Origin of the sequence: Acinetobacter sp. BIGb0196, assembly GCF_011759595.1 — a bacterium.
In the GTDB taxonomy this organism is placed as follows: domain Bacteria; phylum Pseudomonadota; class Gammaproteobacteria; order Pseudomonadales; family Moraxellaceae; genus Acinetobacter; species Acinetobacter guillouiae.
Genome location: NZ_JAAOZA010000001.1, coordinates 692,057 through 807,399 on the forward strand (window position 1 = coordinate 692,057; position 115,343 = coordinate 807,399).

The 115,343-nt window shown below is 38.1% G+C and carries 90 protein-coding genes, 1 other RNA gene and 2 pseudogenes (2 of these 93 running past the window's edge); 61 read left to right on the plus strand and 32 right to left on the minus strand.

Features of this window, described 5'->3' with window-relative positions:
• Nucleotides 1-892, plus strand: the 3' end of a protein-coding gene (locus tag FHR28_RS03280; protein WP_166781914.1) for a DNA translocase FtsK. Its footprint begins 2,231 nt before the window's first position; the window shows 892 of its 3,123 coding nt (coding positions 2,232-3,123); the start codon falls outside the window, past its left edge; its stop codon occupies nt 890-892.
• 46 nt (nt 893-938) lie between these two features.
• Here FHR28_RS03280 and FHR28_RS03285 read toward each other — a convergent pair whose 3' ends face one another.
• Nucleotides 939-1,439, minus strand: a complete 501-nt coding sequence (locus FHR28_RS03285; protein WP_166782754.1) for a hypothetical protein — start codon at nt 1,437-1,439, stop codon at nt 939-941.
• A 252-nt stretch (nt 1,440-1,691) separates the two neighbouring features.
• Here FHR28_RS03285 and rhtC point away from each other — a divergent pair, with 252 nt between their 5' ends.
• Nucleotides 1,692-2,312 carry a threonine export protein RhtC gene (gene rhtC, locus FHR28_RS03290; RefSeq protein WP_004723644.1) on the plus strand — a complete coding sequence of 207 codons (621 nt, stop codon included), beginning with the start codon at nt 1,692-1,694 and terminating at the stop codon, nt 2,310-2,312.
• A gap of 78 nt (nt 2,313-2,390) precedes the next feature.
• Here rhtC and FHR28_RS03295 read toward each other — a convergent pair whose 3' ends face one another.
• Together FHR28_RS03295 and FHR28_RS03300 are read right to left on the minus strand one after the other, a co-directional pair.
• Nucleotides 2,391-2,882 carry a copper resistance protein NlpE gene (locus FHR28_RS03295; protein ID WP_166781915.1) on the minus strand — a complete coding sequence of 164 codons (492 nt, stop codon included), beginning with the start codon at nt 2,880-2,882 and terminating at the stop codon, nt 2,391-2,393.
• A 255-nt stretch (nt 2,883-3,137) separates the two neighbouring features.
• A pseudogene (locus FHR28_RS03300) lies at nt 3,138-3,704 on the minus strand (ATP-binding protein).
• 205 nt (nt 3,705-3,909) lie between these two features.
• On the opposite strand from FHR28_RS03300, the gene FHR28_RS03305 reads away from it, so the two are divergent.
• The 9 genes and pseudogenes from FHR28_RS03305 (at nt 3,910) to FHR28_RS03350 (ending at nt 18,890) form a co-directional block, all read left to right on the plus strand.
• The gene (locus tag FHR28_RS03305) at nt 3,910-5,646 is read left to right on the plus strand and encodes a ShlB/FhaC/HecB family hemolysin secretion/activation protein (protein WP_166781916.1); all 1,737 of its coding nucleotides are present in this window, start codon (nt 3,910-3,912) and stop codon (nt 5,644-5,646) included.
• A gap of 25 nt (nt 5,647-5,671) precedes the next feature.
• Nucleotides 5,672-11,719, plus strand: coding sequence for a DUF637 domain-containing protein (locus FHR28_RS03310; RefSeq protein ID WP_166781917.1), 6,048 nt, complete (start codon nt 5,672-5,674; stop codon nt 11,717-11,719).
• A 15-nt stretch (nt 11,720-11,734) separates the two neighbouring features.
• Nucleotides 11,735-12,166 (plus strand): hypothetical protein, encoded by a 432-nt coding sequence (locus FHR28_RS03315; RefSeq protein ID WP_166781918.1) that lies wholly within the window; start codon nt 11,735-11,737, stop codon nt 12,164-12,166.
• A gap of 451 nt (nt 12,167-12,617) precedes the next feature.
• Nucleotides 12,618-12,797 (plus strand): annotated as a pseudogene (locus FHR28_RS03325) (IS630 transposase-related protein); the annotation flags it as partial.
• 467 nt (nt 12,798-13,264) lie between these two features.
• Nucleotides 13,265-13,618 (plus strand): hypothetical protein, encoded by a 354-nt coding sequence (locus FHR28_RS03330; protein WP_166781920.1) that lies wholly within the window; start codon nt 13,265-13,267, stop codon nt 13,616-13,618.
• A gap of 176 nt (nt 13,619-13,794) precedes the next feature.
• Nucleotides 13,795-14,376, plus strand: a complete 582-nt coding sequence (locus FHR28_RS03335) for a 1-acyl-sn-glycerol-3-phosphate acyltransferase (RefSeq protein ID WP_004723641.1) — start codon at nt 13,795-13,797, stop codon at nt 14,374-14,376.
• Between the two features lie 366 nt (nt 14,377-14,742).
• Entirely contained in the window at nt 14,743-16,317 is a 1,575-nt protein-coding gene (locus tag FHR28_RS03340) for an amidohydrolase (protein WP_166781921.1), read from the plus strand.
• Nucleotides 16,318-16,362: 45 nt separating this feature from the next.
• Complete coding sequence (locus FHR28_RS03345; protein ID WP_105714685.1) at nt 16,363-17,370, plus strand: CobW family GTP-binding protein; 1,008 nt, start codon at nt 16,363-16,365, stop codon at nt 17,368-17,370.
• A gap of 128 nt (nt 17,371-17,498) precedes the next feature.
• Nucleotides 17,499-18,890: a purine-cytosine permease family protein gene (locus FHR28_RS03350; protein WP_166781922.1), complete on the plus strand. Its 1,392-nt coding sequence runs from the start codon at nt 17,499-17,501 to the stop codon at nt 18,888-18,890.
• A 302-nt stretch (nt 18,891-19,192) separates the two neighbouring features.
• Here FHR28_RS03350 and FHR28_RS03355 read toward each other — a convergent pair whose 3' ends face one another.
• From FHR28_RS03355 to FHR28_RS03370, 4 genes are all read right to left on the minus strand, one after another.
• A complete protein-coding gene (locus FHR28_RS03355; protein ID WP_056513475.1) occupies nt 19,193-19,537 on the minus strand; it encodes a hypothetical protein in 345 nt (114 codons plus the stop codon).
• A gap of 144 nt (nt 19,538-19,681) precedes the next feature.
• Nucleotides 19,682-20,413, minus strand: coding sequence for a sulfite exporter TauE/SafE family protein (locus FHR28_RS03360; RefSeq protein ID WP_105714683.1), 732 nt, complete (start codon nt 20,411-20,413; stop codon nt 19,682-19,684).
• A 246-nt stretch (nt 20,414-20,659) separates the two neighbouring features.
• Entirely contained in the window at nt 20,660-22,366 is a 1,707-nt protein-coding gene (locus FHR28_RS03365) for a flotillin family protein (RefSeq protein WP_004817529.1), read from the minus strand.
• Between the two features lie 30 nt (nt 22,367-22,396).
• The gene (locus FHR28_RS03370) at nt 22,397-23,041 is read right to left on the minus strand and encodes a YqiJ family protein (RefSeq protein WP_004817527.1); all 645 of its coding nucleotides are present in this window, start codon (nt 23,039-23,041) and stop codon (nt 22,397-22,399) included.
• A gap of 966 nt (nt 23,042-24,007) precedes the next feature.
• Between FHR28_RS03370 and pnuC the strand changes: the two genes are divergently transcribed.
• From pnuC to FHR28_RS03385, 3 genes are all read left to right on the plus strand, one after another.
• Entirely contained in the window at nt 24,008-24,592 is a 585-nt protein-coding gene (gene pnuC, locus FHR28_RS03375) for a nicotinamide riboside transporter PnuC (protein WP_004723632.1), read from the plus strand.
• 19 nt (nt 24,593-24,611) lie between these two features.
• A complete protein-coding gene (locus FHR28_RS03380; protein ID WP_004723631.1) occupies nt 24,612-24,908 on the plus strand; it encodes a hypothetical protein in 297 nt (98 codons plus the stop codon).
• Nucleotides 24,909-25,639: 731 nt separating this feature from the next.
• Entirely contained in the window at nt 25,640-26,782 is a 1,143-nt protein-coding gene (locus FHR28_RS03385; protein ID WP_105714699.1) for a GGDEF domain-containing protein, read from the plus strand.
• Here the strand turns inward: FHR28_RS03385 and FHR28_RS03390 are convergent.
• Together FHR28_RS03390 and FHR28_RS21785 are read right to left on the minus strand one after the other, a co-directional pair.
• Nucleotides 26,779-28,053, minus strand: coding sequence for an MFS transporter (locus tag FHR28_RS03390; protein WP_151958021.1), 1,275 nt, complete (start codon nt 28,051-28,053; stop codon nt 26,779-26,781). The two genes, FHR28_RS03385 and FHR28_RS03390, sit on opposite strands and share 4 nt — an antisense overlap.
• A gap of 194 nt (nt 28,054-28,247) precedes the next feature.
• Complete coding sequence (locus FHR28_RS21785) at nt 28,248-28,451, minus strand: amino acid transport protein (RefSeq protein ID WP_166781923.1); 204 nt, start codon at nt 28,449-28,451, stop codon at nt 28,248-28,250.
• A 204-nt stretch (nt 28,452-28,655) separates the two neighbouring features.
• Here FHR28_RS21785 and def point away from each other — a divergent pair, with 204 nt between their 5' ends.
• Nucleotides 28,656-29,135, plus strand: a complete 480-nt coding sequence (gene def, locus FHR28_RS03400; RefSeq protein ID WP_105714677.1) for a peptide deformylase — start codon at nt 28,656-28,658, stop codon at nt 29,133-29,135.
• 76 nt (nt 29,136-29,211) lie between these two features.
• Here def and glpK read toward each other — a convergent pair whose 3' ends face one another.
• Nucleotides 29,212-30,693, minus strand: a complete 1,482-nt coding sequence (gene glpK / locus FHR28_RS03405) for a glycerol kinase GlpK (protein WP_151958020.1) — start codon at nt 30,691-30,693, stop codon at nt 29,212-29,214.
• A 130-nt stretch (nt 30,694-30,823) separates the two neighbouring features.
• Between glpK and ssrA the strand changes: the two genes are divergently transcribed.
• Nucleotides 30,824-31,182, plus strand: a transfer-messenger RNA (tmRNA) gene (ssrA, locus tag FHR28_RS03410).
• A 468-nt stretch (nt 31,183-31,650) separates the two neighbouring features.
• Nucleotides 31,651-32,112, plus strand: coding sequence for a hypothetical protein (locus FHR28_RS03415; RefSeq protein ID WP_151803225.1), 462 nt, complete (start codon nt 31,651-31,653; stop codon nt 32,110-32,112).
• Between the two features lie 225 nt (nt 32,113-32,337).
• On the opposite strand, the gene FHR28_RS03420 is transcribed toward FHR28_RS03415, so the two are convergent.
• Both FHR28_RS03420 and FHR28_RS03425 read right to left on the minus strand, forming a co-directional pair.
• Nucleotides 32,338-32,784 (minus strand): GNAT family N-acetyltransferase, encoded by a 447-nt coding sequence (locus FHR28_RS03420; RefSeq protein WP_228722011.1) that lies wholly within the window; start codon nt 32,782-32,784, stop codon nt 32,338-32,340.
• Nucleotides 32,785-33,053: 269 nt separating this feature from the next.
• Nucleotides 33,054-33,524 (minus strand): hypothetical protein, encoded by a 471-nt coding sequence (locus FHR28_RS03425; protein WP_166781924.1) that lies wholly within the window; start codon nt 33,522-33,524, stop codon nt 33,054-33,056.
• Nucleotides 33,525-33,971: 447 nt separating this feature from the next.
• On the opposite strand from FHR28_RS03425, the gene FHR28_RS03430 reads away from it, so the two are divergent.
• From FHR28_RS03430 to FHR28_RS03440, 3 genes are all read left to right on the plus strand, one after another.
• The gene (locus FHR28_RS03430; protein ID WP_166782756.1) at nt 33,972-34,553 is read left to right on the plus strand and encodes a DUF4189 domain-containing protein; all 582 of its coding nucleotides are present in this window, start codon (nt 33,972-33,974) and stop codon (nt 34,551-34,553) included.
• Nucleotides 34,554-34,813: 260 nt separating this feature from the next.
• Nucleotides 34,814-35,113: a hypothetical protein gene (locus tag FHR28_RS03435; RefSeq protein ID WP_216076320.1), complete on the plus strand. Its 300-nt coding sequence runs from the start codon at nt 34,814-34,816 to the stop codon at nt 35,111-35,113.
• A gap of 11 nt (nt 35,114-35,124) precedes the next feature.
• Nucleotides 35,125-35,568 carry a hypothetical protein gene (locus FHR28_RS03440; protein ID WP_166781925.1) on the plus strand — a complete coding sequence of 148 codons (444 nt, stop codon included), beginning with the start codon at nt 35,125-35,127 and terminating at the stop codon, nt 35,566-35,568.
• Nucleotides 35,569-35,695: 127 nt separating this feature from the next.
• On the opposite strand, the gene FHR28_RS03445 is transcribed toward FHR28_RS03440, so the two are convergent.
• Nucleotides 35,696-36,034 carry a hypothetical protein gene (locus tag FHR28_RS03445; protein WP_166781926.1) on the minus strand — a complete coding sequence of 113 codons (339 nt, stop codon included), beginning with the start codon at nt 36,032-36,034 and terminating at the stop codon, nt 35,696-35,698.
• A 186-nt stretch (nt 36,035-36,220) separates the two neighbouring features.
• Here FHR28_RS03445 and FHR28_RS03450 point away from each other — a divergent pair, with 186 nt between their 5' ends.
• Complete coding sequence (locus FHR28_RS03450; protein ID WP_166781927.1) at nt 36,221-36,982, plus strand: DUF4882 family protein; 762 nt, start codon at nt 36,221-36,223, stop codon at nt 36,980-36,982.
• Between the two features lie 191 nt (nt 36,983-37,173).
• Here the strand turns inward: FHR28_RS03450 and FHR28_RS03455 are convergent, their stop codons facing one another.
• The 3 genes from FHR28_RS03455 to paaZ form a co-directional block, all read right to left on the minus strand.
• Nucleotides 37,174-38,415, minus strand: a complete 1,242-nt coding sequence (locus tag FHR28_RS03455; RefSeq protein ID WP_166781928.1) for an OprD family outer membrane porin — start codon at nt 38,413-38,415, stop codon at nt 37,174-37,176.
• 20 nt (nt 38,416-38,435) lie between these two features.
• Entirely contained in the window at nt 38,436-39,812 is a 1,377-nt protein-coding gene (locus FHR28_RS03460) for an MFS transporter (protein ID WP_096734980.1), read from the minus strand.
• A 774-nt stretch (nt 39,813-40,586) separates the two neighbouring features.
• On the minus strand, nt 40,587-42,656 hold the full coding sequence (gene paaZ / locus FHR28_RS03465) for a phenylacetic acid degradation bifunctional protein PaaZ (protein WP_228722074.1): 2,070 nt from the start codon (nt 42,654-42,656) through the stop codon (nt 40,587-40,589).
• 304 nt (nt 42,657-42,960) lie between these two features.
• On the opposite strand from paaZ, the gene paaA reads away from it, so the two are divergent.
• The 14 genes from paaA (at nt 42,961) to FHR28_RS03535 (ending at nt 55,730) form a co-directional block, all read left to right on the plus strand.
• A complete protein-coding gene (paaA, locus tag FHR28_RS03470) occupies nt 42,961-43,902 on the plus strand; it encodes a 1,2-phenylacetyl-CoA epoxidase subunit PaaA (protein ID WP_166781930.1) in 942 nt (313 codons plus the stop codon).
• Between the two features lie 36 nt (nt 43,903-43,938).
• On the plus strand, nt 43,939-44,229 hold the full coding sequence (gene paaB, locus FHR28_RS03475) for a 1,2-phenylacetyl-CoA epoxidase subunit PaaB (protein WP_004817294.1): 291 nt from the start codon (nt 43,939-43,941) through the stop codon (nt 44,227-44,229).
• 11 nt (nt 44,230-44,240) lie between these two features.
• Nucleotides 44,241-44,996, plus strand: a complete 756-nt coding sequence (paaC, locus tag FHR28_RS03480) for a 1,2-phenylacetyl-CoA epoxidase subunit PaaC (RefSeq protein WP_166781931.1) — start codon at nt 44,241-44,243, stop codon at nt 44,994-44,996.
• 28 nt (nt 44,997-45,024) lie between these two features.
• Nucleotides 45,025-45,525, plus strand: coding sequence for a 1,2-phenylacetyl-CoA epoxidase subunit PaaD (paaD, locus tag FHR28_RS03485; protein WP_151957653.1), 501 nt, complete (start codon nt 45,025-45,027; stop codon nt 45,523-45,525).
• A 52-nt stretch (nt 45,526-45,577) separates the two neighbouring features.
• The gene (locus FHR28_RS03490) at nt 45,578-46,636 is read left to right on the plus strand and encodes a 2Fe-2S iron-sulfur cluster-binding protein (RefSeq protein ID WP_004717759.1); all 1,059 of its coding nucleotides are present in this window, start codon (nt 45,578-45,580) and stop codon (nt 46,634-46,636) included.
• Nucleotides 46,637-46,661: 25 nt separating this feature from the next.
• On the plus strand, nt 46,662-47,432 hold the full coding sequence (locus FHR28_RS03495) for an enoyl-CoA hydratase-related protein (RefSeq protein ID WP_166781932.1): 771 nt from the start codon (nt 46,662-46,664) through the stop codon (nt 47,430-47,432).
• Nucleotides 47,432-48,223: a 2-(1,2-epoxy-1,2-dihydrophenyl)acetyl-CoA isomerase PaaG gene (gene paaG, locus FHR28_RS03500; protein ID WP_004717756.1), complete on the plus strand. Its 792-nt coding sequence runs from the start codon at nt 47,432-47,434 to the stop codon at nt 48,221-48,223. The genes FHR28_RS03495 and paaG overlap by 1 nt, the downstream gene beginning before the upstream one ends.
• 2 nt (nt 48,224-48,225) lie before the next feature.
• Nucleotides 48,226-49,779 (plus strand): 3-hydroxyacyl-CoA dehydrogenase, encoded by a 1,554-nt coding sequence (locus FHR28_RS03505; protein ID WP_166781933.1) that lies wholly within the window; start codon nt 48,226-48,228, stop codon nt 49,777-49,779.
• Nucleotides 49,780-49,789: 10 nt separating this feature from the next.
• A complete protein-coding gene (gene pcaF / locus FHR28_RS03510; RefSeq protein ID WP_166781934.1) occupies nt 49,790-51,004 on the plus strand; it encodes a 3-oxoadipyl-CoA thiolase in 1,215 nt (404 codons plus the stop codon).
• A 69-nt stretch (nt 51,005-51,073) separates the two neighbouring features.
• Entirely contained in the window at nt 51,074-52,402 is a 1,329-nt protein-coding gene (gene paaK, locus FHR28_RS03515; protein ID WP_166781935.1) for a phenylacetate--CoA ligase PaaK, read from the plus strand.
• A 49-nt stretch (nt 52,403-52,451) separates the two neighbouring features.
• Nucleotides 52,452-53,393: a PaaX family transcriptional regulator C-terminal domain-containing protein gene (locus FHR28_RS03520; protein ID WP_004717750.1), complete on the plus strand. Its 942-nt coding sequence runs from the start codon at nt 52,452-52,454 to the stop codon at nt 53,391-53,393.
• A gap of 60 nt (nt 53,394-53,453) precedes the next feature.
• On the plus strand, nt 53,454-54,041 hold the full coding sequence (locus FHR28_RS03525; RefSeq protein WP_004717747.1) for a hypothetical protein: 588 nt from the start codon (nt 53,454-53,456) through the stop codon (nt 54,039-54,041).
• A 148-nt stretch (nt 54,042-54,189) separates the two neighbouring features.
• Entirely contained in the window at nt 54,190-54,771 is a 582-nt protein-coding gene (locus tag FHR28_RS03530) for a hypothetical protein (protein WP_166781936.1), read from the plus strand.
• Between the two features lie 500 nt (nt 54,772-55,271).
• The gene (locus tag FHR28_RS03535) at nt 55,272-55,730 is read left to right on the plus strand and encodes a hypothetical protein (RefSeq protein ID WP_166782757.1); all 459 of its coding nucleotides are present in this window, start codon (nt 55,272-55,274) and stop codon (nt 55,728-55,730) included.
• Between the two features lie 134 nt (nt 55,731-55,864).
• On the opposite strand, the gene FHR28_RS03540 is transcribed toward FHR28_RS03535, so the two are convergent.
• Nucleotides 55,865-57,466 (minus strand): bifunctional aspartate transaminase/aspartate 4-decarboxylase, encoded by a 1,602-nt coding sequence (locus FHR28_RS03540; RefSeq protein ID WP_056513354.1) that lies wholly within the window; start codon nt 57,464-57,466, stop codon nt 55,865-55,867.
• Between the two features lie 54 nt (nt 57,467-57,520).
• The gene (gene aspT / locus FHR28_RS03545) at nt 57,521-59,206 is read right to left on the minus strand and encodes an aspartate-alanine antiporter (protein ID WP_166781937.1); all 1,686 of its coding nucleotides are present in this window, start codon (nt 59,204-59,206) and stop codon (nt 57,521-57,523) included.
• 535 nt (nt 59,207-59,741) lie between these two features.
• Between aspT and FHR28_RS21790 the strand changes: the two genes are divergently transcribed.
• From FHR28_RS21790 to FHR28_RS03560, 3 genes are all read left to right on the plus strand, one after another.
• On the plus strand, nt 59,742-64,064 hold the full coding sequence (locus tag FHR28_RS21790) for a beta strand repeat-containing protein (protein ID WP_228722012.1): 4,323 nt from the start codon (nt 59,742-59,744) through the stop codon (nt 64,062-64,064).
• A 9-nt stretch (nt 64,065-64,073) separates the two neighbouring features.
• Nucleotides 64,074-67,523, plus strand: a complete 3,450-nt coding sequence (locus FHR28_RS21795) for a YadA-like family protein (protein WP_259192041.1) — start codon at nt 64,074-64,076, stop codon at nt 67,521-67,523.
• Nucleotides 67,524-67,624: 101 nt separating this feature from the next.
• A complete protein-coding gene (locus FHR28_RS03560; protein WP_004717738.1) occupies nt 67,625-68,041 on the plus strand; it encodes an outer membrane protein assembly factor BamE in 417 nt (138 codons plus the stop codon).
• Between the two features lie 174 nt (nt 68,042-68,215).
• On the opposite strand, the gene FHR28_RS03565 is transcribed toward FHR28_RS03560, so the two are convergent.
• A complete protein-coding gene (locus FHR28_RS03565) occupies nt 68,216-69,277 on the minus strand; it encodes an alpha/beta hydrolase (RefSeq protein WP_166781938.1) in 1,062 nt (353 codons plus the stop codon).
• A 441-nt stretch (nt 69,278-69,718) separates the two neighbouring features.
• Nucleotides 69,719-70,528, minus strand: coding sequence for an IclR family transcriptional regulator domain-containing protein (locus FHR28_RS03570; RefSeq protein WP_166781939.1), 810 nt, complete (start codon nt 70,526-70,528; stop codon nt 69,719-69,721).
• A gap of 137 nt (nt 70,529-70,665) precedes the next feature.
• Here FHR28_RS03570 and pobA point away from each other — a divergent pair, with 137 nt between their 5' ends.
• From pobA to FHR28_RS03585, 3 genes are all read left to right on the plus strand, one after another.
• The gene (gene pobA / locus FHR28_RS03575; RefSeq protein ID WP_166781940.1) at nt 70,666-71,898 is read left to right on the plus strand and encodes a 4-hydroxybenzoate 3-monooxygenase; all 1,233 of its coding nucleotides are present in this window, start codon (nt 70,666-70,668) and stop codon (nt 71,896-71,898) included.
• A 436-nt stretch (nt 71,899-72,334) separates the two neighbouring features.
• Nucleotides 72,335-72,769 carry a hypothetical protein gene (locus FHR28_RS03580; protein ID WP_105713465.1) on the plus strand — a complete coding sequence of 145 codons (435 nt, stop codon included), beginning with the start codon at nt 72,335-72,337 and terminating at the stop codon, nt 72,767-72,769.
• Nucleotides 72,770-73,040: 271 nt separating this feature from the next.
• Nucleotides 73,041-73,721: a GntR family transcriptional regulator gene (locus FHR28_RS03585; RefSeq protein ID WP_056513336.1), complete on the plus strand. Its 681-nt coding sequence runs from the start codon at nt 73,041-73,043 to the stop codon at nt 73,719-73,721.
• Between the two features lie 65 nt (nt 73,722-73,786).
• Here FHR28_RS03585 and FHR28_RS03590 read toward each other — a convergent pair whose 3' ends face one another.
• Both FHR28_RS03590 and FHR28_RS03595 read right to left on the minus strand, forming a co-directional pair.
• Nucleotides 73,787-74,731 carry a PDR/VanB family oxidoreductase gene (locus tag FHR28_RS03590; protein WP_166781941.1) on the minus strand — a complete coding sequence of 315 codons (945 nt, stop codon included), beginning with the start codon at nt 74,729-74,731 and terminating at the stop codon, nt 73,787-73,789.
• Between the two features lie 12 nt (nt 74,732-74,743).
• The gene (locus FHR28_RS03595) at nt 74,744-75,820 is read right to left on the minus strand and encodes an aromatic ring-hydroxylating oxygenase subunit alpha (RefSeq protein ID WP_166781942.1); all 1,077 of its coding nucleotides are present in this window, start codon (nt 75,818-75,820) and stop codon (nt 74,744-74,746) included.
• 649 nt (nt 75,821-76,469) lie between these two features.
• On the opposite strand from FHR28_RS03595, the gene FHR28_RS03600 reads away from it, so the two are divergent.
• The gene (locus FHR28_RS03600) at nt 76,470-77,816 is read left to right on the plus strand and encodes an MFS transporter (protein WP_166781943.1); all 1,347 of its coding nucleotides are present in this window, start codon (nt 76,470-76,472) and stop codon (nt 77,814-77,816) included.
• 31 nt (nt 77,817-77,847) lie between these two features.
• Nucleotides 77,848-79,131, plus strand: coding sequence for an OprD family outer membrane porin (locus FHR28_RS03605; RefSeq protein WP_166781944.1), 1,284 nt, complete (start codon nt 77,848-77,850; stop codon nt 79,129-79,131).
• Nucleotides 79,132-79,358: 227 nt separating this feature from the next.
• Here the strand turns inward: FHR28_RS03605 and dsdC (FHR28_RS03610) are convergent, their stop codons facing one another.
• A complete protein-coding gene (gene dsdC, locus FHR28_RS03610) occupies nt 79,359-80,279 on the minus strand; it encodes a DNA-binding transcriptional regulator DsdC (protein WP_166781945.1) in 921 nt (306 codons plus the stop codon).
• Nucleotides 80,280-80,652: 373 nt separating this feature from the next.
• Here dsdC (FHR28_RS03610) and FHR28_RS03615 point away from each other — a divergent pair, with 373 nt between their 5' ends.
• The 5 genes from FHR28_RS03615 (at nt 80,653) to FHR28_RS03635 (ending at nt 93,526) form a co-directional block, all read left to right on the plus strand.
• Nucleotides 80,653-81,582, plus strand: coding sequence for an OmpA family protein (locus FHR28_RS03615; RefSeq protein WP_166781946.1), 930 nt, complete (start codon nt 80,653-80,655; stop codon nt 81,580-81,582).
• A gap of 74 nt (nt 81,583-81,656) precedes the next feature.
• Nucleotides 81,657-88,508 carry an Ig-like domain-containing protein gene (locus FHR28_RS03620; protein ID WP_166781947.1) on the plus strand — a complete coding sequence of 2,284 codons (6,852 nt, stop codon included), beginning with the start codon at nt 81,657-81,659 and terminating at the stop codon, nt 88,506-88,508.
• A 267-nt stretch (nt 88,509-88,775) separates the two neighbouring features.
• The gene (locus FHR28_RS03625; RefSeq protein WP_166781948.1) at nt 88,776-89,984 is read left to right on the plus strand and encodes a TolC family protein; all 1,209 of its coding nucleotides are present in this window, start codon (nt 88,776-88,778) and stop codon (nt 89,982-89,984) included.
• Between the two features lie 46 nt (nt 89,985-90,030).
• On the plus strand, nt 90,031-92,214 hold the full coding sequence (locus FHR28_RS03630) for a type I secretion system permease/ATPase (protein ID WP_166781949.1): 2,184 nt from the start codon (nt 90,031-90,033) through the stop codon (nt 92,212-92,214).
• A 79-nt stretch (nt 92,215-92,293) separates the two neighbouring features.
• Complete coding sequence (locus tag FHR28_RS03635) at nt 92,294-93,526, plus strand: HlyD family efflux transporter periplasmic adaptor subunit (RefSeq protein WP_004817233.1); 1,233 nt, start codon at nt 92,294-92,296, stop codon at nt 93,524-93,526.
• 234 nt (nt 93,527-93,760) lie between these two features.
• Here the strand turns inward: FHR28_RS03635 and FHR28_RS03640 are convergent, their stop codons facing one another.
• Both FHR28_RS03640 and FHR28_RS03645 read right to left on the minus strand, forming a co-directional pair.
• Nucleotides 93,761-94,168: a hypothetical protein gene (locus tag FHR28_RS03640; protein ID WP_056513311.1), complete on the minus strand. Its 408-nt coding sequence runs from the start codon at nt 94,166-94,168 to the stop codon at nt 93,761-93,763.
• Nucleotides 94,161-95,501 (minus strand): MFS transporter, encoded by a 1,341-nt coding sequence (locus FHR28_RS03645; protein WP_166781950.1) that lies wholly within the window; start codon nt 95,499-95,501, stop codon nt 94,161-94,163. The genes FHR28_RS03640 and FHR28_RS03645 overlap by 8 nt, the downstream gene beginning before the upstream one ends.
• A gap of 100 nt (nt 95,502-95,601) precedes the next feature.
• On the opposite strand from FHR28_RS03645, the gene FHR28_RS03650 reads away from it, so the two are divergent.
• From FHR28_RS03650 to FHR28_RS03670, 5 genes are all read left to right on the plus strand, one after another.
• Nucleotides 95,602-96,495: a LysR family transcriptional regulator gene (locus tag FHR28_RS03650; protein WP_056513304.1), complete on the plus strand. Its 894-nt coding sequence runs from the start codon at nt 95,602-95,604 to the stop codon at nt 96,493-96,495.
• Between the two features lie 241 nt (nt 96,496-96,736).
• Entirely contained in the window at nt 96,737-97,378 is a 642-nt protein-coding gene (locus tag FHR28_RS03655) for a paraquat-inducible protein A (protein WP_042140915.1), read from the plus strand.
• Nucleotides 97,375-98,181, plus strand: a complete 807-nt coding sequence (locus tag FHR28_RS03660; RefSeq protein WP_166781952.1) for a paraquat-inducible protein A — start codon at nt 97,375-97,377, stop codon at nt 98,179-98,181. The genes FHR28_RS03655 and FHR28_RS03660 overlap by 4 nt, the downstream gene beginning before the upstream one ends.
• An 11-nt stretch (nt 98,182-98,192) precedes the next feature.
• Nucleotides 98,193-99,860, plus strand: coding sequence for an intermembrane transport protein PqiB (locus tag FHR28_RS03665; protein WP_166781953.1), 1,668 nt, complete (start codon nt 98,193-98,195; stop codon nt 99,858-99,860).
• Nucleotides 99,850-100,593, plus strand: a complete 744-nt coding sequence (locus FHR28_RS03670; protein WP_004717703.1) for a PqiC family protein — start codon at nt 99,850-99,852, stop codon at nt 100,591-100,593. The genes FHR28_RS03665 and FHR28_RS03670 overlap by 11 nt, the downstream gene beginning before the upstream one ends.
• A gap of 107 nt (nt 100,594-100,700) precedes the next feature.
• On the opposite strand, the gene FHR28_RS03675 is transcribed toward FHR28_RS03670, so the two are convergent.
• The 3 genes from FHR28_RS03675 to FHR28_RS03685 form a co-directional block, all read right to left on the minus strand.
• A complete protein-coding gene (locus FHR28_RS03675; RefSeq protein ID WP_004717702.1) occupies nt 100,701-102,929 on the minus strand; it encodes a phosphocholine-specific phospholipase C in 2,229 nt (742 codons plus the stop codon).
• A 26-nt stretch (nt 102,930-102,955) separates the two neighbouring features.
• The gene (locus FHR28_RS03680) at nt 102,956-103,102 is read right to left on the minus strand and encodes a hypothetical protein (RefSeq protein WP_166781954.1); all 147 of its coding nucleotides are present in this window, start codon (nt 103,100-103,102) and stop codon (nt 102,956-102,958) included.
• A 389-nt stretch (nt 103,103-103,491) separates the two neighbouring features.
• A complete protein-coding gene (locus tag FHR28_RS03685) occupies nt 103,492-104,358 on the minus strand; it encodes a DUF4344 domain-containing metallopeptidase (RefSeq protein WP_105713474.1) in 867 nt (288 codons plus the stop codon).
• A gap of 384 nt (nt 104,359-104,742) precedes the next feature.
• On the opposite strand from FHR28_RS03685, the gene FHR28_RS03690 reads away from it, so the two are divergent.
• From FHR28_RS03690 to FHR28_RS03710, 5 genes are all read left to right on the plus strand, one after another.
• A complete protein-coding gene (locus FHR28_RS03690; protein ID WP_105713475.1) occupies nt 104,743-105,609 on the plus strand; it encodes a metal-dependent hydrolase in 867 nt (288 codons plus the stop codon).
• Nucleotides 105,610-105,639: 30 nt separating this feature from the next.
• Nucleotides 105,640-106,077 (plus strand): PaaI family thioesterase, encoded by a 438-nt coding sequence (locus FHR28_RS03695; protein WP_166781955.1) that lies wholly within the window; start codon nt 105,640-105,642, stop codon nt 106,075-106,077.
• A gap of 141 nt (nt 106,078-106,218) precedes the next feature.
• Nucleotides 106,219-106,899 (plus strand): glutathione S-transferase family protein, encoded by a 681-nt coding sequence (locus FHR28_RS03700; protein ID WP_166781956.1) that lies wholly within the window; start codon nt 106,219-106,221, stop codon nt 106,897-106,899.
• Entirely contained in the window at nt 106,896-107,669 is a 774-nt protein-coding gene (locus tag FHR28_RS03705; protein WP_166781957.1) for an SDR family NAD(P)-dependent oxidoreductase, read from the plus strand. Before FHR28_RS03700 ends, FHR28_RS03705 begins: the two co-directional genes overlap by 4 nt.
• Before the next feature lies 1 nt (nt 107,670).
• Nucleotides 107,671-108,360 carry an oxidoreductase gene (locus FHR28_RS03710; protein WP_166781958.1) on the plus strand — a complete coding sequence of 230 codons (690 nt, stop codon included), beginning with the start codon at nt 107,671-107,673 and terminating at the stop codon, nt 108,358-108,360.
• Nucleotides 108,361-108,424: 64 nt separating this feature from the next.
• On the opposite strand, the gene FHR28_RS03715 is transcribed toward FHR28_RS03710, so the two are convergent.
• The gene (locus FHR28_RS03715; protein ID WP_166781959.1) at nt 108,425-109,321 is read right to left on the minus strand and encodes a LysR family transcriptional regulator; all 897 of its coding nucleotides are present in this window, start codon (nt 109,319-109,321) and stop codon (nt 108,425-108,427) included.
• A gap of 123 nt (nt 109,322-109,444) precedes the next feature.
• On the opposite strand from FHR28_RS03715, the gene FHR28_RS03720 reads away from it, so the two are divergent.
• The gene (locus FHR28_RS03720; RefSeq protein ID WP_166781960.1) at nt 109,445-110,197 is read left to right on the plus strand and encodes an SDR family oxidoreductase; all 753 of its coding nucleotides are present in this window, start codon (nt 109,445-109,447) and stop codon (nt 110,195-110,197) included.
• 124 nt (nt 110,198-110,321) lie between these two features.
• On the opposite strand, the gene FHR28_RS03725 is transcribed toward FHR28_RS03720, so the two are convergent.
• Genes FHR28_RS03725 through dsdX form a run of 3 tightly spaced genes read right to left on the minus strand, consistent with a single transcriptional unit; the run spans nt 110,322 to nt 113,016 of the window.
• A complete protein-coding gene (locus FHR28_RS03725) occupies nt 110,322-111,662 on the minus strand; it encodes a D-serine ammonia-lyase (protein ID WP_166781961.1) in 1,341 nt (446 codons plus the stop codon).
• 17 nt (nt 111,663-111,679) lie between these two features.
• Nucleotides 111,680-111,862 (minus strand): hypothetical protein, encoded by a 183-nt coding sequence (locus FHR28_RS22000; protein ID WP_259191609.1) that lies wholly within the window; start codon nt 111,860-111,862, stop codon nt 111,680-111,682.
• Nucleotides 111,817-113,016 (minus strand): D-serine transporter DsdX, encoded by a 1,200-nt coding sequence (gene dsdX / locus FHR28_RS03730; RefSeq protein ID WP_259191607.1) that lies wholly within the window; start codon nt 113,014-113,016, stop codon nt 111,817-111,819. Before dsdX ends, FHR28_RS22000 begins: the two co-directional genes overlap by 46 nt.
• A gap of 220 nt (nt 113,017-113,236) precedes the next feature.
• On the opposite strand from dsdX, the gene dsdC (FHR28_RS03735) reads away from it, so the two are divergent.
• Entirely contained in the window at nt 113,237-114,169 is a 933-nt protein-coding gene (dsdC, locus tag FHR28_RS03735; RefSeq protein WP_004717679.1) for a DNA-binding transcriptional regulator DsdC, read from the plus strand.
• 788 nt (nt 114,170-114,957) lie between these two features.
• Nucleotides 114,958-115,343, plus strand: partial view of a hypothetical protein gene (locus FHR28_RS03740; RefSeq protein ID WP_154130889.1) — the beginning only. Its footprint extends 421 nt past the window's final position; 386 of the gene's 807 nt are visible here — the first part of the coding sequence; it begins with the start codon at nt 114,958-114,960; its stop codon lies beyond the right edge, outside the window.

Sequence of the window (115,343 nt, forward strand, 5' to 3'; positions counted from 1 at the left end):
CAATGATATTCCTCATTTATTGACACCTGTTGTGACTGACATGAAAGATGCTGTTAGTGCATTGAATTGGTGTGTCAATGAAATGGAACGTCGTTATAAGCTGATGTCTTTTTTAAAGATCCGTAAATTAGCCGACTATAACCGTAAAGTGGAAGAAGCCATTGCAAATGGTGAGGATCTGATTGATCCAACTTGGAAACCAAGTGATTCTGCGACACAAGACAGAGCACCACGTTTGCAACCATTGCCTTCGATTGTGATTGTTGCCGATGAATTTGCAGATATGATCATGCAAGTGGGTAAAAAAGCAGAAGAAATGATTACCCGTCTGGCACAAAAATCTCGTGCAGCAGGAATTCATTTACTGTTAGCAACACAACGTCCATCGGTAGATGTCATTACGGGTTTGATTAAAGCCAATATTCCAACCCGTGTGGCATTACGTGTAAACAGTAAAATTGACTCGCGTACTATTTTGGATGGTGGTGGTGCAGAGGATCTCTTGGGCCATGGTGATATGTTATTCCTCGGTCCAGGTAAAATTGATCCTGAGCGTGTACATGGTGCATTTATTTCCGATGATGAAGTCAACCGTATTTGTGACGCATGGCGTGAACGCGGTGAACCGAATTATGTTGATGAAATTCTCACGCCGTTTGACGAAGAACCGACCACACGTGGTTTCGAAGATGGTGATGGCGATCCGAACCGTGATGCACTCTATGACCAATGTGTTTCATTTGTCTTAGAAACACGTAAGGTGTCTGTATCTTCACTGCAACGTAAGTTTAGCTTAGGTTATAACCGTGCTGCCCGTATTGTTGATCAAATGCAGGAGCAGGGTATTGTCAGTGAACAAGGACCGAATGGTAAGCGAGATATTTTGGTCTAATTTAAACAGCTTGCAATGAGCTTAGGCTCATTGCAAGCTGTTTAGGCTATAGAAATAGTCCGAGTAAATACAAGCACCAAAAAATAGAAAATAACACGATAAGTACCATTTGAGCTTTACTAAATTTCTTTTGTTCAATGACCACAAATTGATTGGATTGTTGTTTGGCAAAATTGAGAGCCTTAAATGCAGGCATTAGAAAAATGAAATTCAATACAGTAATCAGATCATAAGGTTCAGGCAGTTTAATCAGTACTGAAAAAACCATAAATCCTATAAACATCCAGCCTGATGAAAAATTCTCTGTATATCCTTGTTGCTTGGCATAGTTATTTATTTTTTTAAACAAGGAGTATAGGAAAAAAATATAAAATACTGCCCGAAAAGCCGGCATGATGTCTAATTTGTCTTTTTGCATAAAGAAGCGCCACGCTTTAAACATCCACCAAATCTGATATAAACCCATTGTCAAAAAGCACAAGAGCATAAATTTATTGATGCTGATGATCTTCTGCACTTCCACAGGATGATGTGGGGGTTGCTCAATGGGTGAGGTTGAATTTTTTCTAAATTAAGCATGATTTATTTTTTAAGCACGTTTTAATTTTTGATTATAAAGATAAAATATTATTTTCTCCAATAATTAAAATCCGTCTTTTTAAAAGATGGTTGATGTTTTATTTGTGGTATATGTTCATCGAAGTTCAGCCTAAAGAATTTTATTGATGTACCGATATCGATGGAAAAACATGAATTTTCACACTAATATAAATCTGTCTCGCTGAACGGAATCTAGTCCATGTTGATCGCATTATGTACGTTAATCTTTATTCATTTTTGTGCCCTGATTACACCAGGCCCTGATTTCTTTCTGGTCTCGCAAACTGCGATTAGCCGTTCAAGAAAGCAATCTATTTTTGTGGTTTTGGGGATTACCGCAGGGGTGATGTTTTGGGCTTTTTTAGCTTTGGCGGGTTTGAATATCATTTTTGAAAAAATGGCATGGTTAAAGCAAGTGATGTTGGTTGTTGGTGGGATTTATCTGTGCTGGTTAGGCTACCAAATGCTTAGATCTGCTTTGAGTAAGAAAGAGAATATATCACAGCATCATTTTGAGTTACCGCAAAGCAATCTGCGTTTCTTTCTCAAAGGTTTCTTAACCAATTTATCAAACCCGAAAGCGGTAATTTATTTCGGTAGTGTATTTTCAGTGTTTTTAGCCAATCCACATTTAGATGGTGTGCATTCATTATTATTTATAATTGTTTCCGTGGAAACGCTGATCTGGTTTAGCTTTGTTGCCTTTGTATTTTCATTACCTAGCTTTAAAGCCGCTTACCAAAATGCCTCAAGATGGATTGATGGTATTTCAGGTGGGATCTTTACACTCTTTGGGGCATATTTGATTGGTCATCGCTAAAAAGCATGCTCCAAAATTTAAAAAAACCTGCTTCAAGCAGGTTTTTTATTATGCTGTTATTCGGAAATAATTTTTAAATTATTCCACATCTTTGGTTAATTGATAAAGTTCAGCATTTGGACCTTCGATCTTTTCACCCGTTGCAAAACTACGTGCTTCTAAGATATTTTCACCAACAAAGTATTTGCGGTTATCTGCATTTTTATCTAGACCGATAATCGATCCAGATTCATCAAAACTGAAATGACCTTGAGTTTTAAATTCTTTGCCTTCACCTTTAACCCCTTCATATTCTTCAGTCAGTTCATAAGTGTGATCTGATTTTAGGATGAGTTTGGTTTTGATTCCTGAGCAATCAGCACACGGAAGTAAGCCTTTGTATTCCCCAGCCCAATCCAAGCTATTTTGAGCATTGTGTTCTGAATCTATGGTTGGGGTTGCTGCTTCATGCGATGCAGCAGCCTGTGTTTGAGCTGTCGCTTTGATATCTTCTGATGCATTATGAGTCTGCTTAGAACAAGCGCTTAATGACAGCGCTAAAATAGACATGACGAAGAGTGTTTTTTTCATAACATAACCCAAATGAATAAATAATTATATGTGAATGATTTTATCCAGAATATAAATTATCTCCCTGATATGAAATGTGAATTATGTAAGAAATTGCTGAGTAATGTAGTTCGATGTTAAAAAGTTAGGCTATTATAGGTGTTCTCTTATTGTGCCATTGAAAAATCAACAACTAGTCGGACACCCCTTCTCATTCAACTTGAACACTTTAAGAGACAACATCGTAAATAAAAGTGTCGCTTTACTTGGACAAATCTAAAAACTATCCAACTTTTTTACCTCTTTTTTACGCATAGATTCACCTTCTAAATTGAATACATGAGAACGATGAATAATGCGATCAAGCAAGGCCTCTCCTACAGTTTGATCTTCAAAATGGTTTAACCAAATATTTGTTTCATACTGCCTTGTAATTAGTAATGAACCATTATCACAGTGTTTATCGATCACACTTATAAAATGAGCCATCTATGAATGGCTAACTTGTGATAGACCAAAATCGTCAAGAATGAGTAATTTACTCGAAAGTAACTACTTCTTTAGCGTTGTGATCGTTCCCAAGTGCAAAGCAGAATTAAACTCTTCAAATAATTCAGTTGTATTATAAAAAAGAACTTTAAATCCTAATTTACAGGCATTGGTTCGAAAAACCGATGTAAGCCAAGTCTTACTAATTTCTGTGGCACCTGTGAAAATCAAATCATGTTTAGATCTAATCCAACCACAATCAGCAAAACTTTGTAGAATATCGTTAGATAACCCCTTTTTATTGGAACAATCTATTTCTATTAGACTGCTTGTTGGATAGGTGCAGTTGCACATCCAATAAAAGTGCTTGCAATAATGAGTGGAAACCAAAGTTTAATTTGCATTTTATATCTTCACATGATGAGTATTTTGAGCCAAAGAATATAAATCAAGAATATTTCAGTTTTGATACAACTATTAATTTTTGATTAAAAAAATTGCAAATTATGAAGTAAATCTTTACCTTTCGTTAAATTTTGTAAAATATACTTTTAAAAAGATGTACAAATTTATTTTATTTAGCAGCTGTGCTTTTATTACTACATCGAGTTTTTCTGCATTAGAAGATAAATCCATCCAAGAGAATGTACGCCAAGATCAACGCATCAATGAATTAGAAAAAAAGTTAACTGATGAAAATATACTTTTATCGCCACAACAAAAAGTTGAAAAACTGAGTCATGATCTTGTCATTGTTTCTGAAGCACCTTGTTTTGAAATAAAACAACTTAATTTCGTTATAAATGATCCATTACTGAATAAAAATCAAAATATTTTCAATAGTTTGCTCTATAATTTGAATCAGCCTAATTTTGTTGTCGGACAATGTATTGGCACTCAAAGCCTACAGAATCTAGTCAAATATGCGCAAAATGAACTGATCAAACAAGGATTGATTACCACTCAAATTGTAGTCAACCCACAAGACTTGACTCAAGGTCGTCTAGTTTTAAATATTCATGTAGGTCGAATTCATCAAATACTTTCAAAAGATAAATCAGTAAATAAGGTAGAGATCTTCACTGCATTACCGATAAAAAATCATGAAATCTTAAATCTTAAAAAAATTGATCAAGGTTTAGAAAATCTAAAACGAACTTCAAATCGCGATGTGGATATCAAAATAGAACCCGCTATAGCTCAAGATGGTAAAGAGCTTGTTGGCTATAGTGATCTTATTGTGACTTCAAGACCTTATAAAAAATTAGGAATAAGCTTAAATATTGATAATTCAGGATCAAAAAGTACTGGTGAATATATTGGAAGTTTAGGGATTAGCTTCAACAATCCATTGAATTTAAATGATTCACTGAATATCAATTTAAGCCATTCACTCGATGATTGGAAAAAAGATTTTAATCAAAGTTTTTATATCAATTATTCATTCCCATTTCGGAACTATGAATTATCTGCGACTCATAATGAATATAAATATGAGCAAAAGGTTGCAGGGTTTGATGCTCCAATTTTATATAGTGGAAAAACTAAACAAAGTAATTTAACACTTACACGTATGATCAGCCGGGGTTCACATCATAAAACCAGTATTTATACCAAGGGTTATCATAAAGAAAATCAAAATTTTATTGAGAATATAGAAGTTGGTGTACAGCGTAGAGAAACTACGGGATGGAATGCTGGTCTCCAACATCGACAATATATTGGCAATGCATTACTAGATTTGAATCTTGATTATCGACGTGGCACTGGGGCATTGAATGCTCAATCTGCACCAGAAGAAAGAATTGTTGATATTTTTGGCCAACCTTTACCTGTCGAAGGGTATGCACGTGCTCCGCTTTGGAGTGCTGATATTCGCTACTCCCAGCCTTTTACAATTCTGAATCAACCTGTCCAATACCGCTTAAATTGGCGTGGACAATTTGCACCCAAAATTTTAGTTTCTCAAGATCGTTTTTATATTGGTGGGCGCTACAGTGTTCGAGGCTTTGATGGAGAGCTCATGCTGTCAGGGGATAATGGTCATTATTTACAACAAGAGTTGAGTTGGAACTCTCCTATCCCCGCGACTCAGTTTTATGCAGCTATCGATCAAGGATGGGTCAATGGACGGAATAGTTATTCTGGACAACGTCATCTAATTGGAAGTGTATTGGGTACACGCAGTTATTTTAAAGGTATCTATCTAGATACCTTTGTGGGGCATGGTATTGAGGCACCTAAGGTCATTAAAAAAGAATGGGTTACTGGCTTTAGTTTAAATTTTTCATATTAATCAAAAACTTTTTGGAACATTAGAAATGAATAAAAATCGTTATCGTATTATTTTTAGCAAAGCAAAAAATATGTTTATTGCGGTTGCAGAGAATATCAAAAGCCAGAGTAAAGCTACAGGTCAAAGTACGCACTCAATGCCCATAACTGAGTCTGTGGATTCAAAATCATTTCATCAGTTGTGGCAAGTGAAAAGTATTGTCGCATCGATGAGCTTATTTATGGCATTTTCACCTGTTTATGCACAAATGCAGGCAGATCCAAATGCGGCAGCTTCACAAAGAGCCATCATTGGGGTGGGACAGAATCAACAAGGTCAAAACGTACCTTTAGTGAATATTCAAACGCCTAAGAATGGTGTGTCGCATAACGTCTATAACCAATTTGATGTATTGCAACCCGGTGTTGTATTAAATAATAGTCGTAATGGTGCAGGTTCAGTGATTGTGGGGCAAGTGGGCGCAAACCCTTATCTTCAAACAGGTGAGGCACGCGTCATTTTAAACGAAGTAAATTCTACTGCGGCTTCACGCTTTGAAGGGAATCTTGAGGTTGCTGGTCAACGTGCTGATGTGATTATTGCCAATCCATCCGGGATCAATATTCAAGGTGGCGGATTCATCAATGCGAATAAGGCCATATTCACAACAGGGAAACCACAACTGAATGAAGATGGAAGTATTAAACAGTTTGTGATTGATCAAGGAAAGATTAATGTTAGTTCAAATGGAAACAACTTAGGGCTTGGCGGTAATAACAATAATGCTGATTATGTTGATATTTATGCCAAAGCAGTTGAACTCAATGCCCAAGTTCATGCCAATCAAGCCTTACAAGTAGTTACGGGTTCAAATACGATTAGTGATGACTTAAGTGCAATTACACCCAATCAAGAAAATAGTACTACCCCAACATTTGCACTGGACGTGAAAGCATTGGGAGGGATGTATGCTAATAACATTTATATTATTGGTACAGACAAAGGTTTAGGGGTGAGCAATGCCGGAACTATTCAATCCCCACAAAGTTTAGTCATCACCAGTGCAGGTAAAATTGAAAATACGGGTGCAATACAAAATACCAATCCACAGGATAGTTTATTGAGTATCAGTACTGGAGATGGGGCTGATATAGTCAGTAGTGGTTCAATGATCACCAATGGTAATTTATTCTTGGAGTCTGGTCAGAACATAACTTTGGATAAAGCCCGCTTGGAAAAGCATGGTGCTGATAACCAAAATATTATTTCTGTGAGTGCTAAGGGGGATGTGAGTTTACAGAACAGTACTAATGTTCAAAACTTTGGTGAAGGTGCTGGAGTATATTTAGGCGCTCAGAACTTGTTGATTGGAGGAAATACAAATATCAGTGGAAGTGGCGAAATTTCACTGATTTCTAGAAATGATCTCAATATACAAAATTCGAGTAATGTCTCAAGTATTGGTAACCTAGCAATTGAAGCAAAAAATAATTTAAATATAGAAAACTCAAATTTATCAGCAAATAAGGGTGATTTAAATTTAATAAGTTTAGGTTTAAATGACAATTCATTGTTGAATATTAATAATGCTAAACTATACAGTGATAATAATTTTAATTTGAATAGTGCTAATAACATTAAGTTAAATAGTTCTATCAATCAGAACACTGCAAAAGATATTAATATCTACGCTAATAAAAATATTGATATTAGTAAAGGTGCAATATTAAAAACCAACAATAATATCAATATTCATTCAAATCAAGGTGCTATTGATGCATTGAGCCTAAACGCAGAATCAGTAAATGGTGAAATTTCGATATTAGCCAGTAAAGATGTAAAATTAGCATCTGAGCAATTGATCACACCGTATGGGTCAAATGAAAATAAAATCACAACAAAAACAAATATTACAGCAAATCGTACAATAACGATTGGTTCACAAAATGATGGCTTATTAACGATTGGTGCAGCAGATATAAAATCTACACTAGGGGGGATCAACCTTGTTGCTGGAAATGGCGTGAGTATTTCAGGTCACCTTGATCAACGAGCACATGCGGATGAAGTAAGCGAAATTAATATTCCAACATCTTTAGAAGCACAATCAATCGTTATAAACAATCAAAAAAATAACATTTCACTTGAGAATTTGGGACTTAAAACAACTCTAGGCGGTATACACCTTCAAAGTGAAGGTGGGATAGACACAACAAGTACTAGCTTAAATACTTTAGGGAATATTGAGTTATTTACAAAAGAAAATTTGGTTTTAAACAAAACTAATCTTACATCTACCCAACACACAGCTTTGAACTCAAAAAAGAATATTATTTTTAATGGTCAAGCGAGTGACAATGACAGTGCTATTTTTGATGCAAGTAATACGAGTCAAATGGACTCTAATGGTATCCTATCAGTTAAAGCAGACAAAAATATTCATGCACAAAATTTAAAATTAAAAGGTGGTGCAGTTTTAATTGAAGCTGGTGAATCATTCAATGCCCCTCAATCGATAGAACTTAATGCAACGGGGAATGACTTACTGAGAAATGATCCAAAACTCAATAGCACAGATGGTGACCTCACAATACAAACTAAAAATACTTTAACGTTAGATTCAAAAATCCATAAATTAAACGCTTATGGGGACATCGATCTGCGTGCCAAAGGTGGAGATTTAATCTTTACGGGTATTGGTGGAGGTATGGGGAATGGATCTGAACAAGTTGTGAAGTTGAGTACAGAAACTGGAGGCATTAGCTTAGAAGGAAAGAATGTTAAATTACAAGGAACACAATTAAGTGCAGTAAAAGATATATCGATTGTATCGACTGATGGAGATCTGTATATAGATGGTGTGAAAAATACCTTACAAGGCAAGTCAACATCATCACATATTCAGGGGCTGAATAATCAAAAAAGTTATTTAGATAATAAACAATCAGAAATTAGACTTAATAAAGAATATGTAGATACGGTTAATAAAAAAAATGAATTGGAAATTAAAAGAAGAGATTTGGCCCAAGCTGTATATAGTGCCCTGAATGCCTATGAAATGAAGTACTCAGACGGGAACTGGCCTAATTATAATAGTTCAATTTTTGATATGTCGACAGCTAGCCTAATTTATGATGATGAAGGTCGACCAAGAATAAGTTTTATGTATAGTTCTGATGGTCAACAGACACATAAAGGAATCGAACCTGATGCTGTTGCTTCTATTGCTGACTTAGCGAATTACAGTTCTTATGGCTTTCAAGTAGAAAGTCTTGATAAAACAATCAGTAAATACGACGCTCAAGTAGCAAAATTAGAAGGTGAAAAGCAATATATTCAAGGAACAATTAACTTTTTAAATAGTAACATCAATGGCTATGAGCACGCAGGAAGTAAGCTTACAAGTAATTTAGGCAATATCAACCTTGTTTCAGCTAAAGGAATTAGCATTAGTGGATCTGATATCGATGCCAAAAATGGTGTAGTCAATATTGAGGCAGCAGGCACATTAAACGAAGTAGATCATAAAATTCAAGGCCAATATAAAAGCGAAGCACCTACAAGTGTAAAACAAGGCTTAATCAAAGGAAGTATAATCATTGATGGTCTTCAAGATTCATATGAAATTGGTCAAGTCTCAGATGATAATTATAATTGGCGTAGTCCTGTCAATATCACAACGATCAATGGTGATAAGGGTGTTAAGATCAGAGCCACAGGTAAGACTGCAACAGATAATCTTATTTTGCAAGGCGTTGGAGTGACATCTAATAATGGAGATGTCAATATTGAAGCTTATAAGAATATCATTTTTGATGTCGCCATTGAAAATGGCTACGATAAAAGTAAAACCACAGAAACGAAAAGAAAGTGGTACGGTAAAAAGAAAACCACAACAACAGTAAAAACTGCTGAGCAAAGTGGTGGTATGTCTGTAGATATTGATGCAAAAAATATTAATATCAAAAGTCAGGAGATCAATACTCCTGAAATGATCGGTCAAAACCGTACAAGTATTGATTTATATTCCAGTCAACTTACCGCAAATGGCGGAAAAATAAATATTCAAGCTGGTGGGGATCTTAATTTTCTGACCATTGATGATGTCTCGCTGAATACCTTAGACATTAGTAAAAAAAGTTCATTCATCGGAATTAAACTTAATGATTCCAAGACGACAAATACACGTAATATCATTTCTGAATTACCAGCCGTACTTGAAGCAAATTACATTGGCACTAAAGCAGGATTTGATACGCTTTTAGTAGGAACTGTATTTAATTACTTAGAAGGTGCAAATATTGAGTCTGGAGGAACAATCACTTTAGAAAGTGCCTCTACAACAGTTGAAGAAACTTTAAAAAAAGAAAGTAGCAGTGTGGTCTGGCAGTCAATGCAAGACAAGGGGTCAATCACAGAAACAGGCAAACTACCAAGTTTTAATGGATCAACAGCTCCGACCTTTACTGCAGGTGGTGGATTAACAGTTCAGGTGCCTGTTGTTTCAGGACAAAACAATGATGTTCAAGCTGAAATCATACGACTATCAAATGAACCTGGGAATGAATATTTAAAAGATATTGTTGCCCGAAATGATGTGAATTGGGAAGCAGTAAAACTTGCTCAAGAAAGTTGGAATTATAAATCGCAAGGACTCACAGGAGCAGGTGCTGCGATTATTGTGATTATCGTAACAGTACTCACATCTGGGGCCGCTGCAGGTGCAGCAAGTGGAATTTCTGGTTTAACTAGTGGAACTTTAGGTGCAGGTGCTGGAGCTACATTAGGTGCAGGTGCTGGAGCAGCAGTTTCGACCATTGCATCACAGGCGAGTATAAGCTTGATTAATAATGGTGGGGATATAGGAAAAACGCTCAAAGATTTAGGAAGTAAAGAATCTGTAAAAGGATTAGTCGCTTCAGTTGTTACCGCAGGCCTCTTAAAGCAAGTAGGTACTACACTTGGTTTGAAACCTGAAAGTACATTATTCCCTGATCGTTTAATGAATAATTTTACAAATGCTGTTGGTTCAACATTAGTGCAAACTGCAATTAACGGAGGAGATTTACAGGATAATCTTGAAAAGGCTTTATTGGCAGGTTTAGCCGGTGCATTGCAAGGTGAGTTCGCTAGTCAAATCGGTGGTTCAGGTTTAGATAAAGTTGACCCTAGTACATTTGAATACGTATTACATAAAATTGCGCATGCAGCAGCTGGATGTGCAGCCGCAGCTGCAACCAAAGCAAGTTGCGAGGCTGGAGCAATTGGTGCTGGTGTTGGTGAGATTGTTGCAGGTCTTATGATTCCAGAAGGCAAAACAGCATTAGATTTAACGGATGATGAAAGAACACGTATTAAAGATACCAGTAAGATTATTGCTGGAACAACGGCAGCATTTGCTGGCTATGACGTTAATACTGCTGCAAATAGTGCAAATATAGCAGTTGAAAATAATAGCTTAGGTAAACTCGCAACATCGGGTGGTAAAATTGCATACAAAATAGCTAAGAATATCAAAGATATGCAAGGTAAAGGGCAAAAAGTTACGTCAAATGATGTTATCGAACTCTTCAAGAAAGAAGGTGTACAAGAAATTGTAGATATTGGTGATAACATTGCTACGTTAATTAATCCTGCTGCAAGTTTAGGTGATAAGGCTTTTGCTGCAATTGATTTAGTTATAGGGATTGATTTAAAAGCTGGCAAAAATATAGACACACTTAAGAGTGATAGATTAATCCTAAACAAAAATCTCAACGGTATACCTACTTCAGGTGGTGCGAAAGGTTTAGTTGGCGTGGATTTTGAGATCTATCTGAAAGCTTTGTATGGTGGAAAGGGTTCTTTCAAACAAAACGGCAGAGAATTTGATGGAGCTATAGGAAACAGGTGGTATGAAGCTAAATCTGGTAATTATTGGAATGATATTACCAGTAAAACTGATGGATTAAATAAATTTAAATCTGATATGGGAGCAAGACAATCTATTGCAAAAGTTAATAATGCTTCTTACGAGTTACACTCAAATGTAGCCATACCTCAGAATATTAAAGACTGGCTTACACAAAAAGGTATAAAATTTTATGAACATTGAAAAGGGTAAAATTTAATGACGACATCAGCAGACCTCACTTTAAAAGTTTCAGATGAAAATTATAGCTCAATACAAGTATTGAAATGCCTTTATCAAGCAGGTTGGAGTTTTAATGATCATGGTTTAAAAGGTTATTTACCAGTAGGTGATAATGGGAGTTTTAATTGGTGTTTTGAAGAAATATCGGATGAAGATCTATTTCTAATTTTAGAAAGAAAACACAAAATAAATGAATTAATTGGTGTTGCAATGACCTGGGAATCTTCTAACATTGGTGGGGAATTTTTATTTAATACGGAAAATAGTATTACAATAAATCTGAGTACTAATCGTCAGCTTTTTTTGGAAAATATAACTGATGTTAACTGGTATTTAGAGAGAATCATACCATTTATTAGTGAGATGAAATTGAAGATCACTAATATCAGTTTTGAGGAGCATGTATAAAAAAGCTCAAGCCATTATTGAGCCTGTAAATTATTCACTGTTGTGCAAATCCTATCTGACAGTCCTTCATTGTATTGGGGCTGTTAGATTTAATTTGAGCTAAATTTTTACTGTACCAATTTTATTTCTATCAAGTAACGTTACTAGAATTGTATAATTAAATTTGAAGATGAACAAAAGGTAATCGTCCAAGTAAAAGAAGAATCTGTGTTCAGTTCTACACGCTACTAAATGCCCATCTGAATAAGAATACACATTAAGTACAGTATCGCCATCTAAATCTATTTTTCTAAAGTTAAAACTATTCTCAAGACGTGCCAAAATCTCAGCATTCATTGAATGGTTGGTATAGAACAACTTAAATTGAAAGGTTTTCTTTGTACAGCATGAACTAGAGGCACATCGGAGATCTTATATAGTCAAACTGTTAAAAATGTAAGACAATAGATAAATGAGTTATTCAGAACATTTTAGACGAAAAGTTTTAGCTAAGCTTGAGGAAGGAAATTCTATTCGAGCCGTTGCCACACAATTTGAAATTGATAAGAATACAATTTTAAGTTGGAAAAAAAGTATAGAGATCAAAAGAACTCGACCACGCAAACCATCAAAAATAGATGATGATGCTCTGTGAGCAGATGTTGAACAATATCCTGACGATTATCAATATGAACGTGCAGCACGTTATGGATAGAGTATCTATTAACATTTGATAAGCAAAAAGTTAGTTTTGATATATAACTTAGTAGTACTATGGGATTGCTTTAAATTTTGTATAACTATTTAATTTTCTTTTAACTTGAAGATGATAATTACAAAAGCTATCTCATCCATATGAAGTAGCAATCAGAAGTATGATTGTTACTGAATTTGCTAAAGGTCTAAAAACGTCAGAAGTCCTAAACCAAATTATAGCAGTCTTTAAAAAAATATGGTTGTAACAGCGCCCAACATGAGCCTGTAATTTCAGTACAAATTATCTAGATGCTTGTGCAAAAAAGCCATGTCCAAATAAAAGAATAATCGGTGTCCAGTACAAAGCGCCACTAGATGTCCATCTGAATAAGAATACGCATTCTATTTTAAGTATTCGAATCTATGTCTCATTTGGCTGAATATGTTGCTCGTATTTACAATCAAAAAAACCACAATCAAAAAAGCAATGATCAAATCAAAATTGAAAATGTCATTTTGCAATGCGAAAAAAATTATGAGCAAGATATAGAGATCACTCAGACCACCAAAATTTATACATTTTCAGATGGCACACAATTGAAACAAAGCATAGAACAAGACAATCAGTTGTTTGAAGTGGAGTCTTGTCTAGAAAGCTGGATTGAATATCAGGTCATCCAGCAGTCAAATGCAAATATTCAGCCACAAAAAATTCATTTTGATAATCATTGTCGTGAATTACATTGGATTAACTATTTTAACCAAACGAAAAATTGATATATGCAAATTCATTGCAGAATTTAATCAAAACTGAATATTTACTTACAAGTTTTACATCGAATTAATTTTATACATTTATATATTAATTGCTGTTTTTCTATACGAAGTGGATTTTTATCTGATCTATTGGTTGCTACAATCCAGCGCAAATTCTTTATATTTTGGTGTGCTGGGTGTTTGAAAAATTAGCTGAACAAAGTTTGGGTTGGATGGGATGGCAAATTGATAACCATTGGGATTTAAACATCGACCAATGTGTCATGATTGCAGCACCGCATACCAGTAATTGGGATGCACTATATGCACGTTTAGCACTGAAAGCTTTGGGTGTTCATGTGCGTATTACCATTAAAGACAGCTATATGAAATTGCCTTTTGGACCTTTTGTGCGTGCTATGGGCGGAATCGGGATTGATCGCCGTCCCAAGCAGGATGGTGAGGAACGTCCAAGTATGGTTCAGCTGATGAGTGATCTGTTTAAGACCCATCCTAAATTGGTGATGCTGGTGACGCCAGAGGGTACGCGTGCAAAGCAAGAACAGTGGAAAACAGGTTTTTATCATGTTGCCACCAGTGCTGGCGTACCTATTGCACTGGCGTATATGGATTATAAAAACAAAAAAACAGGGATTGGTAAAATTGTTTATCCGACTGGGGACTATGAACAAGACATGGCTGAAATCATGGAATTTTATGCTCAGATCAATCCGAAACATCCAGATTTATTTAGTATAGATACTAGATTTATTCCATAAGCTGAGTTTTGTTTTGCAAGTATCTTTGCAAACTCAAATACAATGAATTTAATTTTTATATGGGAAGGGTGATTTTGCTCATTCCCATATTTTGTCGGTCTTAAATATTTGCTGTTGCCCCCTTGATACACCATCTGCGCATTTAGATATTATTTTATAAATAACCTATTTTTTAGCTCAATTAAAACACTACTTTAATAATTCAAAAGATCTACATCGTTATTTAAAAATTACTTAATTTTTTAAAATGACGTATATAAATAAATTGTTGAAATTGGCTTTAAGTTGTAAACAGCTTAAAGCAATCGCGTAAATAATTCTAAAAGTTAAATTCAACATTTATTGGGCATAGACAGGGATAACAAGATGAATAATAGCGTCTATTACAATGCAAAATTTCATACCGTGAATCAATCCCAACCTTGGGCAGAAGCCATGTGGGTAAAGGACGGTAAAATTTTAGCGATTGGCGATCAGGATGAAATTTTGAGTTTGGCAGCGGATGCTGAGAAATATGATTTAAAAGGGAAATTAGTAATGCCTGGCATTCATGATGCACATACTCACCTTTTAAAAGCGGCACTTCTGAGACTGGAATATTCTTGCCAATTAAATGATCCACAAACCTTGCAAGAATTGGCACAGCAACTCAAAGCATATTGGGAAAAATATGCCTCCAAACGAACATGGATTTTTGCAGGGCTCTATAACCCATTGATTTTTACAGCTGAGCTACTGACACGAGAATGGTTAGATCAAGTCATTCCAAACGTGCCGATTGTGATTCATGATTTTTCATTTCATAACGTCATGGCGAACAGCCAAGCACTACATCTTGCAGGTATCACCCGTGATACACCGAGTACGACCCGCGCAAAAATTGAAAAAGATCCCCTAACAGGTGAACCCACTGGAATTTTGCGTGAAGGTGGATGGGTGAAATTATATATGGTCGCACCCACAGAGACCGATGAGGAAAATAAGTTCGCGCTTAAAATGGCGGCAAGTATATGTAATCAATATGGTATTACTTCGGCACAGGAAGCTTCAGCAACAAGATCATTCCTGACAGCAGCTAAATCTTTGGATGATGACGATGAGCTTACACTGGATTTGATTTGTCATATTCCTTGGAAAGCAGAAATTATGTCATTGAGTGATCGTGAAGAAGATGAAAGGGTGATCGCAGAACGAGCGCAATATGCGTCAAAACGTGTCATGGTGAATGGAATCAAAGTGATGCTAGATGGTACATCTATGGCACCCACCTTTAGCCATGTCCCCTTAGATCCGATTTCAGATGAACCTATTACTTACAATTTACTTCTCGATTCTAATGAACTCACTGAAAAAATTCGTGAATGGACCAAAGAAGGTTTGATCGTTAAATCACATTGTACGGGTTATGGTTCTGTGCGTATTGGTTTAGACAATTATGAAAATGCCAACGATGTTGAACGTCAAACAGGGCAATTTCATGACATTGCACATGCCCATTATGTTTCTGCAAAAGATCGTAGCCGTTTTGCAGAATTAGACATTATTGCTGAAATGTCCCCCGCGATTTGGCATATCCCAGAATATCAACAAGCGCTTGGCAAAGCCTATGATTTTCGAACTTTGTATGATGCTGATGCAACCATGACGATTGGTACAGATTGGCTTTTGCCACCTACGCCAAACCTCTTTCCTGCACTGGCAGGTATTTTGCAGCACGGAGATGAAAGTGTGCCTTTGGATGTGGCAGTCAGGATCATGACGTTGAACGGCGCAATTGCTGTTGGCCATAGTCATCGTACTGGGAGTTTAGAAGTGGGTAAGGAAGCAACCTTTATTGTTTTGGATCGCAATATTTTTGAATCAAGCCCTGAAGAAATTGCTAAGACTCAAGTTATCACCACAGTATTACAAGGTCAGCATGTGTTTCAGCGTGCTAACTAATCTACTGGGTTAAATTATTGTTTATGTGCGTAAGGGAAGACATATATGAGCGGAATAAAACGTATTCCTGTGACCTTACTGACAGGTTTTCTGGGGAGTGGTAAAACAACATTGCTGCATCGTCTGTTGGCCGATGATCGTATGGCACACACGGCAGTGATTATTAATGAAATAGGTGAGGTTGGCTTAGATCATTTATTGATAGGCCGACTTGACGATGACATTGTCTTGCTAAAAAGTGGTTGTGTCTGTTGTAGCATGAAAACAGAACTTTCAGAAACGCTTAAACTTCTTTACTGTCGTGCTGAGGCAGGAGAAATTCCTGTTTTTGACCGTGTTATTGTCGAAACAACAGGTATGGCCGACCCAATTCCCTTGCTTAAACTTTTGCTAGCAGATGAAAGTGTTGCGACTTTATTTAGTGTGCAAACTGTGATTGCTACGGTTGATACATTATTGTCCTTAAATGTCCCGCATCAGCGGACGGAGAGACTACGTCAAATTGCTGTTGCAGATAAAATCATTTTAACTAAAACAGATTTGTCGCATGCCTTTACAACATTTACCAAGTGCATCCGTACTCTGAATGCGAGTGCTGAAATTATTGATGGTACGGATGTAGCGGCTGTTGCTTTGGTTATTTTTGATCGTGAAAAGTATCCAGTAACACGTAATTTACTTGGTGCGCAGTTGGTTACACATCAGACAAATTCTCAATACGCTTTCAATAACGCACCGCATCATAATATTTTTACACTGTGTTTATATGCTAACCAAGCTTTGTCTTGGGCGCGTGTGACCCATTTTCTTCAGAAGTTGGCACGACTTTATGGCGTGAACTTGCTCCGAATTAAAGGATTGATTCAGGTGGAAGAGTCATTACGACCGGTGATATTACACGGTGTTCAACATTATCTATTTCCCGAATCTTACTTAAATGCGTGGCCTGATGATGACCACAGATCGAGAATAGTGCTTATTTTTGAAGGGGAAATTCATCAACAGATCCAAGCATTATTTGATGCCATTGTGCTTGAGCCAATGACCACATAGCAGAACGTCTGCACCCATAATCCTCAGCATTTTCAATTGCGCAATTTAAGCGTAGGGGGATTTGCATCTTAAAAAAAGCAATTTGGTTAATCGTAATTTTTTAACGATTTCTCTATTAGGAGACACTCATGGAAGACAAATATGTTCACTCGATTGAACAACATACCATTCAGCAAATCCCATTAAATGCGCGATATGGTAAAGCTCAGGATTTATTCACACTTTGGTTTGGTGGAAATTTGATGCTACTGACGTTTGTGACAGGATCAGTTTCAGTCACCATTTTTCATCAATCTTTTGTCTCTGCTATTTTAAGTATTATTCTAGGGACGCTTATTGGTGGCATCTTTGCCGCACTCCATGCCGCTCAAGGACCTCATCTCGGTGTCCCTCAAATGATTCAAACCAAAGGGCAGTTTGGTGCATATGGCGCGCTTCCAATCCTTGGAGTCGTAGTCATCATGTATGTCGGCTTCTTAGCTTCAAATGCGACGCTGGCTGGACAAGCCATGAATTTGCTTATTCCCTCATTCAGTCAGTCATCTGGCATATTATTCACTTGTGTCGTTGCTGTGATCGGTACAATTGTTGGTTATCGATTAATTCATCTATTTACAAAAATAACCTTTGTGATCTCTGGTTTCGCTTTTTTGGCAGCATATGTGTGGGTGTTTTTTATTCAAGGTTTACCTTCAGACTTTTTCGAGCGTAATTCTTTTTCAGCTACAGGTTTTCTCGCTACACTTTCGATTGCTGCACTGTGGCAGATTGCATATGCACCCTATGTCTCTGATGCTACTCGTCATTTGCCAAAAGAAACAGGGGCTAAGGCAGCATTCTGGGCGACATATTGGGGATGTGGATTGGGGACCATCATCCCGATGTGTTTGGGAGTAACAATAGGATTGGTGACACCGAGTGGAGATGTTATTGCTGGGATGATCGATTACGTGCCTAAGATGGGAAGCGTGTTTATTTTGATTTTAGTCATTTCCATATCAGCGATCAATTCAATGAATTTATATTGTGGTGTACTGACTTTAATTTCTTTTATCCAGACATTTATTCCATCATTTATGCCCTTGGCTAAGGGGCGAATTGTGATTTCATTTTTGTTGATTGCTATTGCGTTGTGGATTGGAATCAAAGCATCCAGTAATTTTCTGCCCATATTTATTAATTTTATTTTCTTGCTCATCTACGTACTTATCCCTTGGACCGCTGTGAATTTGGTTGATTATTACTGGGTTCGTCATGGGGAATATGATGTCGATTCGTTTTTCCATCAAGATGGGGGAATCTATGGAAAATTTAACCTCATGGCTATTTCTGCATATATTTTTGGTGTCATTGTTCAAGTGCCTTTTATTGCGACAGACTTGTATACAGGTCCTATTGCCAAGGCACTTGATGGTGCTGATGTTTCATGGGTTGTCGGTCTAATTTTAACCTCTATTTTTTATCTGATGGGGATCAAAATTTTTGGTATCAAAGACCATTCATACAAGGCAAAAAAATAAATTACGGCACGTCTATTGTGATGATGCAGCAATCATATCACTTTGCCCATATTAGGTTTGCTACAGCCACTATTTTTGCTGATTTTGAGGCTGTTTTGATCATCAGATAAAATCTGGAGATGAGATCGCTATATCTCACTAGAGGGTGTATTTAAAAACTCAGCAGTATAGAGGATGGTCTAGGCAATTTTAAAAATGAACGCTGCTCATCATGATTTACGCTTATGATTTTAAAACACAATCATTGAAAACACGATATTTTTAAGATCATAAACATTTTGCAGTATTCAACAATAATCGGCTTATTTATTTTTAGCGTTGCCTGTTGTTGAGTGTTGCACACCGCCGAGAGATTCACAGGCTGTCTTATAAATATCGTATTGTTGTTGAACCACTTCATCGAGAGGAATTTTAAATAATTCATCTCCAGATTTATAGCGATCGACGTACTCAGTGGCTTTTTCTTTACTCACAGCAAGTGAGCGTTCATGATAAGTATTAATTGAACTATGGGCCAATTCTGCTGTTTCAATATTATTACATTGAAATTGGCTGAGCAGTTTTTCCGCAGTTTTAATTTCACTAGATGTGCCAAGTACACATCCTGTTAAGAGAATACTGGCACTTAACAAAAATGAGTTTTTCATCACAGATATTTAAGAAAAATGAGTGGCGGAATTGTAGGATGAATCGGGTATTAAAAATAGAGCCGCTCGGATATTGTTTTCACTTTAGTAACCAATTGCTGAATAAATAGTCAGTGAGATTCATTCAACTTTCTCTCTATTCTGCTAAAGCAATGATGTCAGCAATAAGAAACAACCTGAGGCAAATAATAAACTCAGCACCAATTGTTTAAATTGTTTTTCTGATATTTTATAAAACATTTGTGCACCAATCAGCGCTGGAATACTTACGGTGAGAATGATCAGTGCAAAATAGGGGAGATGGACCTTGTGGATGGTTCCTTGGCATAGATAAATAATAATTGTAAACAACTGAATCGCAAAATTAAAATGTCTTAAAATATAACGCTGTTGTTGTTTAGGCAGATTTTTAAGCATCACCCAAGCTGATGGTGCTGCGCCACAAAAACCACCTAGACCACCTAAAATACCGCCAATAAAACCAATGCTTCCATCTGCAATTTTCCCCAATGCTTGAATACGGGGGAAAACAGGTGCAAAGAACATGGTTGGGCACCAAATCACTAAAAATAATCCAAGGATGGTCTTAAAGGTATTTCCATCAATGAGGTGTAAAAGATAGGTACCGAGAGGTACACCGATCAATCCTGCAATGATATAAGGGAGAACAAGGGAAAACGGGAGTTGATGTTTTTGTTCTTTCCCTAATGCAATGATATGACTCCATAGAGAAGCAAACACCACCAATGGTGCTGCCAGTTGTGGTGGTAATACCCAAATCCAAAAAGACATCGCAATCAAAGCAAAGGCAAAACCGGTTAAACCTTGGACAAAACCGGCAATCATGGCACCGAGAATAAAAATAAACCAAGTCATTTTTAAATTAAGCAAAACTGGATAGGACTAGAGCATAGCATTGAGATAAGCAATCTTGGTTGAATTAGCCGATTTTAAAAGAAATCGTGAGTTTCCATCATGACTTATTGAGATAAGCATATCTGTATCGTTAACATCTATACCATTAAAAACGATCAGGTCTATTAGATCATGAATAAAAATCCATTCAATAAAAAGCCCCTGATGACAGAGGCTGGTAATTAAGGGATTATGAGGTCAGTTCTATTAGTCATTGCTTGGTTTTAAGGATTGCGTTAAACCATTAATATCACCGCCTTTAATGCCTAACTCATTCATTAAGCTATCAATCAGTGGGGCTTGAGAACGATAGCGCAGCGCACTATTGACCACTTGATCAGACAAAGCGATTTGATTTTGTTCACCAGATTCACCTGTTGTATTTGAACCTGCCATAGCGCCTAAACCATTGACTTGAAGAATCTTGATATCATCAATATTTTCCATTGGTTTAACACTTTCACGAATGATTTCAGGTAAGTATTTCAATAAAGCTAAACGGATTTGCATCTCAACTTGTTCTGTTGAAAGCACGTTGTTGGCTTCATTGACTGCACGCGTACCTTCAGCATCAACTTGATATTGCTTTTCTTGTGCCGCAGCAAGCAACATTTTTGCATCTGCTTCACCTTTGGCTTTTAAACGTATTTTTTCAGCATCCGCTTGTGCTGCAATACGCACTGCTTCAGCATCATCTGCAGCTGCTTGTTTAGCTGCTTCTGCTGCTACGGTAATCGCAATCGCATCTGTTTCAGCGACTTGCTTTGCAGCCACCAATTCAACGGCTTTTAAACGCTCTGCACGCTGAGTTTCACGAACAGTTGTCACTTCTTCTTCCGCTTTTACCGCTTGTGCACGTGCTTGGTCAGCTAACGCTTTGGCTTCAGATTCAGCACGTGATTTTTCAGCAATCGCAATTGCACGGTCTTGTTCGGCCAATTCAATGGTTTTCTTCTGTTCGACTTGAGCTTTTTGGATCAACTGTGCTTTTTGAATATTTTCATTTTCAACATCACGTGCAGATGCAATACGCTTTAATTCGACTTCACGTTCAGCAGCAATTTGGGCTTCTTCTGCTTCGCGTTTTTTTGCGGCTTCTTGTGTTGCAATTTCTGCCGATTGCTCAGCTTTACGAATGGCGATTTCACGTTCTTGTTGAAGTTTTGCATATTCTTCTTCACGTAGAATTTGCAAGCGTGCTTGTTCAGTTTCTAAGTTTTTTGCTTTAATGGCTAAGTCATTGTCTTGTTCAATGTCATTGCGTTTTTTACGGCGGTCTTCAATGGTTTCGGTCAGTTTGGTTAAACCTTCTGCATCGAAAGCGTTTTGAGGGTTAAAATATTCAAAACTGGTTTGGTCTAAACCTGTCAGTGAAACCGTTTCTAATTCTAAGCCATTTTTAAATAGATCTTCAGAAACAACTTGTTGAACTTTCTGAACAAAATCAACCCGTTTTTCATGTAACTCTTCCATTGCCATTTCAGCGGCAACAGCACGCAGTGAGTCTACAAATTTACCTTCCACCAAGTCTTTGAGTTCTTGTGGAGACATGGTTTTTTTACCCAAGGTTTGGGCAGCTGTCGCAATAGATTCAGCGGTTGGTTTAACCCGTACATAAAATTCAGCCATCACATCTACACGCATACGATCACGAGTAATCAACGCTTGATCTGTGGCACGTTTGACTTCAAGACGAAGGGTATTCATATTGACGGGAATCACTTCATGTAAAACCGGCAATACAATTGCACCGCCATTTAAAATGACTTTTTCACCGCCAAAACCAGTACGGACAAAAGAAACTTCTTTACTTGAGCGTTTATACAGGCGGGCGATAATCACCCCGATGACAATCAGTGCCACCAATATAATGCCTGCTAAAACAAGAATTTGATATAAGTTTGAATTCAACATTTTATTATACCCAGGATTGTTATTGAAAAATTAAAGTGGCGTTGCTTGAAAGCCTAGTTTTGTTCTTTGTGTCAAAATCACACTTTGACCTTGTTGGAAGATTTCATCTAATTCTGGTTCAACCAAAATATAATGTGTCTGTCCAAATTGATCGATGACTTTGGCTTGTGCAGGGTAGTTTTGTTTTGCTTCACCTAAAATAATCTGAGCTGTACGCCCAATCAGTTCATCACTGTGAATCGCAGTGGTTTCATCTTTCGGTAAAATTTTTGCAACGAGTGCTGCACACACTCGAACAATCGGCATAGATAAAAAAAGACTGGCTGGCGCAATCAGCCAAATTGAAAAATAATTTCCAGTGAAATTGAAAAATATACTTTGCACAATAAAACCAAATAGCGCATAAACAGTCAGAAAAATGATCAACCAAACCAAGACGGGGACACGGCCAAGATAGAGCCAATCTAACAGCTGAACTAAAAGATTGTGATCTGTATGGATGTCTAGATCCGCATGATGGGTTTCTAACAGTTGATCTGGAATAAACTGGTCTAAGAAACCTTGAGAGGTTGAACCAATAATAAGGAGTAAACACTCCACAATACCCAATAAAAACATCAGGCACAGACTGACACTAAACAGTAAGTTGGATGAGTGTGTAAATAATTCCCACATATTGTTTTACTCAAAATTATTGTTGCGCATTTTTATAAATAAAATTTTTAATTTGAACTGAATAATTAAATGATCATCAGTTAATTCAATTAATAAATTAAGTTTATCGGTTTTGTCGTGGTATTGCAACAAAATATTTTACGATATTAATTAAAATCAATATCTTATAATTTAATATATTCTTTTATATTTTGAAAATTGCTTGAAAAGTAATGCTTGCATTTTAGCCAACTATTCCTTATAACTGATTGAGTTTACAGAGGGAACTGAAGACAAAAAAATACGCAATGATTGGGGTGATCACTGCGTAGAACAACGAATCTGCTTTCACAGTTCGGTTAAGGAGAAATGTTATGAACTTTGGGGATTGTTCATAACTTAAGGTTGATAGTAGAGGTTCCCCTCTGTAAATTCATTGGTATTCACGTAAACAAGTGTTAAATCTCGTAAACATGATTAAAATGTGAACAACATCAACTAAAAACAATATGCTAATCAATGTTTTTAAACATATTATTTAAAATAAATAAATTTTGCGCTGCGTTTCCCCGATCAATCTTTTCTCTGCTTTTTAATGTAAACGAGACAGTTTTTATCAGCTATTTGAGTTAATTTTGCTATAGTTCAAAGCTTAAATTGCAGCTTTCAAAAGTGCTGATTAGTCTATTGTATTGAACTCAACTTCCTATATTGCATCATGTTTGAGTATGCTGATTGAGACGCAGAATTAAGATTTTAAAAATCGATACGTCATAAACTGTGATTTAAAGCTAATTATTCACTTTTTAAGGAATTTATATTGTTATCGTAACTACTATTCGAAAAAGCAGGACAACAGTATTTTTTGTGAATTTTAATTCAAAAAATTATATTAAAGATTCCGTTCTCAATTTTAGTTCTGGTTTTGCTTGCAATCATGCCGTATTTTTTCATAATAGCCTTTCCTGTCTTGATTAGTTTTTTACCATGTCACCATTAGAAATATTCGCGGTTATTATCAGTATTATTGGTGTCACATTGACGATTAAGCGAAATATGTGGTGTTGGGTATTTAACTTCTTTGCCTTTGTTTTATATGCCTATTTATTCTTTGAATTCAAATTGTATGGTGAAACAATCTTACAAGTGTTCTTTATGGTGGTGAATTTTTATGGCTTTTATCACTGGCTAAAAGGCAAGCAGCAAGATCAAGAGATTCGAATAGAGCCCATTGCTGTACAAACAGTGATCCTGCAAATGATCATCGCTGCTGTTGGAGGGGGAGTATTTGGGTTATCGCTGCACTATTTTACCGATGCTGCTTTGCCTATGTTAGATTCTCAATTGGCTGCATTTAGTTTACTGGCAACCTATTGGACCAGCCGTAAACATATTGCGACTTGGGTACTTTGGGTTTTTGTTGATATCGTCTATGTAGGGATGTTTATGTATAAAGAATTATTCCTAACAGCTGCTTTATATGCGGCGTTTGTTGGACTGGCTGGATTTGGATGGTGGCAATGGGAACAGGTCAAAAAGAAACAATCGGCGAGCATGTATAAAGGAATTTAACATCCTTTAAGGGGCTGCCATGATTATTGATTTTGTTCAAATACAAAAACAAAAGTTTGAAGAACTTGTTGAAAAAATCATGGCTCAACCTGAGCAATATCTCGACTTTGATTCAGTCTCTGATTTTTACAAAGCCCAATGGTTAGATCAATTCCCACAGGGCACAATTTGGAGCACTTCTGGTTTGGATGATGGCGCAGAAGAATTTTGTATTCAGATCAAATATAGAGAGTTGATTTTTAATATAGAAATTCAATCAACTTCTATCGGTTTAAAATTTAACAGTAAAAATATCAGAGTTTATAAAAAAATATAAAGCCAAGTTTTTTGTTAAGCATTTGAAAAGATTATTTTATTTTAATCAAGCTTAAAACTGTATCCAAATGATTTTGGGATGGTGATAACAAAGTGATTTGGGCATTGAATTTAAATGACAATATTGATGGTGTGCAGTTTAAAACAGTATGACAATCAATACAGAGATTCAGGCCAGTCTAATTGGATATTTCAAGTTTGGATTCGGCCTAAATTAATTTTTTAGAATATTAAAATTTAAATTAAAAATACATTAGAGTAAATTAACAATAAAAACGATTAAGGCGACAAATCTTATTTTAAAAGTGCTTGTATCCAACTCAGCGTATATGTCCAAATAGGCTAAAGGTTGACGGATATCATCAGTAAAATAAAAATAATTCCATTCGGCCAAAGCATGTAAGTGGAATCCCTTTGTTTATTGAAATATTAGGAAAAATTTAAAGTTAAAATTGATAAAATAAACGTGATAAAATGATTGTTATTTGGAAAATATTTACAAATAATATAAAGGATTAATATCCTAACCTTAAGGTTTATTTAGAATAAAAATCTATATTTTTGAAATACACTTACATAAAATTACTAGAGTGTTATATTTAAGTGATCAATACAGATAAATAAAACAACGGATAGAAATTCACAATTTTATGGAATAGTTATTATATGGAACAAAAACATAGAACGGCAATACAGTCCTCAACGGAACACTTCACACATGACGTCATGATCATGAATTGGAGTAATCTTAAGAAGTGTAGCCTTGTGCTCCTCTTGGGAGGTATTGCTGTTTTATCGTGGATTGTCTGGTGGTTTTTTAGCAACAGTCAAGTTGAATTACAAGCTTGGATTAATCAAGATTTTTATCCAACCTATATGAAATTATTATCTTTAGCCGCACTGGGTTTTTTTGCACTTATTTTTATTATTCGTGCTTTAAGTAAAATTACTATTTTTGAAATAATAATACCTTATATAACCGTTGCATATTTTGGTCTTATTTTTGTTTTTGGCGCACATTGCATCGGGATTTTTAGCCCAGCATCAAGTGCAGGTTATGTCAGCTTAGTCACGGTGGCACTGGTATTATTTGAACGAAAAGTAGTGTATCTAATCGTCATTCCAATCACTTGTTTTATGTTGATCAGTCTTGGATTAAGCCTGACGAATAAAATGACTTATGCACCAATTTTTAGTGAATATTTACAATCCATGTCGCTATATAAAAATACATTTTGGGTATTTTGCATGTTGTATTTTTATATTCCAATTTTTTTTGCAAGTCTGGTTTTATTCGAGGTTCTTTTAATTCAATGGCGCAAAAGAGAGCAAATGATCCAGCAAATTAGCGTTCTAGATCCACTTACAGGCATTTATAACCGAAGGAGGATTGGTGAGAATATTGATTTATTAAAACAGCAGCAAAGTTCTTTTGCGATCGTGTTATTAGATTTAGATTACTTTAAGAGTGTTAATGACCAGTATGGACACGATATTGGGGATGCAGTTTTAAAACAGGTTGCAAAAATTTTGACTGAAAATATTCGTGAACAGGATGTTGTTGGACGATTTGGGGGTGAAGAGTTTATTATTCTCATGAGCAATGGTGCATTAGAAAATGCGCTGAGACTTGCTGAGAGATGCCGTCAAGCAATTGAAAAAGAAGAAATACGATTAGATCATCAACAGACGCTCAAAGTGACGGCAAGTTTTGGTGTCGCAGTATCAACGAATCCTTTTTTATCAACAAAAGAAGAATTGATTCGTCAGGCTGATCAGGCCTTATATCTGGCAAAAAACAATGGGCGTAATCAGGTTTGTCATTTCTTTGAAGTAGAGCTTACCCATTCATTCGGATACAAACAACGCGGTTAAACCGTTTCAAATTTTTTGCGATAAACTACACTTGTCATAAGGGTGATTAGACAAAGCACAACAATATAGTACACAGCACCAATATCGCGATATAAACTTAGCCATTGGACCAATGGCAGGGTTAAGCCGCCTGCAATTGCGTATGCAACATTGTATGAGAATGAAATTCCTGAAAAGCGAATTGGAGCGGGAAACATCTTGACCAAGCTATAGGAAACCACACCGACTGTGCCAGAAAATAGTCCAAGCAACATGTACAATCCGAAGATCGTTGAATGAGCGGCATGACCTAAACTGTAATAAAAAAGCACTGCAGTGATTGCCACACTGAGCGATCCCAAACAAATTACGCGCCCAGCACCAAAACGATCAGCGAGCAAACCTGCCAATATGCAACCCAACATTTGCATCAGAATTGCCATACTTTGCATCTGAAATGCATCCGCACGTTGAAAGTTAAATGTGGTGGTCAGTAAATTGGGGGTAGATAGGATAATTACTACAACACAACCAGTTAAAAACCAAGTGAACAGCATCCCAATGACAACAGCAGATTTATGGGATACCAAAACTTGCTTGATGGGTAAATCTTTTGAGAGTTCTTTACGCGCCTGCATCGCTTTAAATACTGGGGTTTCTTTAAGATAACTTCTTAGATATAAGGCAATTAATCCAAAAACTCCGCCGACTATAAACGGGAGACGCCAAGCCCAAGCATGGATTTCTGCTTCGCTAAACTTAAGCGAAATAAACAGCGACATCAAAGCGCCCAGTAAGATCCCCAGTGACAAACCTGCGGTAAGCAAACCATTGGCAAAACCAATTTTCTTTGTTGGTACATGCTCTGAAACAAATGTCCATGCTGCGGGAATTTCTCCACCAATCGCAATGCCTTGAACCACGCGCATCAACAACAGTAGCAGTGGAGCAGCTAAACCAATGTCTGTATAAGTTGGCATTAGACCGATAAACAAAGTAGGGAGTGCCATCAATAATATGGATAAACTAAACAGGCGTTTACGTCCTACGAGATCACCAAAATGCGCCATGATCACGCCACCTAAGGGACGGAAGAAATATCCTGCGGCAAAAATTCCGTAAGTATTCAGCATTGCCCAAAAAGGACTTAAAGAACTAGGGAAAAATAGTTCAGCAATGATTTTTGCGTAAAATACATAAATGACGAAATCATAAAATTCGAGCGCACCGCCCAGAGAAGACAATGCAAGCGTTCTTTTTGCTTCCTTATTGAGGCCCAATTTTTCGTCCATGATGATGCAATGCCTTAAAAGAGATATTGAATGTGAATGTAATCATTTTAATTGACTATTTTTTACTTAAAAAATCAATATTTATTTTTATGCATCCTACTTATTTTTATAGGTGATCGAGGCGGCTTAAAAATCATTTTTGCTTTAAAAGCATTGCGCTAAGCTAGATTCTAATAGATTTAAATATTGATCACTTACATGCGAATTAACCACGGGATAACACTCAGAATAATACCGCATACAGACATAATCATTGTATTTTCAATAAAATAAGGAAAAATCATTAAAGTGATGCCACAGATAAAAGGCATGTTCATTCGCTGTCTTTTTCCATAGATAAAATAGCCTAAGCCAATTGAGCTAAAGATCAAGCCTAAGAATAGGGGTGCTATATTCATTATTTTCGACGATAGACTGGATGCTTGTTATTTACACGATCATGATTAAAAATGGCTTAAAAGACAAGCTGTCATTTGGCTTGGGTAAATAGAAATTCATTTGTACATAACCTACATACTTTTGCACAATAATTGAATTGGAAAGCGCATTTCAAATGCTACACTCATCTTTATTCAATTTACATTTAATCAAGGTACAAGATAATGAGTGCCGTGTTACCTGTCGCCCAACGTGGTGAAGACGTTTTAAAATTAATCGCAGCGCCTGTGGCTGAAGCTGAGTTTTCAAGTACGTGGTTAAACGAATTATCCAAGGCCTTACAGACCACCATGTTAGAGCGTAATGGTGTGGGGATCGCCGCACCACAAGTCTATGTTTCTAAACGGGTGATTATTATTGCTTCAAGAGCGAACCCTCGCTACCCAGACGCACCTGAAATGGATGCAATCACAATGATTAATCCTGAAATCTTAGAGCAGTCTGAACAGACCATCTTGGGTGAGGAAGGATGTTTAAGTGTGCCGAATGAAAGAGGGCAAGTGGCTCGTGCTGAAGCAGTTACTGTACAATTTTTCACGCTGACTGGCGAAAAGATTATCCAGCAGTTTCATGGTTTCCCTGCACGCATTGTGCAACATGAAATCGACCATTTAAATGGGATACTGTTTGTTGAAAGACTTTAAACTGAGTAAGCTTGGCTAAAAATATATCTTGAATTTTAGCCAAGCTTTTCTACGTAGAATTGCTAATTGGATATTGTTAATTGGACTTCGCGCGCTGCAAAGCACCATTCCATAAGCTTAGGTGATATTGTCTTTGGTCTGCGCTCATCTTCGGCTCAAAAGCGCGATCTAATTGCCAAGATTCGGAAATTTCACTGAGATTATTAAAAACACCTGCCTTTAATCCTGCCAATGCAGCAGCACCCCAAGCGGTAGATTCTAAAAGTTTAGGGCGTAGCACAGGTACATTTAAAATATCTGCCTGAAATTGCATTAGCATATCATTTTGGCTTGCGCCACCATCCACACGTAATTGTTTTAAGGGTTGTGCAATATCCGATTGCATTGCAGTTAACACATCAGAAACTTGGAATGCAATGGATTCTAAGGCAGCTCTGGCAATGTGTGATTTATTGGTTCCACGTGACATTCCACAGAGTAAAGCACGTGCCTCACTGTCCCAATGTGGCGCTCCCAAACCTGTAAAGGCTGGAACCAGAACGACACCATCAGTAGTGTCAACTTGGCAAGCTAACTTTTCAACTTCAGCACTATTTTTGATAATTCCTAAACCATCTCTTAACCATTGCACAATCGCACCAGCCATAAATACACTGCCTTCTAAGGCATAATGGGATTGGTCTTGGCATTTCCACGCTAAGGTGGTGAGTAATTTATTTTTACTATATTGAATATCTGTTCCGGTATTGAACAGCATAAAACAGCCTGTCCCATAGGTATTTTTGGCTGTTCCAGCTTCAAAACATGATTGCCCAAAGAGTGCAGACTGTTGATCACCTAATACGCCACAAATTGGAATTTCCGCACCAAGAAGCCCTGTGGCGGTATTGGCAATATAACAATCAGATTGAATGATTTTAGGTAGAACACTCGCCGGGATATTAAATAATTCAATTAATTCCGCATCCCATTGCTGTGTTTTTAAATCCATCAACATGGTACGTGAAGCATTACTTGCTTCGATGACATGCTCTGAACCCTGGGTTAAATTCCAAATCAACCAGCTGTCGACTGTACCGAATGCGACATGATTTTGTTCAGCCAGTGCTCTTAAGCCTTGCACATTTTCCAATAACCAAACCAGTTTTCCAGCACTAAAATAAGGATCTATTCTTAATCCTGTTTTTTTATGAATTTTTTCAGATAAATTGTTTTGAACTAACTGATTGCACCAGTCTGTAGCGCGTCGGTCTTGCCAAACGATGGCAGGGGCCAGTGGTTTACCTGTCCGCTTATCCCAAACTACTGTGGTTTCACGTTGGTTGGTTAAACCAAGTGCTTTAATATCTTTGGCCAATAGTCTTGCCGATGCGATTGCTTGTTGTACAACGGTGATTTGTGTGGTCCAAATCTCCATCGCATCTTGCTCAACCCAGCCCGAATGTGGGGTTTTAATTTGGGTTTCCCGTTGAGCAGAGGCGTATACCCTTCCATGCTCATCGAAGATAATTGCTCTGCTAGAGGTCGTTCCTTGATCAAGTGAGAGTAAATAGCTCATCTTTTTTATATTTGTCCCTTGAAAAATAGTGATAGTAGCGCAATTATAGAACTAGGCGCATCATTTGATATAAATGTAGTGAATTATCTGCTTAATTTGCAACAATTATGTTATGATGGCCGTGTTATCTGGGGATGTTATTGGCTTCGACGCCGATGATGAAGCTCATAGATGCATGCCGAGAGCGCATTTTCTCTCGTAAATCAAATTTGCATATTTTAGTCGCAAACGACGAATCTTACGCTCTAGCTGCCTAAGGGCAGCTTGTCCGCTTCACTGAATACTTGTGGTCAGTGGACCCGACTGTAGCGCACGCACACAAGTCCGTATAAAGTCAAGCCTCGGGGCTTTATACTAAACTTAGAGGATCGCGTTTTGTACCCTGTTCGTCGGGTCACTTAATGTTAAAATAATTGACGATATCTAAGCATGTAGTATTCTCGAGTGTAGTGTTGGCGGACGCGGGTTCAACTCCCGCCATCTCCACCAAATTTGTAAATCATGATCTGTCACTTAGTTATACGATGTATCATGAAACTTAATAAAGCCTTGAAATTTAACAGTTTCAGGGCTTTTTTAATGCCACATTTTTGCCACACTTCCCACTTTTTGCGCCACATTCTTATAAATAAAAAAAGGCACTTATTGAGTGCCTGTATTTAGTTTTGCCATCTCTATCCTGTTTTTATCACCATGAATCCATTTAGCGTAACGTTTTTTGACTATTATTCTTGAGAAATTCAATTTTTCCGCTGAGGATCATTTGAAAGCATGATGGCTTCAAAGTATCTTACTAACTCAGTATTTTCTAAAAAATCCTGGTCTCGAATGTTTGCTAAAATTACGAAGAGATGTAAGCAATAATATAATTACAAGTACAATTTGAAAATCACGCACATTACAAATAAGGTATGATACATCGCGATGACTTTCACTATTTTGAGTTGAGTATACTTGATGAAAAAAATATTAATGTTGCTTATCAGTCCTGTAATTGCTGGTTCTGTGTATAGTGCTGAAGATTGGTCGAAAAAACCTCAATCCTATGTATTTTTACAAAATGAAGAACCTCAATATGGGAATAACAATAGTGAACATGTTGATTTTTTTGAGTTGTCAAAGCAACAAGAGCAAGATCGTATCGCTCAACGTGATGTAAATGTCGCAAAAATGTATGAAAATCGAGCAAATACTTCTAATATGAGTCCATTTGAAAGATCTCAATATCTTCTGAAAAATAATGATACTCATGCTTTGAATGCACATGAAAGCGAGCAACAGCTAAAATCATTGCAAAAGGCCCGCAATAGAGGGGTAATTTCAGAGCGCGATTATCAACAGAAAATGATTAAGCAAAATCAGATGCCTTTAGAACAGAAGAATAATCAACTTAAATATTCAATCCCTGTAGGGGAGTGATGATGAATATCTTTAAAAGTGATTGGTGTTGAACGAGTTTTTTAATTACTTATTTTTATAAAGAAGTACCTTAGGGTACTTCTTTAGCACATTAAAAATTCAACTTCTCTACAGGTTGAAATCGTGATAAGCAATTCTATAATCTTTCGTTATCTTTGATTTAAGTTTTTATCATAGTATTTACGATTCATCCGTATTACCTAAAAAAATTAAGCTAAAATGTGATTATATTAGATGGTTAGAATAAAAATAAACTAACTCTGGATCGCCATCATCAAGATTTTCTATGTGACCGCTCGTAATAAATCCAGAATTTAGTAATAACTGCTGCATTGGCAAGTTAGATCGATTCGTTGTGGTAAAAAGCTTTGGATGTTGGCATTTAGCCTTTAATGCATTCAGTAATACACGTCCCGTACCACAGCGACGATAAGGTTCTGCGACCATCAGCATCTCAATAAAACCGCATCCGAAAAAATGGTAATTTAAAACGCCGTAGCCCATTACTTTTCCATTTTTTTCAACAAGAAAGCAGAAACCCTGCATACACCAATTGTGGATTTGCAACATTCGCTGCGGATCGTGTGAGGCAACACTGTCGATAGCGATTAAGTCTTTAGTGTCAGTTTCAGTCGCTAGGCGAATAAGCATATGTTCATTTATATCAGTCATTACGCTATTCACTATAGTAAAATATATAGACCAATTTAAAATTATGGTCGTGATAAGAAATTCTAGATAGTTTCTTTATAGATCAATCGCCTAATAATAGCCTTGCCGCAAAAAATAGAATCAGGGCAGAGTAAAGATATTTTACTTTGAGGTATTGATACTGTTGCTAAACACAATAAGTGTAGGGCTTTGAATCATACGAAGAATAAAGTGCTCAAGTGAGCCTAAATCAGATATAAGCTCATTTGAAATTATAGGTTTAAGCTACTCTATTTCTTCTTTTTATCGCAACCGATCACTATGGCATCGGTGATGATATTCTTACTGTCTGTGTACAGTGTGATATTGCAAAAGTAATCGATAACAGTCCGATTTTCTGTATATCCAGTCTTCCGATATACTGGTTCGCTACCAACTGGCATTTGGCCAACCACGCCACCGCCACCGATTCCAACCATGGTCGTCTTTTGGCCAATATACTCAACACCTGTCTGTACGAAAACTTTTTCTGGTGTTACATGAGTCTGCACTCGATTCCACCCATAGAAGCCACCACTACCATACGACGATGGACCTAGACCATGATCAGGTTTGCCAAATATTTTAAATGCATTACTGGCTGGTTGCCCAACTAGTTTTTGTGCAGCCACTTCGACTTCATTGGGTTTGGTGGCCAAGGTGGCGCAAGCGCTGATACTAAGCACCATGAGGGTGACACAACTATATTTGAATAAAGGCATGGAAAAGACTCCTAAAATAATCAATGTTATACGTACAGAGCAGAGCGAGATATTAATTCATCATAATTTATTATTTGGTATATATTTCACACGATTATATCGCATAATTATTGATAGTCAAAAGCCCATCCCCACTGAAATAGTTGGGTGTCAATTTTCCTCTACTTATAGTCCATTGCTGATCTTTTTAAAAGGTGCGACCCTCGTATTGAGAGCTGTTTTGGATAAACTTTATTATATTGGGTTTTTTAATCAATATATTGATTTATTTAATAATTTTTCGTAAATATCAAGTTGTGATGAGCACGATCATCAGGATAAAACTAAGTAATGCCAATTCAAAATTTGAGTTTAGTGATGAATTATTCTAAGATTTAGAACAACTAAAAGTTAACTTATAAATGATAGATATTTCACAAAATAATTTACAACATGGATGAAACAATTATGGCTAAATACAATAGACTGCAGATCATACAATTTTTTATATCGTTAATTTCTCTTACTCTATTTTCTTTAACGATGTCAGGTGTTGCGCATGCTGAGGGGAATTGTCCTCCGAGCTATTATCCTATCGGTGGTCAAGGTGTACAAGGCTGTGCGCCTATTCCGAATTATGGAAGCAGTGGGGGATATTCAGCTCCAAGCTACCGGACCCCAAGCACAGAAGGTTATGTCGCTTCGGGTACAAATGGTGTAATTGGTGTGGCTACTGCAAAAATTTTCCGCGGAAAGTTAGAAGAGAAAGCATTGCAAGCTTGTGAAAAAAAAGGTGGGACTGATTGCAGAATTTGGTTTACTTATGATGACAACCATTGTGCGACTGTAGGTCAAGCGGAAGGAACAAATAGGTTGTATAAAGCACGAACAACGGCGGGTGAAGTAAGCGATGTTGTTCCAATGTTAGTCCCAGGAAGTAGAAAAGCTTTAGGACGGAAAAAAGTTTTAGAGGCGTGTCGTTATGATGGCTTTCCTGAGACTCAATGCAAAATTATTTATGAAGATTGCCGTAGGCTTAATCTTCCATAAGTGTTTTATTTTGTGATTAAAATATGAAATACAAAGCTTGGGAAGACGTTTACGGAGTCGAGCTGAAGCGAGTTTTTAAGACAAATAAAACTACCTTCGGGTGGTTTTTGTTTAATGGATGATTCTAGCTTGGTACTAGAAATACTTGCTATTTCTTATAAGCATCATTTTGTTAATGGAGGAAGTTTTGAGCTAGGGTGATCAAATTTTGTATAGTTTCTTTCTTATACTTTAATATCAATGTAATGGGCAGAGGACTTATGCTACAAACATTAGAGTGGACTTTACCTGATTCTGTCTATGACCCATATGATTATGAATTAAATAAAGATACAGATTTTAAAAAATTGAATCCTGAGCAACAGGCTAATATTGTAGCTGATTATTTTGGATTAATTGAAGGATATAATCAGATTAATTTCAGTTTAGCTTGGCGAAATCATATAGCTGATAATTCACAGTATATAAGACAGGTAATGCAACCGATTATAAGTAATCCTTCAGGATATACACTGGTTTCTAATTCTACTCCGACTCCATTAATTCCTTTAATTTACTGAATTATCATCTCATGAAAAATATTAATTTATTAAGTGTTTTTTTTATATCAATAATATTAATTGGTTGTAAAGAGAAACGTGTAGCTGATTTCCAATATGAAATATTAGAAGATAAGAGCATTTGTTCATTAAAACCCCAAGAAATTTATGATTCTAATGAGTTTTCAATGTTTGACACATCATTTAAAAATGAAAGTGGAAGTTTCAATGATGAATTATCAAAGAAAATATATGCACAAAGTTTAGAAAATTTGTCTAATAAAGATAGTAAGTATATTTTTTGCTTTTCAAAAGATATGCTTATGTCAAATTATTTAGAGACTCAGATCCGTATTGAGTTAAAAAAAGGAAAATCCTTTAGACAATATGAATTTATAAATTACTTCTGTCTAAGTAAAAAAAATTCAATTATGAATTTCAATAGTCGGGATAAGAGTATACGAGAATGCCAATAATTCTGATTTCTGTAAAATTATCATAATATAGGTGACTTGAAATCTTACTTTCAACATCTATATCTTAGCCAAAGCAGTTCTAGAATTCGGCATGATGGAATAGTTTTACCGAGTAAGTCTTAAGTTTTTAAAAGTGGACTTTGATCTGTTTATCTGCCGTTCTGCATCGTATTCTTTGCTGTTCTATAGGTAAACCAATGAGTTCATCATAAGCATTCATTACCTGTTCATCTGTAGGGTCAATCTGTTCACGGGAAACCTTACATTTCTTTTGATTTTTTAAAAACAAAGCACTTAAGCTTTTTCCGTAAGTTGAATTTTCATCTTTATCACAAAGACTACTAAGAGCAACTAAACGAGCAAATTTTAATTGTTGAGCTTGGATTTGACATGATGATTTGGATTTTGGTAACTCAGCCCAAGTTCCACCACTAATTAAGAGGGTGAGAAGTAGGAATTTTTTCATTTTTTGATCCTTTATTTTGTTTATTCAATGATAGATTTTTTATTGGAAATAACAAGATTGAGCTACTAGGAAATTAGAAAACTAACTTTTATTTTTATTGAATAGTTAGTAAATTTTTATCGGATTTATTTCATATAACTCATTTTCTGTTCTATATTTTATTTTCAAAATAACAAGGAATGGATAATGAAAAAATTAACAATAGCATTGGCAACTGGATTGATGAGTATGAGTGGGTGGAGTGCTTGTAGTTATAATTTTGATGCGACACAAGCTCAAATATCTGCAGTTTTCTCAGGATTTCAGAAATTCCCCAGTATAGTTGGACAAAAGACATCATTTACAACAGCTGTCACTCCAGAGAACTCTCAACAGATGTATATTGCAGCAAATGGTAATGCAATTTCAGGTCAAAGTAATGGTAGTGCTGTTCCACAGAGTGGAATCTTCGCTTATGAATACAAGATTAAAGTGCCAACAACCTTGCTTCCTAATAATGAACAGATATTTATGTATCCTAATTATGCTGATGCTTATTATGATAATGGAAAAGGTCAAATAGTAGCTCTATATGCAAATCATTTACTCGGTAGTACCACTCCAAATAAAGTCACAATTGGCGTGGGGAGTACTGTTGATGGTGCAACAGGTATGATTGAGCTGCCTTTGACAAGTACAACTGATGGATATCAAAAAATTGGTATATATGTTAACCAAGATACAAAGCAGGTTGGTGTCATTTATAATGGCGTTAATAAGGGTTATGTTTCAGCAAATCCAAGTAAGATTAATAGCTTAGCTTTTACAAATGGAATGGCTTACTATGGAACAGATTCGACTTCACCTAATATTGGAAAGGTCCATTCAGTAGAACTGATTACAGATAAAAATCAATTCCAATTTACTTATCCAACAGGTACGAAAGATATTTGTGGAAATACAATTTAAAATTTTTTTGTAATACAAAGCTCTTCGATTTTCATAAATAAAAAACCAGTTTTAGTGATTTAAAACAATTAGGCCTAGTCTGACAATATTGCCTTAGATTAAGCGACGGTCAGTTGATATAAACCTTTTCTCCTCATCCATGCCTATGAAATTCATCAGGCATGGATTGAAGCGATTTCGAGACGAGAGGATTAGAACTTATATTGATAATTGATAAAGAAACGATTTTCTGTAAAATCACTCCCATAATCTTGCTGGTAACGTGTAAATAAGTGCTGTAAAGACAGTCCTTTTAGCGCAGATTGTTGAAAATTATAAGTCGTCAGAACATCAAGTTCGGACTCTTTGTTTTTATCACCATTGCTCATTTTAATATCTCGCCCAACCGCGTACTTTGCAATGCTGTTTAAACCGAGGATGTAATCTTTAAAGTCATAACCATAAATAAAATGCCATGATTTTTCATTTTCTTTAAAAAAGCCGGTGACATTCCAGTTAATAAAATAAAGCTCAGGTAAAAAACCATCAGGTAAAGGGTAGGCGTCTCCAATAATTCGTTGATAACCAATACCTAAAGTGTGATTGTTCAGTTTTAATGTTTCCAATAAACCTACATTTTGGCTATCGATATCTAAAGCACTGCTATTATCTTGCGAATTAAAATATCGTAATTTTGAATGCAGGGCGATATTGTCAGCAATTGGGTATCGATGCTCCACACCTAAATAGTGTTTATCATATAAATTTTCTAAATGCCCATAGTAATAATTGATATTAAAATCTTTATTCACATCATAAGATAAATTCAGGTAATCCAATCCATCTGAATAATGTTTTATACCTTTCTGCGTATAAGAAAATTTATAAAAATCCTCCTCATTGCGAGGAGAGTTTTTCGACACATGACCAAGTTCGACTTTAAGTTTTTCCTGAATTGGAAATTTTAAGTTCACACCTTGATAAGTCGTTAAAAGCTGACGGCTTGTGTCGATTGCGGTCATGGGTAAATTGAGCCATAACTCACCCACTCTCAATTCTGCCTGATCATATTTAAGTTTAAGTGTACCCCCAAATTTTAAATAGTCTGCTGCTTGTTCTTGTTTGATTGGGTCAAAAGGCAATACGGTATCATTGACATGTTTGTCATTGCTTAGACGTACCGCATATTGTATTGAACCATCAACGCCAATTTGCAGAGGATGTTCTAAAATTTCAATCGGTGTGTCATAAAATTGTGAGTGATAAAATAATGATACGCCTTGTGACCAACTCCCCGAATCTTTGACATTTTCTTGGTCAAAATTGCGATCAATATAGGCATTTTTTAAAGTTAATTTCCATTCATCTTTGGCTAGCGTTAGTTGTGTAAAAGCACAAGTATTGATGAATATGAGCGTAGTAAAAATCTTTGTAAATGGTGTATTGAATAACATAAGGCATCCTTGACTTAAGTTTATTTCCAGATGAAAGGTGATTTTTTCTGGGTTTCTTCAGCATCAGGTTCTAAAGCAATACCTGTACGGTCTTTAAAAATACAAATCGCTAAAAAAGCAATCACGGACATCACGGTTAAATACGCACTGACTAAATAAATACCGTTTACTTTGCCGATTAATGCTGCTGCAATTAATGGCGCGAACGCACCGCCAATGATAGAGCCAATTGCATAAGTGATGGATATACCTGAAAAGCGAATAGAAGCAGGGAAGAGTTCAGAATAAAAGACAGCTTGTACACCATAGGTGATTCCAATACCCATTGATAATAGGGCTAAGCCTGACATGATGTAGCTATAGTTGCCTGTACTGATCAATGGGAAAAGTACCAGAGCGGTAATGATTTGAATCAATGAGCCGAAAATATAAACTGGTTTACGTCCAAATTTATCTGAAAGCACTGCAGATAACCAAGTAAAGAAGGTCCAAATAACGGCAGAAATACTGATCAAGGTCAAAATGATTGGACGCTCTAAATTCAGACCATTTGGATTGGTGGTAAAGCTTTGAATAAAGCCACCAGCAGTCATGTAGCCCAGCGCAGTTGTACCAGCTATCAATAATGCTGAGCTAAAAATGACTTTTTTATACTGTCCAAAAAGTTCACGGATCGGTTTTTGTGTGGTGCCTTTCTGTTTTAATTCCTCAAAAATAGGGCTTTCTTCAACAGAACGGCGAATCCAGTAGCCTAAAGCAAAGAGGAAAATACTGCATATAAATGGAATTCTCCAACCCCATGCTAAAAACTCTTCTCCTGGTGAAACATAGCCAGTCATGATCACTAAAACCAGTGATGCCAGTAATAAACCAAGTGGAACACCGAGTTGTGGGAATGAGCTAAATAATCCACGTTTGTGGGTGGGTGCATGTTCAACGGCCATCAATACAGCGCCGCCCCATTCACCGCCTGCGGAAATTCCTTGTAAAATACGCAGTAAAATTAAAATGATAGGCGCAATGATACCCACGCTGTCGTAAGTGGGTAATAAGCCAATCAGAGTTGTGGTTCCACCCATCATGATTAACGTAGCGGCTAGAACGGTTTTACGTCCAAACTTATCGCCAAAATAACCTGCGATAAATGCGCCAAAAGGCCGAAAAATAAAACTAATACCTACAGATGCAAAAACCAACAGGGTGGCAAAGGCCGGACCTGCGGGTTTAAAAAACAGTTGATTAAAAACTAAGCCTGCTACAGCGGCATAAATAAAATAGTCATACCACTCTATTGTGGTCCCAACAATCGTTGCTATCGCAATTTTGCGAGTACGTGATGCCGATGAAGTGGGAAGTGCAAGCGTCGAGCCGTGCAATTCTGCTTGAGAGTTTTCCATAGCTTTTCCTTTTTGTATTTCACTTATGCTTCAATCTATTCTTGGTTTTTTGATTGAAACAAAATCCTTGTCGTATTGACTCATCATGAATCAATCGAATAATTATGCTTGAATATTTTTTAAATGGATACACTATTTTTAAAATAAAATAAAAATGGTATCTTTTTAATTTAAATTGGTAATGTTTTGAATTTTAAATAATGATATTAAAATATTTTAAATCAAATGATTATAATTTTTATCGATGTATTGGTTTTAATTTTTATTTGTAATTCGATACTAAAATTAATTAAATTATAATTTTTTGGTATCTTTTAATGTCTTTTATTAAGTCTTTTGCAACAGGAAAACCCAAATAAACTGATTTGGGTAAATATGATTTTGCAGACGAAGTTGAATCAGGTTTTGTATAAACCCTTATAAGTTATAACTTCACTCAGTCATCCAATCGATTAAGCTGTAATGTGTACTGTCGTGTTATCAATCAACGTTGTATCCGTGTGAGCAATCACCTCATCTAAAGTTATTTTGGTCGCGTGTTTAATTCCATGAATTTCATCTTTATTTAGGCAAATACATCATCACGACCAACAATGTGATTTATTAATGCCGAGATCGCTAACTGAAATTGCATCTGTTCAGTATTTATTCTGAGATAATTTATTCTAGGATATGTTTGAAAAACTCTCCTAAATTGCTACAAAATGACTGAGGCTAACTTTGGAAATTTAGGAGAGCTGATTCAATAAAAATTATTTTTAAACAAACGCTTAATTAGTCGCGATTGACTAAGGTTAAAATATCGTAAGTGGCAACTAGTTCATGTCGTTGGTTTTTTACTTTAATGTCCCAAACAACAACGCCGTGGGCTTTTTGGCTTGGGTCTTGTAAAGGCTTCGGGGTTTTTTGTTTACAGGTTAATTCGACTTGAATGGTATCTCCGATTTTAACAGGCTCTACAAAACGTAAATTGTCCATCCCATAGTTTGCAATCACTGGACCTGGTGCTGCATCTACAAATAACCCCGCAGCGGCGGATACGATAAAATAGCCATGCGCAACACGATCACCAAATATTGAGTCAGCCGCAGCAATTTTGTCCATATGTGCATAGAAGTGATCGCCACTTAAGCCAGCAAAATTGACAATATCAGCTTCTGTCACAGTGCGGCGAGCAGTCAATAGGCGTTCACCGATACGTAATTCATCAAATGATTTTTTAAAGGGATGAACTCGATCTTCAAAAACCTCTGAACCAATGGTCCAACTATGACCAATTTGTGTCATGGCTTTGGGTGAACCTTGGATTGCTGTCCGTTGCATATAATGTTTTACCGCACGTAAACCACCTAATTCCTCACCACCACCAGCACGACCTGGACCGCCATGAACTAAGTAAGGAAGAGGCGAACCATGACCTGTACTTTCTTTGGCATTTTCACTATCTAGGATATGTACACGACCATGCCAAGGTGCAATTTTGGCAATGATCTGCTCTACATTTTCATCCGCATTGCGCACCACAGAAGCAACTAAACTACCTTCTCCTCGTGCAACTAAATCAGCGAGCTCTTGAAGGTTTGCATAAGGCATTAAAGTAACAACTGGACCAAAAGCTTCTATTTGATGAATGGTCGTGGCTTGGCTTGGATTTTTACAGACTAAAACAGTCGGTGGATAAAATGCACCTTGTTCAGGATTTTCAGCTTGAATGGTGAAATCTTGACGGAGGTGGCTACCAAATACAATTTCAGCCTCTTGATTGAGTTGCTCTACTTTTTCTGCCACATCATGTTTTTGTTTTACACTGGCTAATGCCCCCATAGTGACATTTTCACGTTCAGGGTTGCCCACGACCACATTTTTTAATTTTGCGATTAACCGTGTTTGTACTGTTTCAAGTAACTCTACGGGAACAAAGGCACGACGGATTGCAGTACATTTTTGCCCGGCTTTTGTGGTCATTTCACGAAAAACTTCTCGTACAAATAGATCGATTGTTTCCGTAGATGTGTGTTGAGTCAAAATAGCACTATTGACAGAATCTGCTTCCATGGTAAATGGAATTGAATAATGATTTAAATGCGGCGTTGCGCGTAATTTTTGCCCAGTGGATGCAGAACCTGTAAACGTTACTGTGTCTTGAGGGTTTAAATGTTCGAATAAATCATAAGTTTGACCACAGATAAGCTGTAATGCACCTTCTGCTAAGATGCCGCTAGCCAAAATGTCTTTGACAACAGCGTGGGTCAATTCTGCACCTTCCGTGGCCGGTTTAACGATACATGGCACACCCGCCAATAATGTAGGGGCAATTTTTTCTAACATTCCCCAAATTGGAAAATTAAAAGCATCAATATGCACAGCGACACCAGCCTTTGGGCTAAGAATATGCTTTGCACCAAAGGTACCGTTTTTAGACAGCGGAATCCAAGCATCTTCAACCAAGGCGGTTTCATCGCTGAGTTCACGACGAACTAAACTTGAATAGGCGAATAAAGTTCCGATCCCACCCTCGATATCAATCCAAGCATCTTTACGGGTACAACCTGTTGCTTTAGCAAGTTCATAATAGCTTTCTTTGCGTTCCAGCAAATATTGAGCGACTTGTTTTAATGCATTGGCACGTTGATGGAAAGTCAGTGATGCAAGTGCAGCACCTTTTTGTTTTGCATAATCAACAACGGCTTGAGTGTCGATTCCTTGACTACTCACTTGATAAATGGCTTCACCTGTTATCGCATGATAGACAGTACGGAAGTCTTGTTGAGCGATATATTCTTGTCCATAAACCAAAGAGCTTAATGTTTTAATCGCAGGCTGCGTGGTTGATTTTGTGGTCATTTCATCGGGTTCCGTATGGGGTATTGCCGTATCTAAATCAAGCATTACTCAAACTCCTTTTGTGATACGTTTTAGATGGCTTTCTATTTTTAATGACTCATAATTTGTCTTTTAAATTTTAAAATGTCAAATTTTTTTAGCTAAATATTGTGATATTAAAAATATAATAAAAATAATTTTAATTAAAACAATTGTTTGCAAAAGTTAATCTTGGAATAATTATGATACATAAAAATATGTATTGATTTTTTATTTGTATCGTTTTAATTTAAATGGCATAACACTTGGGATAAGTGAGGACACAATGAATAATCATCAAAAAGATTTCGATCAATCTCTCGAAAAGGATATTTCGATTGAGCCTAAAGATTGGATGCCAGATGCATATCGTAAAACTTTAATTCGTCAGATTGGACAACATGCACACTCAGAAGTTGTGGGAATGTTACCTGAGGGCAATTGGATCACGCGTGCACCAAGCTTAAAACGTAAAGCTGTTTTACTTGCTAAAGTTCAAGATGAAGCAGGGCATGCATTGTATTTATATAGTGCGGCTGAAACCTTGGGTGCCGATCGTGATGACATGATGGATAAACTCATTGCTGGGCAGATGAAGTATTCATCAATTTTTAATTATCCAACCTTAACTTGGGCCGATGTTGCTGCCATTGGCTGGTTGGTTGATGGTGCGGCAATTGTCAATCAAGTTGCGTTATGTCGTACCTCTTATGGTCCCTATGCACGTGCCATGGTACGTGTATGTAAAGAAGAAAGTTTCCATCAACGCCAAGGCTTTGAAGCCATGATGCAGTTGGCAAATGGGACACCTGAGCAAAAACAATTGGCACAAGATGCAGTGAATCGTTTTTGGTGGCCTGCACAAATGATGTTTGGTCCGAGTGATGATAATTCTCCAAACAGCGCGCAAAGCATGCAATGGAAAATTAAACTCTTTAGTAATGACGCACTCCGTCAAAAATTTGTGGATAACACGGTACCGCAAGTTTTACAGCTGGGTTTGACTGTGCCAGATCCTGACTTACGTTTTAATGAAGCAACAGGACATTACCAGTCTGGTGAAATTAATTGGGACGAATTTTTTGACATTCTTGCAGGTAAAGGCCCATGTAATTACGAACGTATCGAAGCACGCCGTAAAGCGTGGGAAGGCGGCAAATGGGTACGTGATACCGCTGTGGTCTATGCACAAAAAAAGCAACAACAAGCTGCTGCCAAAGTTGCTTAGTTCAGCGTTTTAGTCAAATTTAATAAGGATTTTATGATGGACAATAAAAATAACTGGTCGCTATTTGAAGTTTTTGTACGAAGTAAACAAGGTTTAAGCCATCGTCATGTGGGTAGTTTACGTGCGCCAGATGCAGAAATTGCACTCCAGAATGCCCGTGATGTTTATACCCGTCGCAATGAAGGGATCAGTATTTGGGTGGTGAAATCTGAATGGATTACTTCATCTCAACCTAATGAAAAAAATGAATTTTTTGATCCAGCATTAGACAAGGTATATCGTCATCCGACGTTTTACCATATTCCAGATGGCATTGAGCATATGTAAGGGGGACGAAGATGAGTCATTCAGTATTTGCACAGTTCCTATTGCATTTGGGTGATAGCCAACTGATTTTATCGCATCGTTTGGCCGAATGGTGTGGTCATGCGCCTGAGCTAGAGCTGGATATTGCATTAGCCAATATTGGTTTGGATTTGCTAGGTCAAGCCAGAACCTTGTTAAGTCTTGCCGGTGAAGAGGAAGGCTTAGGTCGTGACGAAGATCAATTGGCATTTTTCCGTAACGAACGTGAATATCGCAATTTATTGTTATGTGAACAACCCAATGGTGACTTTGCACAAACCATGGTACGCCAGTGGTTAATGGATCATTATCATCATTTGTTATTTGCTGAATTAAGCCATAGCCAACACAAAGCGTTAGCTGCATTTGCGCTGAAATCATTACGTGAAGTGAAATATCACTTACGTTTTTCAACCGCTTGGATGGAACGTTTAAGTTTAGGAACAAGCGAAGCACATGCAAAAACCCAATTAGGTTTAAACGAATTGTGGCGTTTTAGCAAAGAATTATTTGTCTTAACCACCGAAGAACAAGGCTTGGTATCAGAAGGCTTAATTCCAAATATTGAACCTTTAAAAGCGCAATGGCTGGATGTCGTAACAGTTGAACTGCTACGTTTTGAGCTTAGTTTACCTGAAACAGGGGCTTATCGTAGTGGTGCAAAACAAGGCCTGCATACCGAACATTTAGGTTTCGTTTTGGCTGAATTGCAATATATGCAACGTACTTATCCCAATATGAGTTGGTAAGTTCAGCTTTTCACAAGGAGTGAAGCACATGAATTTAATTCGACAATTTAGTGATGATTGCTGGGATATTTTACAACAGATTTCTGATCCTGAAATTCCGGTGTTATCGGTTGTGGATTTAGGCATGATTCGTGGGGTGGAGTTGAATCAGGACAATAATATTGTGGTTCGACTTACACCCACCTATAGCGGTTGCCCTGCAACAGATGTGCTCAAAGATGAAATCGTACACGCGTTTACTGCAAAAGGTTTCACACCGATTCAAGTTGTGGTGGATTTATCTGAAGCTTGGACCACCGATTGGATGAGCCAAAATGGCAAAGACAAGCTGAAACAATACGGTATTGCACCTCCAAAAGGCGAGGCACACAGTTGTGGTACACATGTCGCATTAACCGATGGGATTGAATGTCCACATTGCCACAGCATACACAGCAAATTATTAAGCGAATTTAGTTCTACTGCATGTAAAGCCTTATATCAATGCCAAGACTGCTTAGAACCATTTGACTATTTCAAATGTATTTAAGTTGAACATTGTTCAACAGTTTGAAAAGTTAAAATGAAAGAGGGATTTTCACATGAGTCAATTTGTACCATTAACCATAAAATCAATTACGCCTCAAACTGAGCAGGCGATTTGTATTGCGTTTGATCTTACACCAGAACAACAACAGCGCTTTCAGTATCAACCAGGACAACATTTAACCATTCGCCATTTAACAGAAAGTGGTGAAATTCGTCGTTGTTATTCGATTTGTAGTGATGTTCAAGAAGATATGAGTATCGCGATTAAAAAAATTGATCAAGGTCAATTTTCAACTTGGGCAAATGACAATTTAAAAGCCGGTGATCAACTTGAAGTAATGCCGCCGCAAGGGATTTTTTTTCAAAAAGTTGCCAAAACTGGAGGAAAAAACTACTTAGGATTTGCCGCAGGCAGTGGAATTACCCCAATTTTATCCATTATAAAAACAGTGTTATTACAGCAACAAGCTGCCAGTTTTACCCTGATTTATGGCAATCGTACTTGGAAACAAACCATGTTTGCTGAGCAAATTATGGATTTAAAAGATCGTTTTAAAGAGCGTTTTCAATTGATCAATGTCTTCTCTCGTGAAATGAATGACAGTGCTTTGTTTAATGGTCGGATTGATGCTGAAAAACTGCAATTATTATTTAAAGCAAATCTGATTCATGCAGAATTTGATCATTGTTTTGCCTGTGGTCCCAATGAAATGATGGAGGCCATCGAAACGGTTTTACCTGAATTTGGCATTGAACGCAGCAAAATTCATACTGAACGTTTTAATACTGGGGCTGTGAAAAAAGCCACAGCGCAGCATATTGGCAATCGTAATGAAGAAAAAGTCAATATTGTGCTGGATGGGCGCGAGTTGATCATTGAAGTCGCCAAAGAAGATGACAGTATTCTAGATGCTGCATTACGTGCCGGTGCTGATTTACCTTATGCATGTAAAGGTGGCGTGTGCGCAACCTGTAAATGCAAAGTACTTGAAGGCAAGGTCGAGATGGCAATTAACTATAGTCTTGAACCTGAAGAACTTGCAAAAGGTTATGTACTCAGCTGTCAAGCATTGCCAACGACTCCAAATGTGCGTTTGAGTTTTGATGAATAAAACGGAATAACATTGGAGCAGAGAGATGGATTTCTTAAAAACCAGTTTAGTGAAAACAGGCGTGATGCTTATCGAGTTAAATCGCCCAGAAAAACATAATGCGCTAAATAATGCCACCTTAAAACAACTTGTGGATGTGCTGCAAGATTTAGAGCGGGACCAAAGTATTAAAACCGTTGTGATTACCGGTAATGAAACATGTTTTGCAGCGGGTGCTGATCTAACAGAATTGGCAGCCCTTGATGTGGTGACAATCCAGCAAGATCAACGTCCGTTACTATGGAAACACATTGATGAGTTTTCAAAACCAATCATTATGGCGATCAATGGCTTTGCCTTTGGTGCAGGCTTTGAGCTCGCCTTGCATGGCGATATTGTGCTGACTGGTGAAAATGCACAATTTGCCTTACCCGAAATTGGTTTGGGTATGTTGCCTGGTGCAGGTGGTACGCAGCGTTTAGCACGTTTGGTCGGACAGCAATTGGCCATGCGTTGGGCAATGACAGGGGAACGTATTTCTGCAGCGCTTGCATTGCAACATGGCATTAGTAGCCAAATTTGCCCAAGCGCACTGACGGTGCAATATGCAATTGAACTGGCTGAAAAAATTGCCAAACAAGCGCCATTGGCAATCCGTGTCATTAAACAATCGTTGAAATCCATCCATGAAGTAACTTTAAGCCAAGGCTTGAAGCAAGAACGTCAGCATTTTGTCTGGCTTACGGCAACTCAAGACCGTAAGGAAGGTATTGATGCATTTTTTGAAAAAAGAAAACCAGAATTTAGAGGTGTGTGATGGATTACCAAACCATAATTGTTGAAGAAAAAAATGCAGTCGGTTATTTAACTTTTAATCGCCCAAAGCAACTGAATAGTTTTAATGAAACGATGCATCATGAAGTATCACAAACATTAAAGGCCTGGGCCAAAGATTCAAATATTCGCGCGGTGGTGATTTCAGCCGAAGGTCGTGGTTTTTGTGCCGGGCAGGATTTAGCTGATCGAGTGGTTGATCCCAATGCAGACGCACCTGATTTGGGGGTATCGATTGAAAAATATTACAACCCATTAATCAAACTGATTACAGAAATGCAGAAACCCGTGATTTGTGCAGTAAATGGTGTGGCGGCTGGAGCAGGTGCAAATATTGCCTTGGCTTGTGACATTGTTCTTGCCGCAAAATCTGCATCATTTATTCAAGCCTTTTGTCGCTTAGGATTGGTGCCTGACTCAGGAGGCACTTGGTTTTTACCCCGTTTGGTTGGACGCGCGCAGGCAATGGGTTTGGCAATGCTGGGCGATAAAATTTCTGCTGAAAAGGCAGAGCAACTGGGCATGATTTGGCAAAGTGTTGCAGATGAACAACTCAAAGCTGAAGCGGAAAAATTGGCTAAGCATTTGGCAACACAACCCACCTATGGCTTGTCTTTAATAAAAAAAGCAATCCATGCTGCTGCTGACAATAGCCTAGATGATCAATTGATTTTAGAGCGTGACTTACAGCGTTTAGCCGGTCGTTCCAGCGATTATAAAGAAGGCGTACAAGCATTTATGCAAAAGCGTAGCCCTGAATTTAAAGGATGCTAATCATGCAACAATTCAATTTACAGCAAGCAAATGTCGCTGTTATTGGTGCAGGAACGATGGGTATCGGGATTGCTCAACTGGCTGCGATGAATGGTCATCAAACGCTGCTCTTTGACCATGATCTCAATATAGCCAAGGCATCACTTGCACAGCTGACAGTACAACTGAATAAACGTGTACAAGCTGGAAAAATAACACAGGCCCTTGTGGACAGTGCATTGGTGAATTTAACTGTGGCGGATGATATTCAACAACTTGCGGCAGCAGGATTAATTATTGAAGCTGTAGTGGAAAATAAAGAAGTGAAACAAAGCATTTTTCAACAACTTGCTGCAATTTGCTCAGAACAGACTATTTTTGCTTCTAATACCTCCTCCATTTCAATAACTGCAATAGCGTCTGTGATTCCGCAACCTGAACGTGTGATTGGATTACACTTTTTTAACCCTGCACCGGTAATGAAACTAGTTGAAATTGTACAAGGCTTAAAAACTGCCAAAGTGAATGCAGATGCTTTGTGTAATCTGATGCAGACATGGAACAAAGTACCCGTTTTAGCCAAATCTACGCCTGGTTTTATTGTGAACCGCGTGGCTCGTCCGTATTATGCTGAAGCTTTTCGTGCTTTACAGGAAAATGTGACGACGCCTGAACAGTTAGATTTCATTTTACGTGAATGTGGTCGCTTTGCGATGGGACCATGTGAGTTGACGGATTTAATTGGTCAAGATGTGAATTTTTCAGTGACACAGAGCGTTTATCAGGAATTTTTTTACGAGCCACGTTATCGTCCCTCTCTTATTCAAAAACAACTGGTAGATGCAGGTTGTTTGGGGCGTAAAAATAAACAAGGCTTCTATAATTATCATCAAGAACAACCAACACCAGTATATCGCTTACCTGAAATGACTCAGGATAGCTCACAGAACATGAATGTGAGTATCCATGGTGAATGGGCCAATCAAGCTGATTTTATTCAGCGCCTAAAAAATCAAACGACATTCAATATCAACAAAGTTGTGTCTCAACAAAATTATATTCAAATTGATGATATTGATCTCCAAGTCACGCAAGGCGAATCTGGCGATATTGTTTATACACATCAAAAAGTTGTACTGATGGATTGGCATGCGGATTGGAACAAGGCTAAAGCAATTGCAGCGACGGCATCTCCAGCATGTTGCCAAGCAGATCAAGAAAAAATGACACAATTCTTTGCTGCAATTGGTGTTCATGTAGTTTGGACAAAAGATCATCCTGGGTTATATGTAATGCGAAGCATTGCAATGTTAGTCAATGAAGCTTGCGAGGCGGTTTTGCATGATATCGCGACAGAACACGATATTGATGCTGCCATGAGATTTGGAGTGAATTATCCGCAAGGTCCGTTCCAATGGATGACGCAACTGGGTGCACAACAGATTTTGATGATTTTAGAAAATTTACATCAAGTTTATGGTGAGGAACGCTATCGCCCAAGTCTGTATTTAAGAAAAAAAGTTGCTGCTTTGGCTTTACCCGTGCAGCAAGCACAACAATTAAAACAAGCAGGATAAGGAGTAAAAAATGGAACAAGTGTTTATTTGTGATGCTATTCGTACTCCAATTGGTCGTTATGCAGGAGCTTTAAGTAGTATTCGTACAGATGATTTGGCTGCTTTGCCGATTCAATATTTAAAACAACAACATCCTACGTTGGCTTGGGATCAGTTAGATGAGCTTATCCTTGGTTGTGCCAACCAAGCCGGTGAGGATAATCGTAACGTCGCTCGAATGGCATCATTACTTGCGGGACTACCAGAATCAGTACCTGCGATTACGGTAAACCGTTTATGTGCTTCGGGATTAGATGCGATTGGTTTGGCTGCACGTGCTATTAAGTCAGGTGAAGCACAATTTGTATTGGCAGGTGGTGTTGAGTCAATGAGTCGTGCGCCATTTGTACAGTCCAAGCCAGAAACCGCTTTTAGCCGAACACCAAGTATTTATGATACAACTATTGGTTGGCGCTTTATCAATCCAAAATTTAAAGCGAATTTTGGGGTGGACAGCATGCCTGAAACCGCAGAAAACGTTGCTGAAAAGTATCAGATTAGCCGTGAAGATCAGGATTTATTTGCTTTCAATAGTCAGAAAAAAACGGCAACTGCGCAATTTAATGGCGTGTTTGCAGAAGAAATATGTGCTGTAGAAATAATCGATCATAAAAAGAATCTGACACGTATAACTGAAGACGAACATCCACGCGCAGATACCTCACTGGAAAGTTTGGCAAAATTAAAAGCGCCGTTCCGCAAACAAGATGGTTCTGTCACAGCAGGAAATGCATCGGGGGTAAATGATGGTGCCGCTTGTGTGTTATTGACCAGTGAAGGCTTTGCAACGACAAATCAGTTGAAACCACTTGCTAAAGTCATTGCGATGGCAAGTGCAGGCGTTGAAGCAAAATATATGGGAATTGGTCCAGTACCAGCAGTACAAAAACTGCTGAAACAGACAGGTTTAAGTCTGGATCAAATGGATGTCATTGAGCTGAATGAAGCATTTGCAGCACAATCACTTGCAGTAATGCGTGCACTGGGTCTGGACGATGAAGATGCACGGGTCAATCCCAATGGTGGAGCAATTGCCTTAGGTCATCCATTGGGTATGAGTGGTACACGTTTGGTGATCACGGCAATGAAAGAATTGAAACGCCGTAATGGAAAATATGCACTATGTACGATGTGTGTGGGTGTTGGGCAAGGTGTTGCGCTTATTTTGGAAAATTTTGACGCATAACAACCACAGCAATGCCAAACCAAGGATTTTAAGAAACAGCCAAAGGATGGCTGTTCAGGGAGTAACAATATGAATAACAATACATTGGAACATTTAGAAAAAGCATCGGTTGATGAATTACGCAATGTTCAATTTGAACGTATGAAACAAACATTGCAACATGCTTATCAGAATAGTGCCGTCTATCGTCAGAAATTTGATGAAGTTGGGATACATCCTGATGATTTTAAAACTTTAGCAGATCTAGCTAAATTTCCATTTACCTCTAAAAAAGATTTACGCGAAAATTATCCATTTGGCATGTTCGCAGTTCCACAACAGCAAATAGTCAGAGTACATGCCTCGTCAGGTACAACGGGGCAACCCACTGTCGTGGGATATACTCAAAAAGATATTCAAGTTTGGTCTGATGTTGTGGCGCGTTCATTACGTGCTGCAGGTTTAAGTAATCAAGATATTATTCAAGTGTCTTATGGCTATGGACTATTCACTGGTGGTCTAGGTGCGCACTATGGTGTTGAGCGCTTAGGCGCAACGGTCATTCCTATGTCAGGTGGTCAAACTGAAAAGCAAGTACAATTAATACATGACTTTAAACCCACGGCAATTATGGTGACACCATCCTATTGCTTAAATATCATTGAAGCATTGGAGAAAAGATTTGGTACTGCCAAAGAGTGCTCCATTAAAACCGGAATATTTGGTGCGGAACCGTGGACCAATGAGATGCGTAAAGAAATTGAAGATCGTTTAAGGATCGATGCACTGGATATCTATGGCCTATCTGAAGTGATGGGACCCGGTGTGGCGATGGAGTGTCTAGAGACTAAAGATGGTTTAACCATTTGGGAAGATCATTTTTATCCTGAAATTATCAATCCAGAAACAGGGGAAGTGTTGGCTGATGGTGAATTGGGCGAATTAGTTTTTACCACGATTACCAAAGAAGGCATGCCTGTCATTCGTTACCGAACCCGAGATTTGACTCGTTTATTGCCAGGCACAGCAAGAACAATGCGCCGTATGGATAAAATTGTTGGACGTAGTGATGATATGATGATTATTCGTGGTGTAAATGTATTTCCATCTCAAATTGAAGAACAAATTTTACAAATCCCTGAATTGGTTCCTAATTATGAGATTCAGATTTGTAAACAAGGTCATCTGGATGGATTGCACATCCGTACAGAAATGCGTCAAGATATACCTCAGGAAATACACGCACAACTGTGTACTCAGCTCAAAACTAAGATCAAAACGATGGTTGGAATTACGGTAAGCATTGAAATTTTGACAGAAGGGGCATTGCCACGTTCAGAAGGTAAGGCTCAGCGTGTATTTGATTTGCGCAGCAATAATCATGTTACACATCCATCAAGTACGCTTAGCCTCGGTTAATTTGATTGTTGTTATTTGAGATTTTTAAATTAAGGTCCTATCGAACATTATGAATTCAAAATTAAAACTTGCTATAGATGATTTTATTACCAAAGAAATGTTAAGTGGAACGTCACTGATCATGACGGTTTTTGGTGATTGTGTTCATCATCACGGTGGGATTATCAGTCTTGCAAGTTTGATTCAGTTAATGAGTGTTTTTGGACTCAATGAGCGTTCGGTACGGACTGCTGTATTTAGATTGGTACAAAATGGCTGGTTAGTGTCTGAAAAAATTGGTCGTACAAGTTATTATCGTGTGACTGAAAGTAGTCTCAATGGTTTTACACTCGCAGATACTAAAATTTATAATTTTAATCATAAAGAATGGGATCAAAGTTGGGATTTGGTCTTACTCAGTTCATTAGATATTGATAATAAACAAATTTTAAAGAAAGAGTTGGAGTGGCTGGGTTTTGCCAGTATCGCAAGTAATGTAATGGCTTATCCAAGTTGCGATAAATTGAAATTACAGAATTTATTGCTCAGTCAGAACATGACAGATCAAGTGGTAATTTTTAAAGCTGAAACTTTGCAACTGTGGCAAGAATCTTATCCAACAGTAAAACGAATGGTGGAAGTTAATTGGCCAATTCTTGAGTTACATTCACGTTATGAAAAATTTATCCAAGATTTTCGAGAGTTCTTAAATCTTGTGGAAAATTCAGATGATATGGATGCCGCACAAGCATTTCAAATCCGTATTTTGCTTATTCATCAATTCCGCCGAATTTTATTAAAAGATCCAAATTTACCATTTGAATTATTACCTTCAAACTGGTTATCGCTGAATGCGAGAAATTTGAGTAGTAACCTCTATCAACTGGTTGTTTTTGCAGGGGAAGAGTATTTTATGCAGTTTGCTCGCACATCAGAAGGTTTTATGCCACCTTTACATCCTATGTTTTATAAGCGATTTGGTGGTTTAAAAGTTGAGGAAATGGACGCTTAAACCCACCAACGCATTTAATTATTTAAATGAGTTGGGCTTTGAAAAATATGGATTATTCACATGCCTTGTTATGCTATTGATAATGTAATTCCAGTCGTACACCCTAACGCCTTTGTACATCCAACTGCTGTATTAATTGGTGATGTTATTCTTGAAGAGGGCGTTTATATTGGCCCTTTTGCTTCGTTACGTGCTGATTTTGGACAGATTCATGTCTGTAAAAATTCCAATGTACAAGATAACTGCGTGATTCATGGCTTTCCGAAAAGTATTACTTTAATCGAAGAGTATGGGCATATCGGTCATGCTGCTATTTTACATGGCTGTACAATTGGCAAAAATGTTTTGGTTGGCATGAATAGTGTCATTCTTGATGAAGCTGAAATTGGTGAAAATACCATTATTGGGGCCAATAGCACAGTTAAAGCCAAGGCAGTTATACCCGCAAATGTGCTCGCTCTTGGAAGTCCTGCAAAAGTCGTTCGTGATTTACTAGAACAAGAAATTGAATGGAAGCGAAATGGGACAAATGAATATATTCATCTTACACAGCGTTGTATAAATTCATTACGAGAGGTGGAACCTTTGATTTCTTTAGAAAATCGGTTGGATTTTACAAACTTTAAAGCTGAGCATAAGTTGTACTAGTAAAATATAAAGTTGTGATTAGATGTATCATCTGTAACGGAAAGGTATTAAGGGATATAGGTGGGTTGTATACGCTGAATATGTTAAATGGAAAGGTTAAAATCAATATAAACTATATGTATGAATCAATATTAAGGTAAAAAACGCCGTGTCTTTAACTTCGAAAAAAAATCAAGAAATTTTTAAACAAATAATGGAAATCGCAAATAATTTTAACAGTGAGAAAGAAAACTATCTTCAAGCATATTCTTATTTTTTAAATTATTTTAGAAAAATTGATCGTATTCAATTGGATGATATCGTTATAGGAATAAGTTTTACTTATTCATGGATGCCAACAATTTTAAAAAAAATTGATCTTACAAATTCTGAAAATTTAATATTAATTTTGAATAAAGTAAAAAATGGAGAGGTAATCTCAATTGAAGAAATTAATTTATTAAAGCAAGCATTTAACAATTCTCTTGTTGGAACATCAAAGCTATTACATTTCATTAATCCAAATAAATATGCAATTTGGGACAGTAGAGTCTTTAAGTTCTTGAGTGGAGAAAAATCATATATTTCAAAATTTAAACAAGCTGAAATTTATATTGAATATCTGCAGTTACTTGATAACTTGAAGTTAGAAGAGGATTTCAATATTTTTTTCACAATAATTCAGCATAAAGTTGGTTATGAAATTTCAGAATATAGAGCTTTAGAGTTGGCCTTTTACAAAGGTGGATAATTTGAAATTAAAAAATATGGTTTGTGGTATTTTTATTTAAATATCAATATGTTGATTTTAATTTTAAGTGCTCAGCGTACTGAGAAATTCTATTTTATGTATAGTTTTAAAAGAAGTTAGGTTCGGGTTGTTTTTATTGAATAGTTAGTAAATTTTTATCGGATTTATTTCATATAATTCATTTTCTGTTCTATATTTTTTTTCAAAATAACAAGGAATGGATAATGAAAAAATTAACAATAGTATTGGCAACTGGATTGATGAGTATGAGTGGGTGGAGTGCTTATACTTATAATTTTTCGCCAATCTCTTAAAATAAGAAAAAACATCCTCTTACTGACGATTATCCAAAGCTTATGGTGGTCACGCAACAAATTGAACAAGTCAAGCTGTTGAGTAAAAGGCTGTTGTCATAGATGTCTAAGTGGTTCTTTTATTTGCTAAGATTGGGTAAAATTACTGCAAATTTAGCACTTTATAAAATGTAGATTAGGATGATGATGAACAAAATTTTAGTAATCGCCTTAGGGATATTGCCAGTATTTGCACAAGCACAAAGCTTCAAATACAAAAACACCGAGTCTGGTTTTAAAAATTATCAGGGACTAGCCACTTTAACAGGAAAATTTTCACGTAATTTAGACCCTGAATATTTGGATTATATGGACGATGATATTTGCTTTGAACCTAACAAAACATCAGCTGCACTTATTCCACGCCCAAAAGGTGATACACGAGATGTATGGTTTTGCTTTAGCAACTTTGATGCAGCAAAAAAGACTTTTAAGTTACCAGACAATATTAAAAAAGGTTATTGCCAATATGAAGGACAGGCAACGATTCAAATTAAAGACTATCATTTATTTATAGAGGAAACTGAAGGTTTTGATTCAACTCAATTAGTTTCAGCGACCAATATTACTCCTGCAAAAACAATAAAATGTAAAGTGCAGAATTAAGAGTGTTTGAATACTGTGATGAGATTTGATCGCCACAGGTAAATAGAGCTTAACTTGGCTATCCATTCGCAAACAAAAAAGATCGCATTAATGCAATCTTTTTATTTTAAAACGAATACTTAAGCTATCCATGCTTATTTATTCTTTTTGCTGGCTTTTTTATATTCCAGATAGGCTTCTTCAGCAAATTTTCGTAATGAAGTCCCGATTGCTGCATATTGGAATTCATTTAAATTGGCAAGCGAGGCGCGTGCAGAAGGGTGTTGAACACCAAAACCTGAACCCGGAAGTAGTACTACACCTGTTTCATCAGCAACTCGGAAAAGTAATTCTGTTGGATTTTTATTTTTCATCACCCAATCAGCAAATGCATCACCATATAGTTTTCGTGAGGTATTTTCTAAATTAACCAAGGTATAGTAATCAACGGCATTCGGATCTTGCGGAACTTCAACGCCAAGTTGTCTATAAAGCGCAGCATCACGTTCTCGAACTACAGATTTCACTGCTTTTTTATAGCTTTGACGAGAATCCATCATATTAAATAAAGCAAAAAGAACCATTTGTACTTGTTGAGGTGTGGATAATCCAGCCGTGTGATTTAAAGCAACATTACGGCTATCGGCAACAAGGCGATCAATAAACTTAATACTAGATGGATCTGTGGTGAGGGATGAGTAACGTTCTTCGAGTTCTTTCTTGTCTTTTTTAGAAAGCGCCGCAATTTTTTTATCTAAAATATTATGATTACTCAAGGCAATGACCCCAAGTCTCCAGCCAGTTGCACCAAAATATTTAGAGAAAGAATAAACCAGGATGGTATTGTCAGGGCAAATTGCAAATAAGGATTTAAAGTTATCTGCAAATGTTCCATAAACATCATCTGTTAAAATAATCAGGTCAGGACGTTTTTTAACAATATCAGCCAAAATCGCTAAACCTTCATCACTCATTTTAACCGAAGGTGGATTGCTTGGATTTACCAAGAAAAATGCTTTAATCGATGGATCTTCTAATTTACGTAATTCTGATTCAGGGTATTGCCAACCAAGATTAGGATCAGCCTTGATGAGTACTTCTTCGAGCTGATAATCATTGAGTTTTGGAATTTCGAGATAAGGGGTAAAAATAGGCGAACCTATGGCAATACGATCACCATGTGAAATAATTTTATTTTCTTTTAATGAATTAAAAATATAAGCCATTGCAGCTGTACCGCCTTCCACTGCAAATAAATCGAGTTCCTCTTTAGGCATACCTTGTACGCCCATTTCACGTAAAACATATTCTTTAATAATCTTTTCGCTGACTCTTAGCATTCGATCTGGGACAGGATAATTACAGCCAAGTATACCTTCGACCATTTCGAGTAAGAATGCATCGGGATCAAGTCCCAATTGGTCACGAACATAAGAAATCGCTTTACCCAGAAAAACAACACCTGGCTTGTCACGATTTTCTAGGATGAAGTGGTCAAAGCGTGATTGCAATCCTTCCGCACGAGGAAATCCACCAAGTCCTTCTGGCATATAGGAAAAAGAAAATTCTGATTCAGTGGCAGAAAATAAACCCAATTGGAAAAAGGCACGCCGTGGAACAGTTGCAAGAAAGTTTGGATTTCCTCGTCCCGCATTGAGCATCATACGGTCGGTATGGCTTTGTGCCAAAGCAATCAATTCATCTTTGAGTTCAAATGGGCTAAGTTTTGCGTATTTTGAATAATCAACGTTCCCCATGGGAAGTCTCCTTAATTATCTTGAAGTGAATGAGTCTGAAATTTATAAAATTATTTATGCTAAACCAACAATCAGAGGGCCAAGCAAGGTTAAAAATACATTTGCGAGTGCATAGGTAATTGCAAATGGGACGGTCGGAATTGAGTTTCCAGCTTTGTCGAGTACGCCACCAAAAGCGGGGTTTGCACTGCGTGAGCCAGTTAATGCTCCAGCCATTACGGCGACATTGTTATAACGGAGTACATAACGGGCAAACAGCATTGAAAGAATCAGCGGTACTAGTGTGACCACCACTCCGATCATAAACAGGGACAAGCCACTTTCTTTAATGGTTTGAATAGCCTGTAAACCTGATTGCAAACCGACAGCAGCAACAAAACCAGCAAGACCTAAATCTTTGAGAAGTTGTGAAGCGGCTAAAGGCATATTGCCGTGGACTTGGTTACGGCTACGTAGCCAACCAAATAACAGACCTGATAACAGCGCACCGCCACCTGCACCAAGGGTTAAAGGAACATCACCAATACGGACAACAAATAGGCCAATGACTAAACCAACAACTAAACCTGCACCGTGGAAAATCCAGTCTGTTTTTAAGCTTTCTGGTAAAGCTTTACCCGCTTCTTTGACTAAGCGCTCAAGATCACTTTTAGTTCCATATACGGTGACCACATCGCCTTGACGCAGGACCGTATCATCACTTAAAGCTTGTGCTTCACTGTTACGTTTAATTGCAAGTACATAAATGCCATGCTTTAAATAATCTGGTGTATTAGCTTTTATATCTCCAAGGGTACGGTTGGCATATTTTGAGTTTCGTAATATGACATCTGTGGTGTCCATGATCATTTCCATGCCTTGTGAGGATTGCAACTCAGATCCAATAAACTCGGCAATGTAAACGATACTTGCCCTGCGACCAACGACCAGAACAACATCATCTTTCTGTAAGGTAATTTCTGGCGCAACATCAATAAATTGATCTTTGCGTTTTAATCGTTCAATGGTGACGCTCGGTACTTGTGTTTCGAGTTCGGCAATGGTGTGTCCTGATGCTTGTTTGACTTTGTAAATACGACCAACAATTTCAGGCATAGCCAATTCTTGACCAGGTGCCAGTTCAAATGCACCTTTTAACTGTTCCGCTTGTGCTTTTAAGGCATCATCATGAATTTCTCGTCCCATAAATTTTGGCAAGATATTCACACAGACAATAATTGCACCTAGAGAACCAAAGATATAGGTCACGGCATATCCAATCGCAACATTGGCTTGAAGTTTTTGAATTTCTGCAAGTGGTAAGTCTAGACGAGAAATTGCATCGCCCGCCGTACCAATAATCGCAGATTGGGTCATCCCACCTGCAGCTAGACCTGCGGCTAAGCCTTTATCTAGATTAAAGATTTTTGCCATGACTAAGACCGTAATGAGTCCACATACAGCCATAAAAATAGCCAACAAAATTTCTTTAATGGATTGTGGTCCAAGCGATTTAAAAAACTGTGGGCCACTTTCAAAACCGACTGCGTAAATAAATAAAGCAAAAAGAATCGCTTTTACACCATTGTCGATTGGTACCCCAATAAGACTTAGAATAACAGCGACAAGTAATGATCCTGCAACACCACCAAATTGAAACTTTCCAAATTGAAATTGACCGATCCAAAACCCTATTGCTAAGGATAAAAATAATAGGATTTCAGGACTATGTTTTAATTCACCTTGTAGCCATTCAATCATTTTACGGCCCCACCTTTATTATTTAATCTATATTTGATTATGAATAGAATGTTCATTTTTTACGTTAAATGGAAAATACTATATCAATCGAGGTTGTGTAAAACACTCATATTTAAAATATATTATTTCATTGTTTTTTTATTCATTTTAATAATATGAAAAATATATAGAATATTAAATTTTACTTAACTAAATAAAAATTCTAACCTTTATTTTGTGCTTGAATTTCTTATTTATTTCTAATGTAACTATGTTAATTGGTAATTTTTTATTAAAAGTTAATTTATTTAAAGAATAAATTTAATAAATATAAACAAATTCTTTTGTATTTTTAAGGTGTTTGTATCGATGGTTGTTTTATCATAAATTATTGAAAATAATATATTATTTATTTTAATATTGGATATTTGTTTTTCTGGTGTTAGCAAAGTGTATCGTTTGGTAAACAGTATAGAAAAATATAAATATATTGTGCATTTTATTTGAAAAGTAATTAATAAATCAAAACATCATTATAAATGTAGGTATATATATCATGAATAAAGTGTATAAATTGGTCTGGAATACTGCAATAGGGAGCTGGGTTGTAGTTTCTGAAATTGTAAAAGGTAATAAGAAATCGAAAATTAATAAAATTGTGAAAGGTTCGATTTTTTTATTAGTTATTGTTAATTCAAATGCTATTTTGGCGCAAGATATTAACGAGAGTTTAAATGTAAATGGTAGTTTAACTGCAACTGGAGATGTAGTTGCAAATGGTATTTCATTAACAACAGTAAATACTGATTTAGACCAAACAAAAAATGATTTAAATACTCTTGATGATCAAGTTAATAATACTTCTACGGGGTTGGTCACAAAGGTATCACAGGTTGATTTTGATAGCTTAAATAACCAAGTGAATGATTCAAGCACGGGGCTGGCGACGAAAGTGTCACAGTCAGATTTCAATACATTGAATAGTCAAGTCAATGATGTAAACACTGGATTAACCAGCAAGGCATCTGCGACAGATTTGAATTCGCTGAAGAACCAAACTTGGAATATACAAAGCAATGGAGGGGCATCTAGCGCTGTAAAAGCTACAGATACCGTGAATTTTGTGAATGGTAAAAATATTACTGTGACCAATGCGGGTACAGATATTTCAATTTCCACAGTGGATGATCCAGAGTTTAACTCGGTAAAAATTGGTGATACTGCAAATAATACTGTATTGACCAGTACAGCAAATGGTTTAGACCTGGGTGGCGATAAGCTCACAAATTTAGCCAATGGTAATATTGCTGCGGGATCAACAGATGCAGTGACAGGCGGGCAAGTGAATGATTTACTTTTCCAAAGTGGTCAAGGTATCAAATATTTCCACACCAACTCATCACTTGTTGATTCACAAGCCAATGGTTTAAATTCTCTTGCTATAGGCCCTGTGGCAAAATCTGAAGGTGAGCTATCAATCGCTATCGGTCATCTCTCAAATGCTACAGGACTCAACAGTATTGCTGTCGGAAATACAGCCAATGCCATCAATGATTATTCTATTGCTTTTGGTAAAGAAACAGGCGCACTTGGCGCCAATTCAACCTCTATTGGAAATGGTGGTCAAGCGAGAGCATTGACCCCGACTTATAACGTATCCAATACGCAACTGATTGCAATCAATGGTATTCCTGTCACCGCAATGGGAACGGATCCCAGCACTATTACTGAAATTAATGGGGTTGCTGTCTCTGCGACACAAGTGAATCAGTTCCTTACAGCTTTGCAAAATGGCGCCAATATGTCTGTTGGCGATAAAAGTGTTGCTTTGGGCTCTTCTGCATTGGCGGGTGGGCCTTCAAGTATTGCGATCGGGGATGCAGCTATAGCAACAGGAACGCATTCAAATGCAATTGGTCAGGGTGCAAATGCCGTGGGAACCAATGCCAATGCGATAGGAACCTCGGCATCCGCTGCGACCAATGCCAATGCGATCGGAAATTCAGTGTCTGCAAGTGGAACTGCGAGCGTCGCAATTGGAAATCAAGCGACTTCAGGAGGTGCGAGTTCAATTGCATTGGGTGATGGCGCAAAATCTAGTGTGGTTAATGGTGTTTCAATTGGTAGTGCTGCAGGAGTAGGTTCTAATGGTTCTGGTACATTTGACCGTAATGGGCATATCGCTGTTGGAGCAAACGCAGGACAAAATATAAGTGGTAATCAAACGATTGCTATTGGAGTCGGGGCAGGAAGTAATTCGACAGGCAATGTATCAAGTTCTGATTACAATATTGCTTTAGGGAGTGATGCGGGAACAAACTTATCAGGTAATCAGAATATCTCAATTGGTTTTGGCAGCAATAAAGATAGAAATGCTACCGTACAAAGCTCAGTGGCGATCGGTGCGGCAACATTTACTGAAAGTTTAGGTGTAGCAGTTGGAACACGAGCAAGTGTTGCTCAAGGCGGTGTTGCACTCGGTTATGACTCGATTGTGACAGGTACTTCAGGGGTTGCAATTGGCTTAGATTCTTTAGCAGGTCAAAGTGATGTGGCATTAGGCTCGGGAAGTGTTGCGCAAAATAACTCACTTGGAAATGGCTATATCACCAATGTCTCTGGTGGTGTGGGGGGCTTTAACATTGTTTCGGTCGGGAATAAAAATGAGCAACGTCGAATTACCAATGTTGCAGATGGTTCAGAATTGCAAGATGCGGTGACGGTCAATCAGATTAAAGCTTTACAAAATGACATTATCCGTGTGATGGGCGCAACGGATGCAAAAGGTAATCCAGCAACTATTGGAAGTGGTGGTACTTTACCTTTAATCCAAGTCAATGTTAAAGACTCCTCTGGAAACACCAGTAAGCTTCCAACAACAATTCAAGATGCTTTTGATTTACTGGGTACGGGACAGATTGGTGGAGTAGTACCTGATGCTGTGTTGTATAACTCAGACAAATCAGTTGTGAATTTAGTCGGTACTGATGGAACGATTATTCGCAACGTAAAAGGCGATGAAAATGATCTATCCTCAGCGGTGAATTTTGGGCAATTAAAAACAGCTGTTGCGGAAGCAGGACCACAATACTTTTCAGTAAATACCACGGATATCAATAATAAAAACAATACAGGGGCAAATGGCGACAATTCTTTAGCAATTGGCCCGAGTGCCAGTACATCTTCCCTTGCAGCGGGGAGTGTTGCTTTAGGTAGTAATGTGATTGTAGCAAGAGAAAAATCAGTTGCGATTGGTGCGGGTGCGGGTTCAGTAGGGGTTTCCTCAATTTCAATCGGTGATTCTTCGATTGCCACAGGTACAAATAATATTGCGATGGGGAAAAGCGCAGAAAGCCGTGGCGAAGATAGTATTGTTATAGGGAATGGTTCTGAGGCGGACGGCACCAAGTCAAACTATGCGGTCGTTGTAGGGAGTGACGCTGAAGTTAATTCCGCAGATCAAGGGATTGCAATCGGTCGCCAAGCATTGTCTCAGGGAGATAATGCGACGGCAATTGGTTATCAGTCTAAAGCCAATGGTGCGCAGAGTGTTGCATTAGGACGCTTTGCCACAGCAACTGCTGAAGACAGTATGGCCTATGGAGATAATGCTAAAGCTTCAGGTGCGAATTCTACTGCAATAGGTTCAGATGCAAACAGTACTTCTCAAGATGGTTTGGCAATAGGCTCTCAAGCAAAAAGCTATGCAGCAAAAGCCACGGCAATTGGTCAAAACGCAGAAAGTGCTGGTGAAAATGCGATAGCGTTTGGTGTCAACAGTGTAAGTCGTGCTAAAGATGCCACTGCAATAGGCAATAATGCAACTTCAAATGGAATCAATGCGATTGCACTCGGCAAACAATCCAATGCAAATGCTTTAAATTCAATTGCGGTGGGTACGGAAACCAATGCACTTCAAGAGGATGCGGTCGCAATCGGAAATAGTGCTTCGGTGAGTGCGAAAGGCGCAACTGTATTGGGTAAGTCTGCAACAGCATCACATGAAAATGCTGTAGTTTTAGGAAATAACTCAGTTTCGGCAGCTTATGTGGCAACCAAATCAGCCACAATTAATGGCAAAACCTATAATTTTGCAGGAGCTCCCGCTGCTTCTTCTAGTGTAAGTGTCGGAGATGTCGGGGCTGAACGAACCATTGTCAATGTTGCTGCTGGGCGTATCAGTAGCTCAAGTACAGATGCAATCAATGGCAGTCAATTGTATCAAACCAATCAAGCCATTACCGATTTAGCAGATACGCCATTAAGCTTTGCTGGAGACACTGGCGCGAAAGTAGAGCGTAAATTGGGTGAGCAATTAAAGCTCACTGGTGGAGCGACTGGGGTACTTACAGATGGCAATCTTGGGGTTGTAAGTAATGGTACCGATACTTTGCAATTAAAATTGGCCAAAGATGTCAACCTGACTGCTCAAGGAAGCTTAAGCGTCGGCACTTCCAAAATTACAGATGGGCAGGTGGAAATTAAAGACATTGCCAATAATAGTAATATCAGCACCTCCACTCAGACAGTGATTACTGCTGGGGCAAGCAGTAATAGCGCAAATGCCAATATCATTAACTTAAAAAATGCGAGCAATAATGTTGTGTTAAGTGGTACGACAGGTACTTTGACAGGACTAACCAATAAAACTTTAACTGAATCAGACTTTGCCAAAATGGGGCGTGCAGCAACAGAAGAACAGCTTAAGTTAGTCAATGAGGTGGCTGAAAATGCTAATAAAGGTTGGAATTTAACCACCAATAAAGACACTACAGGCACTACAAATATTGCAGCCACAGATACAGTCGATTTTTCAAATAGTGATGGCAATCTAGCCATTGGTCACACTGGTGCAAATGTCGATCTAAAACTTGCATAAATCGTTAATGTGGGCGGACTTCCTGGTGGGGCAAACATTGCCATTAATGGCAAAAATGGCACGATTACAGGATTAACCAATACTACCTTTGATCCAAGTAATTATTTATCTGGGCGCGCTGCAACAGAGGATCAATTGGCAACACCAATTACTTTTGCTGGAGATAATGCTGGTGTGAATGTTGATCGTAGATTGGGGCAACGCTTGAGTATTGTCGGTGGTGAATCTGTTGCGAGTAATTTAACCGACAATAACATCGGTGTGGTTGCAGACAGTACCGACAATAAACTAACCATTAAACTCGCTAAAGATATTCAGCTCGATAGTGTAAATGCGAGTGGCACCGTGATCGATAGCAAAGGCTTAACTTTTGTAAACGCAAGTGGCGGTGCTGTGCCGAATTCACCAAGTGTGACCGTGACAGGAATCAATGCGGGGACCAATAAAATTACCAATGTTGCATTGGGTGATATTAGTGACAGCTCTATGGATGCAGTAAATGGTAGCCAGATTAAACAGATCATCGATAAAGGATTTAGCATTAGTGCAAATGCTGACACTGCAGCAAAATATACGATTGGTCTCGGTGAAAATGTTGATTTTAGTGCAACCGATGGCAACATTAAAATTACCAACACAGGCAATAATGGAATTAGCTTTGGGCTTGAGCCAGTGGTCAAGATTGGACCTGCCACAGGTGGAAATCCAATAACAGTCAATGGTAATACAGGAACAATTACAGGCCTAAGCAATACAACTATATCCAGTAATGACTTTGCTACAGTCGGTCGCGCGGCCACAGAAGAACAGCTCAAACAGATGCAAACTGGGCTCAATGATGCGGGCTTTGGCTTAACGGCTGGCGACGGTAATACCATCAATAAAAAATTGGGCGAAAGTATTGAGGTTATTGGTGCCGATAGCAATATTGCAACCAAAGTCACTGGTGGCAAAGTTGAAATAGAGCTCGCCAAAAATATTGATCTGAGCACTGCAGGCAGTTTAACGGTCGGTACCAGTAAAATTACAGATGGTAAAGTTGAATTAAAAGATGCGGGCAAATCCAATATTAGTACAGTGAATAGCACAATTGTCAGCGATGGTAGCAATAGCAGTACGCTGGGTGCAGGTAATATCAATGTCAGTAATGGCATCTATCAAACCCAAGTCGGCCCAACACAAATTGTTGTAGGTGGTGCAAATCCTGTTAGCGTGAATGGTTCAACAGGACGGGTGAGTGGTTTAAGCAATACCACTTGGGATCCAAATGTAATTTACAATCAAAAACAAGCTGCGACTGAAGAGCAATTAAAACAAGTCAGTGATGTGGCTCAAAATGCCAATCAAGGCTGGAACATCAAAACGGATGCTATTTTGGGGACAACGCAAGTCAAACCAGGCGATACGGTCGATGTCGGTTTAGCAACAGGTGAAACTAATTTAAATGTCAGTGCAAAAAATGACAGTAATGGAACGACAACCATTGATTTCAGCTTAAATAAAGACCTAAGTATTGATAGCGTCACTGCAGGTACCGCAACGGATTCCACTGTGCTGAATAAAGATGGTATTACCGTACAAGATGGTAGCACTCAAAGTGTGGTGGGTTCTGGCGTGATTAGCGTCAAAAATACGGTCAATCATGTTGTCCTTGATGCCAACAAAGGCACACTGGAAGGTTTAACCAATAAGACCACATCAAGTCATGATTTTGCTACCACAGGTCGTGCAGCGACAGAAGAACAGCTTAAAGAAATCCAAACTGGACTGAATGATGCCGGTTTTGCTTTAACCGCTCAGGATGGCAATACAGTAAACAAGAAATTAGGTGAAAGCGTTGATGTAATTGGTGCTGACAGTAATATCAGTACCAAGGTGGCAGCTGGAAAAGTACAGGTTGAGTTAGCAAAAAATATTGATCTTACTTCTGCAGGAAGCTTAACGGTTGGTAAAAGCAAAATGAGCGATGGCAAAGTCGAACTGAAAGATGGCACCAAATCGAATATCAGTACCGTCGATGGTACATTGGTGAGTGATACAAATAATAATAGTAGTTGGATTGGTGCAGGCAGTATCAATCTAAGTAATGGTATTTATCAAACGCAAATGGGACCAACACAAATTATTGTGGGCGGTGCAAACCCTGTAACCGTGAATGGCTCAACAGGGACTATTGGTGGGCTGACCAATAAAACATTTAATCCAAATAACTTTGTCAGTGGTCAAGCTGCGACAGAGGATCAGCTTAAAGCGGTGAGCGATCGTATTCAAACAGCAAACCAAGGTTGGAATTTGACCACCAATGGAACCAATAGTAATCCAGTCAAATCAGGCGATACGGTCGATTTTAGTAACAAAGATGGCAATATTAATATCAGTAACAATGCCAGTAATGTCAGTGTCGAATTAGCCAAAGATATTCAGGTTGACAGTGTGACCGCAGGTAATACCGTAATCAATAATGATGGTCTTAGCATTACTGGCGGGCCAAGTGTGACTAAAAATGGTATTGATGCTGCGGGCAATAAAGTCACCAATGTTGCAGAGGGGAGTATTGCTCAAAGCAGTAAAGATGCGGTGAATGGAAGCCAGATTCATAATATTATTGGGGATGGTGCATTTCAAGGTGGAGATGGTAATACCATTACCAACATCGGTGGGACAGGTGCAACCAACATTAATGATGCGATTAGCTCAATCAACCAAAAAGCTGGGCAACATTCTACAGTTATTGCTGGGCAGAATATGACGGTCACTGAAACAACCAATAGCCTAGGAGGTAAGGAATATAAGGTTGCAACAGCGGATGACGTAAAATTTAACACGGTTACTGCAAATACGCTGACCGCAGATAATGTCATAGCAAACACAGTCAAAGTGGGTGATGTTGCAATAGATCAAAATGGAATAAATGCTGGGAATAAAAAAATCACCAATGTTGCAGCAGGTGAAGTATCCAGCACTTCAAAAGATGCGGTTAATGGTTCACAACTCAATACATCAAACCAATACATCACAACATCTTTAGGCGGTGGCGCAAAATATGAAAATGGTCAGTTCACTCCGCCAACCTACAATGTAAATAATGGCTCATATCATAATGTGGGTGATGCCTTAGGTGCGCTTAATCAGGCTGATATTGATTTAGGTAATAAAATTACCAATCTAGGCGATCGTTTAGAGCAAGTATTTTATGACACCAATGGTCGAATAGATGATTTAGAGAAAAGAGCCAGTGCAGGGAATGCGCAAGCACTTGCAACAGCAGGTTTACCTCAAGCTTATATTCCAGGCAAAAGTATGATGGCAATCAGTGGGGGGACTTACCGTGGAGAAAGTGGGTATGCGATCGGGATGTCATCAATTTCAGATAATGGTCGATGGGTGTTTAAGGTGAGTGGAAGTGGTAACTCGCGTGGTGATTTTGGGGGAACTGTAGGTACTGGGATCCAATGGTAGTTTAGGGAAGCTAAGGCATTTTAGCCATGTAAACAGTGTCTTAGCTTACCATTTTTGGGATTCAAATTAACGAGAACAAGAATTTATGCGAGAGTCGACATATGAAAAATTTATTAATATTGAGTTTAATTGCCGTAACATTGAGTGCTTGTGCCACAGGAACCATTATTTCTAAAGAGGGTAAAACCGAGCAAGCGAAATGGCACAAGGTGGATGATGTCATTTTAAATAAAAAAGCGGGAACATTCCCAAATGTACAGAACTTGAATCAAGTCAGAGCAGGAATGACCAAAGATCAACTTTACGCGCTGATTGGTCGACCTCAATATGAGGATGGCTGGAGAGCTAGAGAATGGAATTATTTGTTCCATTTCACGACTGCAGACCGTACCAATGACACTATTACAACATGTCAGTTTAAAATTTTATTTGACCAAGAAAAGATCGCAAGAAGCTTTTACTGGAATCCAATACAGCCTAAAGATGGCCTCTGTCCTCCCTCTCTTGAATTAAAGTAATAATCAGTGAGTAGATGATTGAAGGCTTTAAAATTGCATGCTTTGCGTATTTAATTTTTTGCGTGTAGAAAAACTCAATCTCAAACAACAGTGTATAAAGAGAAAACCCACATCGATGTGAACACTTTAAATAAGCGGTCACATCAATGCGGCACATTTAAATCATATACGTTTTTAAGATGATGTTTTAATACGCCATTGAGGATAGATCGAAAGGATATAGTCCTGAAATTGTTGTATCACTTTTGGATTGTTTGAACGCTTTAAATAGTCGAAAACACGATCTAAGTAAGCCTCACTGGGTTGTATCTCAAAACCTAAGTTTTGACTTAATTGAGCATAATGTTCTTTTATAAGATTGGGATTTTCTGGGATCGCTTTAATATTGACTCGCATACCTTCAAAAATATAACGCAAACCATCAAGATTACCTTTGATTGGTACAGTACCGTGATCTTCACCCTCATACTGGACATATTTATAGTTCAGTTGAGTAAAAGGCTGTTGACTTAAATATTGATTGAACTTTTTGATACCCTTGTAATGGTTGTCTAAACTGTCTGTATTTTCACTGGCACCAACTTGGGTTAAAAATAAAGTTTTATGCTGAAAATCTTGATTGTTCGCTTCCTTAAAACGTTTCAGCATGATCTCATCATCCCACCAAATACTAGGGTCATGGACAATATAGGCTTGGATATTTTGTTGACCATTGAGCATATGATTGAGTGCGGTAATACCTCCAAAAGAATGACCAATCAATATATTTAACCCATTAGTACGATATTTTTTCTCAATATCAGGCATAAGCTCTGATTCTAAAAATTTAAAAAATGCGACATTTCCGCCAGTTTGACCTTCAATCAGCCGTCCTTCATTAATTTCAGGCTTTTGCTTGGTTGGGGTTAAGTCTCGGGCACGATCTGTATTGACGATGCCCACAATGACCATTTCAGGAATCGAGGGGTAAGGTGACTTCGATAATTTTTCGACAATTCCTGTCAAATAATGGAAGTTACTTTCGCTATCTAATAGATAAATCACAGGATATTTTTGCTTGGGATATTTGCCATATGTAGCAGGGAGATAGATCTGGATTGGTCTTTTTTCATTTAAAATAGCGGAAGATATGTTTTGTGTTTCTCCAATACGAATGCTGTTATCGGCAAAAGTATGTATTGAAATTTGCATGATCAACATGCCTAGCGCCAAATAGAGAGAAGTTTTCTTCAACATGAAAAATGACCTATTCGATAATAGTGATGTGATTACCCCAGTCGAGTAAACTTATTGATTGCTCAAGTATGGGTACTGATGATTTACAGAAAAATGAGATTAAATTCAGTTCAGGTTTAATTGTTGGCTGATAGTGCTTTTAGCAGAAACAGGTGTTTTGCAGCATCTGTTTGTATTTTTATAACTGACCAAAGTCATAGAGCTGAGTACACGATTTGCTATTGGCTGAATAAGAATAGATTGGATCATAAAATTGATTTTTATAAATATGCGAATAATAATTATTATCTTTTAAGTTGGTGGTAAAAATCAATATGGATCTATATGTTTTATAAATTTATGTTGCTTTGTACAAGCATACTTACAGACTAAAAAAATATTTGAGTTCTATTGATATGTCAGCTGAAAGATTGGCTCCCATTAAAATTTATTCAGCGTGTTTTAAACCATACTCCTTAACTCATAGGCTGTATTTCTCAGTAAAGGCAAAACTTGCTGAATCAGCTGTTCTTCAGTGACACGATGTGTTTGTGCAATACAGTTTAATGCAGCGACGGCTTTGCCTTGTGCATTTAATACTGGGACTGCAATCGCAATAACCCCTAATTCATGTTGTTCTTTTGATAGACAATAATCTTGTTTTTGAATCTCTGCCAATACTTGATAAAACTGGACTTCATCTTGAATGGTATAAGCGGTGAGGCGCTTCAAACTATATTTATTTACCCAGTGTTTTTGTTCTTCTAAATTTAATGCTGCCAATAAAACCTTGCCTGTTGAGGTTGCATGTGCAGGCAAACGATTGCCCAAATGCATCCCATAAGGACTGAGGCGTAAATTATCGTGTTGAGGTAGGTAGCTTCGGGCAATTGGAACGACTTCATGTTCATCTAAAACCACCAGTGAAAAAGTCAGACTGGTTTGTGCGCTTAACAGATTGAGAATAGGTTGCACAACTTTAGGCAGATGTGCAGAGCTTAAATAGGAGCTCGATAAGCGTAATACTTTGTGAGTTAACCAAAAGTAGTGATCATCAGTTTCTAAATAACCTAAATATTTTAAAGTACGTAAATATCTTCGTGCCGCTGTACGGCTCAATCCTGTGCGCTTCGCAATTTGAGTCGAATTGAGTTTTTGACGATCAACCCCAAAGGCTTCAAGCAAGCTTAGTCCTTTGGCGAGTCCAGCAATGTAATCATCTTGCTTAATGGTTTCACCTGAAACTTCGTTCTCAATTAAATCGTATCTCATCGTTCATCCATTCCCGAGTATAATTTTATGGCCGATATACGGTCATTGTTGCCACTATACGGCGATTATCCAATTTTCACCATATCAAAAAGAGATCAAAAAAATTAATTTAATGGTCAGGATATGGAGAAAATGTTATGGAAAATTTAACCACACAAGTGGCGATTATTGGTTCAGGCCCAGCAGGGCTATTGCTTGGACAATTGTTGTTTAAAGCAGGTATCTCCCACGTGATCATTGAGCAACGCAGTGCTGAATATGTAGCTGCACGTATTCGAGCAGGGATACTTGAACAAGTATCGGTTGATTTATTGAAGCAAGCGGGTGTGGATGAAAATCTAAACAAGTTTGGCTTAGCACATGATGGTATTGAAATTTTAACCAATGGCTTAAAGCATCGTGTGGATTTATCTGAGTTAACTCAGGGGAAGCAAGTTACGGTTTACGGACAAACGGAAGTCACAAAAGATTTAATGCATGCACGTGAAGCGGCTGGTTTGTGCACTTACTACGAAGCAGAGAATGTGCAAATTCATGATTTTGAGCAAAACCCGTATGTTAGCTTTGAGCAAAATGGTCAATCGTACCAGCTTAGATGTGATTTTATTGCAGGCTGTGATGGTTATCATGGAGTCTGTCGTGCAAGTGTGCCTCAAGATAAAATCAAAACTTTTGAAAAAATTTATCCATTTGGCTGGTTAGGTGTACTTGCAGATGTTCCACCTGTTTCAGATGAATTGATCTATGTGCAGTCAGAACGTGGTTTTGCTTTATGTAGTATGCGTTCAAAAAACCGTAGCCGATATTATTTGCAAGTTCCAGTGACGGATCACGTTGATGAGTGGTCTGACCAACGATTTTGGGATGAGTTAAAAAATCGCCTTGATGAAGAAAGTCGTAAAAATTTGGTTACAGGCACTTCAATTGAAAAAAGTATTGCACCTTTACGCAGTTTTGTGACAGAGCCAATGCGATTTGGGAAACTATTTTTAGCAGGAGATGCGGCACATATCGTTCCACCGACTGGGGCAAAAGGTTTAAATTTAGCTGCATCTGATATCGCTTATTTGTCAAATGCCTTAATTGAATTTTATCTCAATGGTTCAGAACAAGGCATCGAGGAATATTCTGAAAAATGCTTAAAACGTGTGTGGAAAGCAGAACGTTTTTCATGGTGGATGACGCATTTATTACATCGTTTTGAAACGGAAAGTGAGTTTGATCATAAAATTAAGCAGGCTGAATTGAGTTATATTTTAGATTCACATGCGGGTTTAACCACATTGGCTGAAAACTATGTGGGTTTACCTTATGAAATTAAAACATTTAATGAGATGCAGGGTAGTCGTTCAGACTTGGTTAGTCATTAATTTTGAAAAATAGAAAGTTACCTATTTTGAGCAAGGTTTTTAAATCTTAATTAAATATAGGTGACTTTTTTGTTGCTAACCAAATTAAACGCAAAATAAAAAGCTTGATCTTCATGTTTATGATTAAGCTAAATTTAAAATGATATGGCTTTATTTAAAGTTTTTTTTAAAGTATTTTAAGCAACTTTTTGATAAACAATGAAAAGATATAGTTAAGAAAAGGATACTAAGATTAGAAAAAAGTAGTGTGATTGTTCATAAATAATGCGATAAAAAATACTGGAATTTTGAGATTTAAAAAACAAATGGTTCTGGATGTTACAAATTATTTTATAAAAATAAATACTTAAGAATGAGAAAATACCAAGAATTGGGTATTTTTTTACCAATTGGAAAATAATAATTTATTTACTCCATAACTCAAAGAGTAATTAAAATGACTAATTTAAATATTTTAAGTATTGATCAAAATGAAGAGTACATTGTGGTTTCCCTTAAAAATAATGAGGGTAAAAGCTATGAGGTTGGCTATCCAAAATCTGCAGGATATAGCTTAGAACTAGTGACAAATACATTGAATAAAAAGCAAATTGATAAAGTTGAAGGAAGCCGTTGTGAGTTGAAATGGGAAGTCAATGTAAAACCAGGTTATACATCGGATTGCGCAAAAGCATTAGGTATTGCTGAAGGGAATGTAATAGGCGGTATCAGTAAGATATATCAATGCCGCATACAATTTCGTAATACAAAAGGTTGGGGATTTACATTTTATGATTTAAGTGGTGATGACTATAGTTGTTCAACCGTTTTAAATGGATGGCACTATATTGATTATAATTCTAGCGAGCCTACAATCATCGCTGTTGACTAATAGAATTATTCTCCTACGTAATTGATATGTCAAAGATTTGATAAAAAAGCACACGTGTTGCTTTTTTATCAAAGAACTGCATCAATTGAGAGGGGATCAATAGTTATAGTTAAGGTTGAGTTTAATACTAAATAGGTTTTATGCCTGTAATGTAACTTCGTAAACCAAAACATTAGCTTCAAACCAAATAGATTCAAATCGAAAATTTGTTTTCATTTTATAGATGAACTTGTTAGCATCAAAGGGTATTTTTGATAGCGTGTGACAGTGAATGTCTTCAGGTCAACAAGTTTTAATTAAACTTAGAAAAATGATTATTGCTGGAGAGCTAGAGGGCGGTGCCAGAGTAGCAGAGATCCCAACGGCTGAGTTGCTTGGGGTGTCCAGACAGCCTGTGCGTATGGCATTTCGTTTGCTTGAGCAAGAAGGCTTACTGATTAAAAATCCGACTCGAGGTTATACGGTTCGAGAAATTTCAGAAAAGCTGGTCAATGATGCACTTGAAGTACGAGGTATCCTTGAAGGACTGGCAGCTAAAACCATTGCAGAACAAGGTTTGACAGAAGAGCAGAAAAAAACACTACAAAATTGCATTGTCGAAACAGAAAAACTTTTTGATGGAAAAACTGAGTTTGGTGATCATGAACTGGAACGTTATCATCACTTTAATGTGATTTTTCACGATACCATTATTCAAGGTGCACAAAATGTTGCGCTGATCCAAGCCTTAGCCAAAAACAATCAATTGCCCATGGCCTCGGCCCAAGCCATTACTTATGACCAAACTCAGGCACTTTCAGAATATCGTCGTTTACATTATGCCCATCTACAGCATTGTTCAATTTACGATGCCTTAATACATAGACAAGCCGGGCGTGCTGAAACATTGATGCGTGAGCATAGCAGTGTTGTGGTTTTGGGCGAGACCTTAAGAAATGTGTTGTCTCAATAAAACCGAAATGAAATATCAACAGACCCTAAGCAGCTCTTTTAATCGAATCAAAGGGTTGTTTTTCATTAGAATTCAATCACCAAACTTGTAGATTTTGCTCGGGAACAGCAGGGGGTAAACTGGTTATTTAATGCATGTTCTTCGTCAGTCATAAATACATCACGGTGATCTGGAATTCCTGCAAGCACACGCGTGATACAGGTTCCGCAAATACCTTGCTCACAAGAAATAGGGACATCAAAGCCGTTTTCAATTAAGGCTTGGGTTGCTGTTTGATGAGGCTGTACTTCGATTCGACGGTCAGTGCCTTTGATTTCAATGGTAAAAGCTGCATTGTTAGATGTCTCTGACTTTTGTGCGACAAAGTGTTCTTGATGTAGCTGCTCTGTCTGCCAGCCCATGTGTTGAGCTGACTCCATCACAAATGCCATAAAACCTGCTGGCCCACAAACATATAAATGTTTATCGGATGCGTTCTGCTCCAAGACTGATGACATATCACATTGAGTTTCTGGTTGATCTTGAATATGAAAATGAATCTGACCTGTAAAGTGTTCGGTTAAATTTCCATAGAAGGCAATCATTTCATGACTACGTACAAAATAATGCAATTCAAATGGGATCCGCTGGGATTTAAGTCGATAAGCCATTGAAAGAATCGGGGTAATACCGATACCGCCTGCAAATAAGATTGCCTTTTGGGTATGAGGATGAATTTCAAATAAATTACGTGGTGTGCCAATACGTAATTGATCACCTTCACGGTAGTCGGTATGCATACAACGAGAACCACCTCTGGAATGCTCATCATGCAAAACACCAATCACATAACGATGTTTTTCACGACAACAGTTTGAAAGTGAGTATTGACGCGTTAAGCCATTTTTGAGATGTACATCAATATGTGCACCTGCCTCAAAGCTTGGAAGGGCAGAACCATTGCTTGAAATCAATTCAAATGCTCGAATTGATGGAGTAAGTTGATGAATTTTATCAATAACAACGTCCATGTTTATTCTCCTTTAAATCACCCGAATATTTGGAAACTTATGTTTTGTTGTTTCAGGGGTGAGCGTACTTTCTTGTGCCAGTAATCGGTCAATCACTTTACGTGACTGTACGCCACCAGCATCGATATTTAGCATCAGTAACTGGCGATGGGGATTTCGCAAAATATTTTGTTGCTGCTGTTCCAACATTTCTAAATCTTCGGTAAAGATTTTGCCTTGACCTTCGCGGATGAGATCGGTGAGGGTCGGGTTATCGTGTTGAAAATTACGTGCCATTCCCCAAAAATACCAATGTGAGGTTTCTGTTTCAGGGCTAATAAAATCAACCACGATCGATGACACTTTTTTATCTTTGGGGGCATGATATCCGCCATGTCCAGCATGAGCGACACCCACTTCAATGTGTACGTTACTTGGAGCAACGAAGTGACAGCGTTGCCAGCGATCTACAGCAACATCATCTGCTAAGTTATTACAACGAAGTGCCATTTGCCAAAATGGAGGAGCGATGACATTTTCGATATAACGTTCAGTAATGACATGATCACCATCGACCTTGGTGACAGGAAGTGCTTCATCAATTTCTTTTTGCCCAATACTGCTCGAATGGACATAGGTTTCATGGGTCAGATCCATAAGGTTGTCGACCATCAAACGATAATCACAATGGATATGGAATAAACCACCGCCATAGCTCCACTCAGGATGATCTGCCCATTCTAGTGTTGGAAGTTTGGACTCATCAGCCAAAGCTTGATCACCAGGCCAAACCCAAATAAAACCAAACTTTTCTATAGCAGCATAGCTCTTATTGCAGGGGAAACCGTTTACGCGTTGAGCTGGCATAGAAATGGTTTTTCCTTCGCATCCCATGACTAAACCATGATAACCACAAACTAAATTGCCATCTTCTACATAGCCTAATGATAAAGGTGCGCCACGATGTGGACAAAAATCTTCAACAGCAGCGACTTTATTTTCTTTGCCGCGATAGAAAACAATTTTCTCACCACAGATGGTGCGACCAAGCGGTTTTTCTTGGATATCTTCAGGATAGCAAGCAACATACCAGGCATTTTTTATAAACATTTGTGACGACTCCTTATCACTTATTGGATCCAATTTATCGAAACACAAGTAAACGGTCAATCCATAAAATGATCATTTTTGATTATTAAATCATTTAATATAGCCTTTAATGTTTTGTATTTGTCAATATTCTGCTGTTTTTATTTAAAAATTATCTCTACGAGATTTATATGGTTGACTGTACTTTTATTAATATTTTGGATCCAATTTGTGTTTTTTGTTGGATGCCTATCGTATTGCGCAAACTGAAATATTTAAAAATAAGGGGGTGGGCTTTTTTAATATCTTCAATAAGGTCACTTACTAAGAAGAGGTTAAATGAATTTAATGGATCCATTTTAATGTAATCTTTAAATGTGTATATTCGCTTTTCATTCTTTTTAATTTAAATATATTGAGTTAAATCATGTGGTTTTTTTGTTTTAATCTCATTTTTAAAATATTTTTTAATAATACTATTGATTTTTTGGATCCAATTAATCAAGATGAAATAGAGCAGGACGCTCCAAAAAAATATTCTTGTTCAAAAACGAGTTTTAAAAATTAAATTATTCCTCTAGGTAATTATGGATACGGATATGCATAACCACCCAGCGACGCAGCTCAGTAATGTCGTGTGTGTATCTGATCCAAATTGGGAGATACACAAATGGAAAGAGATGTTCTTCGTGAGATAAGTCAAAATAAAATGAGCCGATATCAATGGTTTGTGATTTTGATTTGTGTTTTCCTCAATATTATTGATGGTTTTGATGTCATGGTTATGGCATTTACTGCACCTTCAGTTTCAGCGGATTGGTCGCTTTCTGGTGCTCAAATCGGTTTGTTATTAAGTGCTGGTCTATTTGGTATGGCTGCTGGTTCGATTTTTCTGGCACCACTTGCCGATAAAATAGGTCGCCGTTTACTGATCTTAATTTGTTTGGTGATTGCTGGAATCAGCATGCTGGCATGCGCTTTTGTGAATAGTCATAGCATGTTGGCGGTCCTTCGTTTTGTCACAGGGATTGGGGTTGGCGGTATTCTTGCCAGTAGCAATGTTTTGGCCAGTGAATATGCCAATACGCGCTGGAGAAGTTTTGCGGTAAGTTTAATGTCTACAGGATATGGGATTGGTGCCACACTTGGTGGGATATTGTCACTGACAATGATTGAACATTTAGGCTGGCGCTCGATTTTTCTTGCAGGTGGGATCACAACTATTGCAATGCTGTTGATGAGTATATGGTTATTGCCTGAGTCCTTAGATTATTTGTTGGCAAAAAGACCGCAACAAGCGTTAGCGCGAATGAACTCAGTGTTACAGCGTATGGGCTTAAATCATCTAGATGCCTTACCTGATTATGCAAAAAGTGATGCAAAGGGTGGCGGAGATTTTGCTAAATTATTTGGTGGGCAACAGGGCTTTCAAACATTGTGTTTATGGGGCGCTTTCTTTCTTGTAATGTTTGGCTTCTATTTTGTAATGAGTTGGACACCGAAAATTTTAATTTCAATGGGAATGTCGCCTGAACAAGGGGTTACCACAGGTATTTTAATTAGTATTGGTGGGATTTTTGGTGCAGCAATTATTGGTTTGCTGGCATCTCGTATCAAAATCTTTTATGCCTTGAGCCTATTTCTAGGACTATCTGCCGCCTGTGTGTTTTTATTCGTGGCTGTCTCGGCCCAAGTGAGCGTGGCATTGATTGTTGGCTTATTACTTGGAACGCTGATTAATGGCTGTATTGCAGGTTTATATTCTATTTCACCTACAATTTACGATGCCGATATTCGTAGCCGTGGCGTAGGCTATGCCATTGGTTTTGGCCGTATTGGTGCCATTTTATCGCCAACAATTGCAGGCGTTTTTTTAGATAAAGGTTTAGCACCATCCACACTTTATGCATATTACGGGGTGGTATTTATTTTGGCAATTGTACTTATTTTAATGTTAGGTAATGCATTTTATCGACATAAAGATGAACCAGCCTATACGCTTAAAACAACAACCTAATCCTCTATAAATTAAATAGTTGAGATAAAAAATGAAAAAAACATCCATGTGGGTGTGGGTATACTTTTGCCCATTATTTAGTGCCCTGGCACATGCCGATTTAGTGACAGACAGCAGTGCAGAGCTAACGCTTAGAAATTTTTACTTTGACCGAGACTATAAACAAGATCCATATCCTTATACTGCTGCGCGCGATTGGGCACAAGGTATTATCTTTAATGGTCAATCGGGCTATACCGATGGAACAGTTGGTTTTGGTGTTGATGTATTGGCAATGGCTGGATTTAACTTAATTGGAGATCGAGCTGATGACTATGCACGGAGTAACTTATTACCTGTAAATGCAGATAATTCACGAGATGATTATTATGGGAAAATAGGGCTGACTGCCAAAACAAAATTTAAGAAAAATGAGCTTTTTGTGGGGGATTTGGTTCCACGATTGCCCACGATTTTTTCTTCACCTGCGCGTTTGTTTCCTCAAACTTATCGAGGTGCTCGGTTTGCTTCCAATGAAATTCCAAAGTTACAATTGGAAGGCTTTTATGTAGACCAAGTGCGACAGCGTGATTCAATTCATTATAGTGATGTTGGTATTGACAATATCAATCGCCGTTTTGATCAATCTGCAACAACAGATTACTTCTATAGTTTTGGTGGTGCTTATAAACTCGATGATGCGTATCGAATACGTGCTTATCAGGCTGAACTGCACGATATCTACCAACAGCAATTCTTAGGTTTCAATGGTAAACAGCCTTTAAATGAACAGTTAACTTTTTTAAGCGATGTACGATTTTTCAATAGTCAGGAGGCAGGTAGACAAAAAATTGGTCATGTAGATAACCAGCATTTAAGTGGATTATTTGGTTTAAATTATCAAAACCATACCTTGTCTTTGGGTTATATGCAGGCTTTTGGTTCGACAGGTTTACCATTTTTATCGGGAACAGAAAGTCCAGTGGTGCTTGATTTTATGAGCTCGGATTATTCCAATAAAGACGAGAAAGTCTATTCATTGCGTTATGAATATGATTTTAAAAATGTAAAATTAGCTGATATTTCCCTTAATGGACTGCGTTTTATGACCCGCTATGCCAAAGGACAAGATATTGATTTACTTAGTTATGGCGATATACGATTTAAAGAAGAATCGATGGAGCTGGATTTAGCTTATAAAATCCCAGAAGGGAAGTTGAAAGGCTTAGGCATGCGAGCACGTTTTTCTCATTACCGAAATGATATGCCAACCAATATGGTCTTTCACTCAGCCAATGAAACTCGTTTAAATATAGATTATAGCTTTAAGTTCTAAGGTTTCTGTATTACTAAACGGTTCTTTGATTTAAAGAACCGTTTTTTTAATTTAGTCTAATGGTGAAAAGAATTTGTATAAAAAATCTATGTTTCGTCAGAGTGGATCAACGATATCTTTCTGACGATTTTTAAGTATGTGAATATAAAACCATTTAAAAGCAGAAGGTACTCGATTTATAAATGAGTACAACATTGATTTGATTATGATTTTATCGGCCAGTCATTTTAGTCGTGACTCATGGTTTGATTTTTGAGCCATAGACTAAAGGCCTCAATTTTTGGCCAGTGGCGATCTTTCAATGAAGTGATATAGTAATGTTGCTCGCAGAGTAAAAACTGATCGGGGAATGGTGTGATTAGTTCGCCATTTTTAATGGCTTTTTCAACCAATCGTTTTCTTCCCATTGTCACTCCAAGGTTATTTTTTGCAGCAATTGAGGCGAGATCTGAGCGATTGAAGTAAAGCGCTGAAGGGGTATCAATATTGATATTAAAATGTGCGGCCCAACTGTCCCATTCACCTGTTCCTGTCTTATTACACCATGCATGACTGTCGTGAAGTAAAGTACACTGGTTTAAATTCTGCCAATTGTCTACAAGGTTGAATTTTTCAGCATACTCAGGACTACATACAGGTAAAATATGTTCATCCATTAAGTATTGATAATTCAATTGCGGGCAGGGTTGATTATCAAAATAAAGCGCTAAATCTATCCCTTCTCGTTGTAAATTAACATTTTCATTGCCAGTCAAAATTGATAATTCAATAAAAGGATAGCGCTGTATAAAGTCAGATAGTTTGGGAACCAACCAATTTTGTGTAATCGATGGCCTAGCATAAATCGTGAGTGGTCCAGATAAAGTTTGATTTTGGATGGCCTTAATTTCAGTATTGATATGGTCTAAAGACGATTGCAATGCCCAAAAAATGTGCTTACCTTCAGCAGTGAGTTCAACTTTACGGTGTAAGCGTAAAAAAAGTTTTATATTGAGTTCTTTCTCTAATAAATTGATTTGGTGGCTAACAGCACTTGGCGTTAAACATAACTCTTTTGCCGCTAATGAAAAAGACTCATGCCTTGCAGCTACTTCAAATGTATGAAGTTTAGATAATTGAAAACCTGTTAATGACTTATCTAAGTTCATCACTTTATTGCTCGCTGTCATATATTTTATAATTCATGTGAAATATTAAATAAAAATTTTAAAATAGATACTGCTATCTAAATCAAAATATATTTAAAGATCAATATTTAACCTTATGTTTTTTCAGATGAATTATTTTAACCCAAAAGCAAATTTTTATCATTTGACGTATTAATCCTAATTCATTATTTTTGCGTACCTTAAATATTAAACCGTGAAATATGTCACGAAAAAACGTGTTTTTAGGCAGCCTTACTGAAATTTAAAATATTGGTCTCGCTGTCTAAAAGGTTTTTATGTGCAACCTCTACGAAGCTTAAACGTTTCGTTATAGAGGTTTTTTACTTTTAAATTCTGTAAGGAACAAATTTTAATGATGGTCACAAATAAAGGCTTGTTGGTCACAACACTACTCCTCAGCTCAATCTTGTCTGGATGTGCTGTAAAAGGTGGTAGTAATGGTACGGCTGTTGAAAAGTGGCATAACTTTGAAAATCAAAAAATCAATGAAAAAGTAAATAAGAATAAAGCAAATGTTGTTTTCGTTCGTGATGAGAAAATTGAGGGAAAAGCGGTAAATATTTTTGTAGGTGGAGAATATTTGGCTTCATTGTTACCCAATGCTTATAAAGAGCTTGAAGTTTGTCCTGATAACCAAAAGTTGGTTGCAATTGAAACGGATGTCAAAGATCGCTATGCAAGCAAAGAAAAAGGCGGGCAATACTATAATTTACCTCTCGAAAAAACGACCTATTTACGTGTGAGTCTGGATCAGAATGGGCAGACTTATTTCTTAGCAATGAATGAGGATGAAATTAAAAAAGCTCAGCAGCATTTAAAAGAACAAGTCCACACCTTGCCACGTGTTGATCGCGATTTAAAGTGTAAGCCTACCGTTAAAATGTTGAAGAAATTTACATTACAAGCTGGCGCTTTGTTTCAGTTTGATAAATCAGATGAAGCAAATATGTTAACTCAGGGTAAACAAGAAATTAAGGATGTTGCAGATGCCATTCGTAATGAAACAGCCGGGATAAGCCATATAGATGTTATTGGTTATACAGATCCAGACGGTACGGAAAGTTATAACCAAGTGTTGTCAGCACATCGTGCGCAAAGTGTAAAAAATATGATGGTAAATTATGGTTTATCTGCTGATTTAATTGCTGCCGAAGGCCGTGGTAAAACAAATTTATTGATCACAGATTGTTCTGAAAAACACACTCAAAATCGTACTGCGCGTTTGGCATGTAATCAGCCCAATCGTCGAGTTGAGATCCTTCTTTATGGTACTCAGCCGTAATTACGCTTCATTTCAAAACTTAGTATTTTGATTCTATTAATTAATGCTTAATTATTGAAATTAAGGAAATAAACGTGACTGTAAAGAATATTGTTCTCAAAATTAATGCTAAAAAATCAACACTCGATACCTTGAATATTGAAGGTGGTGAGTTTGGTCGTGGTTCTCAAGGTAAACCATTAAAAATTGCTGCAAAAGCAAATGTTCATTATGAGTTTACTGATAAAGAGACTTCATTTGGGCCAGAAAATATTGCGACTAAACGCCATGATAAGGATTTGTGGATTAGTTTCGAAGGTGGGGATGTTGATCAGCCAGATCTGATTATTGAAAACTATTATGCTGCAAATGGTGAGTTGGGCTATTCAGAAGGGGAGTCTAACTTACTGATCGGTCAGCATGAAAATGGCAAATATTACCCTTATGTCCCAGAAAGTGCAGAAAAAAGTGATGCCGTGAGTTTGCTTGCGGATCAAGTTGAAGCTGGTCAGGCTTTAGGTGGTGAAGAAGTTGCAGCATTTTGGGCCTTTAATCCATTATGGCTATTGGCTTTGGTTCCGATAGCGGCAGTGGCTATTGGTCAAGGTCATGATAACAATAAAAAATCTCCTGTAATTGAACATCCTCAGCATGTTCCTATCGCAGAAAAAGACAGTGCTGAAACCAAAGAAAACACACCTGTGATCATTGATGTCACTTCAAATGACACTGACAAAGATGGTGACTTAGATCCAAGCACTGTAGTGATCACGAAACAGCCTCAGAACGGTACTGTTAGTGTTGATCCAATCACAGGCGAAGTGACTTATACGCCAAACAAGGGTTATGTTGGTCCAGATGCATTTGAATATACAGTCAAAGACAAGGCTGGCAATCTATCTGATCCAGCGACTGTGGTAATTGATATCACAGCTAATCCAGTTGCGGTTGATGATAGCGCTGAAACTAAAGAAGACACCCCAATCATTATTGATGTCACTTCAAATGACACTGACAAAGATGGTGACTTAGATCCAAGTACAGTGGTGATCACGAAACAGCCTCAGAACGGTACTGTTAGTGTTGATCCAATCACAGGCGAAGTGACTTATACGCCAAACAAGGGTTATGTTGGTCCAGATGCATTTGAATATACAGTCAAAGACAAGGCTGGCAATCTATCTGATCCAGCGACTGTGGTAATTGATATCACAGCTAATCCAGTTGCGGTTGATGATAGCGCTGAAACTAAAGAAGACACCCCAATCATTATTGATGTCACTTCAAATGATACCGATAAAGATGGTGACTTAGATCCAAGTACAGTGGTGATCACGAAACAGCCTCAGAACGGTACTGTTAGTGTTGATCCAATCACAGGCGAAGTGACTTATACGCCAAACAAGGGTTATGTTGGTCCAGATGCATTTGAATATACAGTCAAAGACAAGGCTGGTAATGTTTCTGATCCAGCGACTGTGGTAATTGATATCACAGCTAATCCAGTTGCGGTTGATGATAGCGCTGAAACTAAAGAAGACACCCCAATCATTATTGATGTCACTTCAAATGACACTGACAAAGATGGTGACTTAGATCCAAGTACAGTGGTGATCACGAAACAGCCTCAGAACGGTACTGTTAGTGTTGATCCAATCACAGGCGAAGTGACTTATACGCCAAACAAGGGCTATGTTGGTCCAGATGCATTTGAATACACAGTTAAAGATAAAGCGGGGAATGTTTCTGATCCAGCGACTGTGGTAATTGATATCACCGCTAATCCAGTTGCGGTTGATGATAGCGCTGAAACTAAAGAAGACACCCCAATCATTATTGATGTCACTTCAAATGATACTGACAAAGATGGTGACTTAGATCCAAGTACGGTGGTGATTAGCAAACAACCGCAGCATGGTACAGTCAGCGTTGATCCAATCACAGGTGAAGTGACTTATACCCCAAACAAGGGTTATGTTGGTCCTGATGCATTTGAATATACCGTCAAAGACAAAGCTGGCAATGTTTCTGATCCAGCGACTGTGGTAATTGATATCACAGCTAATCCAGTTGCGGTTGATGATAGCGCTGAAACTAAAGAAGATACCCCAATCATTATTGATGTGACTTCAAATGACACTGACAAAGATGGTGATTTAGATCCAAGCACTGTGGTGATTAGCAAACAACCTCAGCATGGTACTGTCAGCGTTGATCCAATCACAGGCGAAGTGACCTATACCCCAAACAAGGGTTATGTCGGTCCAGACCAGTTTGAATACACAGTCAAAGACAAGGCTGGCAATGTTTCTGATCCAGCGACTGTGGTAATTGATATCACAGCTAATCCAGTTGCGGTTGATGACAGTGCTAACACCAAAGAAGATACCCCAATCATTATTGATGTGACTTCAAATGACACTGACAAAGATGGTGATTTAGATCCAAGTACGGTGGTGATTAGTAAACAACCGCAGCATGGTACTGTTAGTATTGATCCAATCACAGGTGAAGTAACTTATACCCCAAACAAGGGTTATGTTGGTCCAGATGCATTTGAATATACCGTCAAAGACAAGGCTGGTAATGTTTCTGATCCAGCGACTGTGGTAATTGATATCACCGCTAATCCTGTTGCAGTTGATGATAGTGCTAACACCAAAGAAGATACCCCAATCATTATTGATGTGACTTCAAATGACACTGATAAAGATGGTGACTTAGATCCAAGTACAGTGGTGATTAGCAAACAACCGCAGCATGGTACTGTTAGTATTGATCCAATCACAGGTGAAGTAACTTATACCCCAAACAAGGGTTATGTCGGTCCAGATGCATTTGAATATACCGTCAAAGACAAAGCGGGGAATGTATCTGATCCAGCAACTGTGGTAATTGATATCACCGCCAATCCAGTTGCAGTTGATGATAGCGCTGAAACTAAAGAAGACACCCCAATCATTATTGATGTCACTTCAAATGATACCGATAAAGATGGTGACTTAGATCCAAGTACAGTGGTGATCACGAAACAGCCTCAGAACGGTACTGTTAGTGTTGATCCAATCACAGGCGAAGTGACTTATACGCCAAACAAGGGTTATGTTGGTCCAGATGCATTTGAATATACCGTCAAAGACAAGGCTGGTAATGTGTCTGATCCAGCGACTGTGGTAATTGATATCACAGCTAATCCAGTTGCGGTTGATGATAGCGCTGAAACTAAAGAAGACACCCCAATCATTATTGATGTCACTTCAAATGACACTGACAAAGATGGTGACTTAGATCCAAGTACAGTGGTGATCACGAAACAGCCTCAGAACGGTACTGTTAGTGTTGATCCAATCACAGGCGAAGTGACTTATACGCCAAACAAGGGTTATGTTGGTCCAGATGCATTTGAATATACCGTCAAAGATAAAGCTGGGAATGTGTCTGATCCAGCGACTGTGGTAATTGATATCACAGCTAATCCAGTTGCGGTTGATGATAGCGCTGAAACTAAAGAAGACACGCCAATCATTATTGATGTGACTTCAAATGATAGTGACAAAGATGGTGACTTAGATCCAAGTACAGTGGTGATCACGAAACAGCCTCAGAACGGTACTGTTAGTGTTGATCCAATCACAGGCGAAGTGACTTATACGCCAAACAAGGGTTATGTTGGTCCAGATGCATTTGAATATACCGTCAAAGATAAAGCTGGGAATGTGTCTGATCCAGCGACTGTGGTAATTGATATCACAGCTAATCCAGTTGCGGTTGATGATAGCGCTGAAACTAAAGAAGACACGCCAATCATTATTGATGTGACTTCAAATGATAGTGACAAAGATGGTGACTTAGATCCAAGTACAGTGGTGATCACGAAACAGCCTCAGAACGGTACCGTTAGTGTTGATCCAATCACAGGCGAAGTGACTTATACGCCAAACAAGGGCTATGTTGGTCCAGATGCATTTGAATACACAGTTAAAGATAAAGCGGGGAATGTTTCTGATCCAGCGACTGTGGTAATTGATATCACCGCTAATCCAGTTGCGGTTGATGATAGCGCTGAAACTAAAGAAGACACCCCAATCATTATTGATGTCACTTCAAATGACACTGACAAAGATGGTGACTTAGATCCAAGTACGGTGGTGATCACGAAACAGCCTCAGAACGGTACTGTCAGCATTGATCCAATCACAGGCGAAGTGACCTATACGCCAAACAAGGGTTATGTTGGTCCAGATGCATTTGAATATACCGTCAAAGATAAAGCTGGGAATGTGTCTGATCCAGCGACTGTGGTAATTGATATCACAGCTAATCCAGTTGCGGTTGATGATAGCGCTGAAACTAAAGAAGACACGCCAATCATTATTGATGTGACTTCAAATGATAGTGACAAAGATGGTGACTTAGATCCAAGTACAGTGGTGATCACGAAACAGCCTCAGAACGGTACTGTTAGTGTTGATCCAATCACAGGCGAAGTGACTTATACGCCAAACAAGGGTTATGTTGGTCCAGATGCATTTGAATATACCGTCAAAGATAAAGCTGGGAATGTGTCTGATCCAGCGACTGTGGTAATTGATATCACAGCTAATCCAGTTGCGGTTGATGATAGCGCTGAAACTAAAGAAGACACGCCAATCATTATTGATGTGACTTCAAATGATAGTGACAAAGATGGTGACTTAGATCCAAGTACAGTGGTGATCACGAAACAGCCTCAGAACGGTACCGTTAGTGTTGATCCAATCACAGGCGAAGTGACTTATACGCCAAACAAGGGCTATGTTGGTCCAGATGCATTTGAATACACAGTTAAAGATAAAGCGGGGAATGTTTCTGATCCAGCGACTGTGGTAATTGATATCACCGCTAATCCAGTTGCGGTTGATGATAGCGCTGAAACTAAAGAAGACACCCCAATCATTATTGATGTCACTTCAAATGACACTGACAAAGATGGTGACTTAGATCCAAGTACGGTGGTGATCACGAAACAGCCTCAGAACGGTACTGTCAGCATTGATCCAATCACAGGCGAAGTGACCTATACCCCAAACAAGGGTTATGTCGGTCCTGATGCATTTGAATATACAGTCAAAGACAAAGCTGGCAATGTATCGGATCCAGCTCACGTAACTTTAGATATAAGCCCTACAGGTACCTTAACCGAGATACTCAAAGAAGCTGATTTAGGAGATGGTTCAACAGCCGCTGTTGTAAATGGTGAATTGAGTTTAGATAACCCTAGTAATGCTGACATTAGCGATATCTTAATGACATTGCCAACAGTGGATGTCACTTCTGGTGGTGAGACAATAAACTGGACTCAAACAGCAAATGGCGGCTTAGTTGGAACCACGCCAAGCGGTCAAGAAGTGATGTCGATTACTTTGGGTACACCAGTGACCAGCAATGGTAAAACCACAATTCCTTATGAAATTGGTCTTAAAGCGCCAGTGGATCATGTTGGTGAGAACAGTGAACGTTTAGATCTTGATTTTGGTATCAATACCAATATTGGCGATGCTAACCTCATTATTACTGTGGAAGATGATAAATCAGTAGCAGCGCCAATATCTGTAGTTGCAGATGGTGAGACGACTTTTTATGCGAACGTGATCATTAGTCTGGATCTCTCTAGCAGTATGGGTGCAAGAGATAGCGGTATTCCAGATCCGGTAAATGGTGGCGAGAAAATGCGTATGAACGCAGCTGTCGAAGCGATTGAAACGATGCTAGATAAGTATCAGGAGCAACTTGACAGTGTAGCCCCAGGTAATGGAGACGTGAAAGTGAATATTATTGGCTTCTCAAAATTAGCCAAGCATCTTTCGCTACCTGGTCAAACAGATACATGGGTGTCATTAGACGATGCCAAGAAAATTGTGAAAGGATTATATAATTTTGGCACTCGACCAACAGATATTGGTGTAGATACCAATTACGATGCGGCTTTACAAGAGGTTATTCATAGTTGTTTGAATAATCAAGGTGCTGGTCCAGTTGTCGGTGTGGACGGCGCGAAGGTGAACAATAGTTTGCTCTTTGTCAGTGATGGTATTCCAAACTTTGGTAATGGCACTGATGGAGTACGCGGTATCCAACCAACGTCACCATCAAATTATGAACCAGGCAATCAAAATATCGATATCGGTGAAGATAAGTGGACAGCGTTCTTAAAAGAACAAAACATAAAATCTATTGCGATTGGTATTGGTCCTCAAATGGATGAGGGTGCAGATTTCTTAAAACCACTTGCTTTCGATGGCGAAAAAGGCACCAACAAAGATGGTTCGAGTGACATTATTATTTTGAAAGATATGTCTGATCTCGGCGGTATTATGTCTGAGTTGGTTCCAGAAGCTACTGATACTCAGGGGTCTATTCGTACGGATGATGTGGGCAATATTGTTTCATCTTTCGGTGCCGATGGTGCTGGTCAGTTAATCATTCAGATTGATGGGTATGACTATACTTATGACTATGCAACAAACCAAATCACCAGTAGCAATAGCAATGCGAGTATTTGGCAAGATGCTGGTAATGGTGTACTGATGGTGAAAACAGAGATCGGTGGTAGCTTTAAATTAAATATGTCAGCAGATAAGTTTGGTGATTTTAGCTATAACCCAGCTTCGACTCGTCCTGTAGGTAAAACCCAAGAAGAGTTTACATTTACACTTGTCGATAAAGATGGCGATAAATCTAGTGATAAATTGCTCATTGATATTCAATTAATTCCTGAAGCAAGTGCCAGTAAAACAGCACTGAGCATGAGTAATCAGTTGGATCATTTAGAGGTTTTTAATGCAGTTGGTCATACTTTAGATGGCTTTGCCAATACGCCAAATCCAGCCGAAGCTGTGCATACAAACCATATCAATGTCTCACAACATTTAGAGCAACTCAGTGTTGAGCAGCCTAACTTAATTTAAGTCTAATTAACCCGCACAAAAAGCATTTTCTACATTCTGTAGCGAATGCTTTTTGTATATTTATCTGGGTTTTTTAGTGTGGTATGGCACGCACATGATGGTGCTATACCTCATTTAAATAATACTTCAATGCAAATTTATTAAAAGCACAGTTAAAACAAATGGTTATGTTTTATAACCATTGATTGTATTTCTGGTTGCCGATAGAACTCATCAATGCAAATGAATAGAAAACTGACACGGTCAATATCTCTGTGTTTTATAGGGATGTTGGCAATACATGGCCCATTGGTACATGCAGCGACGTTAAAAGAGATACTCAAACAAGCGCTGGTCAATGATCCTGTGATACAGGAGGCTCAAGCAAATGTGTCTTTTGCACATAGTACGATGCAGACGACTAAGGCTGAACATTATCCGATTGTCAGTGCTATAGGGACTCAGGTACTTGGTCAACAACATAAATATGAAAGCAATGCACGAGAAACGCATTTTGCTCCTGGTCTACGCGCGACAGTCAATGTTTATGCTTGGGGCGGGATCGAAGCAGCCGTTGATCGAGATAAGAAAAAAGAAGCTTATTATCAATATACTGCTGAACAAACTAGAGAAGACCTTGGTTATAAAATCAGTACATTGTATTTAACCGCATTAAGAACCAAAGAGTCTTTGGTTGTTGCAGAACGAAATTTAAAACGTCACGATAAAATGCTGCATGATTTAAATATTATTGTGCAACATGATTCAGGTCGGTTCAGTGAGTTGGCTCAAGCTCAGGCACGTCGACTAAAAGTAGAAACAGGTATTGCTGAATTACGACGTACGTTAGGTTTAACTGTGAGTCGATTAGAAGTCTATACGCAAGATTTTTTAGCACCAGATACGATTGTTGATCCTTTTTATGGAATGACATCTCAAGATTTTATTACCCAATACCATCGTGCTGAAGTTGATCAAATACCCAGTTATTTAGCACAAAAAGCAGAACATGAAAGTGCACTTGAAGATATTAAAGTGTCTAAAGCGGCTCAAATGCCGAGTATTAATTTAGAAGGGACGGCAAGTCCAGATAATAAAGAAATCTATTTAAGAATGTCATGGGACATCTTTAACCAAGGTTCAAAGCATAAGATCTCACAGAAAAATCAAACCAAGATCGCTGTAGCGTCGCGTATGCAACAAAGCTTACGCGATACCATTGAACGTAGTCGAACAGCCATGTTTGATATGTCTCAAAATGAACAACGCGTTAAATTAGTGAATCAATATATTGATGTTCAACAAAAAGTCGTTTGGGCTTATGAACAACAATTCAAAATCTCTCGTCGGACATTAATTGATGTACTCGATGCTTATAACGAGCTTGCAAATATTGAAGCAACAGAAGTAGAAGCTCGTAATGATTTTAGAGCTGCAACTTTAGAGTATTTATTGGCTCAAGCCAAAATCAGTCAGTGGGCTGGTGTCACAAACTAACTTGGTTTCCCGATTATTTTCAAAGTATTTATTTAAGTAGAACAACATGAAATCTATTATTTCACATATCGCATTAACGACTAAATTATTAGGTAGTCCGATTAGTGAAGCTGCTTTATTGGCTCGGGTTGGGCGTGATCAAGACTTAAAGATTGATTATGGCACGCTCACAGAGGTTTTACGGAGTTATGGTTTTGATAACCAATTGTCGAAGCGATCTTTACAAGATATTCCAACACTTGCTTTACCTGCTACGATCTTATTAAAAAATGAAGAAGCTGCGGTGATTACCGAAGTTACATATCATGCTGACGAACGGACTTATCATTTATTGCAAACAGATGGGATGACCAAAGTCATCACTGCGATGCAGTTGGAACAATTGTACTTAGGATTTTGTTGGTTTATTAAGCCAAAAGTTCAATCAGATTTACGTTCTGATTTACCTGAATATCATTTGCCTAAAGCTTGGTTTTGGAAGGTGATTTGGCGATTTAGAAAATATTATTATCAAGTTGTATTGGCAACATTGATGATTAATTTTTTAGCTTTATTAAGTTCATTATACGTTATGAACGTATATGACCGTGTTATTCCAAACCAAGCTTTTGAAACATTATGGGTGTTAAGTATCGGTGTGATCATCGCGATTAGTTTTGAGTTTATTTCTAAATTAATTCGTTCTTATTTAACTGATATTGCAGGTAAAAAAGCAGATTTAATTATTAGCTCGTCACTCTTTAGACGTGTTATGCAGTTACGTTTGGTCGATCGTCCAAGTTCGGCTGGGGCTTATGCCAATAATCTTCGTGAGTTTGAAGCGGTTCGCGAGTTTATGACCAGTGCGAGTTTACTGACCATTGTTGATTTGCCTTTTCTATTTTTATTTATCAGTGTGATTGGATTAGTCGGTGGCAAGCTGGCCTTTGTGCCCTTGGCCTTAATCCCAATTATGATTGCAGTGGGCTTCTTTGTGCAAAGACCATTGGCTCGCTATATCAATGAGTCTATGAAGGAGTCATCTCAAAGGCAAGGCTTGGCAGTTGAAGCAATTGATGGAATTGAGACGTTAAAAACCAATAATGCCACAAATTGGGCGCAACAACGTTGGGATAATTTCACTGCAAAAACTTCTGTATCTTCGATTAAAGTTCGAAATTTAAGTAATTTGGTGGTGAATTTTGCCGCAAGTATGCAGCAGTTAAATACTGTCTTCTTGGTGGTATTCGGGACTTATTTAATTCACAGCAGTAATCCCGATTATAAAATTACTATGGGGGCATTGATTGCTTCGGTGATTTTATCTGGTCGAGCACTTGCGCCATTATCGCAAATAGCCAGTTTAGCGATTAAATTTCAGTCAGCCAAATTGGCCTTACAAGGGATTAATAATATTGTTGCAAGACCTATTGAGCGGGATCCTAGCCGTCAATATATCAGTTTAGCATCGGTCGAAGGTCAGATTACTTTTGAGCATATCCAATTTCAATATCAACGAGATGCAGCACCAGCAGTCAAAGACATAACCCTAAATATTAACCCAGGTGAAAAAGTTGCCATTTTGGGACATATTGGGAGTGGAAAAAGTACCTTGTTAAAACTCGCAAGTGGTCTTTATGAGGCCAATGCAGGTCATGTTACTTTAGACAATATTGATATACGTCAAATCGACCCAAGTGATTTACGAAGCAAAGTCAGTTTACTTAGCCAAAGTCCTCGCTTATTTTTGGGTACGCTTAGGGACAATCTCGAATTGGCAAGAACTGATCATTTTTCAACTGATCAACAGTTAATGCATGTCTTACATCAGTTTGGCCTCGATAAGGTGATCAATCAGCATCCGCAAGGCTTAGACATGCAACTCGGTGAAAACGGCTTAGGTTTATCTGGCGGGCAAAAGCAACTCATTGCTTTAGCAAGATTAACCTTACGTGACCCACAAGTTGTACTGCTTGATGAACCCACCACTGGATTAGATCAAGAAACAGAATTATCTGCCTTAGATGCGCTTCAAAACTGGGCAAAACAAAGAACATTATTGGTGGTTACCCATCGTCCCCAAGTCCTTGCATTGGTTGATCGTATTATTGTGATGGAAAATGGCGCCATTGCGATGGATGGTCCTAAAGAAGAGATTCTTGCCAAATTAGTTCAACAACAGCCCCAAAATATTCCTCCTGCAAAACCCAGAGTTCATCGAGTGAGTGTAAGTGCTCGGATCCGTAAATAACCTGATGCTTTGAACGTCAAGATTTGGTCGGATGAGAAATGATGTTGTTATGATTATGCAGATTAAGTAAGTGAAAGAAATGAAAAAACAAACTAAACAGCCACCAATCAGCCAATCTGATTTGAAGCTGTTAAACGATTTAAATGGCGCTTTACAGCAAGAAAAACACTATGGCTATTTTGCGGTGATTGTTTTGCTATTCGTCTTAATCGTCGTATTTTTAATTTGGGCGTATAACAGTACCTTAGAAGAGGTGACGCGAGGCCAAGGAAGTATTATCTCTAGTAGTCGTGAGCAAATTATTCAAAGCTTAGACCCCGGAATTATCATGGAAATGAGAGTGAAAGAGGGGGATGTTGTTGAAAAAAATCAAATTCTACTCAAACTGGATGATACTCGCAGTTCTGCTATTTTAAGAGAGAGCGAGGCTAAGGTTGAAAATTTAACCGCAATTGCAGCACGATTGAAAGCGGAAACTACAGAGACGAAGCCGATATTTCCTCAAGAGATTTCAAGTGAATTAAAGCAAAGAGAATATCAGGCTTATACGGTAAGACGACAGTCGATGGTCGATGCGATCGAAGCATTAAAAGCCAGTAAAAGTTTCTTGGATCATGAGATTTCGATTACCCAACCGCTGGCACAGCAGGGATTGGTTTCAAATGTGGAAGTATTGCGTATGCAACGACAATCGGCAGATCTGGGTGCGCAAATTTTAGATCGGAAAAATCGCTATTTAACCGATGCGAATAATGAGTTGGTAAAAACAGAAGCTGAATTGGCACAGGCGCGAGAAAATATGGCGATGCGTGCGGATCCTGTTGATCGTTCATTCATTCAAGCGCCGCTTCGCGGCATTGTGAAAAATATTAAAATTAATACAGTGGGCGGTGTGGTCAATGCAGGACAAGATATTTTAGAAATTGTTCCTTTAGATGACAAACTTTTGGTTGAAGCTTATATACGCCCACAGGATGTGGCTTTTCTTCGTCCCGGATTGCCTGCTGTTGTTAAAATAAGTGCCTATGATTATTCGATTTATGGTGGCTTAGAGGGGGTGGTGACACTGATTAGTCCCGATACTCTGAGTAATGACAAACGTAATAGTGAATTGAAATTAAACCAAAATGAAGTCTACTATCGTATCTTGGTCAAAACCGATGCAAATAGTTTAGTGGATAAACAAGGGAAAAAGCTTCCGATTATTCCCGGCATGGTGACCACTGTTGATGTAAAGACCGGTGAAAAGACCGTATTTCAATACTTGATTAAACCGATTACGCGGATGAAACAAGCTTTACAAGAGAGATAAAGCCACTTACTTAAACGGTTAAGTTAGAGTCATTTCATGTTTTGATCTATCCCCCAAATATGACCTTGTCGTTGATAGGTCAAGATTGGGGGAAGTGATTTTTGCTAAAGTAAAAACTTATGTAGAACAATAGATCATTGTTTAATAATGAGTTATCGCGTTCAATTAGCCTTAATCCAGTGTAAGTTTATTCAATAAAATTATTTCGAGCTAAACCAATGGCGGTTAATTCAGCTAACTCGATGAGGCCAAATTGACCAATGTTTCATGTAGATAAACCCAATAATATTGACCTGATTCAACTTTGATACAAGCCGTCGATATCCGTAATGTATCAGGTTCATGGCTTTGTTGATGTTCTTGATATTGAATCCAGCAGTGGTTGTCTGCTTCAAATAAAGCACGCGTATTTAAGATTTTAATTTTTAATGCGGGTTTGTTACCTATATTTTGACTAAACAAGGCATTTATTTCGGGTAAACCAATGACATTGCCTTGCGTCGTAATCATTTTAAAATTTGGGTCAAAACTGGCTAAGAGTTGATTTAGGCTTTCTTTTGCATTTTGACCTGTAAATACGTTTTCAATCAAAATATGTAAATCGATGACATGTTGTAATGCATTGTCCATAGGATTAGACATGGGTTTTCTCCTTAAAAATGGAAATTAATGATAAGAGGCAGAGCAGTGCTGCAAGCAAAAAAGTATGCTGATAACGTATTAAGTCATTTGCAGCAGGTAACAGATTAAAGATTGAAATAAGGACAACTGTACCTAAACTGAAAGCGACTTGTCGATTTATGTTCCACAGCACACTGCCTTGTAATAAGTCTTGGCCGTTAAAATCGATGAGGGCACTGATTTGGGCAGTATTGGCACTTAGACCACCACCCATTCCCATCAGTAGATAAGCAACAATTAAGGTACTTAAATCATTGGCATTTGAAACCCAGAACAGCAGTGAAATTCCTAAACTATGTAGCGTAATACCGATTATAAAGAGCTGCTTTTTACCGAGATGGCGATAGAGAAGTCCACCACTGGTCATCGATACCAATGCGCCTACTGCATAGAGCAGCATAAATAAACCAGTCTGTTTTGCATTAAACTCAAGGTTACGTTGTAAATTAAAGATATTCAGTAAATTCACACCAGTAAAAATACCGGGTACTGCGTAATAAACGATAAATGCATTGCGTAAATTATAATTTTTTAACAATTGCAAATTAAGAATCGGATGAGCAGATCCTTTCGCGTATTTGAGATAAATCAGAAGCATTGTGACGGAAAGCAGAAAGTTACTGATCGCGAGTACAATACTATGGTAATCGTTAAATAATGAGAAAGAGAGTAACAAACATAACAGGCTGACATTGACCATAAACAGTCCTAAAAAGTCAGGTTTCCCGGACGTTTTAGCTTTATTTTCTTTGATCCATCGCCATGCTAAAAAAGCAGTGATCACGGTAAAGGGGATATTGGCAAAAAACACCCAACGCCAAGATAAAGCATCAATAATCATGCCGCCAATCGTTGGTGAAAAGGCTGGTGCAATTAATGCAATTGCCATGATCATTGTGGAGATACGTTGCCGTTCATGGTTTGGAAACAGTGCAAATACCAATGCTTGACCGACAGGGATTAATAATCCGCCAGCCACACCCTGAACAAATCTCCAAAAAATTAAACTATGGATTGATTCACTCATGCCAATCAACCAAACGCTGACGGAAAAAAGCAGCATTGAATAACACAGCAATTTCCGATCACCCAATACGCTTGCTAACCATAAGCTCATGGGCATGATTAAAACCAAACCCAAAATATAAGCATTGCTTACCCATGCAACCATCGATGGGCTGACTGAGAAAGCTGTTGCTATATCGGGTAAGGCAATTGCAGACATGAAAATATTGATGCAATCAATAAAGAACCCAAGTAAAAACACTGTTGCTATTTTATAGCGATATGACATAGCGACCTCCAAGATGCAGGAGGGTACGATTCAGGCCTTTTATTGTCGATGCATGCGAAGTAAAATCATTGTTTAATAATTTCAAACAATCAGTGTGATTATGCAAAAAAACCTAAAACAGATTATAAGTTTTTTGCAAGTGGTTGATTCAGGATCATTTACCAAGGCAGCGGAGATTTTGGGGTTAAGTCGATCGATGGTGAGTATTGATATCAAGCATTTAGAACAGCATTTAAATGTGAGTTTGCTGATTCGTAATACGCGTAATATCGCACTGACTGAAATAGGCAAAAGCTTTTATGAGGATTTCAAACACATTCAATTGCAAATCGAAGAAGCTTTTGAGCGCAGTCAAAACTTAGCCACAAGTATCACAGGGATATTGCGTTTTTCATCGACCAATGAATTTGGACGGAAATTCATCTTACCTTTGCTGGGTGAGTTTTGCCGCCAATATCCTCAATTACAGCTACAATATTCATTTAATTCTTCCTTAGATGATTTAGTCACTGAAAAATTAGATTTGGTCATTCGGTTGGGAAACTTAAAAGACTCATCCATGCGGACACGAAAAATTGCTGAATATCCGATTTATTTGGTTGCCAGCCCTGAATTTTTAAAACGTTATCCAATCAATAGCATTGCTGATTTAGCACATGTTCCTTGGATTGGTCATCGCTTATTGAATTGGCAGGATGCGCAATATGTTTTACAAAATGATCAAGGTGAAAAACATACATTGCCTTTTGTTAGAAGTCAGTATGAATCTAATTCGGCAGAAGCGATACACCAGATGACACTTGCTTCATTGGGTGTTGCGATATCGCCAGCTTGGTTGGTCGATGAAGATATTCAGCAAAATCGTTTAACTCGGGTGTTAGCTGATTTTGATTTACCTGTGCAAAATGTTCAATTGCTCTATCCGAATACGGGAACATTACCTGCAAAAACTCGTGTCTTTATCGATTTTTTGGTGCAACGACTGTGTCTTTAATCATGTCAAAATAGGCGCTTGCTATTGCGTATAGATAAAATGCATGGTCAATTGTTAGACTAGATTTCGCCAGATCAATTGTTTATATAAAACCAACAGGATATCATCAAAAAATATCACAACTCATCTGTATACATCTCAGTAAAATATAGCAAGATGAGCTTCGGTCTAAAAAGAATTTATAAAATGGTGTTGATGTTCTATGCGTGAACCGTCCTCCTGTCCGCCAGTTTCTACCCCTATGAATCAGCAAGCATTGATTCAAAATGGTGATATTGCACCGCAAACGCTGGTTGCCTGTGAGGAATGTGACACGCTCTATCATCGAATTCAGTTGACCCAAGGTGAGCGTGCTTATTGTCTCTGTTGTGGTGCTGAGCTTTATCGGCAAAGCAAACCATTTAGTGTCTTACTGGCAATGGTAACAACAGCACTGATCGTATTTGTGATTGCCAATAGTTTTCCGATTGTTAAGGTGGAATTGCAGGGGAATGATTCCCAGACAACACTACTGGGTGCGGCATGGGCAATGTTTCATGCAGGCCAAGGGCCCGTAGGTGTGTTGATTCTTATCACGACTTTTGTGGTGCCTCTATTGGATTTATTGCTGCTGTTCTATGTACTTTCATCAGTTCATTTTTTTAAAGTTCGGCCTCGTTATTTAGTTGCAGCATTTCGTACTCTGTTTTTATTTAGAACATGGGGAATGGTTGAGGTATTTTTGATTGGGGTATTGGTCACCTTGGTTAAACTGGTCGGTATGGTTGTGGTGATTCCGGGCGTTGCATTATGGGGATTCTCCATATTGAGTGTATTGCTGGTTTATATTGCCTCAGTAAAAGTCAAAGATCTTTGGGATGAGATCGACAGGAGACTCTCATGAAAACTGAACAGTCTCAGGCTAATTTTTCAAAATACTCAGCGCATATCGACAGTAAAAATTCGCTGCAATTCCCAAGAGCCAAAGATTTGTCTTTGGTGCTTTGTCATTGCTGTGGAACGCTTAATAAACAGCTTCCAGAGGCTGAAACTAAACACGCTTCACATTGCTTGAAATGTCATAGTGTGCTGCATCAACGTAAACCAAAGAGCTTAGACAGAACCCTTGCTTTGGTGATTGCGGCGAGTATTTTATATATTCCAGCCAATGTACTTCCGATGACCGTGACAGATTCTTTGTTAGGCAGTCAGCAAGATACGATCATGAGTGGTGTGATCTATTTTTGGCAGAATGGGGATTATCTGGTGTCTGCTGTTATTTTTATGGCCAGTATCTTTATTCCCATGTTAAAACTTTTGATTCTGTGTTTTCTATTGATTGCAGTAAAAATGCAGTCTTCTAAACGTTTGCATTTTTCACCTGAGCATTGCTCAATGCTTTATCGGATTGTTGAGTTTATCGGTCGATGGTCGATGATTGATGTTTTTGTGGTGGCTTTATTGACCGCCCTGATTCAGATTCAATCACTGGCAACTATTCTCGCTGGGCCGGGCGCCGTTGCTTTTGGTGCAGTGGTGGTTTTAACCATGTTTGCTTCACTGAGTTTTGACCCGCGTATTATCTGGGATAATTATTCTGCTGCCCAGAATACGCGCAACAAGAACGAGTTTTCCCTGCAAGGCTCAGATGTGATTCACGTGGATCATCCTCCCTTGAATCATGATTTATCTAATTCCAGTCAATAAAACAATGATGGGTGTGTATGTCTGAAAATAAAACCAATAACCAAAGCTCAGATCATCAGGATCCTCATGCTGTAGAAAAAACGCAGCAGATTTTGCCTGAACCTGAGAAAAATAAAGGACGCTGGCGACCATCGTTGATCTGGCTGATTCCGTTTATTGCCTTGTTGATAGGTCTGTCGTTGGCAGTCAAAGCGGTATTAGATACTGGTCCGACCATTAATGTTGCTTTTAGAACGGCTGAAGGACTGGTTGCAGGTAAGACGACTGTTCGTTTTAAACAAGTGGATATCGGTCTTGTTCGCCAGATTGATCTTGCCGATGATCATTCACATGTCATTGCCAAAATTGAACTGCGTAAGGATGCCAGTAATTTTGCTGCAAAAGACTCTCGCTTCTGGGTGGTTCGCCCACGCATTGGTGCCAGTGGTGTCTCCGGAATTGATACCTTATTGTCAGGTGCTTATATTGAGGTTGATGGCGGTAAGGCAGAACAAAAACAGGATGAGTTCACTGGCTTAGAAGTTCCTCCAGTCATCTCATCAGATATACCGGGTAAAATCTTTTTCCTCAAAGCCAATAACCTAGGCTCACTGGATATCGGTTCTCCTATTTATTATCGTCAGATCAATGTGGGTCAAATCACGGCTTATCAGTTGGCCAAAGATGGTAAGAGTGTTGAGTTACAGACCTTTATTCAAGCACCTTATGATAAGTTTGTGACCACAGATGCGCGTTTTTGGCAGGCCAGTGGTGTCGATGTCAGCTTAAGTGCATCAGGATTTAAGCTAGATACCCAGTCTCTGGTGAGTATTATCGCTGGCGGGATTGCTTTCGGTTATCCTGAGAATTCACATGCTGCTGTTGCTTCGGATCAAAGTCGTTTTAATTTATGGGATTCTCGTACTGAAGCTTTGAAAGAGCCAGATGGCAATCCACACCGTATCATCATGTATTTTGATCAGTCTTTACGTGGCTTGTCGGCAGGTGCACCGATTGACTTTATGGGGATTGAAATTGGTAATATTCAGTCGATTAATGCGGAGTTTGATGCAAATTATACTCAGATTCGGATGCGGGCTGAGGGGGTCATTTATCCATCTCGTTTAGCCAATGGCAAAGAACTTGATCCTGATGGTGTTATTTTTAAACGCTTTATCGAAAGAGGCTGGCGTGCTCAGATGCGCACCGGAAATCTACTGACAGGGCAGAACTATATCGCCTTTGATCTATTCCCTAAAGCAAAACCAGCAAACTTAATCATCAGATCAAATGGTGTGATTGAGGTTCCAACCACACCAACCGAGTTGAAGGGATTACAAGCACAAGTATCGCAAATTGCGGATAAACTGAATAAATTCCCATTGGTGGAAATTGGGCAGGATGTACGTAAAACCCTCAATAATATGAATTCAGCGATTAGCTCTACAGATAAATTGGTGAAACAGTTGGATGGCAAAGTTGCGCCAGGACTACAGGCGACTTTGGATGATGTACGTACAACCATGCGCTCTACTGAAACCATTCTATCCAGTGATGCGCCAATGCAACAGGATGTACGCCGTGCTTTACAGCAAATGACACGTGCTGCCGCATCTTTACAGCTAATGGCTGACTATATTGAACAACACCCAGAATCACTCATTCGTGGGAAAACGCCTGAGGTTAAGAATGCTAAATAAAAAAAATAGCTCACATTTTCTGTCCTATTTGCCGCAGTCTAGTCGAGCAGGTTGTGCTCTGTTATTGGCCGTTGTGGGTTTAACGGGCTGTTCCAGTTCGCCTACACCAAACTACTATAGCTTGACGCCAACGGTTAAACCGTTGGTGAGTTCAAATGTACGGGTGATTGAAGTACTGCCAGTGGGATTACCCGACCGTTTAAACAGGGCCCCCTTAGTCTTACAGGACAGCAGTGGTAAATCTAATGTATTGGATAATGAACGCTGGACGTCCACGTTGGGGGCAGAGTTACGTGATGGTTTGTCCGCGGGTTTGCAACAGAAATTAGGTGCTGTCGATCGTTACAGCAGTGGTATGACGGGTGGTAAAGTCTCTTACCGTATTGCAACCGACTTTTCTCGCTTTGATATTATCGAACACTCCAACACACGTTCGTTAATGGGTTCGATGAATCGGGATATTGAGGTGGCAGTTGCTTGGATTATTAAACGTGATGATCCAGCCAGACCCTTAAATCAGCCAACAGGTGTACAAAATGCAGTGTTGCCTAACCGACAACTCAGTTGTCGAATGGCATTTACCGATGCAGTTGGTGCAGATGGCAATAAAATTGTTGATATAGTCAGTGTTTCACGACAGTCATTGAGTAAGGTTGTCGAAGCGATTGCCGCTTCTGTTGTTGCGACAGAAGCCAATAAAGCTGTGGTGATGGAAGGAGTGACGTGTTCCTAAGCAAGCACTATAAAAAAGCACCCCAGTTTTAAATAAAGCTGGGATGCTGTCAAATTTGATTCATTGTTAATAATCTAAAAACTTGAATATTCAAAATTCTTTAAATATTAAACCATCGCTGGATCACTGACAGAATCTGCACCTGTTTCAACGCGTCCTGCAAAGCGTCGATAAAACTTAGTGTCCTGAGTACAGGTTACGGCAAAATCATACCATTGCCATGTATCTTTCAGTTCCCAATGTCGTGTTGATGTTTGACCTGCTTTTACAGTGATTTTTAACGCTGCATCACTACGATAGACGACTGGGTTAATGACCAGTTCAACATCTTTTGTGCCCGTATTGGTCAGGTCTAAATAAACATTACCATTGGCAATATCATAACACACTCGAATTTCAGGATTGATTTGCAGGCTTTGATTACGATTTAAATCACCTTTGAAATGGCGATGAAAACCATTTGGTCCCATCACCCAAAGATCGTATAAGCCTTGATTATCCTTTTTCACATTCCAAACATCATCCAGTGTTTTACCCGCTTCTACAATATAACGACGCGGAACACGACTGAGATTTAACTTGTCATAGACATGAAAAACTGCGCCTTGAGTCCCTGTATTCGAGAACAAGAGTTTGACTGTTCCATCATTTTGACAGCGTGCACTGGTATGTAATTCATAAGGCAATGCTTTAGATGGGCGAATACCACTGGCTTGAATTGGAAGTTGTAAATTGGTTGGAATCGGAACATTGGGCAACTTTTGCTGAGCTGAACGAAGTTGATCTGCTTGCTCACGGGTTTGTTTACCATTTAATTCTGGCAGTACATCTTCATTTGGGGTTTTAAAATTAAATGCTGAGGTTAAATCACCACAAATCGCACGACGATAAGGGCTGATATTTGTTTCTTTTACCCCAAAGCGTTGTTCTAAAAACATTAATACTGACGTATGATCAAACACTTGAGAGTTAACCACACCACCACGACTCCATGGTGAAATTACAAAGAGTGGTACACGTGGGCCCGGTCCATAAACACCATTGTCTTTTTTAGGCTGGCTGCTGCTGCCTAGTGGCGCGTCATGTAGATAATATTCATGCTGCATATCAGCTTGGCTGAGTGTGGATTTACCTGCATAAGTATTGTCTGCTTGTAAGGTCGGTGCAGATGGAGAAGGAACATGGTCAAAATAACCATCATTTTCATCAAAATTGATCAAGAAAACGGTTTTACTCCAAACCTCTGGCACTGCTGTTAAAGCATCTAAGATTTCTTGAATAAACCAAGAACCTTGTACTGGGCTTGATGGACCTGGATGTTCACAATAGATAGAAGGTGCATTGATCCAAGACACTTGGGGGAGTTTGCCTGTTTTGATATCATTTTTAAAAGCATCTAAAAACTCTTCGGGTTTATTGCCGGGCAGGGTGTTTGCGATACCTTTATACAGTGGATTTTTAGCATTATCGGTTGTGGCATCATAAGCTTTATAAGGCAATGGTTGCGCTGCTTTATTGTATGGACTATTCGGCGCACCACCACTTGAAACTGGATAGCCTGAAGCAATATTGGCTTTTTTAAAGGTACGGAATGCACCGAGCATGTTATCGCCCCATTCATCCGGCATGTTTTGATAGCAAATCCAGTTAACACCTGCTTCTTCTAAACGTTCAGCATAGGTTTTCCATGTGTAGCCGACATCAACGTTTTGGGGATCACCATCAATCCAGTCCCATTCATTATTCACAAATGCGGTACTGGTCGGTACTGCGCCATTGGTGCCCGTTAAATGAAATGAACGATTGGCATCTGTACCTGTGTGCATTGAACAGTGATATGCATCGCAAATGGTAAAAGCATTGGCTAAAGCAAACTGATAAGGGATTTCCTGCTCTTTAAAATAACCCATTGCATAATCAGTTTTATGGGTTGGCCAGTTTGACATACGGCCGTTGTCCCAAGCTTTTTGGCTATCCACCCAAGTATGGTTTGTACCGGGTGCACGTTGTGCATTATTACTTGATCCATCTAAATGAAAAGGCGTTAATAAGGCACCGTTACTTCGTTGTTGTTGCCATACAGTACGATCATTTTGCAAAGGAATGGTTAAGCGGTCGGCAAAACCACGAACGCCTTTTAATGTACCAAAATAATGGTCAAATGAGCGGTTTTCCTGCATCAGGATAACCACATGTTCGACATCCTGAATGGTTCCTGTTTTATTATTTGCAGGAATAGCCAATGCCTTTTGAATGCTGGCTGGAAATGTAGATAAGGCAGCAGCACCAAAACTTGTTTTAAGTGTATTTGCTAAAAATTGACGACGATTAATCACAATATTTCCCTTTGGTATTTTTATGTTTATGGTGCACAACGCATTAATGGTTTTTTAGATCCATCAGGCTGTGTAGTGGCCTGATCATCATTTGAATCATTACAAGCGGTGAGTGCCAGTAAAATGGGGAAAATATAAATGTACGATAACCATCGTTTCGGTTTTTTTAACATGTGCTTCGTCCATAATAAAGATGCCCACACATTAGACAGCGCTTGTGACAGCAAGGTGTCACCTTTATGACAAATCATTGACATGGCAATAGCGCTAGAAATCGAGGCAAAAATCCAGATAGAAATAGAAAATAAAACTGGAGAGAATTTAAGCGGTTTTGATGGAGAGATTAGGTGTGACGTTTAACTTTAATTTGAATTGTTGCTGAGATCTAAGATATCAACTAAGCATTTTGCTTTTAAAAGATTAATTTTATTAGTCATATTTTTATAGGATGAATGATCAGGCAACGTGTGAAAATGCGAAGAGTCAGAACAGCATTTAAATTTATAGCTGAGCATGCAGGATATTGCAGGAATGAATGGTTCCTGCATTTATTGACGGCCGTTTATTTTAAATGTTTTTTAAGCAAAGCATCCCATCTTTGAACCAATGCTGAATATTCAGTTTTACAGCCCAGTGCTCTGCTTTTGGGTAAGTATTTTTCTTTGACCAGATACGCATATTTTTGCGAGTCAGACCCATAAACATAACATAAGAAATTTTCTGCTCTTACCCATTCAGGTGAGTGCCCCTCTGGTGTAAGTTTTCTTGAAACGGCTGGCCCTTGTTGCTCTAACCCATAAGAGTCTGAAATAGAAATTAAATAATCTTTATCTTCATCATAAGTTGTTAGGATATAAGCAGCGACTTGATCAGCATAATCCTCTTCGAATTTATAGGGGATATCCAATGCAAGTGTATCTATCAAGGCATGGCCTGCCTCATGATACAAAGTACCAAGTGCGCTTTGAAACAGCTCATCTTCAAGTTCGGTACCTTTAGCACCTGCTTGAGAAAATAGCTCTCTTTGTTCTTCGCCTAATTCATAACACATCTCTATTGTGGAAGTATCAGCATCATAGAATGCATTCACTTCACCACATTCTTTGGCAATCACCTTGATATCCTGCGGTATATTGATATAGCTGTTCATATATTCCGCAAAGTCTTCTAATAAATAATTCGCGCGCCAGAATTTTTCTTCGATCTTGGTTTGGGCATTTCTAGCGGGTTGGTAAATCGCAATAAATTTTCCTGTTTGATCTTTAGCCGCATGCTTTTTATGCTGATTTGATGATGAGAGAGTCTGTTTCTGTTGATTGATTTCAGATTGATTATTTGAGGAATCAGCGCCAGTCCCACAACCGACTATGCTAATAAGTACTAAACTGATCAAACAACTTTTTAAAGTAAGAGGGATGTTTTTGTTCATATGTTTTCTCAAAACACAAATAGGAAGAATTATTTATATGCGAATGAAAGTACTGAAAAAGCTGATTGTCTACATACATTTTGGATCATCAGTAAAGTTCTAAGATTGTTTGAAATAGATAAAATTCATGTAATTAAATCATTCATTTCAAGGTGTTCAGCCCTTAACTTATTACTTTATTATTTCATCATCATGTTATTTTGACAGCTTGGTTTTATCTTTTGTCTTTACAGTTTGTCTTTATAGGAATGATACTGTCATTTAAGGACAACCTGAAGCTTTAGCGTATTCAGACCATTGACAAGATCAGCATGGATCATTATTTTAACTCAATAAGTTCTTTTTTGGAACTTGTTATTTTAAGATAAATTCTTGAGGTGAACCATGTCTATATCAGCGGTGAAAGAAAAATCAAAGCAAAAAACACCTGCATCATTTCCAGTACGTCGCATGGATTATCAATTTCAGGATATGCCCAAGTATTGGTGTAATGATGAACCAACCTTTACCCATTACTTCACAGGTCTATCGACACTTTTTCCTGAAGGTGAATCGTACTTTGTCCGTTCAGTGCGCGCTTTACGTGAAAAAATTAAAAACAACCCACAATTAGATCGTGATATTGGTGCCTTTATTGGACAAGAAGCCATGCACTCTAAAGAACATCATGCTTTTCATGTCAGTGCACAACAATATGGTTTAGATCCTGAATCCTTAGAAAAAGTCACAGGGATCATATTAAAAGCGGTAGAACGTACTTTTCCTAAAAAATGGAATCTCTTGGTGACTGTGGGTCTGGAACATTACACCGCCGTGTTGGTGGTGGAGATGATGAAAAATGTCAATGAATTAATGACTGATACTACTATTCGTAATTTATGGTTATGGCACAGCGTTGAAGAAACCGAACATAAGGCTGTGGCTTATGACATGTATGAATACTTATATGGCAAGGGCTTAGATGCCTACATTCCTCGCGTGGCGATTTTTACATTTAGTCTTGTGCTGATCACACTATTTTCTAATGTATATCAAGTGGTGTTGATGTCGAGAGATAAACAATTATTAAACCTTAAGTCTTGGACTAAGTTTGCTGGGTTTACAGTGCAAGCCTATCGTAAGCTGGTACCACAATTTTTCTCTTATTATCAGTTTGATTTTCATCCGAATGATACTGATGAATCCGAAATTGTCGCACAAACTAAAGTAAAAATTGGTTTATCTCCTGAACAATCAACCCTTCTCCAATAAGCATTTTATTTATCAAAATAGGAAATACTGATGAATCCACTCAATATGACTGGTCTGGAAATTATGCAAGCATTCCAAAAAGGACTGGTGCCAGCGCCTGGTATTGCAAAAACTATGGGGATGGAGGAAGTCGGAGACGTTGAATATGGTCGCATTGTATTTATGGCCATTGCGGATGAACGTCATAGCAATCCATTGGGTGGGGTACATGGTGGTTTTGCCGCAACGATATTGGATTCAGTAACAGGGTGTGCCACACATACCGTCTTGGCTGTGGGTGAGGGCTATGGAACTACTGATCTTGCGATAAAAATGTGCCGTCCGATGCCGTTTAATAAAAAGTTGATTGCTGAAGGTAAAGTCATCAACGTAGGGAAAAATTTAGTCATTTCCGAAGGCTATCTTCGAGATGAAGATGGAAAATTGTATGCACATGCAACAGCAACCAATATGATCATCCGTCGTTGAAAGATTCTATTTCTGCATTATGGTTTTGGACCAGAATTTTTGGCTCATGGCTTTAAATCAGAGCTTTGATTTATTAAGCGCTGATCCTGTGATGTAGTTCATCGAATGTCAATCGACCCAAAGTTAAGCTGAGAATATAAAATGAATTCAGTTGTATTACATCAATGGGAAATCTCTCCTTTTTGCCAAAAAGTTGCCAGGATGTTGCAATTTAAAGGGATTGCTTATCAGACTGTGGATTATAACGGTGTACTGGGCGCAAAAGTGCCAATGCTCAGTAAAGCAGGCAAGGTTCCTGTTCTAGATATTGATGGTCAACGTATTCAGGACAGTACCCGTATTGCACGTTATCTTGATGATGCTTACCCAGACTTACCACGTTTATATCCTGAAGATCCTTTACAAAAGGCCTATGTTGAGCTTTGGGAAGATTGGTCAGACGAGTTGTTATATTTCTATGAGGTGCACTTTCGTGTCAGTGATGCTGATGCCTTAGATCATGCGGTTGAAATGAGTGCAACAGGTCGCCCCAAACATGAAATATATCTGTTAAAACCCTTGCTCAAAGTAACATTAAACCTGCAACTTAAAATGCAGGGTACAGGTCGTATGGCTAAGCAGGATATTGAAGCGGAATTTACTCGTCATTTAGAACGTATCGAATTGGTGTTGGCGCAAACAGGATGGCTGGTTGGCGAGGTTAAAACACTGGCTGATATTGCAGTAGGTTCGCAGCTTTTAGAGATTGTCCGCACCAGTAAAATTTGGGGCGCTAAAATTAAAGCTTATCCTTCTATTGCTCAATGGTTAGACTTGCTATGAATACGCAGAATGCAACATCTCAAAATATAGCAGCACTTCCATGTGTGGTTGTTATGGGCGTAGGTGCTGAACAAGGAATTGGAGCAGCAGTTTGTCGTCGTTTTGCTCAAGAAAAATTAAAAGTACATGTTGTGGGGCGTACTTTAGCGAAAGTGCAAGCCGTGGCTGATTCGATCAATGCGCAGGGTGGACATGCCGTAGCACATGCTTTGGATGCTGAAAATGAACAACAAGTACAGGCTTTTTTTGCGGAGAGGAATGCGCAAAAGGAGCATCTCGTCGCTGTTATTCATAATGTGGGTGGCAATATCCCCTCAATTTTTTTAAAGACCTCACTTCAGTTTTTTACTCAAATGTGGCGTTCTACTTTTTTATCAGCTTTTTTAGTGTCGCATCAAGCCTTAAAAATCTTTGAACAACAGCAATATGGCACACTGATTTTTACTGGGGCAAGTGCATCTCTTCGTGGTAAACCTTTTTTTGCGGCATTTACCATGGGCAAATCCGCATTACGTAATTATGCGATGCATCTCGCCCAGATGTATAAGCCTCAAAACATCCATGTTGCACATATTATTGTTGATGGCATGGTCGATGGTGATCGTGTCAATAAGGCGGTATTTGGTTTAGGACGCTTACTGAGACTTACACGAGGCACAGGTGGTTTAAATATCGAAGCGATTGCTGAAAATTATTGGATGCTTTATCAACAAAAGCGTGATTTATGGACCCATGAGCTGGATTTACGTCCTTATCAGGAGAAATTCTAATATGTACAATTTAATTCCTCCATTGCTGAGAAAAAAATCCAAACTACAGGGCTGTATCGTTGTTATTGGCAATGAAACTCACTCGCTCAGCCAGCTTTTTGTGCATCAAGCACAAAACAGCACAATGCCTGTATATCAAGTTCAGCATGATCCTACGCAAACTAATCTAAAGATTGAGCAACAAGATTCAGGTCTAAAGCGGGTTCGTTTGAATCTGATCAATCCGACTGCTTTAAAAAATTTAGTTGGCTATATTCAACGAACAGGGCATTCAATTGAACTGTGTATTTTCCAAGCTGATTTTTCAAAATCATTGTCGAATTCCGATGCTTCAGTCCAACAGATCGAACAGCTTTGGCAAAATACTGGTTTGGCTGCGGTAAATATTTCCCAAGCGATCATTCGACAGATGCTGATAAAGTCACAAGGAACTTTGATCTTTCTAGGAACACAGCCCAACCTGATCGCTGAAAACAATGGCTTAACTCAGAGTATGTTTGCCAGTATTCGGGCATTGGCACAATCTTTGGCAAGAGAGTTTCATCCTAAAGGCATCCATATTACCTATTGTATGTTGGAAAGTTGGCATAGTCAGAATGTTGCCTTGATGGATTCGGTTAAAAATATGTGTTGGCATATTTATCAACAACCTGATTCAACTTGGAGTCAGGAATTGAGTGTTGGTGTATAAATGCTATGGTGATCAATGCGAGAGAGCTAGTTAATCATATCCATCAAGCAGCGTGATTCAAACTTCAAAGCAATCGATTATCCTGAAACAATCGTACAATCCATTCGATAAAAACTTTTTGTCGTGGTGAAACCAGTGTTTTTGATGGATAAAGTAAAGAAACAGGCAGGGATGGAACAGGATAGTCAGTTAAAATTTGACAAAGTGTGCCTTGCTCTAGCTCAGATAAATAACCATAACGTGGTGCTTGGATGATGCCAAAATGCTGTTTGGCTGCTGCTGCATAGGTATTTGCACCATTGACTTGAATCTTTAACGGCAATTCAAAAAACTGTGTTTTCTTGCCTGTCAGAAACTCAAGCGGCAGTGGCTTTTGTCGAGCAGAAGAATAAAATCCGACCATAAAATGTGATTTCAGATCGTCTAAGCGTTGTGGTGTGCCATATTTTTCTAAGTATTTTGGACTGGCTAATGTCACTTGTTGAATATCGCCCAGATGCCTGACAATTAACTCACTATTATTGAGCTGACCTATACGAATGACACAATCAATGCCTTCTTTTATCAGATCTACATAACGGTCGCTTTCGGTGAGTTGCAACTGTATCTGTGGAAACTCAGTTAAAAAATCATCTAATTTTGGCAGAATAAAATGCGCAGCAAAAATACCATGAACTGCGATTTTTAAAGGCCCTTGAGGTTTTGCATCAAGAAAATCATGATCAGACTCATTGATATAACCCAAGATATATTTGCAGCGCTCATAATAAATATGACCTTCATCGGTTGCTTTTACCTGACGAGTGGTACGCAACAATAAGCGCGTATTGAGTTGGAATTCTAATTGTTTAATTGCATCGGTCAGTGTTGAACGTGGCAAATTTAAGATCTGTGCTGCTTTGGTAAAACTTTGTTGTTCAACCACATTGACGAAAGCAGACATTGCATTGAGTTTATCCATACGCCATTCCAATTGTTCGATTTATTCGGATAAAGATGTCAGGTTTAAATAGATTATCTGGTTTTATCTGAACAGTATCATAGAAGCGATTAGAGGTATATTTTATTCCATGAGGTTATCACGATGCATACAACAGGTCATACACAGCAAGAAAAAGTGATTTTAATTACAGGCGCTTCTCGCGGAATTGGTGCATTTACTGCCAGCTTATTAGCACAGCAAGGCCATAAGATCATTATCAATTATGCCAGTAATGATAAAGAGGCGGAGCATGTCTTGAGCAGCATTCAAGCGTTAGGCGGAACAGCGAGTCTATTTAAAGCCAACATCAGCCATTCTAATGAAGTGACTGCATTATTTGATTATGCAATTCAAACCTATGGTCGATTGGACGTGCTGATCAACAATGCAGGGATTTTGAAATTAAGTAAGATTGAACAATTAGACGATGAAAGTATTGATCAAGTTTTAGCAATTAATATTAAAGGCCCTTTATATACCATGCGTGAAGCTGCTAAGCGACTGCAAAAGGGCGGTAAAATTATTAATTTATCCAGTAGTGTGGTGGGGATGAAACTCGAAACCTATGGTGTTTATACTGCATCAAAAGCTGCTATTGAATCTTTAACGGCTATTTTAGCCAAAGAGTTAAGAGGAAAAAATATCACGGTAAATGCAATTGCACCTGGGCCTACGGCAACTGAACTTTTTCTTGAAGGCAAAAGTGATGAATTGATTGCTCAGTTGAGCAAAGCTGCACCTTTAGAGCGTTTAGGCACTGTACAAGACATTGCCGCAGTGTTAGATTTCGCCGTAAATGAAGCGAGTAATTGGGTCAATGCCCAAGTCCTTCGGGTCAATGGTGGGATCGTTTAATTCCAGAGGGAAAATCCTGGCTCAAGGATTTAATTTGGGGCGATAGAAGATAATCACTTTATTTATCTGCTACCGCCCCAAATTCTGATGAGATCAAAGTCTGTGAGAATCAAGGCTATACAAATTATTTTTTATAGGCTTTCGCTTGGGTTAAATATTTTTCCATTTCTTCATCTGGAACCATTCCTCCTCCAGTCCCCCAGACAATATGATTAGCATTTTCCAATTGCTGTTGGCTAAAGTGATGTAGCGCGGCATAGTCTTGATGTTGATTGGTCAAAATTGGTCCAAGCATACCCGCCAACGCAGAAGGTTCTAATTTAAGCTGTTCTGCATCATTGAGCATGCCCAAGAGTACATACATGGTTTCATCAGTTAATGTATAAAAACCGTCTAATAACCTTTGCATGGCTCGACCAACAAAGCCAGATGCTCGCCCAACAGCGAGGCCATCAGCAGCGGTGATATTGTCTATACCCAGATCTTGAACTGAAATTTCATCATGTAAACCTGTTGCAACACCGAGTAACATACAAGGTGAATGGGTCGGCTCGGCAAAAATACAATGTACATGATCACCAAAGGCCATTTTTAAGCCAAATGCAACGCCACCGGGGCCTCCGCCAACACCACAAGGTAAATAAACAAATAAAGGATGTTGTTGATCAACCAAAATATTTTTTTGTTCTAATTGTTGTTTTAAACGCTGCCCAGCAACTGCATAACCTAAGAATAAGGTTTGTGAGTTTTCATCATCGATAAAAAAGCAGTTTGGATTTTCTAATGCTGCCTTTCTGCCTTGTTCTACGGCAACACCATAATCTTCAGCATATTCAACTACTGTGACATTGTGCGCACGTAACTTATCTTTTTTCCATTGACGTGCATCTGCTGACATATGCACAGTCACATCAAAGCCTAATTTTGCACTCATGATACCAATAGAAAGGCCTAAATTGCCTGTAGAACCGACCGCAATACTGTATTGACTAAAAAACTGTTTAAACTCTGGACTATCCAGTTTTGCATAATCATCCTCAATGTTTAGGCGTTGTGCTTGAATCGCAAGTTTTTCAGCATGACAAAGCACTTCATAGATGCCACCACGCGCTTTAATTGAACCCGAGATTGGAAGATGGCTGTCTTTTTTAAGCCATAATTGACCATGGATCGATTGTCCAAAATACTGTTCCAACTGTTGCTGCATTTGAGGAATCGCTACCAGTTCGGATTCTATAATACCTTGAGATGCCGCTGTTTCTGGAAAGGCTTTCATCAAATAGGGTGCAAAGCGTGTCAAACGTGCACTGGCATCATCAATATCTTTCTGGTCCAACCCGACATAGGGCAGCCCTTCTACCAGTGAGGTAAAATTGGGATTAAACCACGCCACTTCTTTGAGTGCGATAAGGTCTTTAACAATCGGATATTGGGCAATAAGCTGATTAATCTGTTGAGCGTTCATAAAATATTCCTAAAGGCTTAAATAAAATGAGAAAGCAGGAAGGTGCAGCCCAATGCGGTGAGGGAGGCAAGGAAAGTTGCAGAGGTATAGTATTTAAAGGTTTCGTTTAATGTAGCACCACAGTATTGTTTGACTAACCAAAATAGAGAGTCGGTCACAATGGTAAAACCGATGGCACCTGCACCAATCGCAATCGCCATGTTTCAGGACTAATATCCGGATAGAGCGGTAACATTGGCGCAACGATTGCAGTTGCACCCATCATTGCAACAGTGGCAGAGCCTACAGCTGCATGTAAAATCAGCGCAACCAACCAAGCAAGTAAAATTGGATGCATATGCAAGTGGGAAAGCGTAACAGCCATTGAGTCAGCTAAACCACTGGCTTTTAAAATACTGTTAAATGCACCACCAGCCCCAATGATGAATAAGATGTTGGCAATTGCAGAAAATGAGTCTTCTGTGGCTTTTAATAAGCTTCCCATCTGCATATTACGGCGTAGACCAAGGGTGTAGTAAGCAACAAATACCGCAATAAACATGGCGGTGATCAGATTGCCGATAAAGCCTAAAATGTGTGAAAGCTGAGTGGATGTATGGGGATTTAATTCAGCCACTGTTTTGATTAACATTAATCCGATTGGAAGAAATACCGTAAATAAGGTGATTTTTAAAGAGGGTAAGCTATGTTCTTCTTTCAGGGCGAGCTTTGAAAACTCGACAGGTACTGCTTTAAACGGTAAACGTTGACCAACTAATTTTAAAAACAGTGGGCCACCAACCAGTGCGGCTGCTAAACCCACCATTAAGCCAAAAATAATCACGGTACCGACATCAGCCCCTAGTTTATTGGTGACATAAAGTGCGGCAGGGTGTGGCGGTACTACACAATGTACAACCATTAATGCTGTGCATAATGGAATAGCCAACTTAAACAAAGAGGTTTTGGTATGCTGCGCTATAGAAAAAGCCAAGGGAATTAATAAAACCACACCAACTTCTACAAATAAAGTGATGCCACAAAATAGCCCAATCAACACCATGACCACATCACTGGATATCCAGTGACACCGTTGCAAAGACAGGGCGATACGTTCAGCAGCGCCAGAGATTTCCATCATTTTGCCGAGAATGGTACCCAATGCAATGACTGTAGCAAGGAAACCCAAGGTGCTTCCAATCCCATTTTCAATTGCATTGACCATATCCAGTAATGGCATTTTCATTGCTACACCGACAAAGAAGCTTGCCAGAAGTAAAGCTAAAAAGGGATGCAGTTTAAATTTTAAAATAGTGAAAATAATTAACCCGATACTGGTTAATAATATACCGACATCCACGAAATTGGTTTCCATACCATATATCTCTGTGACAAAAATTGTTCTTTGTCTATTGAAGTTAAACCAGAGAAATCCGTCAAACGATGATATTTGATCTACGGGTTAAAATAATTCACTTGAAAAATAAATCCTAAATAAATTTTGATTTTTAAATGATTTATACGTTATTTATATGGGCATAGGACAGCAAGAAGCATGTGATCAATCATTTTGTTTCAGCAAAAAGGAAAAACGCATGACCAACGCACATAAAAATCTAACTGGTTTTCAGCTCTCAAAACTGTATACATTTGAAGTTGCGGCAAGACATGAGTCTTTTGCACTCGCCGCTGAAGAACTGTCTTTAACCCCAAGTGCGGTAAGTCACCAAATTAATTTGTTAGAAAAAGAACTTAATATCAAACTGTTTTTACGTTTGCATCGTAAAGTAAAGTTAACCACGGAGGGACAGCGGATTTTAGCTGCTTTACAATTTTCATTAGACTCGTTAAACGTTGAAATTAAGGCACTGCAAAATCAGCAACTTGTTGGCTCACTCACGATTTATGCAAGACCATCGATTGCTCAGTGTTGGTTAGTGCCCCAATTGCCTGATTTCATCCAACGCTATCCATTGATTCAACTTTCAGTTTTAACGGGCAATGAGGATGTAAATTTTCAACGTAGCGGAATTGATATTGCGCTTTATTTTGACAATCAACCGTCTTTTCAGTTGAATTATCAGTATTTAATGGACGAATATATTATCCCCGTATGTAGTCCTGCATATGCTGAAAAATTTAACCTCTACGATCATCTAGACAACTTAAAAAACTGCACATTGCTGCATGACTGCCAAGCATGGAGTAACGGCACAGGCGCAGATGAATGGAACAGTTGGACGCAGCATTTTAATGTAAATATGGATCATTCTTCAGAGATGAGTTTTGACCGATCTGATCTGGCTTTGATTGCTGCTAAAAATCACTTGGGTATTACCATGGGACGAAAAAAACTAGTAGAAAAAGACTTAGAAAGTGGTGAGCTGGTAATGCCATTTAAAAACATGTATTTAAAATGTGATCAGCACTACTATATTACATCATTGAAAAATAATGAATTACCTAAAGTTAAAGCATTTAGTGACTGGATAAAAGCACGAGCAAACTCAGAAATAGGGCATCAGTGAAAAATCCTCAACCCTAGAAAAATCCGCAAGCCTTGAATAAAAAATAACAAAATCAATTTTATGCTAAAACCTAAAAATTAATATTTTTTGCTGTTAGAATTTTTATAATGCTTGATTATTATGGTGAATATTTGAGTGTTTATATTTTAATAACGCCAATCAGAATAAAAAATAGACAAACCTAAATATAACGAGAAATAAAAAAGAAATAAAAAGGAAATAAAAAGGAAAGATGCAATAAGTTTTTATATTAACAATAGGATGATGGAGGTGGAAAAGCTAAACTGAAAATGACATTTTAAAATATAAACAACAACAAAATATACGAATTTTAAGGCAGTAAGATCATCGAAAAATACAGATTCTTCCCTAAAGTCATGTTCAAACCTTTATAAAAAAGTAAAGTTTAATTATAAATATTTATTATTTTTCAATATTTTGATGGATTTTGTTGAAGGTTGAAAAGCAGATCTACTAACATTGTTATTGTAAATAAAATTGTAATTGATTATTATTCTCATTTGTTGATTGTGTGTGTATATTTGTAATCCATATTTTTACTTCTGATTTGAAGATACTGGATGACCTGAAATATACACATTTAATGATGATTAATATCATTTAATAAGATTTCTCCCTCATCAATTTAAACCCTGTTGAGCTATATGAATAGGGGTAGGATGAGGGTAATCGATATAACAAGTATCGAATTTAAATATTTATTTTTTAAATAGCAAAATGGAAAGAATTTTTTAATTCAACAAATATTCACCTCCAAGGAAACGAACATGAAAAAATTGGCGCTATGGATGACCAGTTTAACTGCAATGGCAACTGCTGGATCAGCGATTGCTGCTACAGTCGATCAATCCAATGCTTATCAACAGGCATATGCATTGTATGTGCTTTACCATCCTAATAATAAAGAGCAGAACAGTAGCACTTTAATTAAGCAATATACTCAGGACTATGCCGAATTGTTTAAGGCGAATAAAAAAGTCAATCAAGTGCAGTTTGTTCAATACGAGCAAGCACGTTTAGAGCCATTACTTAAACAGCGCCGTGAAATGTCAGAAAAACAGGCGCATGTACGTTATGGCATTCTCGATAATAATAAAGACCAGAAACTGACTTTAAAGGAATTTCAGGAGACAGGTTTAAAAACCTTTAATGA

Excerpts from the sequence above, each read along its gene's own strand:
- rhtC (WP_004723644.1), top strand. The coding sequence starts at position 1,692 with ATGTTGATCGCATTATGTACGTTAATCTTTATTCATTTTTGTGCCCTG.
- FHR28_RS03295 (WP_166781915.1), bottom strand. The coding sequence starts at position 2,882 with ATGAAAAAAACACTCTTCGTCATGTCTATTTTAGCGCTGTCATTAAGC.
- FHR28_RS03305 (WP_166781916.1), top strand. The coding sequence starts at position 3,910 with ATGTACAAATTTATTTTATTTAGCAGCTGTGCTTTTATTACTACATCG.
- FHR28_RS03310 (WP_166781917.1), top strand. The coding sequence starts at position 5,672 with ATGAATAAAAATCGTTATCGTATTATTTTTAGCAAAGCAAAAAATATG.
- FHR28_RS03315 (WP_166781918.1), top strand. The coding sequence starts at position 11,735 with ATGACGACATCAGCAGACCTCACTTTAAAAGTTTCAGATGAAAATTAT.
- FHR28_RS03330 (WP_166781920.1), top strand. The coding sequence starts at position 13,265 with ATGTCTCATTTGGCTGAATATGTTGCTCGTATTTACAATCAAAAAAAC.
- FHR28_RS03340 (WP_166781921.1), top strand. The coding sequence starts at position 14,743 with ATGAATAATAGCGTCTATTACAATGCAAAATTTCATACCGTGAATCAA.
- FHR28_RS03345 (WP_105714685.1), top strand. The coding sequence starts at position 16,363 with ATGAGCGGAATAAAACGTATTCCTGTGACCTTACTGACAGGTTTTCTG.
- FHR28_RS03350 (WP_166781922.1), top strand. The coding sequence starts at position 17,499 with ATGGAAGACAAATATGTTCACTCGATTGAACAACATACCATTCAGCAA.
- FHR28_RS03355 (WP_056513475.1), bottom strand. The coding sequence starts at position 19,537 with ATGAAAAACTCATTTTTGTTAAGTGCCAGTATTCTCTTAACAGGATGT.
- FHR28_RS03360 (WP_105714683.1), bottom strand. The coding sequence starts at position 20,413 with ATGACTTGGTTTATTTTTATTCTCGGTGCCATGATTGCCGGTTTTGTC.
- FHR28_RS03365 (WP_004817529.1), bottom strand. The coding sequence starts at position 22,366 with ATGTTGAATTCAAACTTATATCAAATTCTTGTTTTAGCAGGCATTATA.
- FHR28_RS03370 (WP_004817527.1), bottom strand. The coding sequence starts at position 23,041 with ATGTGGGAATTATTTACACACTCATCCAACTTACTGTTTAGTGTCAGT.
- pnuC (WP_004723632.1), top strand. The coding sequence starts at position 24,008 with ATGTCACCATTAGAAATATTCGCGGTTATTATCAGTATTATTGGTGTC.
- FHR28_RS03380 (WP_004723631.1), top strand. The coding sequence starts at position 24,612 with ATGATTATTGATTTTGTTCAAATACAAAAACAAAAGTTTGAAGAACTT.
- FHR28_RS03385 (WP_105714699.1), top strand. The coding sequence starts at position 25,640 with ATGAATTGGAGTAATCTTAAGAAGTGTAGCCTTGTGCTCCTCTTGGGA.
- FHR28_RS03390 (WP_151958021.1), bottom strand. The coding sequence starts at position 28,053 with ATGGACGAAAAATTGGGCCTCAATAAGGAAGCAAAAAGAACGCTTGCA.
- FHR28_RS21785 (WP_166781923.1), bottom strand. The coding sequence starts at position 28,451 with ATGAATATAGCACCCCTATTCTTAGGCTTGATCTTTAGCTCAATTGGC.
- def (WP_105714677.1), top strand. The coding sequence starts at position 28,656 with ATGAGTGCCGTGTTACCTGTCGCCCAACGTGGTGAAGACGTTTTAAAA.
- glpK (WP_151958020.1), bottom strand. The coding sequence starts at position 30,693 with ATGAGCTATTTACTCTCACTTGATCAAGGAACGACCTCTAGCAGAGCA.
- FHR28_RS03415 (WP_151803225.1), top strand. The coding sequence starts at position 31,651 with ATGAAAAAAATATTAATGTTGCTTATCAGTCCTGTAATTGCTGGTTCT.
- FHR28_RS03420 (WP_228722011.1), bottom strand. The coding sequence starts at position 32,784 with ATGACTGATATAAATGAACATATGCTTATTCGCCTAGCGACTGAAACT.
- FHR28_RS03425 (WP_166781924.1), bottom strand. The coding sequence starts at position 33,524 with ATGCCTTTATTCAAATATAGTTGTGTCACCCTCATGGTGCTTAGTATC.
- FHR28_RS03430 (WP_166782756.1), top strand. The coding sequence starts at position 33,972 with ATGGCTAAATACAATAGACTGCAGATCATACAATTTTTTATATCGTTA.
- FHR28_RS03435 (WP_216076320.1), top strand. The coding sequence starts at position 34,814 with ATGCTACAAACATTAGAGTGGACTTTACCTGATTCTGTCTATGACCCA.
- FHR28_RS03440 (WP_166781925.1), top strand. The coding sequence starts at position 35,125 with ATGAAAAATATTAATTTATTAAGTGTTTTTTTTATATCAATAATATTA.
- FHR28_RS03445 (WP_166781926.1), bottom strand. The coding sequence starts at position 36,034 with ATGAAAAAATTCCTACTTCTCACCCTCTTAATTAGTGGTGGAACTTGG.
- FHR28_RS03450 (WP_166781927.1), top strand. The coding sequence starts at position 36,221 with ATGAAAAAATTAACAATAGCATTGGCAACTGGATTGATGAGTATGAGT.
- FHR28_RS03455 (WP_166781928.1), bottom strand. The coding sequence starts at position 38,415 with ATGTTATTCAATACACCATTTACAAAGATTTTTACTACGCTCATATTC.
- FHR28_RS03460 (WP_096734980.1), bottom strand. The coding sequence starts at position 39,812 with ATGGAAAACTCTCAAGCAGAATTGCACGGCTCGACGCTTGCACTTCCC.
- paaZ (WP_228722074.1), bottom strand. The coding sequence starts at position 42,656 with ATGACCACAAAATCAACCACGCAGCCTGCGATTAAAACATTAAGCTCT.
- paaA (WP_166781930.1), top strand. The coding sequence starts at position 42,961 with ATGAATAATCATCAAAAAGATTTCGATCAATCTCTCGAAAAGGATATT.
- paaB (WP_004817294.1), top strand. The coding sequence starts at position 43,939 with ATGGACAATAAAAATAACTGGTCGCTATTTGAAGTTTTTGTACGAAGT.
- paaC (WP_166781931.1), top strand. The coding sequence starts at position 44,241 with ATGAGTCATTCAGTATTTGCACAGTTCCTATTGCATTTGGGTGATAGC.
- paaD (WP_151957653.1), top strand. The coding sequence starts at position 45,025 with ATGAATTTAATTCGACAATTTAGTGATGATTGCTGGGATATTTTACAA.
- FHR28_RS03490 (WP_004717759.1), top strand. The coding sequence starts at position 45,578 with ATGAGTCAATTTGTACCATTAACCATAAAATCAATTACGCCTCAAACT.
- FHR28_RS03495 (WP_166781932.1), top strand. The coding sequence starts at position 46,662 with ATGGATTTCTTAAAAACCAGTTTAGTGAAAACAGGCGTGATGCTTATC.
- paaG (WP_004717756.1), top strand. The coding sequence starts at position 47,432 with ATGGATTACCAAACCATAATTGTTGAAGAAAAAAATGCAGTCGGTTAT.
- FHR28_RS03505 (WP_166781933.1), top strand. The coding sequence starts at position 48,226 with ATGCAACAATTCAATTTACAGCAAGCAAATGTCGCTGTTATTGGTGCA.
- pcaF (WP_166781934.1), top strand. The coding sequence starts at position 49,790 with ATGGAACAAGTGTTTATTTGTGATGCTATTCGTACTCCAATTGGTCGT.
- paaK (WP_166781935.1), top strand. The coding sequence starts at position 51,074 with ATGAATAACAATACATTGGAACATTTAGAAAAAGCATCGGTTGATGAA.
- FHR28_RS03520 (WP_004717750.1), top strand. The coding sequence starts at position 52,452 with ATGAATTCAAAATTAAAACTTGCTATAGATGATTTTATTACCAAAGAA.
- FHR28_RS03525 (WP_004717747.1), top strand. The coding sequence starts at position 53,454 with ATGCCTTGTTATGCTATTGATAATGTAATTCCAGTCGTACACCCTAAC.
- FHR28_RS03535 (WP_166782757.1), top strand. The coding sequence starts at position 55,272 with ATGAACAAAATTTTAGTAATCGCCTTAGGGATATTGCCAGTATTTGCA.
- FHR28_RS03540 (WP_056513354.1), bottom strand. The coding sequence starts at position 57,466 with ATGGGGAACGTTGATTATTCAAAATACGCAAAACTTAGCCCATTTGAA.
- aspT (WP_166781937.1), bottom strand. The coding sequence starts at position 59,206 with ATGATTGAATGGCTACAAGGTGAATTAAAACATAGTCCTGAAATCCTA.
- FHR28_RS21790 (WP_228722012.1), top strand. The coding sequence starts at position 59,742 with ATGAATAAAGTGTATAAATTGGTCTGGAATACTGCAATAGGGAGCTGG.
- FHR28_RS03560 (WP_004717738.1), top strand. The coding sequence starts at position 67,625 with ATGAAAAATTTATTAATATTGAGTTTAATTGCCGTAACATTGAGTGCT.
- FHR28_RS03565 (WP_166781938.1), bottom strand. The coding sequence starts at position 69,277 with ATGTTGAAGAAAACTTCTCTCTATTTGGCGCTAGGCATGTTGATCATG.
- FHR28_RS03570 (WP_166781939.1), bottom strand. The coding sequence starts at position 70,528 with ATGAGATACGATTTAATTGAGAACGAAGTTTCAGGTGAAACCATTAAG.
- pobA (WP_166781940.1), top strand. The coding sequence starts at position 70,666 with ATGGAAAATTTAACCACACAAGTGGCGATTATTGGTTCAGGCCCAGCA.
- FHR28_RS03580 (WP_105713465.1), top strand. The coding sequence starts at position 72,335 with ATGACTAATTTAAATATTTTAAGTATTGATCAAAATGAAGAGTACATT.
- FHR28_RS03585 (WP_056513336.1), top strand. The coding sequence starts at position 73,041 with ATGTCTTCAGGTCAACAAGTTTTAATTAAACTTAGAAAAATGATTATT.
- FHR28_RS03590 (WP_166781941.1), bottom strand. The coding sequence starts at position 74,731 with ATGGACGTTGTTATTGATAAAATTCATCAACTTACTCCATCAATTCGA.
- FHR28_RS03595 (WP_166781942.1), bottom strand. The coding sequence starts at position 75,820 with ATGTTTATAAAAAATGCCTGGTATGTTGCTTGCTATCCTGAAGATATC.
- FHR28_RS03600 (WP_166781943.1), top strand. The coding sequence starts at position 76,470 with ATGGAAAGAGATGTTCTTCGTGAGATAAGTCAAAATAAAATGAGCCGA.
- FHR28_RS03605 (WP_166781944.1), top strand. The coding sequence starts at position 77,848 with ATGAAAAAAACATCCATGTGGGTGTGGGTATACTTTTGCCCATTATTT.
- dsdC (WP_166781945.1), bottom strand. The coding sequence starts at position 80,279 with ATGAACTTAGATAAGTCATTAACAGGTTTTCAATTATCTAAACTTCAT.
- FHR28_RS03615 (WP_166781946.1), top strand. The coding sequence starts at position 80,653 with ATGATGGTCACAAATAAAGGCTTGTTGGTCACAACACTACTCCTCAGC.
- FHR28_RS03625 (WP_166781948.1), top strand. The coding sequence starts at position 88,776 with ATGTTGGCAATACATGGCCCATTGGTACATGCAGCGACGTTAAAAGAG.
- FHR28_RS03630 (WP_166781949.1), top strand. The coding sequence starts at position 90,031 with ATGAAATCTATTATTTCACATATCGCATTAACGACTAAATTATTAGGT.
- FHR28_RS03635 (WP_004817233.1), top strand. The coding sequence starts at position 92,294 with ATGAAAAAACAAACTAAACAGCCACCAATCAGCCAATCTGATTTGAAG.
- FHR28_RS03640 (WP_056513311.1), bottom strand. The coding sequence starts at position 94,168 with ATGTCTAATCCTATGGACAATGCATTACAACATGTCATCGATTTACAT.
- FHR28_RS03645 (WP_166781950.1), bottom strand. The coding sequence starts at position 95,501 with ATGTCATATCGCTATAAAATAGCAACAGTGTTTTTACTTGGGTTCTTT.
- FHR28_RS03650 (WP_056513304.1), top strand. The coding sequence starts at position 95,602 with ATGCAAAAAAACCTAAAACAGATTATAAGTTTTTTGCAAGTGGTTGAT.
- FHR28_RS03655 (WP_042140915.1), top strand. The coding sequence starts at position 96,737 with ATGAATCAGCAAGCATTGATTCAAAATGGTGATATTGCACCGCAAACG.
- FHR28_RS03660 (WP_166781952.1), top strand. The coding sequence starts at position 97,375 with ATGAAAACTGAACAGTCTCAGGCTAATTTTTCAAAATACTCAGCGCAT.
- FHR28_RS03670 (WP_004717703.1), top strand. The coding sequence starts at position 99,850 with ATGCTAAATAAAAAAAATAGCTCACATTTTCTGTCCTATTTGCCGCAG.
- FHR28_RS03680 (WP_166781954.1), bottom strand. The coding sequence starts at position 103,102 with ATGTTAAAAAAACCGAAACGATGGTTATCGTACATTTATATTTTCCCC.
- FHR28_RS03685 (WP_105713474.1), bottom strand. The coding sequence starts at position 104,358 with ATGAACAAAAACATCCCTCTTACTTTAAAAAGTTGTTTGATCAGTTTA.
- FHR28_RS03690 (WP_105713475.1), top strand. The coding sequence starts at position 104,743 with ATGTCTATATCAGCGGTGAAAGAAAAATCAAAGCAAAAAACACCTGCA.
- FHR28_RS03695 (WP_166781955.1), top strand. The coding sequence starts at position 105,640 with ATGAATCCACTCAATATGACTGGTCTGGAAATTATGCAAGCATTCCAA.
- FHR28_RS03700 (WP_166781956.1), top strand. The coding sequence starts at position 106,219 with ATGAATTCAGTTGTATTACATCAATGGGAAATCTCTCCTTTTTGCCAA.
- FHR28_RS03705 (WP_166781957.1), top strand. The coding sequence starts at position 106,896 with ATGAATACGCAGAATGCAACATCTCAAAATATAGCAGCACTTCCATGT.
- FHR28_RS03710 (WP_166781958.1), top strand. The coding sequence starts at position 107,671 with ATGTACAATTTAATTCCTCCATTGCTGAGAAAAAAATCCAAACTACAG.
- FHR28_RS03715 (WP_166781959.1), bottom strand. The coding sequence starts at position 109,321 with ATGGATAAACTCAATGCAATGTCTGCTTTCGTCAATGTGGTTGAACAA.
- FHR28_RS03720 (WP_166781960.1), top strand. The coding sequence starts at position 109,445 with ATGCATACAACAGGTCATACACAGCAAGAAAAAGTGATTTTAATTACA.
- FHR28_RS03725 (WP_166781961.1), bottom strand. The coding sequence starts at position 111,662 with ATGAACGCTCAACAGATTAATCAGCTTATTGCCCAATATCCGATTGTT.
- FHR28_RS22000 (WP_259191609.1), bottom strand. The coding sequence starts at position 111,862 with ATGGCGATTGCGATTGGTGCAGGTGCCATCGGTTTTACCATTGTGACC.
- dsdX (WP_259191607.1), bottom strand. The coding sequence starts at position 113,016 with ATGGAAACCAATTTCGTGGATGTCGGTATATTATTAACCAGTATCGGG.
- dsdC (WP_004717679.1), top strand. The coding sequence starts at position 113,237 with ATGACCAACGCACATAAAAATCTAACTGGTTTTCAGCTCTCAAAACTG.